Genomic DNA, 106,228 nt, shown 5'->3' with positions numbered 1-106,228 from the left:
GTATGGGTTGGGGCCCCCCCCGGGGGGGGGCCCTAAATTACGGCCCGCACCATTCGACAGGGTGGATCAGCTCTCCGGAGCCACCTCGGGGGCGGCCGCCGGGCGGCGGGTGCGCGAACGCCGGCGCGGGGCCGGAACGTCGGCGGCGGCCTCGGCGGCCTCCACCACCGGAGCGGCCTCGGCGGGCGCCGCGACCTTCTTGGCCCGGGTGCGGGTGCGCTTCGGCTTCTCCTCGGCGACCGCCTCGGCGACCGCGACCGCGACCGGAGCCGGGGCCGCGACCGGGGCCGCGACCGGGGCCGCGACCGCGGCTTCGGCGACGGCGGCCGGAGCCTCCGCCACGGCGGCGGCGTCCTCGCCGGACCCCGCACCGCGCGAGCGGCGACGGCGGCGGCGCGGAGCCGCGGACTCGCCCTCGGCGCCCTCGACGGCCGGAGCCTCCGGGCCGCCCGTCGCGACGGCCTCGGTGACGGTGCCCTCGACGGCCTCGTCGACCGAGGAGCCGCGACGGGTGCGGCGGCGCTCGCGGGTCTTGCGGGCCTGCTTCTCCTCGGCGACCGGGGTCTCGACGGCGTCGGCCCGGCCGGGGCTGGCCGCCCGTCCGCCGCGGCCCCGGGCGCCACCGGCCGAACGCGAACCGCGCCCGCCGGTCTCGCCGAGGTCCTCGACCTCCTCCGCGCCGAGCCCGGCCCGGGTCCGCTCCGAACGCGGCAGCACACCGGTGGTGCCCTTCGCGATCTTCAGCAGCTCGAACAGGTGCGGCGAGGTGGAGTAGGTCTCCTCCGGCTCGTTGAACGAGAGTTCGAGCGCCTTGTTGATCAGCTGCCAGCGCGGGATGTCGTCCCAGTCGACCAGCGTGACCGCGGTGCCCGAGGCGCCGGCCCGGCCGGTGCGGCCGATCCGGTGCAGGTAGGTCTTCTCGTCCTCGGGGCACTGGTAGTTGATGACGTGCGTGACGCCCTCGACGTCGATGCCGCGGGCCGCGACGTCGGTGCAGACCAGCACGTCGACCTTGCCGTTGCGGAACGCCCGCAGGGCCTGCTCGCGCGCGCCCTGGCCGAGGTCGCCGTGGACGGCGCCGGAGGCGAAGCCGCGCTGGGTCAGCTGGTCGGCCACGTCGGCGGCGGTCCGCTTGGTGCGGCAGAAGATCATCGCCAGCCCGCGGCCGTCGGCCTGGAGGATGCGCGAGACCATCTCGACCTTGTCCAGCGAGTGGGCGCGGAAGATGTGCTGCTCGGTGTTGGCGACGGTGCTGCCGGTGTCGTCCGGAGCGGCGGCGCGGATGTGGGTCGGCTGGCTCATGTACCGGCGGGCGAGGCTGATCACCTGGCCCGGCATGGTCGCGGAGAACAGCAGGGTCTGCCGCTTCGCCGGCAGCATGGTGATGATCTTCTCGACGTCCGGCAGGAAGCCGAGGTCGAGCATCTCGTCGGCCTCGTCCAGGACCAGCGAGCGGACCTTCGACAGGTCCAGCTTCTTCTGGCCGGCCAGGTCGAGCAGGCGCCCCGGGGTGCCGACGACGATGTCGATCCCCTTCTTCAGCGCCTCGACCTGCGGCTCGTAGGCCCGGCCGCCGTAGACGGCGAGCACGCGGACGTTGCGGACCTTGCCGGCGGTCTGCAGGTCGTTGGTGACCTGGGTGCAGAGCTCGCGGGTCGGGACGACGATCAGCGCCTGCGGGGAGTCGCAGAGCTGGTCCTCGCCGGCGCGGCCGGCGTCGATGTCGGCCCGCACGACGACGCGCTCGATCAGCGGGAGGCCGAAACCGAGCGTCTTGCCGGTGCCGGTCTTGGCCTGGCCGATGACGTCGTGGCCGGTCAGCGCGACCGGCAGGGTCATCTCCTGGATGGGGAACGGGTGGACGATGCCGACGGATTCGAGCGCCTCGGCGGTCTCCGGGAGGATCCCCAGGTCCCGGAACGTGGTCTTCGTGGGTTCAGCGGTGGTGGACAGGGTGCTGCCTCTTCCGTGTGGAGGGGCCGAGAGCGAGCGGCGGGCGGGCAGCCGCGCGGCTGCGTACGGGCCTGGACGGCCCCGAAAACAGCTGCGCGGACGCACAATCGCGCCGGTCCCTGCGGCCGGCCGGTGCGCGCGGCCCGACAGGGGCGCGTCGCCGGCGGCGTCGGGGAGGATTCCCGTGAGGGACCTGCGCGGGACCTGCGCCGGGATGGCGCGGTCTCGGCGGCCCTCGCTCGGCCACTGGTGCGGTGCCAAGGCTTGAAGTCCAAGCCCTGGTCGGAGCCGATCGGCTCTCCGACCGGGCATCCGCGTACGTTGAGGTCCCGGCTTCCGGTACGGACACGTCCTGACGGACTGCGCCTGCTTCGGAGCGGGCTTGCCCGGCACACCGAGACGGCGGTGACACCGTGCGAGCACGACGGGCCTCCGTACCACCATACAGTCACCCGACGACTCGAACACGTGACGCGGGCGACATCGCAGGTCGGGGCGGGCGGGGCCGGACGGGCCGGTGCCCCCGCGCGGCCGGGCGGCGTGCGCGGGGCGCGCGTGTGCGGGGAGCGACCCGGGACGGACCGGGACTAAGGTGACGGGTCATGGAGAACCGTGGTGGGACGCAGGACGTGGCGGACGGCTCGATCGGGGACTGGGCGACCTGCTCGGCCGACCCCGGCTACCGGGCGGCCGTGCTGGACCTGCTCGGCGCCCTCGCGTACGGCGAGCTGAGCGCCTTCGAGCGGCTCGCCGAGGACGCCAAGCTGGCGCCCGACCTGGCCGACAAGGCGGCGCTGGCCCGGATGGCCTCCGCCGAGTTCCAGCACTACCAGCGACTGCACGACCGGCTCGCCGAGGTCGGCGCCGACCCGCAGGAGGCGATGCGGCCGTTCGTCGAGCCGCTGGAGCTGTTCCACCGGATGACCGCGCCCTCGGACTGGCTGGAGGGCCTCGTCAAGGCCTACGTCGGCGACGCGATCGCCACCGACTTCTACCGCGAGGTGGCCGCCCGGCTGGACGACGACACCCGCGACCTGGTCCTCGGCGTCATGTCGGACACCGGCCACGCCCAGTTCGCGGTCGACAAGGTCCGGCAGGCCATCGAGGCCGACCCGCGGGCCGGCGGCCGGCTGGCGCTCTGGGGCCGGCGGCTGATGGGCGAGGCGCTCAGCCAGGCCCAGCGGGTGGTCGCCGAGCGGGACGCGCTCTCCAACCTGCTGGTCGGCGGCGTCCGGGTGCAGGGCTTCGACCTCGTCGAGGTCGGCAAGATGTTCAACCGGATCACCGAGGCGCACACCCGGCGGATGGCCGCGCTCGGCCTCGCCTCGTAACGCCCGGGGGGCCTTCGGCCCAGGTCAGGCGGGTCGGTGCCGCCGGTGCGAACCCGCCCGGTGCGGGCGGTGCCGGCGGGCCGGCTGGCGGCCGGCGGCGAGGTCGGGACGGGCCAGCACCGAGGTGATCAGCGCCGAGGTGACCGCCGAGACCGCGATGCAGGCCGCCGGGTACTCGCCGTCGAGCGTGAAGTGCGCGATCACCCCGGCCAGCAGCGCGGAGACCAGCGCCGTCCCCATCGTCAGCCCCCACCCGGAGGGGAAGTACGCGGGCAGCGACAGCAGGGCGGTGGCGCCGACCACCAGGCCGACGAGGGCGAAGGCGAACGTCTCGACCAGCAAGGGTGCCTCCCCGGGGCTCGGTGCGCGGCACGTGGCCGGCCGCACTTCTCGCCGTACCCCGCTCCCCCCGGTCGTACACGCCGGGGCGAGCCGGCCGCGCCCGCTACGTCCCCCCGCCCCGGCCGTGAACGCGACGGTGCCCCGCCCCCTCGGACGAGGGGGCGGGGCACCGAAGGACAGCTCAGAGCGTGCCGAAACCGACCTTGCGGGCGGCCTGCTCGCCGATCTCCACGTACGCCAGGCGCTCGGCCGGGACGATGACGCGGCGGCCGTGCTCGTCGGTCAGCGTGAAGAGCTTCGAGGTGCCCTCCAGCGCCTTGGCGATCGCGCTCTCGACCTCATCGGCCGTCTGCGAGCTCTCGATGACGATCTCGCGCGGCGCGTTCTGCACGCCGATCTTGACCTCCACGGCTTCCGTCCCTCCGGGGTTGCAGCCATCCACGCGCGGGCACCGGACCGCCTGGGACAAGCGTTCGCGGCGACCGCGCCGTACGGCTTCACCATAGAGCACCGGATCGGTACCGAGGCGAAGGTCCGGTGATCACTGCTCGGGGGCAGCGGCCTCCGGGGAATCGAGGTTGGGGTGCATCGGGAAGCCCTTCAGCCCGCGCCAGGCCAGGCTGGCGACCAGCCGGACCGCCTCGTCGCGCGGGATCTCCAGGCCCTGGGAGAGCCAGTACCGCGCGGTGATCTGGGCCAGGCCGCAGACCCCGGCCGCGAGCAGCTTGGACTCCGACTCCGGCAGGTCGGTGTCCTCCTGGATCACCTTGCTGACCAGCGTCGCACTGGCCTCCGCCGCCCGCTCGACCCGCTCGCGCACGGCCGGCTCGTTGGTCAGGTCCGACTCGAAGACCAGCCGGAAGGCACCGGACTCGCTGGAGACGTAGTTGAAGTACGCCTCCATCGTCGCGGCGACCCGCAGCTTGTTGTCGGTGGTCGTCTCCAGCGCCTCGCGGGTCGAGTCGACCAGGGCGTCGCAGTGCTTGTCCAGCAGCGCCAGGTAGAGGTCCAGCTTCCCGGGGAAGTGCTGGTACAGCACCGGCTTGCTCACCCCGGCGCGGTCGGCGATGTCGTCCATGGCGGCCGCGTGGTAACCCTGCGCGACGAACACCTCCTGGGCGGCACCGAGCAGTTGTTCACGGCGGGCGCTTCGCGGCAGGCGGGCACCGCGCGGGCGCTCCTGCGCCTCCTGGATGGCCGTCACGGCGCTCCTCATTTCACGGGTCGTACGGGGTTGGCAAGATGACCGATTCTACTTTCGGGTAACCGCCCTCGCGCTTGGCAGGCGTGAGAAAAGCGGCCAGCCCCCTTGTCAGGAGCCCACAATACGGCGCTGACCACGGCCACCGGCAGTGGTGTGACAGGGGCAGGAACGACCGGACCGGGAGCGGACCGGGAACGGTCCGTGGGCAGGCCGCGACGGCGCCGGCTCACTACCATCGTCCACCATGAGCAGCCCTGAGCAGCAGATACGCCCGGAGACGGCCGCCCCGCCGCCGTTCCGTACGGTCGAGGTCCCCGGCGCGGTCGTCGCGGTGCACCGCCACGACGCCGCCCCGACGGCCCCCGGCGGGCGGGCGCCGGCGCTCTTCGTGCACGGCCTCGGCGGCTCCGCCGCCAACTGGACGGGGCTCATGGGCCGGCTCTCCGACCTCGTCGACGGCGAGGCCGTGGACCTCCCCGGCTTCGGTGAATCCGCCCCGCCCCGCGACGGCGACCTCTCCCTGTCCGGCCACGTCCGCGCGGTCATCGGCTACCTGGAGGCGTCCGGCCGCGGCCCGGTCCACCTCTTCGGCAACTCGCTCGGCGGCGCGGTCTCCGTCCGGCTCGCGGCCCTGCGCCCGGACCTCGTCCGCAGCCTCACCCTGATCTCGCCGGCCCTGCCCGAACTGCCCCCGCAGCGCACCGCCTGGCCGACCGCCCTGCTCGCCGTGCCCGGCCTCCCCGCGCTGCTGCGCCGGCGGCCGTCCGACGGGCGGGGACCCGAGGCGGTCACCGAGGGCGTGCTCGGGCTGGTCTACGGCGACCCCGACGCCCTGTCCCCGGAGGTCCGGGCCGAGGCGGTGGCCCAGTACCGGCGGCGGCTGGAGCTGCCGTACGCGACGCAGGCGCTGGTCGGCTCGGTACGGGGCATCGCCTCCGCCTACACCGAGCGGGGCGACCAGGCACTGTGGCGGCAGGCCGCGCAGGTGAAGGTGCCGGTGCTGCTGGTGTACGGGCTGCGCGACAAGCTGGTCTCGTACCGCTCGGCTCGCCGGGCCTGCGCGGTCTTCGCGGACCAGCGGCTGCTGGTGCTGCCGGACTCCGGGCACGTCGCGATGATGGAGCACCCCGGCGTCGTCGCCCGGGCCGTGCGGGAGCTGCTGGAGCGGGCCGCCTGACGGGGCGGGTCGAACGGGTCGAGGGCCGAACGGATCGAACCGGCCGAAGGGGCAGCGCGGGCCGAACGGATCGAACGGATCGAACGGAACACGACCGATACCCCTTGATCGGCAGCCGTTAACGCCCCGATCGGGAAGTGGTCACTCCGGTTCACTCGTTCAGGTGGCAACCAGGCATGTGACCGATGGATTGCCGTAAGCCGGTCCTACCTTTCTGCTGTCGGACCGAACAGGTGTGGGGGAGTCGCGGCCGCCGGAGAACCCGGAGGGCGGCCGCGCGAGGGTGACCGGGGGCCGGGGGACGGCCGCCGGTACCGGGCCGCGGTGTCTCCGGCGGGCCGGCTCCTCCGCCCCGGGCCGCCCGCGTCGGACGCGGGCCGGCCGGGCGCCGGCCAAGCCGCTCAGCAATCCGTCGATCCGCTCTGCCCCGGAGGTCTCCCGTGCGCGTTGCTCTGCTCACCGAGGGTGTGCGTCCGCGCGCCGGAAGTGGCGCCGGCGGGTGGTGCGACCGGCTGGTGGAGGGTCTGCGCGAGCACGACTTCGAGTGGTACGTGTCGGCCGGGACCGCCGGTCCGGGCGCCGGTGAGGACCCGCACGGCCGGTGGAGCGGCGTGCACGAGCAGGCCCTCCGGGGGCGCCGCCGGACCGGCCGCGCGCCCGGCGCGCTCCGCGGACGCCAGTACGCCCGCGCCTACGAGCAGCTCGTCCGGGCCCTGCTGAGGCCGGACGAGCGGTCCTCCTTCGGTGCCGGCCTGTACCGGCTGGCGGGGCTCGCCCGCGAGGACGGCGGGTTGCCGGCCTTCCTGGTCTCCGCCCGGGCCCGGGGCGTCCTGGAGCGGGTCTGGCGTTCGCCCGGCGCCGACACCTCCGCCGGGCAGCCGCTGGTCCGCGACGTCCTGGTCGCCGCCGACCTGCTCGAACAGTGCCTGCGACCGCTCGCCGCCCCCTGGTACGGCACCGGGCCGGGCGGGATCGGCGCCGCCGACCTCTGCCACGTGGTCGGCGGCGGCCCGGCCGCCCTGCCGGCGCTGGTGGCCAAGCAGCTGCACGGGGTGCCGTTCGTGGTCACCGAGCACGGCCCGCACCTGCGCGAGCAGTACCTCGGGTACCGGGAGGCGCCGTACCTCCGGCCGGTCCGGGCGCTCCTGCTCGCCTTCTTCCGGGCGCTCGCCGAGGAGACCTACCGGCAGGCCGCGGTGCTCACCCCCGGCAGTGCCCACGACCGGCGCTGGCAGCTGCGCTGCGGGGCCGACCCGGAGCGGACCCGGGTGGTGTACGAGGGCACCCCGGCCGTGGACCGGCCCGCCGCGGGCCCGGAGCCGGAGCTGCCCACCCTGGTCTGGGCCGGGGCCCTGGAACCCGGTCGGGACCCCGAACTGGCCCTGCACGCCTTCGCCCTGGTCCGGGCCGACCTTCCGCAGGCGCGGCTGGTCGTGCACGGTGAGGAGACCGTCCCCGGCTACCGGGCGCACTGCGAGGCCGTCGCCGCACGGCTCGGGGTGGCCGAGGCGGTCGAGTTCGCCGGCCGGCCCCGGTCCGCCGCCCGGGCCTGGGCGGACGGCTCCGTGGTCCTCTTCTCGGCGCTCTCCCAGCGTGGCCCCCGGCTGCTGGCCGACGCGATGCTGAGCGGGCGGGCCGTGGTCTCGACCGATGTCGGCGTGGCCCGCGAGGTGGTGGGGCCGACCGGGCTGCTGGTCCCGCCGCGCGACCCGCGCGCGCTGGCCGGTGCCTGCCTGGCCCTGCTGCGGGACGGGGAGCGCCGGGCCCGACTCGGCCTGGCCGGCCGGTTACGGGCGCAGGAACGCTTCGCCGTCGAGCCGGTGGTCGGGGCCTTCCGGGAGATCTACCTGGAGCTGGTCTCCCAGTGGCCGGCCTACCCGGCCGCCGACGGGGCGCCCGGTGCTCCGGGCGGTCCCCGGCCCCGGCCGTTCGCCCGGCCCGCCGAGTACTGGCTCACCGGCCGGGGTGGCGGTGCCGGGGCGGGTGGTGGCGCGGTGGTGGTGGGAGCGGCGGGCGACCGTGCGGACACCGGGTCGGCGGGCGGAGGGTCCGCCGATCTCGGGGCGAAGGATGTCGGGGCGACGGATCTCGGGGCGGCGGATGTCGGGTCCGTGGGTGCGGGAAGCCGGGCGGCCGGGCCCGGGACCGAGGGGACCCCGGCGGCCGAGGGCGCCGGTGAGGCGTCCGGCCGGCCCGGTGCGCTCGCGGAGGCGGTCTGATGACGGCCGGTGCAGGAGCGTCCGTGGGGGTGGACGGGGGAGCCCGCCCGGGGGGTGCGGCCGGTCCCGCCGCGCACCCGGTGGGCGTCCGGATCCCCGGCGCCTCCGGGGATCCGGTCCGGGAGGTGATGGCGGAGCACCGGGAGCTCTGCGAGCGCGCCGTCGATCCGCTGGAGATCGCCGCCGGGCTGGAGGAGGCCGGACTCGGCCCGGCGGACGCCGCCCGGTGCCGGCACGCGGACCTGTTCGCGCTCGCCGAGGAGCTGTACGCCCGGGTGCCGCGCCGCGCGCCCCCGCCGGTCGGGGCCGTACCCGGGGAGAGCCGGCAGCGGCGGTGGGTCGTGGCGCTCCGGACGGCGGTGCTGGCGGCGCTTCCGTGCGCGGCCGCCGCCGGGCTCGGTGGCGGCCGGCCCGTCCTGCTGGCTGCGGCCGTCCCGCTGGCGCTCGTCCCGGCCGCTTCCGGCGCGCCCGGTGCGGACGGGCCGGTCAGGGCCCCCGGGTGGTCCGTGGCGATCCCGTTCGCGGGCCGGTCCGGTCCGGCCGGTGCCGAGGACCCCGCCGACCCGGGCCACCTCGGGGACCGCGACGACTCCGGTGGCGTCGGTGGCGGGGAGCGGCCGGTCGACGGGCCCGGGGAGAAGGCCGGTCCGGTCGTCCCGGGTGCCGCGCGGGTGGTCCACGCCCGGCTGCGGTGGTGGCAGGCGGTGCACGGCGCAGGGGTGGCCGGGCTGTTGCTGGCGCCGCCGGCGCTGACGGCCGGTGGCCCGGGGGACCGACGGGTGACGACGGCGCTGGTGCTCGCGGCCGCGCTGTCGGCCGGGTCGGCCGAGTGGTCCGCGCGCTGGTTCCGCCGCGTCGGGCGGGGCCACCTGGGGACGGCGGTGACGCTGGCCGAGTTCCGGGCCCGGATGCGGCCGGTGCTCCCGGCGGCGCTGGCCCTGCACCTGGCGGTGCTGTCCGTGCTGACCTTCGCGGCGCTCGCGGTGCTGACCGCGGTGGCGCCGCGTCCGGGGCCGGGGCACGGCGGCCTGCTGCACCTGGTGGCCGAGCGGGCCGACCCGGGGCAGTGGGCGGGCCAGGGGGTGCTGGGTCTGCTGCTGGTGCTGCCCGCCCTGCTGGCGCGCTGCGGCCGGACCGGGGTCGCGGCGCTCGGCGCACTGGCCGGGGCGGTGGTGACGGCGGCTCCGCTCCCACCGGTGGCCGGTCCGGCTGGCGGCGCCGTCGCGCTGGCCCTGCTGGTGTACGCGTGGCCGGTGCTGGGCCGTCCCGATGCGCACCGCTGACCGCCGGGCCGGACCGCCCGGCCGGTGTGCGGCCGGTTCCGCCACCCGCCCGGCGCGCCCGTCCCTCCCGTTCCTCCCGCTCCTCCTGTTCCGCCGTTCCGTTCGACATCCCGTTGTTCACTAGGACCCGCCAGGCCGTACCCGGTCTGGCTTCGTGGAAGGAAGCCCCCGATGAGGGTGCTGCTGCTGGGCGCCGACGGCTTCATCGGCCGTCGGGTCACCGATCGTCTGCTCGTGGATCCGGAGTTGCAGGTGACGGTGCTCGGCCGGCGTGACTCCGCCGACATCCGCTTCGACCTGACCACCGGCAGCCCGGGTGCGCTGGCCCGGTTCCTGGACGCGGTCGTGCCGCAGGTGGTGATCAACTGCGCGGGTGCCACCTACGGCAGTTCGCGCACGCTGATCCGGGCCAACACGCTGGCCGTGGCCACCGTCTGCGAGGCGATCCGGCGCAGCCGGGAGCCCGCCCGGCTGGTGCACGTCGGCTCGGCGGCCGAGTACGGGCCGGTGCCGGGAGGGGTGCCGGTCTCGGAGGGCGCCGAGCCGCGCCCGGTCGGCCCGTACGGGGTGTCGAAGCTGGCCGGGACGGAGCTGGTGCTGGCCTCCGGGCTGGACGCGGCGGTGCTGCGGGTGTTCGACGTGGTCGGGCCGGGGTCGCCGACCGCCTCGCTGTTCGGGCGGCTCGCCGAGGGGCTGCGGCGCGCGCTGGAGCGGGAGGAGAACCAGGTGCGGATGCCCGACCTGTCCGGATACCGGGATTTCGTGGACGTCCGGGACGTCGCGCGGGCGATCCAGGCGGCGGCGGTGTCGGCCGCCACGGGGGTGATCAACATCGGCAGCGGGCACGCCGTCCGGGCCCGGGAGGCGGCCCAGCTGCTGGTCCGGGCGTCCGGCTTCGAGGGGGCGATCGTGGAGGAGAACCGGCAGGTCCTGCTGCCCGCGCAGGCCGGTGGGGCGGTGGACCACCTGCCCGGGCACGGCTCCGGTCACCACCTGCCGGGCCACCGCCCGGCGGAGTCCCGGTCGGCCGAGGGGAGGGTGCCGTCGGGGGAGCCGGTGCCGTGGCGGCAGGCGGACGTCCGGACGGCGCGGGACCGTCTCGGCTGGCGGACGCAGGTGCCGCTGGAGGAGTCGTTGGGGGACGTCTGGCTGGAGACGGCCTGCCGGGTCTGATCCGTCCGGGTCCGCCGCCGGTCCCGTCCGGGCGGGCCGGGAGGGCTGGGGGAGGCCGACGGCGGCGCGCCGTCGGCACCTCGCGGCCCGGGCGGGCCGGTTTTCGGCCGCGGGGGCCGCGCGGTCGGCGGTCCCACCATCCGACGCGGGCCGTCTCGCCCATCGGACGAGCTGTCTCGGAATACAGGGGCGGCATGACACTGTTGGCGTAGCAGAGCCACCTCGGTGGCGGAGCAACAAGCCACAAGAGGTTGGCCCCGGCCACCTGAGATGACGACCATCGGAGTCCCCGTGTCGCTGCCACCCCTGGTCGAGCCGGCCGACGAGCTCACCGTTGACGAAGTCCGCAGGTACTCCCGCCACCTGATCATCCCCGACGTGGGCATGGCCGGGCAGAAGCGCCTGAAGAACGCCAAGGTGCTGTGCGTCGGCGCCGGCGGTCTGGGCTCGCCCGCGCTGATGTATCTGGCCGCCGCCGGTGTCGGCACGCTCGGAATCGTCGAGTTCGACGTGGTCGACGAGTCCAACCTGCAGCGTCAGATCATCCACGGCCAGTCGGACATCGGCCGTTCCAAGGGCGAGTCGGCACGGGACTCGGTCAAGGAGATCAACCCCTACATCGACGTGATCCTCCACGAGGAGCGCCTCGACAACTCCAACGTGCTGGAGATCTTCTCCGGCTACGACCTGATCGTCGACGGCACCGACAACTTCGCCACCCGCTACCTGGTGAACGACGCCGCGGTGCTGCTCGGCAAGCCGTACGTGTGGGGTTCGATCTACCGCTTCGACGGCCAGGCGAGCGTGTTCTGGGCCGAGCACGGCCCCTGCTACCGCTGCCTCTACCCGGAGGCCCCGCCGCCGGGCATGGTTCCGTCCTGCGCCGAGGGCGGCGTGCTGGGCGTGCTCTGCGCGTCGATCGGCTCGATCCAGGTCACCGAGGCCATCAAGCTGCTGGCCGGGGTCGGCGACCCGCTGGTCGGCCGTCTGATGATCTACGACGCCCTGGAGATGAACTACCGCCAGGTGAAGGTCCGCAAGGACCCGGGCTGCGCGGTCTGCGGGGAGAACCCGACCGTCACCGAGCTGATCGACTACGAGGCCTTCTGCGGCGTCGTGTCGGAGGAGGCCCAGGAGGCCGCCGCCGGTTCGACGATCACCTCGAAGCAGCTCAAGCAGTGGCAGGACGACCAGGAGGACATCTACCTGATCGACGTCCGCGAGCCCGGCGAGTACGAGATCGTCAGCATCCCCGGTGCCGTGCTGATCCCGAAGAACGAGTTCCTGATGGGCAACGCGCTGGAGCAGCTGCCGCAGGACCGGAAGATCGTGCTGCACTGCAAGTCGGGCGTCCGCTCGGCCGAGGTGCTGGCCGTGGTGAAGTCGGCCGGCTTCGCCAACGCCGTCCACCTGGGCGGCGGCGTGCTGGGCTGGGTGAACCAGATCGAGCCGCACAAGCCGGTGTACTGACCGAGACCGTGGAAGGGCCCGCTCCGGCGGGCCCTTTCGCGTACCCGGGCCCGCGCCCGGTCGCCCGGGTCCCGCCGGCTGCGCGGGCCACCCGGTTCGCGCCGGTCGGCCGGGTTACAGCGCGCCCTTGCGCTGGAGCACGTTGTAGGAGATCCAGCCGGGGAGCACCGGCAGCCAGAAGGTGAGCGCCCGGTAGAGGAAGACCGCCGGGGTGGCGACGGTCGGCGGCACGTCGGCCACCGTGAGCGCACCGATCAGCGCGAACTCGACCGGGCCGATGCCGCCGGGGGTCGGGATGGCGGAGCCCGCCGCGTTGGCGGTCAGGAAGACCACGGCCACCGCGGAGAAGGAGATCGAGCCGCCGAAGGCCTGTACCGAGGCGTCCAGACAGGCGGTGAAGGAGAGCGTCAGCAGCAGGATGCCGCCGAAGCCGCTGACCAGCTTGCTGGGCGTCTGCATCAGGTCGAGCATCCGCGGGACCACGCCGAAGAACAGCGAGCGCAGCCGGTTCAGCACGAACCGCCTCAGCGGCGCGACCGCCGCGACCACCAGGGCCAGTACGGCGGCGGTCAGCACGCCGATGATCACCGCACGGGAGGCCGAGAGGTCGCCGTTGGTCTGGCTGCCGGTGATCAGACCGAAGCTGAAGAGCAGCAGCAGGTGCCCGGCCAGGCCGGCCAGCTGGGAGGCACCGACCGACGCGACCGCCTGGCCGGAGCGGATGCCCGCCTTCTGCAGGTAGCGGGTGTTCAGCGCGATGCCGCCGATCGCCGCCGGGGCGACCAGCTTGACGAAGGACCCGGCGAGCTGGGCGGCCACCGTGCGGCGGAACGGCAGCTTCTCCGGGACGAAGCCGGTCAGGCTCATCGACGCGGCGATGTACGAGAAGGCCGCCGCGGCGAGGGCCACCGCCGCCCAGGCCCAGTCCATCTGGGAGAGCTTGAGCTGCGCCGGCTTGATGGTGGTCAGCGCGAGGTACGCGGCGAAGGTGAGCGCGATCACCATGATCAGGGTCTTCGGCTTGAGCCGCTCCAGCTTGGCCGGCTCCATCGGCGCCTCGGGGGCGATCTGCAGGATCTGGCCGCGGATCCGGCTGAGCAGGTCCTCGCCGGCCAGCGCGATGTCCTCCTCGGCCTGCTGCTGGGTGCGCTCCCCGGCGGCGACCTGCTCCAGCGCCCTGGCCTGGGCGGCGGCCTTCCGTTCCTTGCTGAGCCGCTTCAGGTCGACGCGGGTGGAGCGGCTCATGCCGACCGGCTGGAGCAGCGGCAGCGCCTGGGCGACCCGGTCGGCGCCGAGCACCGCGTTGGCGGTGGCGACCGTCCGCTCCGGGCCGATCCGCAGCGCGAACGTGGTGAGCAGCTGGGCGACGTCGATGCGCAGCGTCAGGTCGGTGGCGGCGATGTCCCCGCCGGAGAGGTTGACCAGGCAGGCCGTCTTCTCGTCGGTCACCAGCATCGACTCGCCGGTGAGCCGGCGGTGGGCGATCCGGCGCTCGTGCAGGGCGGCGACCGACTCCCACAGCGAGGCCATCACCTGGTCGGTGATCTCGTCGTCGGAGAGGTCGTCCAGGGTGCGGCCCTCGACGTTCTCGTAGACCAGGATCGCGGCGTCCGGGCCGAGCTCGGAGGTGGCGACCAGCTGCGGGGCCCGGGCACCCGAGGCGGCGGCCGCGTACGCGATCAGCGCCTCCTGCTCCAGCGCCTGGCGCAGCGACTGGGGGCTGCGCCGGACGGCGACCGAACGCAGCCGCAGCCGTCGCCAGGCCCGGTAGAAGAAGCCGGAGGCCTGCTGTTCGCGGTCGACGATGTGGACGTCCAGCGGCGGGCCGCTCTGCTGGGCCACGAGGTAGCGGCGGGTGCCGCCGGGGGCGTCCGGTGCGCGGTGGGCGCTGGCCGGGGTGAAGCCGACCTTGCGCAGACCGATCATCAGGTGCTGGCCGGTGGGCCGGATGTTCGGCGAGCCGATCGCGTACAGGGTGCCGTAGGCGACGGACCAGCCGATCAGCACGGTGAGCAGCAGGGAGAGCGGGGTGGTGTAGCCGCCGAGCAGTTCGGTGATGCCGCTGAAGATCACCACGACCCAGAGGGCGACCCGCCAGCGCGGGCGGCTCGACATGCCGACGGCCGTCATGTAGGCGATCACCGGGGCGAGGTAGCCGTGCACCGGGTCGGTCAGGGTGCCGTTGGAGTCCAGCGGGAGGCGGGTGAGGGCGTCCCTGATGTGGTCGGAGGCACCCTCGGCGACCCACCAGTCGATGCCCAGGGAGACGCCGTAGGCGAGCACCGAGGCGAGGACGCCGTCGGCGACCCGCAGGCCGTCGCGTTTGATCAGCCGTTCGACCGCGAAGGCGAGCGGGACGGCCAGGACGGCGACGCTGGAGACCAGGCCGGTGATGGTGGCGAGGACCGGGGAGAAGCGGGGGGCGTTGGAGGCGATGTCCAGTTCGATGCCGGTGGTGGTCGAGGTCGCCACACCGGCGAGCACGAAGACCGCGACCAGGCCGAGCACGCCGGCCAGGAAGCGGATCAGGTCCGAGGGGCGGTGGGCGCGGGCGGCGAGCAGGGGCTCGTCGACGTCCAGGTGCGGCGGGTCGTCCAGCGGGTCGGGTCCGCCCGGGCCGAGACCGTCGGTCCCGGTCGCGGCGGGTTCCGATCCGGCTCCGAGCCCGGCTCCTGCGTCGGGCGCGGGCGAGGACTCCGGCGCGGGCAGCTGGGCCGGGAGGCCGGCGGCCGTCCCGGCCCCCGTCTCCGTTCCCGGTTCCGTCCCGGGGCCGGTCGGCCGGGGGGTCTTGATCGTCCGGTCCTTGATCAGGGAGACTGCCGGCGACGGCTCGGTGGCGGACCCGCCGCCGGGACCTGCGGGCATGGCTGGGGAGGACTCGTCGGAGCCCTCGTCCACACTCACGTCGGCCGTCCCGGTCATCTGGTCTTGTCCTCGTATCACCACTCACCGCCCCGAAGATGGTGGCATGCCGCGGCGTCCCGCGCTGGACAGGGGCCGGATCGGGCGCGGCGGATCGTTCGTACGGGCCCCCGGGTCCGGCGGGATGCGGAAGAATGCCGCAGGTGACGGACGCCCACGACGACGGTGAGCGCGGAGAGCTGCCACCCTTCGCCGAACTGGTGCTCGACCTGGCCGAGCGGATTCCACCCGGCAGGGTGATGACCTACGGGGACATCGCCGAGTACCTCGGTCAGGGCGGCCCGCGCCAGGTCGGCCGGGTGCTCGCCCTGTACGGCGGCGCCGTGCCCTGGTGGCGGGTGATCCGCGCCGACGGCCGCTTCCTGCCCGGCCACGAGCACCGCGCGCTCGCCCGCTACGCCGAGGAGGGCACCCCGCTGCGCGAGCTCGCCGACCCGCCCCGGGTCGACCTCGGGCGGGCCCGCTGGGACGGCGAACCGGCCGGGGAGTGACCGCACGCCGGGTCCGGCCCGGTACCGCGGAGGCGGTCCCGTTCTCCGCCGGCCATGTGGGACGAAACCCGTGCGCGGACGGGAATGACGGGGCAGGATCGTAGGCTCGATACGGCGGGCCCCTCGGCGGGCCCGCCCGCCGTTGCCCGAAGTACGACCCCCAGGACGTCCGTGAGCTCCCCCTATCGACTGGTGCGCAGCCCCCTCGTGCCGCCCGCCCCGCCCGTGCTGGACGACTACCAGCGCGCCGTGGCCGAGCACACGGGTGGCCCGCTGCTGGTGCTCGCAGGACCGGGGACGGGCAAGACCACGACCCTGGTGGAGGCCGTCGCCCGGCGCATCGAGCGCGGCACCGACCCCGACCGGATCCTCGTGCTCACCTTCAGCCGCAGGGCGGCGATGGAGCTGCGCGACCGGATGGCCGGCCGGCTCGGCGTCACCACGGCCGGTGCCGGGGCCGCCGCCCCGCAGGCCACCACCTTCCACTCCTTCTGCTACGCCCTGCTCCGCGCCCACCAGGACCCGGCGGACTACGCCGAGCCGGTGCGCCTGCTCTCCGGCCCGGAACAGGACGTCATGGTCCGCGAGCTGCTCGCCGGCGGCGCCGAGGACTCCCGGCTCGGCAGGTCGCGGATCGGCTGGCCGCTCGACCTGCGCGCCTGCCTCACCACCCGCGGTTTCGCCGACGAGGTCCGCGCCGTCCTCGCCCGCAGCCGCGAGCTGGGGCTCGGCGAGGCCGAGCTGGCCCGGTTCGCCGAGGGCGTCCGGCGCCCCGACTGGGCCGCCGCCGCCCACTTCCTCGCCGAGTACCTCGACGTCCTCGACCTGCGCGGTGTCCTCGACTACGCCGAGCTCGTCCACCGCGCCGTGCTGCTCGCCGAACGCCCCGAGGTCGAGGAGCGGCTGCGGGACCGCTACGACGCCGTCTTCGTCGACGAGTACCAGGACACCGACCCCGCCCAGGTCCGGCTGCTGCGCCGGCTGGCCGGCGGCGGGCGGGAACTGGTCGCCGTCGGCGACCCCGACCAGTCCATCTACGCGTTCCGCGGCGCCGACATCAACGGCATCCTGGAGTTCCCGCAGACCTTCCGGCACGCCGACGGCCGCCCCGCCGACGTCAAGGTGCTCCGGGTGTCCCGCCGCTCCGGTGCCGTCCTGCTCTCCGCCGCCCGCGAACTCACCCGCCGGATGCCGATGGGCCGGCTGCCCGCCGACAAGCTCGCCCAGCACCGCACCCTGCTGCCCGCCCGCGAGGGCGGCCGGGTCGAGGTCTACACCTACCCCACCCCCGGTACCGAGCTGGACTCCGTCGCCGACCTGCTGCGCCGCGCCCACCTGGAGGACGGCGTGCCGTGGGGCGAGATGGCGGTCCTGGTGCGGGCCGGTGCCCGCTCCATCCCCGGCGTCCGGCGGGCACTCGGCGCGGCCGGCGTGCCGTTGGAGATCGACGGCGACGACCTGCCGCTGCGCGAGGAGCCGGCCGTCGCCCAGCTGCTGCTCGCCCTGCGGGTCTGCGCCGAGCAGGCCGTCCGGGACCGGCACGACCCCGGGGCACCCGATCCGCTGACCACCGACCTCGCGCACACCCTGCTCACGGGGCCGCTCGGCGGCCTCGACGGCGCCGACCTGCGCCGGCTCGGCCGCGTCCTGCGCGAGGAGGAGCGGGCCGCGCTGCGTGCCGAGGCGCGGCGCGTCGAGACCGCCGCCGGGGCCGCCGCCGGGGCCGTCGCCGGGGCCGGGACGGAGACCGCTGCCGGGGCCGGGACCGCCGCCGGCGCCGAGCCGGGGTCCGCCGAGGCCGGGACGGGCGCCGAGCCGGGGGCCGTCGGGTTCGCCGGCCCGTCCGCGTCCCCGTCCGCGTCCGCCGCCGTGAGCCGTCCCGCGGCCGTGCCGCGCCCGGCCGGCGAGCTGATCCGCGAGGCCCTCGCCGAACCCGAGCAGCTCGTCGTCCTCGACGCCCCCTACGCCCGCCGCGCCCACGACCTCGGCACCCTGCTGCGCAAGGTCCGCGAACGCCTGGCCGGCGGCTGCACCGCCGAGGAGGCCCTCTGGGAGCTGTGGGACGGCTCCCGCCGCTGGCGCGAACGCCTGGAGCGGGCCGCCCTGCGCGGCGGCGGCGCCGGCCGCAACGCCGACCGCGACCTCGACGCCCTCTGCGCCCTCTTCGAGACCGCGGCCCGCGCCGAGGAACAGGTCACCGGCCACCGCGGCGCCCTCGACCTGCTCGCCGAGCTGGAGGCGCAGGACATCGCCGCCGACACCCTCACCGTGCGGGCCGTCCGCCCCGAGGCGGTCCGGCTGATGACCGCCCACCGCTCCAAGGGCCTGGAGTGGCGGCTGGTCGTCGTCGCCGGCGTCCAGGACGGCCTCTGGCCCGACCTGCGCCGCCGCGGCTCGCTGCTGGAGGCCGACCGGATCGGCCGTGACGGCCTCGCCGAGCCGCTCACCCCGGCCGCCCTGCTCGCCGAGGAGCGCCGGCTCTTCTACGTCGCCGCCACCCGGGCCAAGGAGCGGCTGGTCGTCACCGCCGTCAAGGCTCCCGCCGACGACGGCGACCAGCCCTCCCGGTTCCTGCGCGAGCTCTACCGCGAGGACGTCGACCCCCGGACCGGCCGGGTCGTCCGCCGTACCCCTCCGGTGACCGTCGAGGACGTCACCCACCGCCCGCGCCGTCCGCTCTCCGTCGCCGCGCTGGTCGCCGAACTGCGCGCGGTCACCGTCGACCCCGCCCGCTCGCCCGAGCTGCGCCGGGCCGCCGCCGAACGGCTCGCCACCCTCGCCCTCGCCACCGACGAGGAGGACCGGCCGCTCGTCCCCGCCGCCCGGCCCGACGCGTGGTGGGGCCTGGACGACGCCACCGCCGCCCCCGACCCGCTGCGCGACGCCGACCTGCCGATCCGGCTCTCCGGCAGCGGCCTGGAGCAGCTGGAGAACTGCTCGCTCCAGTGGTTCCTCGACAAGGAGGTCAAGGCACGCGGCTCCTCCTCCGCCGCGCAGGGCTTCGGCAACGTCGTGCACGCCCTCGCCGACGAGGTCGGCTCCGGACGCTCCCCCGCCGACCTGGCCGTCCTGATGGAGCGCCTGGACACCGTCTGGGACGCGCTGGCCTTCGACGCGCCGTGGAAGTCCCAGCAGGAGAAGACCGAGGCCCGCGCCGCCCTGGAACGCTTCCTCACCTGGCACGTGATGGGCCGGGGCCGCGACGTCGTCGCGACCGAGCACGGCTTCGACGTCACGCTCGACGCGGGCGGGGTCCGGGTGCGGATCCGCGGCTCGATGGACCGGGTCGAGAAGGACGAGGCCGGGCGCGCCTACGTGGTCGACTTCAAGACGGGCAAGGAGGCGCCCACCGACAAGTCGCTGCCCGACCACAAGCAGCTCGCCGTCTACCAGCTCGCCGTCCGGGCCGGTGCGCTCAACGAGCTGCCCGGCTTCGACGGCCGGGCCCCGGAGGCCGGCGGCGCCGAGCTGGTCCAGCTGCGCAAGCCCGACAAGGCCGTACCGGACGCGCCCAAGGTGCAGCGGCAGGAACCGCCCGAGGGCGAACCGTGGGTCGAGAACCTGCTCGCCGACGCGGCCGGGAGGATCCTCGCCGAACGCTTCGTCCCGCAGACCGGGGCGGGCTGCGACCGCTGTTCCTTCCGCCGCAGCTGCTCCGCCCAGCGCGACGGTGCCCAGATCGTGGAGTAGCCGGAACGAGGAGGAGCGCGGGCCGGCGCGGTGGCCCGGGCCTTCGGGCGTCCCCGGCCCGTGCGACGAAGGGCGGGCGGGGCCCGGTGCGGCAGTGAGGGTCGCCACAGCGGCCCTCCCGCACGGCCCGACCTGTCCGTACCCCCCGTTACCGTTACGAGGTGACCGCCGTGCTCAGCCACCCCGACCAGCTCAAGGAGCTGCTGGGCATCCCCTTCAACCGGGAACAGATGGCGGCCATCGGCGCCCCCCTCCAGCCGGCCGTCATCGTCGCCGGCGCAGGCTCCGGCAAGACCACCGTGATGGCCGCCCGCGTCGTCTGGCTGGTCGGCTCCGGCGCCGTCCGCCCCGAGGAGGTGCTCGGCCTCACCTTCACCAACAAGGCCGCCGGTGAGCTCGCCGAACGCGTCCGCACCGCCCTGCTGCGCCTCGGCGGGCCGGGGGTGTCCTCGGCCGACGGGTGGGAGCGGGCTCCGGACCCCGGCGAGGAACCGCTCGGTGAACCCGAGATCTCGACCTACCACGCCTTCGCCGGCCGCCTCCTCAAGGAGCACGGCCTGCGGATCGGCATCGAACCCGACGTCCGCCTGCTCGCCGACGCCACCCGGTTCCAGCTCGCCGCCAAGGTGCTGCGCACCGCCCGCGGCCCCTTCCCGGCCCTCACCGGCACCTTCGCCAACCTCGTCGCCGACCTCATCGCGCTGGACGGCGAGCTCGCCGAGCACCTCGTCGACCCCGACACCCTGCGCGCCTTCGACGAGGAACTGCTCGACACCCTCGCCACCGCCAGGCTCACCAACGACGACCTGCGGGCCGTCCCCACCGCCGCCCGGGCCCGCCTGGAACTGCTCCGCCTGGTCGAGGACTACCGGCGCCGCAAGGCCACCGCCGGGCTGATGGACTTCGGCGACCAGATCGCCGCCGCCGCCCGGCTCGCCCAGCAGCGCCCCGAGGTCGGCGCCCTGCTGCGCGGCCAGTTCCGGGTCGTCCTGCTCGACGAGTACCAGGACACCTCGGTCGCCCAGCGGCTCATGCTCGCCGGTCTCTTCGGCGCCGGCCCGGACGGCCGCCCGTCCGGACACCCGGTCACCGCCGTCGGCGACCCCTGCCAGGCCATCTACGGCTGGCGCGGCGCCTCCGTCGCCAACCTCGACGAGTTCCCCCGGCACTTCCCCCGGGCCGACGGCGCCCCGGCGGACCGGTACGCGCTCAGCGAGAACCGCCGCAGCGGCGGGCGGCTGCTCGCCTTCGCCAACCGGCTGGCCGCGCCGCTGCGCGCGATGCACGAGGGCGTCGAGGCGCTGCGCCCGGCCCCCGGCGCCGAGCACGACGGCTTCGTGCGGGCCGCGCTGCTGCCCACCCACGCCGAGGAGATCGACTGGCTGGCCGACTCGGTCGCCCACCTCGTGCGCACCGGCACCGCGCCCGGCCGGATCGCGGTGCTCTGCCGCGGCGGCGCGGCCTTCCCCGACATCCACGCCGCGCTGGTCGCCCGCGACGTGCCGGTCGAGGTGGTCGGCCTCGGCGGGCTGCTCCACCTGCCCGAGGTCGCGGACCTGGTCGCGGTCTGCGAGGTGCTCCAGGACCCCACCGCCAACGCCGCCCTGGTCCGGCTGCTGATCGGCCCGCGCTGGCGGATCGGCCCGCGCGACCTCGCCCTGCTCGGCCGGCGCGCCGCCGACCTGGTCCGCACCGCCCGGCCCGACGGCGTCGAACCGCTGGCCGCCGCCGTCGCCGAGACCGACCCCACCGAGGTGGTCTCGCTGGCCGACGCGCTGGAGACCTTCCTCGACCGCGACCAGCCCGACGAGCTGCCGTTCTCGCCCGAGGCCCGGGTGCGTTTCGCCCGGCTCGCCCGCGAACTGCGCGACCTGCGCCGCTCGCTGGCGGAGCCGCTGATGGACGTGCTGCACCGGGTCCTCGCCGCGACCGGCCTGGAGGTCGAACTCGCGGCCTCGCCGCAGGCGCTGGCCGCCCGCCGCCGGGAGACCCTGCACGCCTTCCTGGACGTCGCCGCCTCCTTCGCCGACCTCGACGGCGACCCGGGCCTGGCCGCCTTCCTCGGCTTCCTGCGCGCCGCCCAGGAGCACGACCGCGGCCTCGACGCCGGCCTCCCCGGCGGCGAGGACACCGTCAAGGTGCTCACCGCGCACAAGTCGAAGGGGCTGGAGTGGGACGTCGTCGCCGTCCCCGGCCTGGTCCGCGGCGCCTTCCCGTCCTCCACCGCGCGCGAGCGCTGGACCAGCACCAAGCGCGTCCTCCCGCACGCCCTGCGCGGCGACGGGGCCACCCTGCCCGACGTGCGCGACGGCTGGACCGGAAAGTCGATGACCGCGTTCAAGGCTGCGCTCGCCGAACACTCCGGCACCGAGGAACTGCGCCTCGGCTACGTCGCCTTCACCCGGCCGCGGGCCCTGCTGCTCGCCTCCGGCCACTGGTGGGGGCCCAGCCAGAAGACCCCGCGCGGCCCGTCCGCCTTCCTGGAGCAGGTGCGCGACCACTGCGAGGAGCCCGGCAACGGCGAGATCGAGCACTGGGCCGAGCAGCCGGCCAAGGGCGCCGAGAACCCGGCGCTGGCCTCGCCCGTCGAACGCCCCTGGCCGCTGCCGCTCGACCCGGCCGCCCAGCACGCCCGCCGCCGGGTCGCCGAGGTGGTGCTCGGGCGGCTCGCCGGGCAGCCCGCCCCCGAACCCGGCCCGATGGCCCCCGAGGACCGCCGCCTGGTCGACTCCTGGGACCGCGATCTGAAGGCGCTGACGGGAGAGTTGGAGCGCTTCCGGCGCGGTGTGCGGGAGGTGCCGCTGCCGGCCTCGCTGTCCGCCACCCAGCTGCTGCGCCTGGCCGCCGACCCGGACGGCTTCGCGCACGACCTGGCCCGGCCGATGCCGCGCCCGCCGCAGCCCGCCGCCCGCCGCGGCACCCGCTTCCACGCCTGGGTGCAGTCCCGGATCGAGCCGCTGATGCTGATCGGGCCGGACGCGCTGCCGGGCGCCGACGACGACGGCATCGAGGACGAACGGGACCTGGAGCGGCTCAAGGAGGCGTTCCTGCGCACGCCGTACGCGGACCGGGAGCCGCACCGGGTCGAGGCGCCGTTCCATCTGGTGCTGGCGGGCCGGGTGGTGCGCGGCCGGATCGACGCGGTCTACCGTGACGGTGACGGCGGGTCAGAATTCGGCGGCGCGTCACGCTACGAAGTGGTGGACTGGAAGACGCACCGCGAGGAGACCGCCGATCCGCTCCAACTCGCCGTCTACCGGCTCGCCTGGGCCGAACAGGCCGGCGTTCCCCTGGAGCAGGTCACGGCCTCCTTCCTGTACGTCCGCAGTGGCCGGATCGAACAACCCGCAGGACTTCCCGACCGAAAAGAGTTGGAACGGCTCCTGATCGGGAACAGTGAAGAATGAGTCACGGAGAGCATTCAAGTCATCACGGCATCGGGCGAAACCTGTGCGTAGTGCACGTTTCGCGCCTATTGTGGGGTCGGTAACCGGTCAACCCCCGTGCTCCGGCCGCCAGCGACGCCCGCATTCCCTAACCCTCAGTCATCACCGCAGGTGCCCCCCGGGCATCGGCGTCTTCTGCTGGAGAGACCGAAGTTGAGCGCGACCGGATGGATCAGAGAACGGTTCGCCGGGCCGACCCCGGGAACCGCACCCGGCGCGACCGGCACCTGGCCGAGGACGGCACTCACGCTGCCGTTCATCGGCATGGCGCTGGTCGTCGTCCTCGACTACTTCACCGACGCCGCCGTCACCGTCGAACCGGCGCTCACTGCCGTCCCCGCCCTGGCCGCCGTGGTCAGCCGGCGCACCTGGTACCCGCTGGCCATCGGCGCCTGCACCGAGGCCGCCGCCTTCCTGATGGCCTTCCACAACGACGTGCTCGGCGAGTCCGTGCACAGCGCCACCGTCTTCGCGATCGTCCTGGTCGCCGCGATCGGGTGGGTCAGCGCCACCCTGCGGCTGCGCCAGGAACAGCTCCTCGCCGACGCCCAGCTGGTCGCCTCGATCGCCCGACGGGTCCTGCTCCGGCCCGTGCCCGAGCGGGTCGGCACCGTCAAGGCGGCCGTCCACTACGAGGCCGCCGCCGCGCACGCCAGGATCGGCGGCGACCTCTACGAGGTCGTCAACACCCGGCACGGCGTCCGGGCCGTGGTCGGTGACGTCCGCGGCAAGGGGCTCGGCGCCGTCGAGACCGCCGCCGCCGTGCTCGGGGCCTTCCGCGAGGCCGCACACCAGGAGGCCGCCCTCGACCGGGTGGCCGGCTGGCTCGCCGTCAGCCTCGACCGCGCCCTGCACGAGAACGACCACCCGGGCGTGGAGGAGGAGTTCGTCACCCTCGTCCTGATCGGCGTCCGGTCCGACGGCACCGCCGAGATCGTCAACTGCGGCCACCCGGCCCCGCTGCTGCTGCGCGGGACCGAACCGGTACGGCCGCTCGAACTCGCCGAGACGGTGCCCCCGCTCGGCGTCCTCGACCCCGCCGACGTCCGGCCGCCGGTGCACCGCGTCCCGCTGCGCCACGGCGACCGGGTGCTGCTCTTCACCGACGGCGTCATCGAGGCGCGGGACCGGGCCGGCGTCTTCTACCCGCTCGCGGACCGGCTCCCGGTCTGCGCCGACGGACGCCCGGCCGACGTGCTGCGCCGCCTGCACGAGGACGTGGTCCGCCACGTCGGCCGCCAGCTCGGCGACGACGCCGCCATGCTGCTGCTCCAGTACGACCCGCAGCCGGTCGCCGACCGGCCGGACCCGGCCGCGAACGTCCCGCACGTCCCGCACCAGAACGGCCAGCTCTCCCGTCCGGCGGTGGCGGGCCCGGCCGCCCCGGCCCCCGGCGGTCGGTCAGAGTGAGGCCTCCACCACCAGCGGCCGGTGGTCCGAGACCCCGGTGAGTGGAGCGGCTGCCGGGCCGACGGCGGCGCGCGGCACGCCGATCGCCAGCACGTGGTCGAACTGGACCGCCGGCCGGTGCGACGGGTAGGTGGGTGTGCGGGCGAGGTCGTACCAGCCCTGCAGCCGGGCCCGCGGCTCGCGCACCCGGCGCCGGCGGGCGTCGGTGAACTGCGGCCGGGCCCGCCGGGCCGCCCGCAGTTCGCGGACCTTCGCGCGGGGCGCGGTGCGGTCCAGCGCCGCCGCCGAGCCCAGGACGGTGCGCGGCACCGCGCCGATCAGGTTGAAGTCGCCGAGGACCAGGTACGGCTGCGGCAGGTCGGCGATCCAGCGCCGGATCCCGGCGAGCTGCGCCATGTTCCAGCCGGGCACGAACGACAGGTGCGCCGCCACCACGGTGAACGGTCCGTTCCCGCCCTCCAGCACCGCGGCCAGCGCGGCCCGCGGCTCGTCGGGGACGGGGGTGAGCCCGCGGCGTCCGGCCACCCGCAGCGGCAGCCCGAACGGGGCGGGCGCGAACCGGCGGGCCCGCCAGTGCAGCACCGGCAGTCGGGTCAGCAGCGCCGTGCCGTACGCGGGCGGGGCGTCGTCGCCGACCTCGCCCGGCCCGTAGACCTGGATCCCGGCGGGCACCGAGAGGTCGGGCACCCAGCCGGCCACCGGTGCGGGCCGGCCGTGCAGGGCGGCGGCGAACCGCCAGTCGGCCGCGCCCATCGCCTTGGCGGCGACGGCGGCCTGGTCGGTGCCGCCGGACCGGGCCTGGTGCCGGTCCACCTCCTGGAGGGCCAGCACGTCGGCGTCCAGCGCGGCCACCGCCTCCGCCAGCGGCCCGCCGGGGTCGGCCGGGTAGGGGCGGGGGGCGCCGTCCGGGGCGAGGGGCTGACCGTGCAGCAGATTGAAGGTGGCGATGCGCAACTGGCTCACACCGCACGACGGTACCCGCTCGCCGGGGGCCGGTGCGCGGCCGCGGTCCCCGGCGGGCGCGGGAGCGGCCGGTACGGCCCCGGCGCGGCTCGACCGCGGGGGGCCCGGCTTGACCTGCCGGGCATACCCGGTATACATACTCGGTATGTCCATCCGTCACGGCCTGCTCGCCCTGCTCGACCAGGGACCGCGCTACGGCTACCAGCTGAGAACCGAGTTCGAGGCGCGCACCGGCGCCACCTGGCCGCTCAACGTCGGCCAGGTCTACACCACCCTCGCCCGCCTGGAACGCGACGGACTGGTCGTCCCCGCCGGCGAGGACGACGAAGGGCACCAGTTCTACGCCGTCACCGACGCCGGCCGGGCCGAACTGCACGCCTGGTTCGACAGCCCGGTGCCGCGCACCAACCCGCCCCGCGACGAGCTCGCCATCAAGCTCGCCATGGCCGTCACCGTCCCCGGCGTCGACGTGCCCGCCGTCGTCCAGAGCCAGCGCCGGCACAGCATCAAGGCGCTCCAGGACTACACCCGGCTCAAGGGCCGCGCCCTCGCCGGCGAGACCCGCCCCACCGCCACCGGCGGGACGGCCGCGACGTACGACGGCACCGGCGCCGACCTGGCCTGGCTGCTCGTCCTCGAACAGCTCATCTTCCAGACCGAGGCCGAGGTCCGCTGGCTCGACCACTGCGAGACCCGGCTCGCCCAGCGCGCCGAGATCGAACAGGCCCGCGCCGCCGAGAACCGGCAGAACGACCCCGCGCCGGCGCCCGCGCCCCGCCGGATCGGACGCCGCCGCACCACGGCCTGAGCCGCCCCGGCGGCCCACCCCGTACGGACCCCGACACCGTACGCACCGACGAACCACCGGCCCGGCCGCACCACACGATGCGGCGGGCCCCACCACAGCAGGGGGAATCGTGTCCCACACCGATCCGACCAGGGACGGCCGCAAGCCCGTCCTGCACCTGGACAACGTCACCCGCGTCCACGGGCAGGGCGCCGGCGAGGTGCGGGCGCTGCGCGGCGTCGACCTCAAGGTCCACCCCGGGGAGTTCGTCGCCGTCATGGGCCCGTCCGGGTCCGGCAAGTCCACCCTGCTCACCCTCGCGGGCGGCCTGGACACCCCCACCGACGGCCAGGTCCTCGTCGAAGGCGTCGCCCTCGGCGGACTCGACCGCAAGCGGCTCGCCGAGGTCCGCCGCCGATCCGTCGGCTACGTCTTCCAGGACTACAACCTGATACCGGCCCTCACCGCCGCCGAGAACATCTCCCTCCCGCGTGAACTCGACGGCCTCTCCGGCCGCGCCGCCCGCCGCGAGGCCCTCGTCGCCCTCGAAGAGCTCGGCATCCCCGAACTCGCCGACCGCTTCCCCGACGACATGTCCGGCGGCCAGCAGCAGCGCGTCGCCATCGCCCGCGCCCTCATCGGCGACCGCCGCCTCGTCCTCGCCGACGAGCCCACCGGCGCCCTCGACTCCACCACCGGCGAGTCGGTCCTCGCCGTCCTGCGCGCCCGCTGCGACGAGGGCGCCGCCGCCATGATGGTCACCCACGAACCCCGGCACGCCGCCTGGGCCGACCGCGTCGTGTTCCTCCGCGACGGCCGCATGGTCGACGAGAGCGTCAGCCAGGACGCCGGCAGCCTCCTCGTCGCCGCCGCCGCCAACGCGAAGGGCCCGGTGGAGCAGTGAAGCTCAGCGCCTGGCGGGTCGCCCTGCGCATCGCCCGCCGTGACGCCCTGCGCGCCAAGGGCCGCAGCGCCCTCGTCGTCGCCATGGTCGCCCTGCCCGTCCTCGGCGTGGCCGGAGCCGACATCGTCTTCCGCAGCGCCGAACTCGACCCGGGCGAGAAGGTCGTCCGCACCATGGGCCAGTCCGCCGCCGAGATCCGCCTGCTCGAACGCGGCTCCATCGTGCTCCAGCCGCCGGACCCGGAGTCCGACTTCCACCTGGAGAGCGCCGAGGAGGCCAAGAAGGAGAACGGGCAGCCCGTCCACACCCCCGAGCAGAAGCGCAGCCTCGCCACCGAGCCCGGCGAACTCGTCAAGCAGCTCCTGCCGACCGGCGCCACCCTCGTCCCCGTGCGCCAGGGCCCCTACACCGCCAGCAGCACCCGCGACGGCCTCGTCAACGTCAAGACCGTCGAGGCCGACCTCACCGACCCGGTCTGGCGCGGACGGATCGACCTCGTCGGGGGCCGCGCCCCGAGCGCCGACCACGAGGTCGCCGTCACCCGGGACTTCCTCGACCGCTCCGGGCTGCGGATCGGCGACCGGACCGCCCCGCGCGGCCTCGAAGCCACCCCGTACACCATCACCGGTGTCGCCGAGTACCCCGGCGACCTGCGCACCGCCGCCGTCGTCGCCCGGCCCGGCGCCCTGATCGACCCGCTCGGCAAACTGCCCGGCGCCGATGCGAACCGGGGCCGCGGCTCCTCCTCGGGCTCCGACGACCGCTGGCTGGTCAAGCTCCCCGCCGGCGGTGTCGTCGACTGGGCCAAGGTCCAGGAGCTCAACAAGCACGGATTCACCGTCAGCTCCCGCGCCGTCATGCTCGACCCGCCGGCCCGCTCCGAGGTGCCGTTCTACGACTACCAGGACCGCCGGGGCGGCGGCGCGACCCCGTTCCTCGACAAGACCTCCGTCGTCATCCTCGCCACCGTCGTCGGCATGGCCCTGCTGGAGATCGTGCTCCTCGCGGGCCCCGCCTTCGCCGTCGGTGCCCGGCGCTCCCGGCGGCAGCTCGGCCTGCTCGCCGCCGGCGGCGGTGACCGCGCCAACGTCCGCGCCGTCGTCCTCGGCGGCGGTGTCGTCCTCGGCCTCACCGGCGCGGCCGTCGGCCTCGTCACCGGCATCGGCCTGGTCGCCGCGCTCCGCACCTCCGCGGAGAGCTACGCCGGGGAGCGGTTCGGCCACTTCGACCTGCAGCCGGTCGACCTGCTCGGCATCCTGCTGATCGGCCTGGTCACCGGCCTGCTCGCGGCCGTCGTCCCCGCCGTCCAGGCCTCCCGCCAGGACGTCGTGGCCGCGCTCACCGGCCGCGACAGCCTCAAGCCGCCGAGCCGCAGGCTCGCCCTGCTCGGTCTGGCGATGCTCGGCGCCGGCTCCGCCCTCGCCCTGCTCGGCGCCACCGGCGGCTTCGGCAGCCGCTCGACGGCCGTCCTCGGCGGCTCGGCCGTCGCCGAACTCGGCATGGTCGCCCTCACCCCCTACCTGGTCGGCCTCTTCGGGCGGATCGGCCGCTGGCTGCCGCTCGGCCCCCGCCTCGCCCTGCGCGACTCCGTCCGCCACCGCGGCCGCACCGCCCCCGCGGTCGCCGCCGTGATGGCCGCCGTCGCGGGCTCCGTCGCCGTCGGCATCTACGGCGCCAGCATGGACGAGCAGCACCGGCGCGAGTACACCGCCGCCGGCCCGGCCAACGCGGTCATCGTCACCAACGGCTGGGGCGCCGCCTCCGACGGCTCGATGCTCCCGCAGCTGCGCGGCGCCGTGCAGGACAACATCCCCGCCCTCGGCGAGCGCGCCGACGTCCGGCGCGTCAACTACAAGGGCGACTGCCGGGCCACCAACGGCTCCTGCGGCCACGTCGGCATCGTCCTGCCCGAGGAACTGCGCTGCCCGGTCTGGGGCAAGCGGTCCGTCATGATCGACGGCGAGGCCGAGCGGCTGCTCCGCGAGGACCCGCGCTGCCGGTCGGCGTACGTCTCCCACGGCAGCTCCTTCGGGAGCGTCCAGGCCGGCGACGGCAACCTGCTGCGCAACCTCTACGGCACCACCGACCCGGCCGGCGCCCAGGCGCTCGCCGCCGGCAAGGTCGTGGTCTTCGACCAGCGCTACATCAAGGACGGGAAGGTGACGTTCGAACTCACCGAGCCGGACGACCCGAACCAGCCGGCCACCCCCGACCGGGAGCCGGTCGTCCACCCCGTCACCGTCGACGCCGTCCACGTCGAAGCGCCGGTCCAGGCCGGCGGCGACGCCGTGCTCGGCGCCGACACCGCCGTCCGCCTCGGTCTCACCACCAGCGACTCCGGTTCGGTCTGGCTGCCCGGGACCGCGCCGACCGACCGGGCGGAGCAGAAGGTCCGCGGCGCGCTCGCCAAGCTGTCCGACGGCACCGACTTCGAGGTCGAGCGCGGCTACCGGTCGGAGAACGACCTGATCTCCCTCGGACTCACCGCCTTCGCGGGCCTGGTCGCCCTCGGCGCCGCGGGCATCGCCACCGGTCTCGCCGCCGCCGACTCCCAGCGGGACCTGACCACCCTCGCGGCGGTCGGCGCCGCGCCCCGGGTCCGGCGCACCCTCTCCGGCTTCCAGTGCGGCGTCATCGCCGCGATGGGCGCCCTGCTCGGTGCCGTCGCCGGGGTCGTGCCCGCCGTGGCGCTGCGCAAGGTCGAGGCCGCCGCGCAGGCCTACCCGGGGATGAGCCTCCAGGAGGAGACCGCCAAGGGCATCGTGGTCTTCCCCTGGCTCAACGTCGGAGCCACCGTGGTCCTGCTGCCGCTGCTCGCGGTGGCGCTGGCCGCGCTGCTCACCCGCTCGCGGATCTCGCTGCTGCGGCGCTCCGGCTGAGCACCGTCCTCCCGCCCCCGTCACCCCCGGTCGCCGCCCCCCTGCGGCCGGGGGTGACGGACGTTACAGGCCTTCCGGTGTCCACCGGCCGGGACCGGGGCCCGTCCGACCCGCACGGGCGAACTAAAGTCGTCCGTATGACGAGAACTCCGGACAGCGTCGTCCGCGCCTTCATCGACCAGCACCAGGCCGCCTTCCTCGCGGACCTCGCCGACTGGCTCCGCATCCCCTCGGTCTCCGCCGACCCCGGCCGGGCCGACGACGTGCGCCGCTCCGCCGAGTGGCTGGCCGCGAAGCTGCGCGACACCGGCTTCCCGGTGGCCGAGGTCTGGGAGACGGACGGCCTGCCGGCGGTCTTCGCCGAGTGGCCGTCCGGGGACTCGTCCGCGCCGACCGTGCTGGTCTACGGGCACCACGACGTGCAGCCGGCGGCCAAGGAGGACGGCTGGGCGACCGAGCCGTTCGAGCCGACCGTGGTCGGGAAGCAGCTGTTCGCCCGCGGCGCCGCCGACGACAAGGGCCAGGTCTTCTTCCACACCCTGGGGGTGCGGGCCCACCTGGCCGCCACCGGCCGCACCGCGCCGGCCGTCAACCTCAAACTGCTGATCGAGGGCGAGGAGGAGTCCGGCTCGCCGCACTTCGCCGACCTGGTCCGGCGCGAGGCCGCGCGGCTCGCCGCCGACGTGGTGATCATCTCGGACACCGGGATGTGGTCCGAGACCACGCCGACCGTCTGCACCGGCATGCGCGGCCTGGCCGACGCCCAGATCGACCTGTACGGGCCGGACACCGACATCCACTCCGGCTCGTTCGGCGGCGCCGTGCCCAACCCGGCCGCCGTCGCCGCCGACCTGGCCGCCGGCCTGCACGACGCGGACCGCCGGGTCGCCGTCCCCGGCTTCTACGACGGCGTGATCGAACTGACCGAGCGCGAGCGCGAGCTCTTCGCCGAGCTGCCCTTCGACGAGGCGCAGTGGCTGAGGGTCGCCAAGTCGTACGGCACCCTCGGCGAGGCCGGCTACTCCACCCTGGAGCGGATCTGGGCCCGGCCGACCGCCGAGGTCAACGGCATCTGGGGCGGTTACACCGGCCCCGGCGGCAAGACCATCGTGCCCTCCTCGGCCCACCTCAAGCTCTCCTTCCGGCTGGTCGCCGGACAGGAGGTGGAGAAGGTCCGGGAGGCCGTCCGCGCCTGGGTGGCCGACCGGGTCCCGGCGGGCATCCGGTACGAGCTGGTCTTCCCGGGGGCGACCCGGCCCTGCCTGACCCCGCTCGACCACCCGGCGCTGCAGTCCACCGTCCGGGCGATGGGGCGGGCCTTCGAACAGAAGATCCTCTTCACCCGGGAGGGCGGCTCCGGCCCGGCCGCCGACCTCCAGGACGTGCTCGGCGCACCGGTGCTGTTCCTCGGCATCTCGGTGCCCTCGGACGGCTGGCACTCGGTCGACGAGAAGGTCGAGCTGGACCTGCTGGCCAAGGGTGTGGAGACCGCCGCCTACCTCTGGGCCGACCTGGCCGAGAACTGGCGGCCGGGCAGCGCGAGCGAGTGAACCCGAACCGTCCGGAAGACACATCACGTGGGGATGGAAACAGTTGAGCACCGTGCCTGAGACCGAACACCCGCTGCACCTGGCGCTGGCCCGGGCCGGGGTGGACCGGGCGGCCCAGCACCGGTTCGACGAACCCTGGCTGGCGGCCGCCTGGAGCCACCCGACCACCAAGGTGCTGCCGATCGCCGGCGGCGAGGCCTTCGTGGTCGACACCGGGCAGGGGACCGAGCTGGTCCTGATGCCCTCCTTCGAGGCGCCGCAGACCGGCGACCGGTACTTCCTCGGCACCGACGAGGACGGCGTCTCCTACTTCGCGCTGGCGGGCGAGAGCCTGCCGGGGCGGCTGGACGGCGACGCCCGCCCGGCCGGGCTGCGCGAGGTCGGCGCCCTGCTCTCCGGCCGGGACGCCGGGCTGCTGGTGCACGCCGTCGCGCTGGAGCACTGGCACCGGCTGCACAGCTTCTGCTCGCGCTGCGGCCACCCGACCGAGAAGGCCGGGGCCGGTCACGTGCGGCGCTGCACGTCCTGCGCGGCCGAGCACTACCCGCGCACCGACCCGGCGGTGATCATGATGATCACCGACGACGAGGACCGCTGCCTGCTCGGCCGCCAGGCGCTCTGGCCCGAGGGGCGCTGGTCGACGCTGGCCGGCTTCGTCGAGCCGGGGGAGTCGATCGAGCAGGCGGTCGTCCGCGAGGTGTACGAGGAGGCCGGGGTCCGGGTCTCCGCCGTCTCCTACGTGGCCAGCCAGCCGTGGCCGTTCCCGTCCAGCCTGATGCTCGGCTTCATGGGCAAGGCGGACCCGGCGGGCACCACGATCACCGTGGACGGCGAGGAGCTGGCCGAGGCGCGCTGGTTCTCCCGGGAGGAGCTGCGAGCCGGGATGGCGGCGGGGGAGATCCTTCCGCCGTCGGGGATCTCGATCGCCCGGCACCTGGTCGAGCTCTGGTACGGGGAGCCGTTGCCGTCGGCGGCCCGCTGGTAGTCACCGGGGGGCCGGTGGCGACGGGCTCGAAGGCCGACGGGCCGACGGCCGGGCGGCAGCGGCTCGGGCGTAACGGGCCGGGCCGTAACGGGCCCGGGTGTAACGGGCCCGGCCGTAATTCGAGTGGATTGAAGCGTTCTTGATATTGGGGGCGCGCGGATCAGTTCCGTGCGCCCCCAATATTCCTTCCGAAACCGCCGGCTTCCGATGTTCGTAACCGGAGCGGCCCTGTCCAGTACGGCACGTGCGCGGGTGCCGGCCGCCGTCACCGATCCCGGGCGACTTTGTCGCAAACGCCTGAAAGCCCGTCGCCGCCCTCGCTACATTCTCTCGGGTGACAATCCCACGGGGCACCGCCCAATCCCCCAAATACCAGCGCCTCGCCGCAGACCTGCGCCGACGGATCGCCGAGGGCGAGTTCACCACCGAGGCCGCCCTCCCGGTCGAGAGCGAACTGGAACGCCAGTACGGGGTCGCCCGCAACACCGTCCGGCTGGCCGTCGACGTGCTGGTCAACGAAGGCCGCCTGGTCCGGCTCCAGGGCAAGGGGACCTACCTGCGCGAGCACCCGGTGCTCGACCACCGCGCCTACGGGCCCGCGCCCGGCCGCGACGTCCGCCCCAGCCTGCCGGGGCCGGCCGGACCGTCGGGTGCCTCCGGGTCCGCCGGGTCCGCCGGGTCCGCCGGGTCCGCCGGGTCCTCCGGGTCCTCCGGGCTCTCCGGATCCGTCGGGATGCCCGGGCTCTCCGGGGCGCTGGTGGCCTCGGCGGCGTCGGGGAGCACGGCCGCGACGGGGACCACCGGAGTGCCGGGTGCCCCGGGGGCCGAGGACGGCCCGCGCGACTGCCTCGCCGTCCCCAGCGCCGTCTACCGCGGCGAGGCCGCCGACGCCGGACGCGAGCTCACCGTCGACTTCGAGATGATGATCGTCCGGGCCCGGATCGACATCGCCGAACGGCTCGGCCTGCGCCCCGGCGAGGCGATCGTCGTCCGCCGCCAGCTGCGCCTGCTCGACCGCGAGCCCTACTCCATCGAGGAGAGCCACTACCGGGCGGGCCTCGCCGCCGGCACCCCGCTGATGGAGCCCGACCAGATCGACGGCGGCGACGAGGCGGTGCTCGCCGCCCTCGGACGCACCGAGATCGGCGCGGTCGACCACCTGGTCGCGCGGATGCCGGGCCCCGAGGAGGCCCAGTGGTTCCAGGGCGGCCCCGGCGTGCCGCTGGTCGTCCAGACCCGGGTCACGTACGACCGCCGCGGGCCGGTCCGGGTCATCGAGACCCGCTACTCCGCCGACCGCAGCCGGCTGGTCTACGGCATCGGCGACCTCGCCGCCCGGGCGTCGCTGCCCGCGCCCGCCGCACCCGTCGACCCGGCCCGGGCCGACGCGCCGTAGCGCGCCGTGCCCGGGCCCGCGGACCTCAGGCCGCCAGGGCCTTCTTCACCTGGAGCAGGCTCGGGTTGGTCATCACGACCCGCTCGCCGCCGCCCGTCGGCTGCACCAGCACCGTCGGAACGGTCTGGTTGCCGTTGTTCACCGACTCGACGAAGGACGCCGACGCCGGGTCGTCCTCGATGTTGATCTCGGTGTAGCCGATGCCTTCACGGTCCAGCTGGCTCTTGAGCCGGTTGCAGTAGCCGCACCAGGTCGTGCTGTACATCGTCACGCTGCCGGACATCGGGGGGACTCCTTCGAAAGAGAGAGGGGCGTACGGTTCCAGGAGGAGAACGTCCGCCGTACGGCGGTCATTCCGCGCCCCGGCCGGCGGCCCCGCGTCGTTCCGCGCGGTCGCGGAGAAGCACACCCCGGCGTGCGGCGAAGTGAACGCGCCCTCAAGTGCGACAACCCGCCGGACCGTGCAGCGATCATCCTGCGATCACACCGCACCTGTGGACAACCGCTCCCCGGTTGTCCGAGCGGGCTGAGAGGATGGAACGCATGCAGGAAGACCTCTTGAGCGGCATTCCGTTCGACGACCACGGCAGCGACCGGTCCGACCGATTCGACGCCACCGGTCCCGACGCGGTCCTCGCCGGGCTCGACCCCGAACAGCGGGCCGTCGCCACCGCCCTGCACGGGCCCGTCTGCGTCCTCGCGGGAGCCGGCACCGGCAAGACCCGGGCCATCACCCACCGCATCGCCTACGGCGTGCGCAGCGGTGTCTACCAGCCCCAGCAGGTCCTCGCGGTCACCTTCACCGCCCGCGCCGCCGGCGAGATGCGCGGCCGCCTGCGCCAGCTCGGCGCCGAGGGCGTCCAGGCCCGCACCTTCCACTCCGCCGCCCTCCGCCAGCTCCAGTACTTCTGGCCGCGCGCCGTCGGCGGACCGGTGCCCCAGCTGCTGGAACGCAAGGTCCAGCTGGTCGCCGAGGCCGCGAGCCGCTGCGGCCTGCGCGTCCAGCGCACCGAACTGCGCGACCTCACCGCCGAGATCGAATGGGCCAAGGTCACCCAGATCGGCCCCGACGACTACCCCGCCGCCGTCCAGAAGTCCGGCCGCGAGGCCCCCCGGGACCCGGCCGAGACCGCCCAGGTCTACCGCGTCTACGAAGAGGCCAAGACCCGCCGCGGCGTCATCGACTTCGAGGACGTCCTGCTGCTCACCGCCGCCATCCTGGAGGACCGCCCCGACATCGCCGACCAGGTCCGGTCCCAGTACCGGCACTTCACCGTCGACGAGTACCAGGACGTCTCCCCGCTCCAGCAGCGCCTCCTCGACCAGTGGACCGGACCCGGCGGCGGCGCCAGCCTGTGCGTCGTCGGCGACGCCAGCCAGACCATCTACTCCTTCACCGGCGCCACCCCGGACTACCTGCTCAACTTCCGCACCCGCCACCCCGAGGCGACGGTCGTCAAGCTGGTCCGCGACTACCGCTCCACCCCGCAGGTCGTCCACCTCGCCAACGGGCTGCTCTCCCAGGCCCGCGGCGAGGCCGCCCGGCACCGCCTCGAACTCGTCTCCCAGCGCGAGGCCGGCCCCGAGCCCGTCTACACCGAGTACGAGGACGAGCCGACCGAGGCCGAGACCACCGCCCGCCGGATCAAGGACCTCCTCGCCGCCGGCGTCCGCGCCAGCGAGGTCGCCGTGCTCTTCCGCACCAACGGCCAGTCCGAGGTCTACGAGCAGGCCCTCGCCGACCTCGGCGTCCCCTACCAGCTCAAGGGTGCCGAGCGGTTCTTCGAACGGCCCGAGGTCCGCGACGCCGGCGTCCTGCTGCGCGGCGCCGCCCGGGCCGGCTCCGACCCGCTCACCGACGACGCCCCCGACCTCGCCGGCCAGGTTCGCGCCGTCCTCGCCACCCGCGGGTTCACCGCCGAGCCGCCGGCCGGCTCCGGGGCCGTCCGCGACCGCTGGGAGTCCCTCGCGGCGCTCGTCCGCCTCGCCGAGGAGTTCGAACGCACCCGGACCGCCGAGGGCCTGGCCGGCGACCTCGCCGCCTACGTCGCCGAACTCGACGCCCGCGCCGCCGCCCAGCACGCCCCCGCCGTCGAGGGCGTCACGCTCGCCTCCCTGCACGCCGCCAAGGGCCTCGAATGGGACGCCGTCTTCCTCGTCGGCCTCACCGAGGGCACCCTGCCGATCATCTACGCCAAGACCGACGAGCAGGTCGAGGAGGAGCGCCGCCTCCTCTACGTCGGCGTCACCCGCGCCCGCAAGCACCTCTCCCTCTCCTGGGCGCTCTCCCGCTCCCCCGGTGGCCGGGCCTCCCGCAAGCCCAGCCGCTTCCTCGACGGACTGCGCCCCGGCTCCAGCGCCCCCGGCGCCCGCTCCGCGGGCCGCGGCGGACGCGGCGGCGTCGAGGCGGGCGAGCGCTCCGCCGCCCGCCGGGCCCGCGGACCGGTCAAGTGCCGGGTCTGCGACCGTGCCCTCACCGAGGCCGTCGAGCGCAAGCTCCGCCGCTGCGAGACCTGCCCGTCCACCATGGACGAGGCGCTGTACGAACGGCTGCGCGAGTGGCGGGCCGCCCAGGCCCGCAAGCAGGGAGCCCCGGCCTACGTCGTCTTCACCGACGCCACGCTGATGGCCATCGCCGAGGACGTCCCCGGCACCCGTCAGGAGCTGGCCGTCATCTCCGGAGTCGGTGCCATGAAGCTGGACAAATACGGGGCCGCCGTGCTCTCGTTGTGTGCGGGGGAGGAGCCCGAGGAGGATCCGGCGGACGTCGAGGACGACCGGTCGGACGAACCGGTGTGAGCCGGTCCGGGGCGATCACAGCCGGCGTCGTGAGATGCCGCGGAGACCGTCGGGAAACTCGCCGGAAAAATAGTTTGCGCGCCGTACCGGGAGCGCAATAGCCTGCCGGAGCGGTCAAGGGGAACGCGGTCGCACGGGGTGACGCCTGTGCCACTGTCTCCTGCGCCCACCAGCCACACACCAGCTTGACCAGCTCGAACCAGCTTCACCGAGACAGACATCCGAACAGTTCGGAGCCCGGGAGACCAGGCTCCGCGAGACGCCGAGAGGAGGCGAAGGCAGTGGGAACCATCATGATCACCAAAATGACTGGCCAGACCGCCGACGCTGCCCTCCTGCGCGCCGCCCACCTGCGGGCACTCGCTGAGCTGTGCGGAACCGGTCTGGGCCTCGACACCACCGGTGTCTCCGTCGTTCCCGCCACCCCCGCCCTCGCTGTCAGTGGCCTTGGCCAAACTGACCTCGGCAGCACCGGCATCAATGGCGGCAACCTCGACGGCACCAGTGTCGAAGGCGGTCTGTCCCGTGACTGGGCGTCGGTCGATGCGTCGCGCTCCCCGCGTGATGAGCGACCGATCCAGGCACCGAAGGCAGCAGTAGTCGCCATGCATGGCGACTATGCGCAGGTCGTCGGTGCCGGAAACACCCAGAAGCAGAACGAGCAGCAGATCAAGCAGGCCACGGCCGCCTTTACCGGCGCCACGGCCATCCGGATGCGGGCCTTCCGCGGGCCTGAACCCTGGAGAGAACGAACCTGAGCCAGCCTCAGGTCGGCACCTCCAGGGCCGCGGAACCCGTCACACCGGGATCCGCGGCCCTTCTGTTTTGTCCGGTACGCACGACCACCCAGGCCCTCCGGGGCCTCCGGCCCAGCCCCACCAGTCAGCTGAGCCGGACCCACTGAAAAGACGAGGAAGACGCCCACAGTGTCCACGGTCATCACACCGCCCACCCCGTCCGTACCGCCGACAAACCAGATCCAGGCCGACCAGGCCGACCCTCCGGAGGTTTCCCCCATGCAGATCACCTCGATCGACCAGGCCGAAGAGCTCGGTCTCCCCGTGCCGTGCCGCGCCTTCGACCCCGAGGTCTTCTTCGCCGAGACGCCCGCCGACGTCGAGTACGCGAAGTCCCTCTGCGGCACCTGCCCCGTCAAGGACGCCTGTCTCACCGGCGCCCTGGAGCGCCGCGAGCCCTGGGGCGTCTGGGGCGGCGAGCTCTTCGTCCAGGGTGTCGTCGTGGCCCGCAAGCGGCCGCGTGGCCGCCCGCGCAAGACCGAGGTCGCGGCGTGAACCCCGTGTTCGGAGCCGAGGCCGTCCGCCGGGGAGAGCAGCCCCCGCTGGACAGCGCCCTCCGCCGCTCCGTACGCATCGCCGCCGCCAAGGCCGACACGGCCCGCGTCCACCCCTTCCCGACAACGCACCACGAGCAGGACCACCACATGACCGCCGCCGCCGTCGATCCCACCGTCCGCGCAGAGCAGACCACCGAACGTCAGATCCAGAACAGGACCCTCGAAATGCAACTTCTCCACGAATCCCTGGCTCGCGCCCATATGCAAGAGCGCCTCCAGGAGGCGGAGCACCAACGACTCGTCGTCCGGGTCGCCCGGGCCCACCGGCTCAAGCAGAAGGCCGAGCGGGCCTCGATGCGTGCCCGCAAGGCCCTCGCCGTCGCGCTGATGTAGTCGCGCGGACGCAGTCGTCCCGGTGCCGTCGCACCGCCGACACCGCCCCGGCCACCGCCGGACCCCCGTCGTGCCGCAGGCCGCCCCCCGTACCCGGGGGGCGGCCTGCGGCCGTTGTCGCACGATCCGAGCGGGCGGTCGTCCGCCGGACGCTCCGCCGGGCCGGGGCGTCGCGCGCGGCCGTGCCCTCCGCCGCGCGGCGCGGAGCTGCACGGCGTACTGCCGAGCGGTTCAGCCCTTCTTGGCCGGCCCCCGCCGCTTCGCCGGGGCCGGCGGCTCCTCCGCGAACTCCGGCAGCCACTCCAGCATCTCCGCCCGGAACGGCGCCTTCGCCCCCAGCTGGCAGAGCACCCCGATCGTGCTCAGCGTCACCCGGTGGATCAACAGGTAGGACGGCGGCAGGTTCAACTGCTTGCCCAGGTTGTACGCCGGCGACCGGGGATCGGCGATCCGCGCCGCCTGCGCCCGCATCCACGCCCGGGTGAAGTGGAACGAGTCCACGGCCGCGGGCTCGATCATCGGCAGCAGGTAGTCCAGCACCGCGTCCGGGTCCAGCTCGATCGAGGGCTTCACGAAGCCCTCCTCCCGCAGCATCGCCAGCACACCCGTCGCGTCCCCGGCCAGGGCCATCCGCAGCGACGCCCCGATCGGCGCGGGGAGCCCGCCCGGCAACCGGTCCACCGTCCCGAAGTCCAGCACCCCCAGCCGCCAGCCCTCCACCGGGCCGTCGTCCTTCAGCAGCCGGAAGTTGCCCGGGTGCGGGTCGGCGTGCAGCAGCCCCGTCCGCGACGGACCGGCGAACAGGAACCGTGCCAGCAGCCGGCCCGCCCGGTCCCGCTCCTCTTGCGTGCCGCTCGTGATCACCTCGGACAGCGGCGTGCCGTCCATCCACTCCGACACCAGCACCTGGTCGGCCTGCGCCACGACACCCGGCACCACGATCTCCGGGTCGTTCGCGAACTCCTCGGCATGGCGTTCCTGGGCCTGCGCCTCCAGCTCGTAGTCCAGCTCCTCGGCGACCCGCTCGCGCAGCTCGGTGATCAGCGGCTTGATGTCCAGCCCCGGAATCAGCGGACCCAGCAACCAGGCCACCCGGCTCAGCTGCGTGAGATCCGCGAGCAGTGCGTCCCCCGCCCCCGGGTACTGCACCTTGACCGCGACCGCGCGCCCGTCGTGCCAGACCGCCCGGTGCACCTGGCCGATCGAGGCAGCCGCGGCCGGACGCTCGTCGAACTCCCGGAACAGCTTCCGCCAGTCCTTGCCCAGCCGTTGCTCCAGCGCCGTGTGCACGGTGGCGGCGGGCATCGGCGGCGCGGCGTCCTGCAGCTTGGTCAGCGCCGCCCGGTACGGGCCCGCCACCTCCTCGGGCAGCGCGGCCTCGAAGACGGACAGCACCTGCCCGAACTTCATCGCCCCGCCCTTGAGTTCACCCAGGACCTTGAAGAGCTGGTCGGCGGTCGCCTGCTGCAGTTCGGCCGTCACCACCTCGGCCGAGCGTCCGCCGATCCGCTTCCCCAGCCCGAGAGTGGCCCGGCCGGCTATCCCCAGCGGCAGGGTGGCGAGTCTTGCCGTGCGGGTCATTGCCTTGCGCGGAAGATCGCTCACCCGGGCCTCCAATCGACACGCCCCCGGCCCCCGCAGCGGAGGCCGGCTGTCATAGGCCATTGTGCCCGCTCGCCGCCCCGGCCCCGGCCGGATTTCGCACCCCGCCGGGGCCGGGACCGACCTCAGCCCCGGCCCCCGGGCCGCGGACGGGTGCCGATGGCCTGCGGGAACGAGAACAGCCGGTGCGGGTCGTACCGGTGCTTCACCGCGACCAGTCGCGGATAGTTCTCGCCGTAGTAGGCGCGCTGCCAGTCCGGCAGACCGGGGTCGATGAAGTTCTGGTAGCTCTCGCCGCCGGAGTGCGGGTCGAGCAGCGCGAACCCGCCGTCCACCCAGCCGCGGGCGGCGGCGACCGCGGCCTCGTCCACCGGGCCGGTGGCGATGACCGCGCCGAAGCTCGCGTTGAACTGCGCGTCGCGGTGGACGTACGCGGTGGCGGTCCGTGCCGGGTCGTTGGCCGCGCCGCCCAGCGCGCTCAGCTGGACCATCCGCTGCTGGCCCGCCTGCCGGTCGGTGCCGAGGCGGCCGATCGCGGCCTCCCAGACCGCGCGGGGCGGAGGCCCGTCGAACAGCCTGCCCCGGTCCACCGCGGCGGTCGGCCGGGCCAGTACGGCGGCCGGACCGGTGCCCGCCCGGTGGCACTGCTCCTGGGTGAAGGAGCCGCAGCCGTAGAGGCCCATCATGACGGAGCGGTACGGCGCGGTGAAGCTGTTCCGGGAGGCCGGGACCGCGCCGACCAGCGAGACCAACCGGCCGATCTCCGCCGAGAGTTCGGCCTCGGTGCCGACCGAACCGATCAGCACCGAGATGAACGGGGGTGCGCCGGGGGCGGCGGGGAGACCGACCACGGCGCCGCCGCCCAGCGTCCGCGGGGCGTCGGGCAGCCAGTGCGCCCAGGCGTCGAGCAGGTCGACCGCGTGGTCGAAGGTCCAGGAGAGGTTGGCCAGGGTCAGCGTGGCCAGCGGGACGGCCTTCACCGTGTAGGAGGTGACGACACCGAAATTGCCGCCACCGCCGCCGCGCAGTGCCCAGTACAGGTCGTCGTGGTCGTCCGGCGAGGCGGTGACCGTCCTGCCGTTCGCCAGCACCACACGGGCGGAGGTCACCTTGTCGCTGGAGATGCCGACGTGCCGGGTGAGCAGGCCGATCCCCCCACCCTGGAGGAAGCCGCCCAGGGAGACGGTGGGACAGAACCCGCCGGACACCGCGAGGCCGTACGGGGCGACGGCGTTGGTCACGTCGACCAGCTGGGTGCCGCCGCCGAAGGTGGCCGAGCCGTCGGCGGCGACGGCGGCCGAGTTGAGGCGGGAGACGTCGATCACCAGCCCGGTGCCGGTGGAGTAGCCGCCGCCGCTGTGGCCGCCGGCGCGGACGGCGATCGGGATGTCCTGGTCCTGGGCGTAGCGGAGACAGAGGGAGACGTCGGCCTCGTCGGCGCAGTAGGCGACGGCGGCCGGTTCGACCGTGTCGAAGCGGGCCTGGCCGATCTGCTTGGCGACGCCGTAGGCCGGGTCGCCGGGGAGGACGAGGGTGCCGTGCAGACGGCCGGAGAGCCGGGACCAGCGCCGTCGCCGGGTCTCGGCGGTCGTGGCGACGGCGGGGAGAGCGGGGACGGCCGCCAGCGGAAGGGCCAGCGCGCCGGCACCGCCGAGGAGCGATCTGCGAGTGATCATGCCGGGACCTTTCGGTGAGGTCGTGCACGAGCGTTGCGATCGGTGGAAGGGGCCATCTTCCGGTCGTCGGCCGGGTGGCCGACGACACAGTAGCGCAGGGGGTGGGCGGGGGACGGGGGGTTCGGGAGGGCCTTTCCGCGCTTCGGGGCCCACCCCCCACCCCCTCCCACCCACCCGCCTCTCGTGTCTCCTGACGACCCTTCCGTCCCATGCTTTCCGTCCCACGCCCGTCACCCATCGCCGGGTGCCCGGGCCGGCTACCCGGCATCGGGTCGTCACTCGGCAGCCGGTGCTCGGTCGGCACCCGGCACCCACGGCGGGGCGCCCGACGGAACGGCGCAGGCACCTGGCGGCCGGGGGTTCGGACCGGTGGCGGTGGGGACGGCCGTCTCACCCACCGGTCGGTCCTCGGCCCGGCCGGGCCGACTCGCCGTTCCCTTCCTTCCTTCCTCCCTCCCTTCCTCCTTCTCCTCCTTCTCCTTCCTCCCTCGGCGGCGGACTCAGTGCGGCGGCGTCGGCTGCCAGAGGCACCCGCAGTCCGCGTGGCCCTTGAGCCGCAGACGACGCGGCATTCCGTCGACGGCGGACACCTCGCACCAGCCGTCGATGCTCGGTGGCCGGCCGCCGTCCAGGAAGATCTGGACGTGCAGCGCCGCGAGTCCGGCGACGGCGGTCGCGAGTGCGGTGTCGCAGGCCGGTGTCCGGGCCCGACCCGGGCCGCCGTCGGCGAGCTGGGCGAGGATGCGCGGCCAGGCCGCGTCCTCGTCCTCCCGGGCCAGCACCAGACAGTGGCCGCAGGCCGACACCCCCGGTACCACCAGCGGGCCGACGACGCCGAACTCCTCCACGACCCCGACGTACAGGTGCGGTACCCCGGCGCGGAGCAGCTCGCGGGCCTGGGGCGTTCCGCCGGCGAACGCCCCACTGCCGTCCCGGGGTGTCAGCACCACCAGGTCGGGAAGCCCTGGTCTCGGCCGTCCGCTGCGCCGGGCCGGGTGCCTGGCGCAGGCCCGGTCGACGGCCTCGCGGGCGGCGGTGGCCCGTAGCCGCCCGACCTCTCCCGGTGGCAGGCCGGCGGGGGAGGTGTCGGCGGGGGTGACCCGGCCGGAGTCCACCACGGTGACCGCTCCGGTGCCGCCGGCCGCGAGCACGGCCGCCAGGGCCGCGCCGATGCGCCCGGCGCCGCGGACCTCCACCGCATGGTCGGCCCGGTGGGCCAGCACGGCGGGAGCGGCGCCGGGGGTGGAGTGGATCAGGGAGAGCGAGGCGAGGTCGGGGCCGAGCATCTCGCGGTGCGGCTGGGGGAAGCGGGCGAGCGCCCGGTCGGCGGCCTCGGCGTCGTCGAGCACCCCGGCCTCCTCCAGCAGGTCGAGCACGGTGTCGGCGGGCTCGCGCCCGAAGCCGGTCCGCTCGCCCTCGGCGAGCAGGGCGGGGCGGTCGCGCGTCCCGTCGACCAGTCCGAGGAAGTCACAGAGGGCCTGGTCGGCGCGGGCGAGGACGCCGGCGTGCCGGGAGACGGTGCCGAACTGCAGGGTGTCCGAGTCCCGCCAGCTGCGGGAGAGGGCGGGCTTGAGGGCGAGGCGCACGGCGGTCTTCCTTCCGATCGGTTCCGGACGGTCGACGGCAGCATGCCCGATCGGGGTGCCGGGGTGCGCTGCGTTGTCCACAGGCTCGGGTGCATGATCGGATCATTCGTCCGCATACCCTGTGGATAACTTGACGTCCGGTGCGAGGTCGGATTCCGGACACCTTCTGTCGGCCTTTCGTTCCCGATCGCTCCACGAAACATTTCGGCCACGGCAGCGGACTTCTGTCAGGGGTACCGGGTAACGTCGTGTGCCATGGCAGCCGAACGGGACTCCCATCCCCAGGCGTCGCCTCGGCGTGCCCGTGCAGCGTCCGGGTCGCAAGTGGCGGCGCCGAGTACGCGCGGGCGTCCGGAGCAGCAACCAGGGGCCGCGCGGTCGGAGCCGTTCGACCGTTCCCGGGTGGAGGTGCGGCGCAGCGCCCGGCGCAGCCGGACGGTCTCCGCGTACCGGGAGGGCGACCGCACCATCGTGCTGATCCCGGCCCGGATGTCGCACGCCGAGGAACAGCGCTGGGTCGCGCAGATGCTGGAGAAGCTCGCCGCCCAGGAGAGCCGCCGGGTGCTCGGCGACGACGCGCTGGTGGCGCGGGCCCGTGAGCTCTCCGCCGCCTACCTGGACGACCGGGCCGAGCCGGCCCAGGTGCGCTGGGTGACGAACCAGAACTCGCGGTGGGGTTCGTGCACCCCCAGTGAGCGGACGATCCGGCTCTCGCACCGTCTCCAGGGCATGCCGGAGTACGTCGTCGACTACGTGCTGCTGCACGAGCTGGCGCATCTGCTGGTGCCGGACCACGGGCCGGCCTTCTGGGCGCTGCTGGAGGCCTATCCGAGGACGGAGCGGGCCCGCGGCTACCTGGAGGGCGTGGTGTCGGCGGCCCGGCTGCCGCACATTCCGGGGGCGCGGCACGCCGGTCCGCCGGACTCGGAACCGGCCGGTTCCTGCGGCTGAGGCGGTGGCCCCGCGGCTCGCGGGAGTCGCGGCGGACACAGGTGCGGAGTCAGGTACGGAGAAGGGCGTGGGCCGTTGTGGCCCACGCCCCTTTCCTCGTCCGGACGCCCCCGAACGCCTCAACCGGTCAACCGGTCAGCTGCCGGGCGCGGGCGACGAGGTCGCGCACCGACCCGTCCGTGAGGTCGGGCAGTGCGTCGAAGTCGAACCAGCGGAGGTCGAGCGACTCCTCGCTGATCAGGGCCAGGGAGCCGGGCGGCGCCACCGCGACGTACTGGACGTCGAGGTGGGTGTTCTCCGGCCGGTCCTTGCCGGTGCAGCGCACCTGGTGCCGGTCGAGCTTGACCGGGACGGGCGCGCCGTCCTGCGTCAGTAGCGTGAGACCGGCGATGCCGGACTCCTCGGTGGCCTCGCGCAGCGCGGCGGCGGCGAGGTCGCGGTCGCCGGGCTCGCAGTGGCCGCCCATCTGCAGCCACAGGCCGACCTTGGGGTGCAGGGTGAGCAGCACCCGTCCGGCGGCCGGGTCGACGACTGCCGCGCTGGCGGTGATGTGGGCGGGCAGGCAGGAGCGGAACAGGCCCTCGGGCTGTTCGGCGAGGTGCTGCAGGTAGTCGCGGCGCAGCCGCTCCTGGTCCTGGTCGGCGGGGCGCCAGCCGTCCAGGGCGCGGACGGCGTCCGCGTGCAGGGCGCCCGCCCCGGCGGCGCCGGCTTCCGTGCCGCCGGTGCTGCCCGTGCCGCCGGGGACCGTCTCGGTGACCGTCATGCGCCGGGCTCGCCCTTTCCGTCCTCGTCGTCGTTCTTCGTCAGGTCGGGCTTCGGGCCGGATCCCGGCTCGGCCGCCGGGCCGGACGTCCCGGTGCCGCCGCCCGCGGCGGCCTCCCCGAGGAGCTTGTCGATCGCGTCGAAGTCGAGACCGCCTTCGAGGCTGCCCGCGGTGTCCCGGTGCACGAAGGCGTCCGGGTCGTCGAGGTCGGCGGCGGTGGGCAGCATGTCCGGGTGCTGCCAGAGGTCGTCGCGGCCCTCGACGCCGCGGGCGTCGGCGAGCAGCGCCCAGAGCCGGGCGGCGTCGCGCAGCCGGCGCGGCCGCAGTTCGAGGCCGACGAGGGTGGCGAAGGTCTGCTCGGCGGGCCCGCCGGCCGCGCGGCGGCGGCGGACGGTCTCGCGCAGGGCGCCGGCCTGCGGAAGGTGGGGCTCGGCGGCGGCGTGCACGACGGCGTCGACCCAGCCCTCGACGAGTGCGAGCGCGGTCTCCAGGCGGGCGAGCGCGGCCTTCTGCTCGGGGGTGTCCTCGGGCTGGAGCAGGCCGCCGGCGAGCGCCTCCTGGAGGGCTTCGGGGTTGCTCGGGTCGAGCTGGCCGACCAGCTCCTCCATGCGGGTGGTGTCGACCTTGATGCCGCGGGCGTAGGCCTCGACGGCGCCGAGCAGGTGGGCGCGCAGCCACGGCACGTGGGCGAAGAGCCGCTGGTGGGCTGCCTCGCGCAGGGCGAGGTAGAGCCGGACCTCCTCGACGGGGACGTTCAGGCCCTCGCCGAACTCGGCGACGTTCTGCGGCAGCAGCGCGGCCTTGCCGGCGGGGGCGAGCGGCAGGCCGACGTCGGTGGAGCCGACGACCTCCGCGGCGAGCGCGCCGAGCGCCTGGCCGATCTGGGTGCCGAACATGGCGCCGCCCATGGAGCGCATCATGCCCATCAGCGGGCCGGCCATGGCCTGCATCTCCTCGGGCAGGACGCCGCCCATGGCGTTGCCGACGCGCTCGGCGACCGGGTCGACGAGGTCCTTCCAGACCGGAAGGGTGGCCTCGATCCACTCGGCGCGGCTCCAGGCGACGGCGGTACCGGCGCCGGACGGGAACTCGGTGGAGCCGTCGAGCCAGAGGTCGGCGAGGCGGACGGCCTCGGCGACGGCGGAGCGCTCGGTGGCGCTCACCGACCGGTCCTTGCTCTTGCCCTCGGCGGGCTCGGCGACGACCGTCTGCCGGGCGATGTCCTTGGCCAGCTCCCAGTTGACCGGGCCGCCCTCGAACGAGAGCATCTGACCGAGCTGCTGGAACGCGGCGCCGAGGTCGTTGGGGTTGAGGCCGCCGAACATGGCGGCGAAGGGGTTGTCGCCGGCGCCGGGGGCACCGGGGGTGCCCGGTCCGCCGGGCAGGCCGCCCATGCCGAAGAGCGCGCCGAACGGGTTGCCGGCACCGAAGCCGAAGGGCTGCGGGCCGCTCTGCTCGTCGCCGCCCTGGTCCTTCTTCTGCTCGTCTCCGGGCTTGGCCTTGCCGTCTTCGGGCTCCTCGGGCGGAACGCCGAATCCGAAGGGAAGGTCGCTCACGGGGTCCTCGATCCGGTCGGCCGTCATGCGGGTGGTGGCGGTGAAATCTGCAGGCCCGGGGCGGTCGGTGGAGTGGGGGACTCCCGGCCGGTGGGCGGCTCCCACGCGGCTGGTCCGCGCCGGGTGCACCGCCGGGCCTCCGCCTCGGGCAGGATGGACGTACGTGACACACGTACGTACGCACATAAGCTAACCGTGGAGGATGGCCGGTGAGTTCCCCGCCTTCGGACGTTCGCTCTGGGCTGACCGGAGGAGAGGACGCCCCGGACATCACGGCGTCGCCTCCTCCAGCCTATGACGGAAGACCCCTGACCGTGGCGGTCACGGGTGCCGCCGGCGTGCTCGGCGAGCGCGTCGCAGCCCGGCTGGTCGCCTCGCCGGGCGTGAAGAAAGTGCTCGCGGTGGACGACCGGCGCGGTGAGGTGCCGGGCGTCCAGTGGCGGGTCCTGGACGTGCGGGACCCCGCCGTCGCCGAGCGGCTGGCCGGCGTGGACGTGGTGGTCCACCTGGCGATGGACCTGGGCATGGAGTCGGACCCGCGGGCGCGCAGCGCCTACAACGTGCGGGGCGCGCAGACGGTGCTGACGGCCGCCGCGGCGGCCGGGGTGCACCGGGTGGTGCTCTGCACCTCCGCGATGGTCTACGGCGCGCTGGCCGACAACGAGGTCCCGCTGGCCGAGGACTCGGAGCTGCGGGCGACCGAGGAGGCCTCGCTGGTCGGGGACCTGCTGGAGATCGAGCGGCTGGCCCGGCGCGCGCCGCGGGCGCACCCGGGGCTGCAGGTGACGGTGCTGCGCCCGGCGGTGGTGGTGGGCCCCGGGGTCGACACGGTGCTGACCCGGCACTTCGAGGCGCCGCGGCTGCTGGTGGTGGCGGGTTCGCGGCCGTGCTGGCAGTTCTGCCACGTGGACGACCTGGCGGCGGCGCTGGAGTACGCGGCGCTGGGCCTGGTCGAGGGCGAGGTGACGGTCGGCTGTGACGGCTGGCTGGAGCAGGAGGACGTGGAGCGGCTGTCGGGGATCCGGCGGATGGAGCTCCCGGCCTCGCTCGCGCTGGGTACGGCGGCGCGGCTGCACCGGCTGGGGCTGACCCCGGCGCCGGCCGGTGACCTGGCGTACACGATGTACCCGTGGGTGGTGTCGGGCAGCCGGTTGCACGAGGCGGGCTGGCGGCCGACGTACACCAACGAGGAGGTGCTGGCGGAGCTGCTGGCGCAGGTGGCGGGGAAGCACGCGGTGGCCGGGCGCCGGCTGGGCGGCAAGGAGGCCGCGACCAGCCTGGGCGCGGCCGGGGCGACGGTGGCGCTGGTGGGTACGGCGGCGCTGGTGCGGCGGGCGCGGAAGCGGCGCCGTTTCTGATCGGCGACGCGCCGACCGCGGTCGCCCCCGGGCCGCGGCCGGCCGCCCGGCTCCGGCTCCGGGTCCGGCCCCGGTCCGGGTAGCCCGGGGACTGGCCCGGGTCCGGTCCGGAGGGTGGCTCGCTCCGGGCCGTTTCTCACGATGCGAAATTCCTCCGTCGTGATGCGGAAAGCTCTTGCCCCGGACCGCCCGGGATGGGGGATCATGGGGTCATGTCCGAGAACCACGACCCGATCCGCCTGCTCGCGATCCGCGACACCCCGCTCTCCCTCGACGAGGTGTACGACGCGGTGGGCGACGACGCGGCCGGCGGGACGACCGTCTTCGTCGGGACGGTCCGCGACCACGACGGCGGCAAGTCGGTCTCCGCACTGGAGTACAGCTGCCACCCCACGGCCGAGCAGGAGATGCGCCGGATCGCCGAGAAGATCGTCGCGGACTTCCCGGTCCGGGCGCTCGCCGCGGTCCACCGGATCGGCCGGCTGGAGATCACCGACAAGGCGGTGATCGTCGCCGTCTCCTGCGCCCACCGCGGCGAGGCGTTCGCCGCGGCCCGTCGGCTGATCGACGACCTCAAGCACGAGGTGCCGATCTGGAAGCACCAGGTCTTCGCCGACGGCGAGGAGGAGTGGGTCGGCGCCGGGAGCTGCTGACCAGCCCCCGCAGCCCCGCCCCCAGCCCCCCGCAGCCCCGCCGACGCGCAGGCGCGCCGGGCCCTCACTCGAACGGGTGTGGGCCTGTGCGCCGAATACTCCCTGGCAGTGAGCCGATCGGCCGTGCCGTAACCCGGAAGGCGCCGTCAACGTTGTCCGCCGGAGTGGTTAATCTGCTCATAGACACGACGAGCTGGGAGTACTGAGATGGCTGCGCTCGCCTGGTTGATCATTCCGGTTGTCGCCGCACTGCTCGCCGCCGTGTGGGCGGGGTGGGCCCAGAGGGCCCCCAGGGCGACGGGGGACCCGGCCTCACTGGCCGAACACAAGCGGTTCATGGCCGCGATGGAACGCACCACGACCGGCTCCGGTCCGGGCGAGCGCCCGGGCCGGTAGCCCGCCGGGCGTACCGTCGGTCGCGTCCCGTACTGTCGAGTCATGCCACGCCGCTCTGCGACGATGCTCGCCGCCACCCTGCTGCTCATAGCGCTGCTCTGTGTCTCGGTGCTGATGAAGGTGCCGTACACCGAGATGAGCCCGGGGCCGACGTACAACACGCTCGGGGTGCAGGAGAAGACGGGCACGCCGGTGATCACCATCACCGGCCACGAGTCGTTCCCGGCGAGCGGCCACCTCAACATGACCACCGTGCAGGTGACCGGGGCCAAGTACGAGCCCAGCCTGGTCAACGCGGTGATCGGCTGGCTGCGGGACGACGTGCTGGTGGTGCCGCACGACAACGTCTACCCCAAGGGGCAGACCGACGCCGAGGCCAAGCAGCAGAACGCCGAGGAGTTCGCGCTCTCCGAGGACCACGCCCGGACCGCGGCGCTCAAGCAGCTCGGCATCCCGATGGGCAGCGAGCTGATCGTCCAGGCCGTCACCGCCGGAGCCCCGGCCGAGGGCCGGCTGCACGCCGGCGACCAGATCGTCGCCGTCGACGGCACCGCGGTGGCCGACCCGGAGGGCGTGGCCAAGGCGGTCACCAAGCGCCAGCCCGGCGAGCAGGTGGTCTTCACCGTCGTGCCGCGGGTCAAGGAGGGCTCGGCCGAGCCGGGGGTGCGCACCGACATCACCGTCCCGACCGTGAAGTCGCCCGACAGCGGCTCCGCGATGGTCGGCATCCGTCCGGGCCTGAAGCACACCTACCCGTTCCGGATCGACATCGGGCTGCAGGACGTCGGCGGGCCCAGTGCCGGCCTGATGTTCTCGCTCGGCATCATCGACAAGCTGACGCCCGGCGACCTCACCGACGGCCGGTTCGTGGCCGGCACCGGCACCATCGACGACAACGGGGCGGTCGGGCCGATCGGCGGCATATCGATGAAGCTGATCGCCGCACGGGACGCCGGCGCCGAGTACTTCCTCACGCCGGCCGCCAACTGCGCCGAGGCGGGGAAGAACACCCCGGACGGGCTGACCCTGGTCAAGGCCGAGACGCTGGACGGCGCGCTGAAGTCGCTGGAGCAGATCCGCTCCGGGCAGACCTCCGCACTGCCCTCCTGCGCCGCGTAGCCGACCGACCCACCGCCGGCCGGCCGGTCAGCCGGGCGATCGCAAGACCGGAAGACCTGAAGATCGCGAGATCGTGGGACCGGCATGCGGAAGACCGGTCAACCGGCCGGACGGCCGGCTGACCGATCGACCGGTTGACCGTTGCGCTACGAGAAGGTCGCCAGCAGGGCCTCGGTCAGGCCCGGCACCAGGTCGGGGCCGGTCAGCACCTCGCGCGCGACGTCCTTGGACCGCAGCCGCAGCGCGACCTCCTTCTTCCCGCCGCGCAGCACGGCGGCGGTGATCCGCACCTCTTCGCGCTTGGGGTGGTTGGCCACCCAGTCGGCGAGCTGGGCGTCGCTGGCGTTGCGCGGGCGGGTCTGCTCGGAGCCGGGCGGCAGCATCAGCCGCTCGACCACCAGCGCGCAGCCGGCGACCGCGTCGGGCCAGGCGATGGTGCCGAGGAACTTGTCCAGCTCCATGCCGGCCGGCAGCTCGTCCTGCTCGACCGGGGTGAGGCCGGCCTCCTCGGTGTCGGGGAGGCCGAGCTGCTTGGCGATGCGCGGGTCGGCCTTGCGCAGGGCGGCGCTGTCCACCAGGGCGAACAGCCGGGCCGGGAGGTCCCAGCCGAGGGTGGCGGCGTACTCGTCGATCTCCAGGGCGGCCCGGGTCAGCGGGGTCGCGGCCGGGAGCGTGGAGACGTCGTCGGGGAGATTGGATCCATCGGACATGCCTCAATCCTCACACGCCGGGCGGGTCCGGCGGGCCCGGCGGTGCCGGGTCCCGTGCCGGGCGCGGTGCCCGGCGGTGCCGTGGGGAGCCCGTCGGGAGGCCGGACGGAGGCCGTCCGGGAGCCGTCGGGAGCGCCGTGAGGCCCCCGCCGGCGGGGGAGCGGGGGCCGGCTGCGCTCGTAACCGTCTGCTAACGGTGGGAACTCGGCTAAAGCCTGGTTAAGTTGCACTGAAGACCGACCGACTCCAGACGACACAACTGAGGTGCCACCGTGGTATTCCAGATGCCGGAACGCTCAGGGCCGGGTTTCCGGCGCAGAGTAGGCCCGCCCTCCCGGCGGGCGCGAGTGCTCCTGCTGACCTTGGGAGTGCTCGCGGTCCTCTTCCTGCTGTTCGTCATGTTCGCCGGATTCTGGACGGACTGGCTCTGGTTCAAGTCGGTCCAGTACTCCTCGGTGTTCACCACCCAGCTCTGGACCAAGATCGGGCTGTTCGCGGTCTTCGGCCTGCTGATGGCGGTGATCGTCGGCTTCAACGTGTGGCTGGCGCACCGGCTGAGGCCGCCGCTGTCGGCGATGTCGGTCGAGCAGCAGAGCCTGGACCGCTACCGCTCGGGCCTGGCGCCGTTCAAGCGCTGGGCGCTGATCGGGATCTCGCTGGTGATCGGGCTGGTGGCGGGTGCCGCGGCCTCGGGCCAGTGGCGGACGTGGCTGCTGTGGACCAACGGGACCTCGTTCGGGGTCAAGGACCCGCAGTTCGGGCGGGACGTCTCGTTCTACGCCTTCGATCTGCCGTTCTACGAGTTCGTGCTGGGCTTCGCGTTCAGCGCGGTGATCGTCTCGCTGCTGACCTCGGTGCTGGTGCACTACCTGTACGGCGGGCTGCGGCTGCAGGGACCGGGCCGGCGGGCGAGCGTCGGTGCGCAGGGGCACCTGGCGGTGCTGCTGGGCATCTTCGTGCTGCTGAAGGCGGTGGCGTACTGGCTGGACCGGTACGCGCTGGCCGTGAAGACCGGCGCCTACCGGGAGGTCTCCGGCTGGACCGGCCTGCGGTACGTGGACGCCAACGCGTTCCTGCCGGCGAAGACGATCCTGTTCTTCGTCGCGATCATCTGCGCGGTGCTGTTCTTCCTGACCCCGGTGCGGCGCACCTGGGCCCCGGCCCTGATCGGGCTGGGCCTGATGGTGCTGTCGGCGGTGCTGATCGGCGGGGTGTACCCGGCGATCGTGCAGCAGTTCCAGGTCAAGCCGAACGAGCAGGCCAAGGAGACGCCCTACATCCAGAAGAACATCGACGCGACGCGCCAGGCGTACGGGATCTCGGACAGCCAGACGATCCCGTACACCCCGAAGGGCACGACCGACGCCGAGGCGCTGAAGCCGGACGCGCAGACCATCTCGGACATCCGGCTGATCGACCCGAACGTCGTCTCGCCGACCTTCCAGTCGATCGAGCAGCAGCGGTCGTACTACGCGTTCCCGCAGACCCTGGACGTGGACCGGTACGGCAAGGACGCGGGCGCCCAGGACACCGTGATCGGCCTGCGCGAGCTGGACCTCAACGGTGTGCAGCGGAACTGGATCAACGACCACTTCAAGTACACGCACGGCTACGGCGCGGTGGTGGCCAAGGGCAACCAGGTCAACGACAAGGGCCAGCCGGTCTTCACCGAGTCCGGCCTGCCGGCGACGGGTTCGCTGGGCGACTACCAGCAGCGGATCTACTACGGCGAGAAGACCTCCACGTACTCGATCGTGGGCGGCTCCAACCAGGAGATCGACTACACCACCGACTCCGGTGAGAACAAGCAGTACAAGTACACCGGCGGCAGCGGCGTCTCGCTGAACAACCCGCTGACCCGGGCCGCGTACGCGGTGAAGTTCGCCGAGCCGCAGATCCTCTACGCGGGGGCGATCACCGACGGCGCCAAGGTGATCTACGACCGGACGCCCAAGGAGCGGGTGGAGAAGGTCGCGCCGTGGCTGTCGATCGACGCCGACCCGTACCCGGTGGTGGAGAACGGCCGGGTGGTCTGGGTGCTGGACGGCTACACCACCTCGGACGGCTACCCCTTCTCGTCGAAGACGACGCTGGGCACGGCCACCAAGGACTCGCTGACCAACCAGCGCGGTGAGCTGCTGACCGTCGCCAACCAGGTCAACTACATCCGCAACTCGGTCAAGGCCACCGTGGACGCGTACACCGGCGAGGTGACGCTGTACCAGTGGGACGAGAACGACCCGGTGCTGAAGACCTGGATGAAGGCGTTCCCGGACACCGTGAAGGCCAAGGCGGAGATCCCGGGCACGCTGATGCCCCACCTGCGCTACCCGCAGGACATGTTCAAGGTGCAGCGCGACCTGCTGGGCCAGTACCACGTGACGGACGCCAACTCGTTCTTCAACGGCAGCGACATCTGGCAGGTCCCGGTGGACCCGACCAGCGACACCAAGCAGTTCCAGCCGCCGTACTACCTGACGGTGCGGATGCCGGACCCGGCGGTCACGTCGGCGAGCTTCTCGCTGACGACCACCTTCGTGCCGCGCGGCCGGGACAACCTGGCGGCGTTCATGGCCGTCAGCGCCGACCCGGGCCCGGACTACGGCAAGCTCCGGATCCTCAAGGTGCCGGGGGACTCCAAGACGCTCGGCCCGAACCTGGTGCAGTCGCAGTTCAACTCGCGGCAGGAGGTGGCGCAGCAGATCACCCTGCTGAAGAGCGGCGGTGACTCGGAGCTGGAGTACGGCAACCTGCTGACGCTGCCCGTCGGCGGGGGCCTGCTGAACGTCGAGCCGGTGTACGTCCGCGGGCGCGGCGCCAAGTACCCGACGCTGCAGAAGGTGCTGGCGGTCTACGGCAACGACAACGTGGCCTTCGAGAACACGCTGGAGGAGGCGCTGCGGAAGGTGTTCGCGGGCGCGGCGCCGGCGACCACGCCGACCGCACCCACCACGCCGACGAACCCGACGACGCCCACCAACCCGACGACGCCGACGAATCCGACGACGCCGGCGCCGGGGAGCACGGTCACGCCCGAGCTGCAGAAGGCGATGGCGGACGTGCTGAAGGCGCAGGGCGAGCTCGACAACGCCGCCAAGTCCGGTGACTGGGTGGCCGTCGGGCAGGCTCAGAAGGCGCAGAGCGAGGCGGCCAAGGCGCTGGCCGCGGCCTTGCAGAAGGCCGGTCTCGCGCCCGCGGCCGCGTCGGCGGGGCCCTCGCCCGGGGCTCCGTCGGGGGCTCCGTCGGGGACGCCCGCCCCGTCGGGCTCACCGGGGGCCACCCCGGCGCCGGCGCCGAGCACCAGCCCCTGAGGCGCTGAGCTGCGGCGACCGATTTCTGTCCCACCCCGCGACCGTGTTATGGTTTGGCTACCGACGCGGGGTGGAGCAGCTCGGTAGCTCGCTGGGCTCATAACCCAGAGGTCGCAGGTTCAAATCCTGTCCCCGCTACTCAGTAGCACAGAGGCCCGGAGGATTCGTCCTCCGGGCCTCTGGCGTTTTTTCGGCCGGGCCGCGGGGGTTGCTCCGGTACCATCGAGCGTCGCCAAGGACGACGGCAGCGGGGTTTGCGGACGCCAGTGTCGGGAAATCGACAAAGCGCCGAAGCAATCTCGTCGGCTTCGGGTCCGCCCCGCCGAAATCGGCCGGGGCAGGTGTACGCGGGTTGCGGGTGATGCGACGATGGGACACATGGGGGACGTTGCACGGCTGCTGACCGGCCGTCCGGTCCGACGCGCCCCCTGGGGGTGCCTCCGGTCCAAGACCGGGGGACGGTCCCCCCGGCCGATGGCCGGGGAAGGATGCCGCGACACTCTGGGGGAGCGGGAGTCGGCATGAGGCTGATCGGAAAGAACGGGACAGGAGCGAAACCGGCGACCACCGAGGCGGACACCGAGGCCTGGGCGGAGAGCCCCGAGCGGAACCCGGGTGCCCTGCCCGCCCAGCGCACCAGCGGCCTGACGGAGCGCCGCCCGGCGCCCGGCTACGGCCCGGACAGCCTGGTGCACGTCCCCACCAGCCGGTTCACCGCCGAGATCGGCCCGTACGGCGCGCTCACCGAACAGAGCGGCCCGGGGGCGGACGCCGGCGAGCACGCCGGCTTCGACTCCGCGAGCTTCGAGACCGCGCTGGCCGCCCGCGAGCAGGCCGCACTGGAAGCCAGGCACCGTCAGGCCGCCGACGACGGCGACGCGGACGCCGCCGGCCGGCTCGGCACGCTGCTGCTGCGCCGCGGCGACCTGGAGGACGCGGAGCCGTACCTGCGCGGGGCCGCCGCTGCCGGACTCCGCTCCGCCGCCAACAACCTCGGCGTGCTGCTGCACCAGCAGGGCCACCGGGCCGAGGCGGCCCAGTGGTGGCGGCAGGCCGCGGTGGCCGGCAGCGCGCCGGCCGCGCACGCGCTCGGCCTGCAACTGCGGGACCAGGGTGAGGAGGAGGCGGCCGAGTACTGGCTGCACTTCGCCGCCGACCACGGTCACCCGCTGGGCGCGTACGCGCTCGGCGACCTGATGGAGCACCGGCGCGACGTCCGCGCCGAACGCTGGTTCAAGGTGTCCGCCGACGCCGGACACCGGGAGGCCGCCTACCGGCTGGCCCGGATGCGGGAGGCGGCCGGGGACAAGGAGACCGCGGAGGCCTGGTACCGGATCGCGGCCGCCCGCAGCCACGCCCGGGCGGCGCTGCGCCTCGGCGTCCTGCTGGAGGACCGGGCCGGCGGGGACCAGGCGCTGCTGGAGGAGGCCGCCCGCTGGTACCGGCAGTCGGCGCAGAACGGCGAGCCCCGGGCCGCGTGCGCGCTGGGCTTCCTGCTGCGCGACTCCGGGGATCTCGGTGCCGCCGCCGAGTGGTGGCAGGAGGCGGCCGAGGCCGGGGACGGCAACGCGGCGAACGCGCTGGGCGCGCTGCACGCCTCGCGCGGCGAGGCCGCCGAGGCGGAGCGCTGGTACCGCAGCGCGCTGGAGGCCGGGGACCAGAACGGCGCGTTCAACCTGGGGCTGCTCTGCGCGGGCGCCGGGCGGGACCAGCAGGCCGAGCAGTGGTACCGGCGGGCCGCGTACGCCGGGCACCGGGAGGCGTGCAACGCGCTGGCCGTGGTGCTGCTGCAGCGCGGTGACGAGTCGGGCGCCGAACCGTGGTTCTCCAAGGCCGCGGAGGCGGGCAGCGTGGACGGCGCCTTCAACCTGGGCGTCCTGCACGCCGGGCGCGGCGAGCAGCGGCAGGCGCAGGAGTGGTACGCGCGCGCCGCTGCCGAGGGGCACGGCGAGGCGGCGCTTCAGCTGGCGGTGGTGCAGGAGCAGCGCGGCAATCTGGCGGGCGCGCTGGAGCGTTACCGCCAGGCGGCGGCGGGCGGGTCGGCGGAGGGTGCGTTCCGGCTGGCCTCGGTGCTGGACCGGCGCGGGGACGCGGACCAGGAGGCCGAGCACTGGTACGCGGTGGCGGCGGACGCCGGGCACCGGCGGGCCCAGGTGCGGATGGGAGTGCGGGCGGCCGAGCGCGGGGCGCTGGAGATCGCCGAGAGCTGGTACCGGCGGGCCGCGGCGGCGGGCAGCCGCAGCGCCGCGTTCAACCTGGGGCTGCTGCTGGCCCGGCAGGACAGCGAGGCCGAGGCGATGCTCTGGTACACCCGGGCCGCGGACGCCGGGCACGGGCGGGCGGCGCTGCGGCTCGCGCTGCTGGCGCTGCGCCGGGGGGAGCCGGTGCAGGCGGAGAACTGGTGCCGGCGGGCGGCGGACTACGGTCCGGCCGAGGTGGCCGAGCGGGCCGGCCGCCTGCTGGGCGCCCTCCACGCCGAGCTGAGCGCGTAGCGCCGGGCCCGGCCACGGGCACCCGGCGCCGCTCGCCGCGGGTCGGGACGTCGTCCTCGTCGTCCTCGTCGTTCACCGGGTCGAGGTGCCCGCCTGCGCGGTCCGCCCGGACACCCTGTGCCGGGGGTGGTGGCGCCGGGGGCGGTTCGCGGGGGCTGCTCAGGGGCCGGTCGTACAGTCCGGACAGAGGCCGCGGTAGGTGATCTCGGCGCCGGAGACGGTGAAGCCGAACCGCTCGGAGGCGGGCAGCGCGGCCAGCGGGTCGCCCAGCGGGTGGACGTCGCGGATGGCGCCGCAGCCGGAGCAGACCAGGTGCTGGTGGGCGTGGTGGGCGTTGGGGTCGTACCGCTTGGCGCGGCCGTCGGTCGCGACCTCCAGCACCTCGCCGAGGCAGACGAGTTCGCCGAGGGTGTTGTAGACGGTGGCGCGGCTGATCTCGGGCAGCCGTTGCGCCGCGCGCGCGTGCACCTCGTCGGCGGTGAGGTGGACGTGTTCTCCGTCGAGGACCTCGGCCACGACCCGGCGCTGCGAGGTCAGCCGCCATCCACGTCCGCGAAGCCGTTCCAGCAGGTCACTCATGGGTACAGGGTAAGTGCACTCCCAGTCTGGTTCCAGTGTTGACTTAGACAAAGTCCAAGTTAGGATCGAGTCGTAACGACCGGATCACGCGGAGGCACCCTCTTATGACTACCCAGGACGAGCTGCGCCCCACCCTCACCACGGAGGCGGGTGCCCCCGTCGCCGACAACCAGAACACCGAGACCGCCGGTGTCGGCGGTCCGGCGCTGATCCAGGACCAGCAGCTGTTCGAGAAGCTCGCGCACTTCAACCGCGAGCGGATCCCGGAGCGCGTGGTGCACGCCCGCGGCGCGGCCGCGTACGGCACGTTCACCGTGACCGCCGACGTGACCGGCTACACGCGGGCGGCGTTCCTCTCCGAGGTCGGCAAGCAGACCGAGACCTTCCTGCGGTTCTCCACCGTGGCGGGCAACCTCGGCTCCGCCGACGCGGTGCGCGACCCGCGCGGCTTCGCGCTGAAGTTCTACACCGAGGAGGGCAACTACGACCTCGTCGGCAACAACACCCCGGTGTTCTTCATCAAGGACGCCACCAAGTTCCCGGACTTCATCCACACCCAGAAGCGCGACCCGTACACGGGCTCGCAGGAGGCGGACAACGTCTGGGACTTCTGGGGCCTGTCGCCCGAGGCCACCCACCAGGTGACCTGGCTGTTCGGCGACCGCGGCATCCCGGCCTCCTACCGGCACCTGGACGGCTTCGGCTCGCACACCTACCAGTGGCAGAACGAGGCCGGCGAGTACTTCTGGGTCAAGTACCACTTCAAGACCGACCAGGGGATCAGGAACCTGACGTCGGAGGAGGCGGCCAAGCTCGCGGGCGAGGACCCGGACAGCCACCAGCGGGACCTGCGCGAGGCCATCGAGCGCAGCGAGTTCCCCACCTGGACGGTCAGCGTCCAGATCATGCCGGCCGCCGACGCGGCGAACTACCGCTTCAACCCCTTCGACCTGACGAAGGTCTGGCCGCACGCCGACTACCCGCTGGTCGAGTTCGGCAAGCTGGAGCTCAACCGCAACCCCGACAACGTCTTCGCCGAGGTCGAGCAGTCGATCTTCTCCCCGTCGCACTTCGTGCCCGGCATCGGTCCGTCCCCCGACAAGATGCTGCAGGGCCGCCTGTTCGCGTACGCGGACGCCCACCGCTACCGCGTCGGCATCAACGCCGACCACCTGCCGGTCAACCGCCCGCACGCCGCCGAGGCGCGCAACAACAGCCGTGACGGCCACCTGTACGACGGCCGGCACGGCCGCCAGAAGAACTACGAGCCCAACAGCTTCGGCGGCCCGGTGCAGACCGGCCGGCCGCTCTGGGCGCCGACCCCCGTCAGCGGTGCCACCGGCACCTCCGAGGCCCCCTCGCACGCCGAGGACAACGACTTCGTGCAGGCGGGCAACCTGTACCGGCTGATCGGCGAGGACGAGAAGCAGCGGCTGGTCGCCAACCTGGCCGGCTTCATCGCCAAGGTCTCGGCCGACCGCGACGACATCGTCGAGCGGGCGATCGAGAACTTCCGCAAGGCCGACGCCGACTACGGTCAGCGCCTGGAGGCGGCCGTGCGGGAGCTGCGCAAGCAGCGGTGACGCCGGCGCGCCCCCGATGAGCAGCGGGCCCGCCACGACCGGAGCACCGGTCGTGGCGGGCCCGCACCCATGTCACGGGGCACTGCCGGGGTCACACGCCGAGGCGGCCCAGCGCCTCCTCGTGGAGCAGGCCGTTGGAGGCGACCGCGTCGGCGCCGCCCGGGCCCGGGACGCCGTCCAGGCCGGTGAAGCGGCCGCCGGCCTCCTCGACGATGATGCAGTTGGCCGCCATGTCCCACAGGGACAGTTCCGGCTCGGCCGCGATGTCGACCGCGCCTTCGGCGACCATCATGTACGACCAGAAGTCGCCGTAGGCACGGGTGCGCCAGCAGGCCCGGGTGAGGTCGAGGAACGGGTCGAGGCGGCCGCGCTCCTCCCAGCCGGAGAGCGAGGAGTAGGAGAAGGAGGCGTCCTCGATCCGGGAGACGCCGGAGACCCGGATCCGGCTCGCCTTGGCCAGGCTGCGGCCGGCGAACGCGCCTAGGTCCTTGGCGGCCCACCAGCGGCGGTTCAGCGCGGGGGCCGAGACGATGCCGACGACCGGCCGTTCGACGCCGTCCGGGCCGTCCTCCAGCAGCGCGATCAGGGTGGCCCAGACCGGCACGCCGCGGATGTAGTTCTTGGTGCCGTCGATCGGGTCGATCACCCAGCGGCGCGGTCCCGTGCCCTGGAGGCCGAACTCCTCGCCGAGCACCGCGTCGCGCGGGCGGGCCCGCTGGAGGATGCTGCGCACGAGCTCCTCGGCGGCCTTGTCGGCGTCGCTCACGGGGGTGAGGTCGGGCTTGGTCTCGACCCGGAGGTCGAGTGCGCGGAAGCGCTCCAGGGTGACCGAGTCGGCCGAGTCGGCGAGGACGTGGGCGAGTCGGAGGTCGTCGTGGTAGTCGGCCATGTCCGAAACCCTAGCGAGCCCTCCCCGATCGGGACAGTCGGGCTCGCGGACCGGACCGGGAAGGGCCGGGCCCCGGGCCGAACCCGCCCCGGGCGGGCGGGGGCTCAGTGCGCGGAACCGCTCAGCTGGAGGCCGATCACCCCGGCGATCACCAGGGAGATCGACACCAGCTTGAGCACCGAGGTGGTCTCGTCCAGGAAGACCATGCCGTAGATCGCGGTGCCGGCCGCGCCGATCCCGGTCCACACCGCGTACGCGGGGCCGACCGGGAGGGTCTTCAGGGAGATCGTGAGCAGACCGAAGCTGCCGAGGGCGAAGACGCAGAAGCTGATGGTGGGCCAGAGCTTGGTGAAGCCTTCACTGAGCTTGAGGTTGATCGCGAAGCCGGTCTCCAGGAGACCGGCCAGGATCACCAGGGCCCATGCCATCGCGTGCTCTCCCTGTCGATCGCCGGAAACGGGCCGTGATCCGGCCCGACTTTCCTATGATCACCAGGCAGCGGTGCTCCGACACCTCGAACGCGCGAAAACACCGGACTCCGCCCGCGCACCCGGGCGGGTCAGTCGTCCTCGCGGGCCTCCTTGCTGGCCAGCAGACGGCGCAGCGAGTAGAGCCGGGCCTGATCGGCGTGCCCCTCGGCGACCCAGGCGTCCAGCGCGCAGTCCGGCTCGTCGTGGCTGCACGCGCGCGGGCACTCGGCGGTGCCGGGCTCCAGGTCGGGGAAGGCCAGGATCACCCGGGACGGGTCGATGTGCGAGAGGCCGAAGGACCGGAAGCCGGGGGTGTCGATCACCCAGCCGGTGTCCAGTGCCTTCTTCGAGCCCGGCTTGGCCCCGGGCGGCGGCGGCAGCCGCAGCGCGAGGGCCGACACCGTGGTGTGCCGTCCCCGGCCGGTGACCGAGTTGACCCGCCCGGTGCTCCGCTGGTGCTCCGGGACGAGGGCGTTGACGAGGGTGGTCTTGCCGACGCCGGAGTGGCCGATGAACACCGTGCGCAGGCCGCGCAGGCGCTCCCGGACGACCTCGGCGCCGGTGGTGGCCAGCTCGTCCCGGCGGGTCACCACGTACCGGATGCCGAGCGGTGCGTAGGCGTCCAGCATGGGTTCGGCCGGGGCGAGGTCGGCCTTGGTGAGGACGAGCAGCGGCTCCATCCCCGCGTCGTAGGCGGCGACCAGACAGCGGTCGATCAGCCGGGGCCGGGGCTCCGGGTCCGCCAGGGCGGTGACGATGGCGAGCTGCTCGGCGTTGGCGACGACGATCCGCTCGTACGGGTCGTCGTCGTCCGCGGTTCGCCGCAGGACCGAGCTGCGCTCCTCGACCCGGACGATCCGGGCCAGGGTGTCGGCGTCCCCGGAGAGGTCGCCGACGATGGAGACGTTGTCGCCGACGACGACGCCCTTGCGGCCCAGCTCGCGGGCCTTCATCGCGACGATCTCGCGTTCCTGCTTGGTGCCCGGGTCGATCAGGCAGGTCAGCCGGCCGCGGTCGACGGTGAGCACCATCGCCTCGGCCGCGTCCTCGTGCTTGGGCCGGATCCGGGTGCGAGGGCGGGAGCCCTTCCGTCCGGGCCGGTTGCGGATGTCGTCCTCGTCGGCGTCCTTGCCGTAACGGCGCATGTCCCCAGTCTCCCGCTCAGCCGCCCGCCACCACTCCGGTGAGCAACTCGTCCCACATCGCGGGGAAGTCCGGCAGGGTCTTGGCGGTGGTGGCCACGTTCTCCACCCGGACGCCGGGTACGGCGAGGCCGATCACCGCGGCGGCGGTGGCCAGACGGTGGTCCTCGTAGGTGTGGAAGACGCCGCCGCCCAGCTTGCGCGGGCGGATCCGCAGGCCGTCCTCGGTCTCGCTGACGTCGCCGCCGAGGTCGTTGATCTCCTTGGCGAGGGCGGCCAGCCGGTCGGTCTCGTGCAGCCGCAGGTGCGCGATGCCGTAGAGGTGGGACTCGGAGTCGGCGAGGGCGGCGACGGCGGCGATCACCGGGGTGAGCTCGCCGACGTCGTGCAGGTCGGCCTCGATGCCGTGGATCCGGCCGGTGCCGGTGAACTGGAGGCCCTCGTCGGTGAACTCGCAGCTGCCGCCCATCCGGGTGTAGAGGTCGCGCAGCTGGTCGCCCGGCTGGGTGGTGTGGCGGGGCCAGTCGCGGACGGTGACCCGGCCGCCGGTGACCAGGGCGGCGGCGAAGAACGGTGCGGCGTTCGAGAGGTCGGGCTCGACGACCATGTCGCGGCCGATCAGGGCGCCGGGGGTGACCCGCCAGACGTCCTTCTCGCCGCCGTCCCCGGGGGCGTCGACCTGGACGCCGGCCAGCCGGAGCATCTCGACGGTCATCCGGATGTGCGGCAGCGAGGGGACGGGCCCGCCGACGTGCCGGACCTCGACGCCCTGGTTGTAGCGGGCGCCCGAGAGCAGCAGGGCGGAGACGAACTGCGAGGACGAGGAGGCGTCGAGCTCGACCGGGCCGCCCTCCAGGGCCCCGGTGCCGTGCACGGTGAGCGGGAAGGCGCCGCGGCCGCCGTCCTCGATCCGGGCGCCGAGCGCGCGCAGGGCGTCGATCACGCCGTGCTGGGGGCGCTCGTGGCTGCGCGGGTCGCCGTCGAAGTGGACCGGGCCGTCGGCGAGGACGGCGAGCGGGGGGAGGAAACGCATGACCGTGCCAGCGTTGCCGACGTCGACGGAGGCGGGGCCGCGCAGCGCGGGGGCGGGGATGACCCGCCAGGCCTCGCCGCCCCCGGTGCCGCCGGAGTCGTTGTTGACCTGCTCCTCGATGCCGACGCCGAGCGCGCGCAGGCCGTCGGCCATCAGCTGGGAGTCGCGGCTGCGCAGCGGTCGGCGCACCCAGCCGGGCTCGTCGGCCAGGGCCGCCAGCACCAGGGCCCGGTTGGTGACCGACTTGGAGCCGGGGATGGTGACGGTGGCGTCAACGGGGCTGGTCGCGACGGGGGCGGGCCACAGGGTCTCGGTCATGGGGCAAGTTTAGGGGCCGTACCGGAACTGTCCTTTCGCCCGCGTCGGCGGGGGCTCCTGCTCAGAGGGGGCGGAGCAGCCAGCTCGCGCCGAGGGCGAGGGCGGCGAGTGCGGTGACCAGGAAGAGTGCTGTCCAGGCGAGGCCGGGGACGCCGGTGAGGCGGGCGAGCTGGTCGGCGTCGGAGTCCCCGGCCTGGCCGCGGCGGCGCTGGTGCTGGAGTTCGAGGACCGGGCGGACCGCGCCGAACAGCAGGAACCAGCTGCCGAGGTAGGCGAAGCCGGCCTGGACCTCGGGGGTGCCGAACCAGGAGACCAGGAAGAAGGCGGCGCCGGTGAGCAGGACGCTCAGGAAGCCGAAGGCGTTGCGGATGCGGACCAGCAGGGCGAGCAGCAGGACGATGGCGAGCCAGAGCAGCAGGGTGATCCGGTCGGCCGTGAGCAGGGCGGCGCAGCCGAGTCCGAGCAGGGCGGGCGTGAGGTAGCCGGCGGCGGCGGTGAGGACCATGCCGGGGCCGGTGGGGCGGCCGTAGGAGAGTGTGAGGCCGGAGGTGTCGGAGTGCAGCCGGATGCCGGCCAGCCTGCGGCGGGTGACGAGGGCGGCGAGTCCGTGGCCGCCCTCGTGCGCGATGGTCACCGCGTTGCGGGTGATCCGCCAGAGCGGGCGGGTGAGGACGGCGAGCAGGGCGACGGCGCCGGTGGCGAGGGCGAGCCAGCCGGGCGGGGCGGGCTGGGTGCCGGTGACGGCGGTCCACAGTTCGTCGATGGTCCTGGCGTCCATGGGGGTCTCCTCCGCCTCGGTTCGGCCGTCCCGGGGTGGCAGCCTGCCATGCGGGGGACGGCCGGGCGGGGGCGGGTGGTTCTCCGGCGGGCGTGAGGAGGGGGTGAGAAACCCGGCGGCGGTCGCGGTCGTGGCAAGCTGACGGCATGTGCGGTCGCTTCGCTTCGAGCACCAGGCCCGAGGACATCGTCGAACTGTTCGGCGTCCGGCAGTGGGATCCGGCCGAGACGCTGGCTCCGAGCTGGAACGTCGCGCCCACGCAGAGCGCCTTCGTGGTGCTGGAACGGGTGCCGAAGGGGGAACGGGCTCCGGTGCGGCAGCTGCGGGTGCTGCGCTGGGGGCTGGTGCCGCAGTGGGCGAAGTCGCCGGAGACGGCGGTGAAGATGATCAACGCCCGTTCGGACACGGTGCACGAGAAGCCCTCGTACCGGCAGGCCTTCGCGTCCCGGCGGTGCATCCTGCCGGTGGACGGCTACTACGAGTGGCAGACGGTGCCGGGTGAGCGCGGGAAGGCGAGGAAGAAGCCGTTCTTCGTCTCCCGGACGGACGGCTCGCCGCTCGCCCTGGCCGGGCTGTACGAGTTCTGGCGGAACCGGACGGTGCCGTCGGACCACCCGGAGGGCTGGCTGGTGACGTTCACCGTCGTGACCACGGAGGCCGAGGAGCTGCTGGCGCCGATCCACGAGCGGATGCCGCTCTTCCTCGACCCGGGATCGTTCGACGAGTGGCTGGATCCGCGGCGGGACGACCCCGAGGAGCTGCGGCGGCTGCTGATACCCCCGCCGCCGGGGGCGCTGCGGGCCACTCCGGTGTCGCCGGCGGTCGGCAGCATCCGCAACGACGAGCCCGGTCTGACCGAGCCGTACACCGAGGTCGAGTACGAGACCACGCTCTTCTGAGCTCCGCCGCGCCGCCCTGCCTTCCGGCCGTCGCCCTCCCCTGTCCTCTCCCCGTCCCCGTCCTTCCCCGTCGTACGTACCGGAGCCGCCGTGAACCAGGAAGCCGCCGACCAGGAAGCCGCCGACCGGGAAGCCGCCGACCGTGCGGCAGTGAGCCGGGAGGCCGTGACGAGGGAACTCGTCCCCACACCCGTCGGGGACGCCCGGATCACCCTGCACCCGGCGGCCGCGCCGCGGGCGGTGCTGGCACTGGGACACGGCGCCGGCGGCGGGATCGAGGCGCGGGACCTGGTGGCGCTGGCCGCGGCGCTGCCGGCGCGGGGGATCTCGGTGGCGCTGGTGGAGCAGCCCTGGCGGGTGGCCGGGAAGCGGCTCGGGCCGGCGCCGAAGACGCTGGACGCGGGGTGGGCGCCGGTGGCCGAACGGCTGGCCGGGGCCGGTCTGCCGCTGGTGGTGGGCGGGCGCAGCGCCGGGGCCCGGGTGGCCTGCCGGACGGGCGCGGCGGCCGGGGCGGTCGGGGTGGTGGCGCTGGCGTTCCCGCTGCACCCGCCGGGCCGGCCGGAGAAGAGCCGGGCGGAGGAACTGCTGGGCTCGGGCCTGCCGACGCTGGTGGTGCAGAGTGCGGCCGACCCGTTCGGCGGGCCTGCGGAGTTCCCGGAGCTGCCCGGTACGCACGCGCTGGTGGCGCTGGAGTACGGCAGCCACGGTTTCGAGGTGCCGAAGCGGGCGCCGGTCGGTCAGGGCGAGGTGCTGGAGCTGATCACGTCGGCGGTCGGGGACTGGGTGCTGGGGCTGCTCTGAGGGGGTTCCCGGGGCCCCGTGCGCGGGCTGTCACGCTCTGTTCACCCGTTCGAGCGAACTGCGGGCGGGGGGCGGGAATGCGGGAGTGATTCCAGTGGTTGACACCCTCGTCAGCTTGAGTCCCGATGGAAGGCAGGGCAGATGGGTTCGATCGCGTGCCCCGAGCGGCCGGACGAGCGCGAGGCCGCGGCGACGTTCGCCCCCTCGTGGTCGGACTGGATTGCCGCGGGCGAGAAACCCGTCAGCCCGATATCCTCCATTTCGGGGCGGCCCGCCGTGGGTCGTGCCCGTCATGCCGAGGAGGTGGGTCCGGTCGTCGGGACCGAGCACGAGGCCGAGCCGGGCCGGGGCCCGGATGAGGGCCTGCCCACGGGCGAGGCGCTCACCGGTGAGGAGCTGGCCGAGGCGATCGGCGAGGACACCTTCCGGGTGTCGGCCGAGGAGAGCGAGGAGGCCCGGCGGGACCGCTTCGAGCGCGACGCCCTGGGCTACCTGGATCCGATGTACTCGGCGGCGCTGCGGATGACCCGCAACCCGGCCGACGCGGAGGACCTGCTCCAGGAGGCGTTCGCCAAGGCGTACGCGTCGTTCCACCAGTTCCGCGAGGGCACCAACCTCAAGGCCTGGCTGTACCGCATCCTCACCAACACGTTCATCAACTCGTACCGCAAGAAGCAGCGGGAGCCGCAGCGCACCGCCGCCGAGGAGATCGAGGACTGGCAGCTGGCCCGGGCCGAGTCGCACATGTCGACCGGTCTGCGCTCGGCGGAGACCCAGGCCCTGGACCACCTCCCGGACAGCGACGTGAAGGACGCCCTCCAGGCCATCCCGGAGGAGTTCCGTATTGCCGTCTATCTCGCGGACGTCGAGGGCTTTGCGTACAAGGAGATCGCGGACATCATGGGTACTCCCATCGGTACGGTGATGTCCCGGCTGCACCGCGGCCGCCGTCAGCTGCGCGGCATGCTGGAGGATTACGCCCGTGAGCGCGGGCTGGTCCCGGCCGGCAGTGGGGCAGGGCAGGAAGCGAAGGGCTCGGGCTCATGAGCTGCGGCGATCCGAACGACACCGAGTGTGGCGAGGTCCTCGACCACCTCTACGAATTCCTCGACAACGAGATGGCCGAGGGCGACTGCGCCAAGCTGCGTGAGCACTTCGAGGAGTGCTCGCCGTGCCTGAAGCAGTACGGGCTGGAGCAGGCGATCAAGGCGTTGATCAAGCGTTCCTGCGGCTGCGACGACACCCCGGCCGACCTGCGCGGCAAGGTGCTGGCCAGGATCGACTCGATCCGGGCCGGTCAGCGCTCGGGCGAGACGGTGGTGGTCGCCGTCGAGACGACGATCGAGGTGCACGCCGAGACGGCCGGTCAGGCCCGGTCGGCGGGGGAGGCGGCGGAGCCGTCGGCCCGCGCCGGTGCCCCGGTCGAGGCCGGCGCTCCGGCGGAGTGAGCGGAGGCCCGCCGGCTGCGGGCACGGAACGACCTGTGCGCCGAACGGCGCGCGCCGGGCGGGCCCCGGGGCGGTGTGGGGCCCGGGGCGCCCCCGCGGAGCGCCGTTTGGGCCGCACAACGTGGGGGGTGTTGTGGGGGTGGGGGCGGGGGGGGGTGGGCCCGACGGCGGCGCGCGCCCCCCCCCGCCGCGGCCCGCGCCCGCGCGGGCGCGGCGCCCCCCGGGCGGCCCCCCCCCCCCGCCCCCGCCCCCGTTCTGCTCGTATGCGCCGTCACTCGTTCGAGTGAGTTGGCGGTGTGCCAGCTGCGGCATTGCGCCATCATGCGTCCCCACGCCGGAACGGCGCCCTATCCTCCTGACGGGCACTCACCGCCGGTCGGCCCGGCGGGCCGGGCGCCGCGCGGGCCAGGACGGCGGGGAGGTCGAGATCGCTACCGACAGTGGAGACACGGACCTGCCGGAGGGCGCCACGCGCTACCTCGTGGCCGTCCCGGTGGCGGCGCTCTGCTGCCTGCTGCCGCTGCTGCCCGCACCGGCCCCGCTGGACCCGCCGCACTGGCTCGGCGCACCGGTGGACTGGCCCAAGGTCGGGCTGCTGGCCTTCCTGCACGGGTGCTGGGAGTCGCTCGCCCAGGGGCTGCCCACGCCGTGCCTGCGGCTGGTCCGGGCGGTGCTGCGCCGCCCCCCGTCGGCGGCCCGGGTGCCGGCCCGGCCCAGCGTCAACGCCTTCTTCCCGGTGCTGTTCGCCGGGGTGCTGATGCTGCCGCCGGCCGCCGCCGCCCTGGTGGCGGCGCCGGCCGCGCTGGTGGGCGCCGCCGAACCGGCCTGCCGGCGGCGGCAGCTGTGGAACGGCTCCCAGCTCGCGCTCTCCGCCTTCGCCGCCTCGCTGGTCTTCCATCTCCTGGCCGGCCCGCAACTGCTGCTCGGCTCCCGCTTCCCCGCCGCGCTGCTCCCGGGCTTCGCCGCGCTCGGCACGTTCTGCCTGGTCAACGGGGTGCTGGTGGGCGGCATGCTGGTGCTGGCGGAGGGGCGCCGGCCCACCGTGCTGCTGCGCGGGCCGGCCGCCGCGATCGGGCTGCCCGTGGTGGTGCACGCGGCCGGCGGGCTGATGGTCGCCGTCCTCTGGCAGGGGCCGTACGGCGCGTTCGCCGCGCTGCTGGCCCTGCTGCCGCTGACCATCTCCGCGTGGGTGTTCGCCCAGGGGCACCGGGAGCGCGAAGCCCACCAGGCCACCGTCCAGGCCCTGGTCCAGGCGGTGGAGATCAAGGACGCCTACACCCGGGGGCACAGCGAACGGGTCGGCAAGGCGGCGGTGCTGATCGCCGGTCAGCTCGGCATGGAGTCCGAGCGGCTGCGCACCCTGCGGTACGCGGGCGTCCTGCACGACGTCGGCAAGCTGGGGGTCGCCACCGAGCTTCTGCGCAGAAACGGTCCCCTCACCGAGGTCGAGCGGCGGGCCGTCGAGGTGCACCCGGTGCACGGGTACGAGCTGGTGCGCGGGATCGCCTTCCTGGGCGAGGCGCACGCCGGGATCCTGCACCACCACGAGCGGATGGACGGTCGGGGCTACCCCAGCGGGCTGGCCGGCCGGCAGATCCCGGAGTTCGCCCGGATCATCTCGGTCGCGGACGCGTTCGACTCGATGACCTCCACCCGCTCCTACCGGCGGGGCAGGCCGGTCACGGAGGCGGTCGCGGAGCTGGAGCGCTGCTCGGGCAGCCAGTTCGATCCGGTGATGGTGCGGGCGCTGGTCTCCGCGCTGGCCGTCCACGACTGGCAGCCGGTGCTGCCGCCGCCCGCCGACTGCATCCGGGCGGTGCCGGACATCCCGCTCGGCGTCCCCGAACCGGTCCGGGCGGCCCCGCGCGGCGTCCCCGCCCAGGGCGGCACCGTGCCGACGACCGGGCAGCCGTGAGCGCGGCGACCGACCGGGCGCGGGGGGCGGGCGTGCGGGCGCCGAGCACGGGCCCGGTGCGCGTGGTGCACGCCGGGGCGCTCGCGCTGCTGGCCGCCGCACTGGGTGCGGTGGCGGTCCGGGGGGTGGCCGAGCCCGGTGTGGCGCTGGCCTTCACCGTGCTGATCGCGCTCGGCGAGTGCGTCCGGATCACCCTTCCCGGTGACCGCGAGCAGGCGCCGATCGGGGCCGCCGGTGCGCTCGCGTACGCGCTGCTCGGGCCGTTGCGCGGGCTGCCGACCGCGCACGGGGTCCTCCAGGTGGTGGCGGTGACCGGCGTCGGCCTGCTCCTCGCCCTGCTGCCCGCCGCGTTGCGGGCGGCGGTGCCGGGCCCGCGCGGGGACCGGCGGCACCGGCACCGCCGCCGGCCCTGGGGCGACCGCGCACGCTGGGACGGCGCGGCGCGGCGGCTGCTCGGCGCCGCCTTCGCGGCCGCGGTGTTCCAGCCGCTCTACAACAGCGGGGTGGTCGACCGGTACTCCGCGGACGGCCCGGCGTACGGGGCGTTCCTGACCGCGGTCGCCGCGCTCGCCGCGCTCTGCGACGTCACCCTGGCGGCGCTGCTGCGCCGGGCCCGCAGCGGGCTGCGGTTCCCGGCGGTGCTGGAGGACGAGCTGCGCTCGCTGTTCGGGATCGGCTCGGCGATCGTCGCCACCGGCATGCTGGTCAGCCTGGCCGCCGGCGAGGTGGGGCTCTGGGCGCTGCCGCTGTTCTGCGCGCCGCTGCTGCTGGCGCAGGTGTCGTTCCGACGGGCGGCGGCCGTCCGGGCCACCACCGGGCAGACCATCGCCAGCCTCGCCAAGGCCACCGAGGTGGCCGGGTACACACCCCCCGGGCACGCCCGACGGGTCGCCGACACCGCCTGTGCGCTCGGCCGCGAGCTGGGCCTGGGCACCCGGGAACTCGCGCTGCTGGAGTACGCGGCGCTGATGCACGACGTCGGGCAGCTGTCGCTGGTCGAGCCGGTGCCCGGCGGGGCGACGGCGCTGCTGCCGGACGACGAACAGCAGCGGATCGCCCGGCTCGGCAGCGAGGTGATCCGCCGGACCGGCGTACCCCGGCAGGTCGCCGAGCAGGTCGCCCGGCTGGCCGACCCGTGGCCCGGGGCGGACGGCGGCGGCCGGGCGGTGCCGCTGGCCGCGAGGATCATCCGGGTGGCGAACGCGCACGACGACCTGTTGACGGCGGCGCGGGGGCGCGGGGCCGGTGAGGCGGTGGGCCGGCTGGAGGTCCTGGAGGTGCTGCGACTGGGGCGCGGGCGGGTGTACGACGCCCGGGTGGTGGACGCGCTGGTCCGGGTGCGCGGGTAGCCCGGGCGCGGGGCCGCCGGGCGGGGACGGCGTGCCGTCCGGGGTTGAGCCGGCGGGGCGGTGCGGGCAGGCTGGGGGTGGGGACCGGCGCCGGGCAACCGCGGCGGTGGGAAGCGCGCGCGGCGGTGGGCGTGGTTGGATGCGGTCGTAGCGTGGAACACCGACCCGGGGCACCGGGCCCCGGACGCGGGAGCGGACACGGGACTTGAGCGGACGACGACGGCAGGGACGAACGTGAGGATCTTCCACCGGGCACGACACCGGCCGTCCGCCACCTGGCGGCAGACGACGGACCGGGCTTTCACGCTGATCGGTGACGGCCGCTACGAGGACGCCGGCGCGCTGCTGGTGATGGCGGCCGACCTGGAGCCGTGGCTGTCGGACTCGTGGTTCAACCTCGCGCTGCTGCACAAGTTCCGCCGCGACTGGGAGCAGGCGCGGGCGGCCGGGCTGCGCGCGGTGGCGCTGCTCGACCGCGAACAGGGCGCCCCGGACTGGTGGAACCTCGGGATCACGGCGACGGCACTGCAGGACTGGGCGCTGGCCCGGCGGGCCTGGCAGGCGTACGGGCTACGGCTGCCCGGCGGTCCCGGCGGACAGCCGGACGGACCGGTCAGCCTGGACCTGGGGACGACGCCGGTGCGGCTCTCCCCGGACGGCGAGTCCGAGGTGGTCTGGGGCCGCCGACTGGACCCGGCCCGGATCGAGGTCCTGTCGATCCCGCTGCCGTCCTCCGGCCGGCGCTGGGGCGAGGTGGTCCTGCACGACGGCGCACCGCACGGCGAACGGGTCACCGACGGGGTCGCCTACCCGGTGTTCGACGAGATCGAGCTGTGGGCGCCGTCCCCGGTGCCGACCTACGTGGTGCTGCTGCAGGCGGCGACGGCGGCCGACCGGGACGCCCTGGAGCGGCTGGTCGCGGACGCCGGCTACGCGGCGGAGGACTGGACGTCCTCGGTGCGGCTGCTGTGCCGTGCCTGTTCGGAGAGCCGGATGGCCTCGGACGACGGGCACACCGCCCACCACGACCCGCACGACGACGGCGACGCCGCGCACCCGGGCCACCTGAGCCATCTGAGCCAGGGCGCGGGCGGGATGTCGTGGCTGGTCGAGCGCGAGTGCGGGATCGCCGCGCCGGCCCGTCTGGTGCGGACACTGCTGGACCGCTGGGCGGACGCTGCGCCCGGAACCCGGGCATATCGGGATCTCGAAGAAGTCTGCTGACCGGGCCGCTTACCCTTGACCGGTACAGCGTGGCAGTCCACGGGCACGGCAGTCGACGGAAGCGGAAGCGGAAAGCAGCGATGGCGGAGCAGCACGACCACCAGCACGACCATGATCACGAGCCCGAGCAGGGCGGGGACCAGCCGGTGAAGGTGGTCGGCGAGGAGCCGGACCTCTCCAGGGGGACCGCGCGCCCGATCACCGTCTTCGGCAACCCGGTCCTGCACCGCGAGGTGAAGGACGTGACCGCCTTCGACGGCGAGCTGTCCGGGCTGATCGACGACATGTTCCAGTCGATGTACGCGGCGGAGGGCGTGGGCCTGGCCGCCAACCAGATCGGCGTGGACCTCAAGGTCTTCGTCTACGACTGCCCGGACGACGAGGGTGTCCGCCACGTCGGCCACGTGATCAACCCGGTGCTGGAGGAGTACCCGGCGGACCGCCGCCGCGTGCTGGACGACGGCAACGAGGGCTGCCTCTCGGTGCCGACCGCGTACGCCGAGCTGGCCCGCCCGGACTACGCGGCGGTGACCGGCCGGGACAAGGACGGCAACCCGGTCCGGGTGGAGGGCACCGGCTTCTTCGCACGCTGCCTCCAGCACGAGACCGACCACCTGTACGGGTTCCTCTACATCGACAAGCTGTCGAAGCGGGACCGCAAGGACGCGCTGCGGCAGATGGCCGAGGGCACGCCGCGGTACGCGACGGTCTCGAACGACTGACGCATCCCGGGGAGTTGACGAAGGGTCGGGGAGCCGCAACCGCTCCCCGGCCCTTCGCCGTGTCCGGCGCGGCACGGGCGCCCCGAACGCCGCCGCCCCGTACGGAGGTTCCGTACGGGGCGGCGGGCGTCGGCCCCGGCGGGCCGGGGCCGGGAGGGGCCTAGAACTCGTCGTCGAAGGAGACCGAGCCCTCGACGGCGACCTGGTAGGCGGAGACCCGGCGCTCGAAGAAGTTGGTCAGCTCCTGGACGTTCTGCAGCTCCATGAACCCGAACGGGTTGGTGGAGCCGTACCGGACCGGCAGGCCCAGGCGGGCGAGCCGCTGGTCGGCCACGGCCTGCAGGTACTCGCGCATCGACTCGGTGTTCATGCCGGGCAGGCCGTCACCGCACAGGTCCTGGGCGAACTGGAGCTCGGCCTCGACGGCCTCCTCCAGCATCTCGGTGACCTGCTGGGCCATCTTCTCGTCGAAGAGGTCGGGCTCCTCCGCGCGGACGGTGTCCACCACCGACATGGCGAAGTCCATGTGCATGGACTCGTCGCGGAACACCCAGTTGGTGCCGGTGGCGAGGCCGTGCAGCAGGCCGCGGCTGCGGAACCAGTACACGTACGCGAAGGCGCCGTAGAAGAACAGGCCCTCGACGCAGGCCGCGAAGCAGATCAGGTTCAGGAGGAACGCGCGGCGGTCCTCCTTGGTCTGCAGCGAGTCGATGTGGTCGACCGCGTTCATGTACTTGAAGCAGAACTGGGCCTTCTGGTGGATGGAGGGGATGTTCTCCACCGCGGCGAAGGCCGCGTTGCGGTCCTCGGGGTCGGGCAGGTAGGTGTCCAGCAGCGTCAGGTAGAACTGGACGTGCACGGCCTCCTCGAACAGCTGTCGGGACAGGTAGAGCCGGGCCTCGGGGGAGTTGATGTGCTTGTAGAGGCTCAGCACCACGTTGTTCGCGACGATCGAGTCACCGGTGGCGAAGAAGGCGACCAGGCGGCCGATCATGTGCCGCTCGCCCTCGCTCAGCTTGGCGAGGTCGGCGACGTCGGAGTGCAGGTCCACCTCCTCGACGGTCCAGGTGTTCTTGATCGCGTCCCGGTACCGGTCGTAGAACGACGGGTAGCGCATCGGGCGCAGGGTCAGCTCGAAGCCGGGGTCGAGCAGCATCTTCTGGGCGTCGGACATTACTGGCAGGCCTCGCAGGACTCGGGGTTCTCCAGGGAGCAGGCCAGCGCGGCCTCCTCCTCCGGGGTGAGGGTCGGGGCGCCGACGGTGACGGCGACGGGACCGGCCGGGACCGGGGCGGCGGCGCGGGCGGCGCCGGAGGCGGCCTGGGCGATCCGGGTGGCCGGGCGCGAGCGCAGGTAGTAGGTGGTCTTCAGACCGACCTTCCAGGCGTACGCGTACATCGAGCTGAGCTTGCCGATGGTCGGGGCGGCCATGAACAGGTTCAGCGACTGGCTCTGGTCGATGTACGGCATGCGGGCCGCGGCCAGGTCGATCAGCGCGCGCTGCGGGAGCTCCCAGGCGGTGCGGTACAGCGAGCGGACCCCGGCGGGCAGCCAGCCGAGCTCCTGGACCGAGCCGTTGGCGTCGCGCAGCGCGTCCCGGGTCTGCTGGTCCCAGACGCCCAGCTCCTTGAGCTCGCGCACCAGGTACGGGTTGACCTGGAGGAACTCGCCGGAGAGGGTCTCGCGCTTGAACAGGTTGGACACCTGCGGCTCGATGCACTCGTACACGCCGGCGATCGAGGCGATCGTCGCGGTCGGGGCGATCGCCAGGAGCAGCGAGTTGCGCAGGCCGGTGGAGGCGACGCGGGTGCGCAGGGCCTCCCAGCGGTCGGCCCACTCGGGCGCGGCGCTCGGGAAGTGGTCGATGTGCAGCTCGCCGCGGGCGGCGCGGGTCTCCGCGTACGCCTCGTGGCGGCCGAGCTGCTCGGCCAGGTCGGCGGAGCGCTCGTACGCGGTGAGCATGATGCGCTCGGCGATCAGCGTGGAGAGCTGCTTGGCCTCGGCGGAGTCGAAGTCCAGGCGGAGCCGGAAGAAGACGTCCTGCAGGCCCATCACGCCGAGGCCGACCGGGCGCCAGCGGGAGTTGGAGGCGCCGGCCTCGGGGGTCGGGTAGAAGTTGATGTCCACCACGCGGTCGAGGAACGTCACGGCGGTGCGGACGGTCGCGTCCAGACGCTCCCAGTCCATCGCGTTCAGCAGGTCGGCGGCGGTGGCACCGGCGGCGACGTGGGCGCCGAGGTTGACCGAGCCGAGGTTGCAGACGGCGGTCTCGGAGTCGTCCGTGACCTCCAGGATCTCGGTGCAGAGGTTGGAGGAGTGGACGGTGCGACCGGGCAGCGCGGTCTGGTTGGCGGCGCGGTTGGACGCGTCCTTGAAGGTCATCCAGCCGTTGCCGGTCTGCGCGAGGGTGCGCATCATCCGGGAGTACAGGGTCTGCGCGGGGATGGTGCGGACGGCCTTGCCGGCCAGCTCGGCCTTGAGGTAGGCCTCGTCGAAGTCGGCGCCCCACAGGTCGACCAGCTCGGGGACGTCGGCCGGGGAGAACAGCGACCAGTCGGCGTTGGCGTTGACCCGGCGCATGAACTCGTCGGGGATCCAGTGCGCGAGGTTGAGGTTGTGGGTGCGGCGCGCCTCCTCACCGGTGTTGTCGCGGAGCTCCAGGAACTCCTCGATGTCCGCGTGCCAGGTCTCCAGGTAGACGCAGGCCGCGCCCTTGCGACGGCCGCCCTGGTTGACGGCGGCGACCGAGGAGTCGAGGGTGCGCAGGAACGGGACGATGCCGTTCGACTTGCCGTTGGTGCCCCGGATCAGCGAGCCGCGCGAGCGGATCCGCGAGTAGGAGAGGCCGATGCCGCCGGCGTGCTTGGAGAGGCGGGCGATCTGGGCGTACCGCGAGTAGATCGAGTCCAGGTTGTCCAGCGGCGAGTCCAGCAGGTAGCAGCTGGACATCTGCGGGTGCCGGGTGCCGGAGTTGAAGAGGGTCGGCGAGGAGGTCAGGTACTCCAGCCGGCTCATCAGGCGGTACAGCTCGGCCACCTCGCGCACCGACTGCTCGTTGTCGCCGACCGCCAGGCCACAGGCGACGCGGAGCAGGAAGTGCTGAGGGGTCTCGACGACCTTGCGGGTGATCGGGTGACGCAGCAGGTAGCGGGACTGCACGGTGCGCAGGCCGAAGTACTCGAAGCGGTCGTCGCCGGCCGGGTCGACCAGGGCGTTCAGCGCCTCGGTGTGCTTGGCGACGAACGCGGCGGTGGTGTCGCCGATCAGGCCCTCGGCGTGGCCGACGGTGATCGAGGTGGAGAAGGAGACCACGCCCTGGGTCGCCGCCTCGTCGACGATCTCCAGCGCGAGCAGCCGGGCCGCCAGCTTCGAGTACTGCGGGTCCTCGGCGATCATCGACGCGGCGGCGTCGATGGCCAGGCCGCGCAGCTCGGCGAAGTCCGAGCCGGCGTTGCGGCCGCGCAGCGCGGCGGCGGCGACGTGACCCGGGTCCACCTGGGGGAGGTCGACGCTGCGGTCGGTCAGCACTCGGAGGAGCGCGCCACCGGGGTCGGAGACCGTACGGTCGGCGGGGGCGGAGCTGGAACCCTGGGCGGGCAGGGTGACTGAGGCAGCGGTGGTCAAGGCGCTCTCTCCTGGCGGCGATCGGCGTCGGTAGATCGGGGGGCCGGGCCGTTCGGGGCAGGGGAGGACGGCGCGGGCGCCCGTGGCGTCGCGCGGCGTGTCGTCCCCGGCCCGCCCGCGAGGCCCGGAAGGTGGTGCTCGTGCTGGGGCCTCTGCGGGGAGGCGCTCGCACACCGTCGGCAGGTACTCGGACTCGCGGGCTCCCATGGGGAGACGGCCGCTCACCGCTGCGGGGCAGTCCCGGACTTGCACCGGGTTCCCCTGCGTCGACAGCAGGGTCGAGCATACATCTAGTGGTGCTCTCTCGATGCGACACCACATGTTGTGCAGCGCGGCGTGTTGGCGCGATGACCGCTGGTACCGGGGCGGGAGCCGGGAAGGGGCGCGGGCCGGGGTTCCGGACGCCCCGGGGCTTGTCAGGATTCGGAAACGGAATGGTGACCGGGGCGGTCGCCGGTCAGGGCCATGCCCTACGATCTCGCCTCATGAGCGACGGAACGGGCGTGCCCGGGGAGTGGTCTGGACAGCCCGCTTCGCCGGGGGAGCAGCCGGCCCCTCCCGCCGGTGCGGGGGGCGCACAGAACCAGCAGCCGGGTGGACCCGGACCGGTGCCGCCGGGGCAGCAGCCCTCCGGCGGCCAGGCCGTGCCGCCGGCACCGGGCGGCTTCGGACCGCCTCCGGCGTCGTACGGACCGCCCGCGCCGCCGCCGGCCCGGCCGCCGGCGCCCGCGGCGCCGCAGCCGCCGCAGTCGATCCAGGTGCCGCCGCCCGTTCAGCCGCCTGTTCCGCCGCCCGCGCCGCAGCCTCCGGTGCAGCCCCAGCCGCCGATGCCGGTGCCCTCGCACCACTGGCAGCATCCTCCGCAGCCGCAGCCGCAGCCGCAGCCGCAGCCGCAGCACCTGCCGCCGCCGCAGCAGACCGAGCCGGACTGGGCCGCGCTCGCCGACCGCAACGCGGCCGAGCACCGGCGCAAGACCCGGTTGAAGATCATCGGTGCGGCCGTCGCCGTCCTGATCATCGGCGGCGCCGTCGCCGGCGGCCTGCTCCTGCTGGGCAAGGACGGCGACGAGAAGCCGATCGCCGGGCCCACGTCGACCGCGACCGGGGCCACCCAGCAGCCGGCGCCGTCTCCGACCGGCTCCGCCAAGCCGACCCCGACGTCCACCCCGACGCCGACCCCCACCCCGAGCGCGACCCCCGACGACCCGTCGAAGCCGCTCTGGGACGCCTCCACCGACCCGGCCCCGCAGGACGCGGCGGCGCTCTTCTCGGCGCTCACCGTGACCGTCAACGGCGCCACCTGGAACCGGACCGTCGTCTCGCTCGACTCGCCCTGCTGGGACGGCAACTCCACGGTCGGCGGTCTCGGCCGGGCGCTCGGCGACCAGGGCTGCCGCCAGGTCCTCCGGGCCACCTACGTCTCCGGCGACAGCGCGGTGACGCTCGGCGTCGCCGTCTTCGACCACAAGATCCAGGCCGAGACGGCACTGAAGAACTACGTCGGCCACCTCAAGGGCGCCGCCGCCCCGGGGGCGCCGGTCTTCTGCGCCACTCCGGGCTGCACCAACACCAAGAGCATCCTGGGGCGCTACGCCTACTTCACCGTCGAGGGTTCCGCCAAGGGCGGCAACACCGCGGACGCCGCCGCGACCGCGGCCGCCACGGGCTTCGGCGAGCACGTGAAGAACCAGCTGCTCCAGCGGGCCAAGACGCCCGCGGCCCCGCCGGCGGCCCCGGCGGGCTGACCGCCCGCCGCCGGCCCGGCCGGCCGTCCCCCGCGTGCCCGCTCGCCGGGACGCGGGGGAGTGTGGCAGGCTCGCGGGCTGTCAGTCGTACGCGTGTCCGGTCGTGGCGGCCCGGGCGTCGCCGCCGGGCCCCCCGGCCGACCCCGGTCTCCGGAGGAGTGCCCCGTGGCCCTGCCCCGCCCGTTGCACGGCAAGCCGGCCGCCCTGGCCGTGTCCGCCGCCGTGCTCGCCACCGGCGCGCTGGTGCTCGGCGGCCGGGACGACCGCTCCGCCCCGCCGCCGCCCGGCCCCGCCGGGCCGACCGGACGCAGCGAACTCACCCTCAACGGCGCCGGCCGCGCCCTGCCCCCCGAGGTCGGCCGCGACCTGCTGGCCCGTGATCCGCAGGCCTCGCCGAACGCCCGGGCCGTCCAGCAGCTGCTCGCCGACCTGGAGGCCACGGCCCGGTCCGGCCGCTCCGGCGGCACGGTGATCGGCCAGCACATCGAGGGGCACAACGAGCGCTACAACCCCGAGTACGGCGACTACCGGGGCACCAAGCCGGTCGGCTACTACTACAAGAAGGCCGCCGACATCACCGGCAAGCTGCCCGGCTTCGTCGAGACCGACCTCGGCCCCGGGTACGGCCAGAGCGGCTGGGGCGTCGGCAACCCGCGCTCCTACTCCGAAGGGCGCTGGCCCGCCTGCGCGGTCGGCTGGCAGTACACCGACGACGCGGTGGACCTGATGGCCGCCGTCTGGTCCGGCCACCCGCGTGCGGCGGACGGTACGTACGGCGCGGCCGGCGTCCAGAAGAACTGCGACGGCACCGCCACCGAGCTGCCCGACAACGGCGGCGCCCCGGCCGGCCTGGTCGGCATGTCCTTCCACCAGCCGTACCCGGGTTCGGACGTCAAGTCCTTCGACCGGGTGCTCTGCTCGTCCTCGCCCGCGGCCGGCGACCCGGCCTGGTTCGGCCGGGTCGTGGACAGCACCGGCGGCACCCCCGAGTACCGGGCGCTGCTGACCGACCTGTCCTTCCTCGCCGACCACCTGGAGTACCTCGCCGCCCACGACGTGCCGGTGCTGCTGCGCCCGTACCACGAGATGAACGCGGCCGACTGCGCCCGCGGCTTCTGGTGGTCCGGCCAGAAGCCGGCCGACTACCAGGCGCTCTGGCGGATCACCTACCACTACCTGGTGGAGACCCGGGGCCTGCACAACCTGCTGTTCGCCTGGACGCCGGTCTCCTGGGACGGCGCCCCGGGCGTCGACCCGTGGAACTACTACCCGGGTGCGCAGTACGTGGACCTGGTCGGGGTGGACGACTACAGCGGCAGCCCGGCGCGCCCGATCGGCACCGGCGAGGTGTGGACCAAGCGCTACTACGACGGCCTGGCCGGGTACGGCAAGCCGCGGATCCTGGCCGAGTCCTTCGCCGTCCCGGTCAACTCCCGACAGCCGGACACCCTGCGGCGCACCCCGTGGACGATCTGGACGGTCTGGGGACAGTCGCTGACGGCGGACAACCTGACCCCGGACCAGCCGCGCAACTCCAACGCCGACGTCAAGGCCACCTACGACGACGCCCTGGCGCTCACCGGCGGTTCGGCGGCGTTCGGGGCGAACGTGGACTGGAGCGGCCTGCACGTGCGGTGATGCCGGTCGGCGGCGGCCGGGGCCCGGGTGCCGGGGCCGGGGAGGCGGACGGCGGTGCGCCGGGCCGGGCCACCGGCTGCGGTCGCGGGCTTCGGTAACAAGTCGGCGGCCCCGGGCCGCCCGGAATTCCGGGCCGTCGACCCGTGTGGCATCCTGTGGCCCGGAATCGAGCGGGCTGATGCCGGGGGACACCCGGCGGGCGGGGGTACGGGAGATGACACAGGTGCGTCCGGACCGCCCGGCCGGTGGCATCGCCGTGGCCTGGGGAGCCGTCCTGCTCTGCTGGGCGGCGTACAACTGCTTCTGGCAGGCCGGTGTCGCCACCTTCGTCAAGGGCATCTTCTACTACGGCAGCGACGCCGTGACCGCCGAGACCGGCAGCCTCAACTACGGCCTGCTGTACCTGGTCTCGGGCATCCTGTTGCTGCGCGGGCACGGCTGGGCGCGCGGGGTGGCGGTCGGTGTGGCGCTGGTCGAGGGCTACAACCGGGTGCGCAGCCTGACGGGTGCGCTGCTGGACGAGCCGCAGCGCCGCTGGTTCACCGGGACGACCGAGGGCTGGCTGAAGCTGGTGACCTTCGGGCTCGGCGTGCTGGTGACGGCGGTGCTGGTCCTGCTGCTGGTCCGCTCGCTGCGGCGGCCGGAGACCGGCCGGGAGCCGGCGCCCGGCCCGTGGGCGGCGCAGTCGCCGTTCCCCGGGCAGACGTTCCCGGGGCAGCCGCCGTTCGGCGGGCCGGTCCAGCAGCACGCCCAGCCGCATGCCCAGCCGCATGCCCAGCAGGCGCCGGCCGCCTGGGCACCGCAGGCCCAGCCCTACCCCCAGCCCCATCCGCAGGCGCAGCCCCACCCGCAGGCGCACCCCCAGCCCTACCCGCACGAGCAGCCGACCCAGACCGGCTGGCCCCAGCCCCAGCCCCAGCCGTACGCGTCCGGTCCGGCGGCCCCTCAGCAGCCCTGGCCGGCCCCGCCGGTGGCGCCCGGACCGGTCACGCCGGGCCCGGTGGCGCCCGGTCAGGTCCGGCCTCCCCAGGACACCCCGCCCTACCCGGGGTAGCCTGCTGGATGCTCCGGCCGTTGGGCCGGACGGATGAACGCTCAGCCGAAGACGACGAGGAACCCCTTTCACCATGACCTCAGCAACACCGGTGCGGACGGTCCTGACCACGTCCCGCGAGGCGGCCAGGCTCGCCGACCGGCAGATGTCGTGGAAGCCCCGGGTCGTCCCCTTCTACCTCTCGTTCCTGGTCATCTTCGGCTTCTCGACCTGGGCCTACGTGCCCAACCCGACCCCGCTCGGCTGGGTGATCACGATCCTCTGGGGCATGCCGGTGTTCGGCGTGCTGATCGGGTTCCAGGGCGTGCTGATGGTGCGCCGCCGGATCCGCAAGGCCGGGCGGATGACCCCGCCGGTGCCGGTCGACGACGACTACCTGATCGTGCTGGTACCGACCATCGGCCGGCACGACACCTACCCGGCGCTGGAGCGCTCGGTCCTCTCGTACGTCGAACACCTGCCGGTCTACTTCCCGTGGATGCGGGTGGACATCCTCACCGAGGAGGGCTGCGCGGCCGGCGAGAAGATCGACGACCTGGCCGCCCGGCACCCGCTGATCCGGGTGGTGACCGTCCCGAAGGCGTACGAGACGCCGAACGGCACCAAGTTCAAGGCCCGCGCCAACCACTACTCGCACGAACTGCGGATCGACGAGGGCGAGGCCGAGGACGACGTCTGGGTGCTGCACATGGACGACGACACCGGTGTCGGGCCGGACACCGCCGCCGCGGTGGCCCAGTTCATCAACCGGCAGCGCCGGGCCGGGGACGACGCCAAGCACATGGCGCAGGGCATCCTGACGTACCCCCGCGAGAACGCCGTCTCCACCTTCACCTGGCTCGCCGACGCGATCCGCCCGGCCGACGACATCGCCCGGTTCCGCGCGATGACCGGCACCGGCACCCCCATCGCCGGCGTGCACGGCGAGCTGCTGCTGGTGCGGTCCTCGGTCGAGGCCACCATCGGCTGGGACTTCGGCCCGAAGACCATCGTCGAGGACGCCCAGATGGCGCTGAACTTCTGCCTGCGCTACCCGGGCCGCAGCGACTGGTTCAACGGCCGCTGCTACGGGGCGTCGCCGGCCGGGGTCAAGGACTTCCTCAAGCAGCGCGAGCGCTGGGCCTGGGGCCTGGTGGCGCTCTGCTTCAACAAGTCCATCCCGCTGCGGTTCCGGCTGTTCATCGGGATGGGCATGGTCAGCTGGGTGCTCGGCCCGCTGCAGCACGTCGGTCTGGTGCTGCTGGTCGCGTGGTTCACCGGGACGATGAACACCTCGCCGGTGACCCAGTCGGTGGTGCTGGTCTGGTCGATCAACTTCGCCTACGTGATCTGGACGTACTGGGAGGGCCTGCGGCTGAACGTGGTCGCTTCGGCGAACCACCGGCGCAAGTGGTGGGAGCCGATCGTGGTGGTCGCGGCCATCCCGCTCTTCTCCTTCCTGGAGGGCTGGGGCGGTCTGCGGGGGCTGATCAAGTTCCTGCGCCGCGAGGAGAACAAGTTCGTCGTCATCGCCAAGCCGGCCTGACGGATCACACGGGACTGCTGCCAGAGCCATGAAACGTTTCGTCATCTTCATCCTGCCGACCGCCGTGCTCGGCATCACCGTGGGCGTCCCGATCCTGTTCGGGGACCACCCGGTCAAGTTCGACCACCGGCGGCCGACCGAAGTGCACTTCGCCGGCGTCGCGGAGGAGCAGGGCCGCGTCTGGGGCTTCGGGAAGGACACGCCGCAGGAGCCCGTGGACACCGGCCCCAAGGTGGTCCGGCCGTGGACCGAGGGCAGCCCCGAGTGGGGCGTCCAGGTGTACTGGCTGGACGACCCGAACGACCCGGAGAGCTTCGTCCAGGGCAAGGTCGACCGCATCGTCGACTACGTGGTCGGGCTCAACGCCAACGCGCTCTCGGTGACGTTCCCGTACTACACGGTGGGTGCCAAGGCCAACGCGGTCGCGGCCCGGCCGACCACGCCCGGCCCGGACCGGCTGGCCCTGCTGCTGGACGCCGCGCACCGCGCGGGCCTGCGCACCACCGTCCGGCCGCTCCTGGACGAGGAGGCGCTCAAGTACACCACCACCGGGAACTGGCGCGGCAACATCGCCCCGGCCGACCGGGACGCCTGGTTCGCCAGCTACGCCGCCTTCCTGACGCCGTACCTGAAGACCGCCCAGGACCACGGCGCGGCCGAGTTCACCATCGGCACCGAGTTCAACTCGCTGGAGAGCGACCCGCACTGGGCCGGGCTGGTGGAGCAGGCGCGGAAGACCTTCCGCGGCGAGCTGGCCTACGACGCCAACTGGGACAACTGGTCCAAGGGCGCGATCCCGGTGCCGGTGGAGCAGACCGGCGTCGACGCCTACTTCCCGGCCAAGTCGGCGGGGGACGACGCCTCCGCGGCGGACCTGGTGGCCAGCTGGAACACCTGGCTGGACAAGCGCGGCAAGGGCGTGCAGCCGACCACCAAGCTGACCGAGGTCGGCATCCCGGCGCAGAAGGGCGCGTACAAGACGCCCGGTGACTTCTACACCAGGCGCGAGCTGAACGAGCCCGTGCAGGCGACCTGGTTCACCGCGGTCTGCCAGGTCGCCCGGGAGCGGAAGCTCGCCGGGGTGTACTTCTGGTCGCTGTACTTCGGCATCGACCCGACCCTGCCGACCACCGAGGACACCCCGCGGATGGACTTCGCCGGGCGGCCGGCCTCGGAGAAGGCGATCCGGGACTGCTTCGCGCAGACGTACGAGGTGCCCGCGGCCCCCGAGGGCCACGGCACCGCCGCCGCGAGTGCGCCCGCCGCCCCGGGCACGACGGCGAGCCCGGCCCCGGGTGCCACCACGCCGGCCCCGAGCAGCCCTGCCCCGAGCAGCCCTGCCCCGAGCAGCCCTGCCCCGAGCAGCCCTGCCCCGAGCGGCTCCGCCCCGGGCAGCCCGCAGGCCACGCGCAAGCCCTAGCAGGACCCGGCTAGGGCTGGGGCTTGGCGGACGGGCTCGTGCTCGTCGACGGCTTCCCGGCCGCCGGCGGCTGGGTCGTCCCGGTCGCCCGGCCGGTCGGCGTGCTCTGGCCGGTGGGCGTGGGCGTGGGCTGGCCGGTGGCGGCCGGCGACGCCGTCTGGGCGGGTGCCTGGGCGGGCGCCGGGGCCGGAGTGCCCGGTTGTCCCCCCTGGGTGGCCTGCGGCGTCGCGGGCGGGGGCCCGTCGGCCCGCACCCCGGCGAGCGCGTCCGAGATCTGCTGCTCCAGCCACGGCGTGACCACCCGCATGCCGGCCGGCGTCAGGTGCACGCCGTCGGTGGCGGGGGAGACCAGGTGGCCGTCGCGGTCCTTCCAGAGGCAGGTGCCGTCCGGGCAGTAGAAGGCGTTCAGGTCGAGCAGTTGGACGGTGCCGGCGGAGCCCCGTACGAACTCGGCGACCTGCTGGTTGTAGCAGGTGCCCCAGGTCTTGTTGATCGCGCCGTTCTCGACCCGCTCGTTCATCAGCAGCACCTTGGCGTCGCCCGCGCGCTGCCGGATCAGGCCGACCGCCTCGGCGAGCTGGGTGCCGTACCGGGTGCGGTAGTACTCGTCGCACGGGTTGAGCCAGGTGCCGTCCAGGTACTGCTCGGCGGCGTCCCAGCCGAGGTGCAGCACGACCGCCTGCGCCCCGGTCCGGCCCAGGTCCCGCTCCCAGCGCCCGGTGCGGTCGCGGCACTCGTCGGTGGTGTCGAACTCCTCCTTCGAGGTGCCGCGCACCCTCTCCGCGCCGAACACGCCGCAGCCGCTGATCCCGCCGTCGACCACCCGGAAGCGGTCGCCGTGCCGGTACAGGCCGGTGGCGAGGTCCTGCGAGAAGGAGTCGCCCAGCGCGAGCACCAGCGGCCGGCCCGCCGAGCCGGAGCGCATGTCGTACGAGACCCAGGCCGGCAGGTACCAGGCGCCGACGGTGGCGACCGCGGTGGTGGCGGCGAGGATCGGGACGGTCGGGAACGGCCGCCAGCGCATGACCCGCACCCGCTCGGTCGCGGTGTGCAGCAGCCAGGCCAGCACCCAGGAGGCCGGTGCGCCGATCGCCAGCAGCATCGGCGGCGAGATGTCGTCGACGAACCGCTGGAGCATCCAGTAGACCGGCAGGTGCAGCAGGTAGAGGCTGTACGAGATGGTGCCGGTGAGCCGCAGCGGCGGCAGCGAGAGCAGCCGGACCAGCGGGCCGCGGTCGTGGCAGAGCGAGGCGACCAGGACAGCCGAGAGCGCGGCCACCGCGGCCAGGCCGCCCTGGTAGAGCCACGGCTGCTTGTAGTCGTGGACGGTGAGGCTGGCCGCGACCAGCCCGCCGAGCGTGGCGGTGCCCAGCAGGGTGAGCAGCGCGGTGCCGGCCGGTCCGGAGGCCGCCCGGAAGCGTCGCTGGGTGCGCGGGCCGGCCCCGGCGCCGTCCGCGGCCTTGCGCCGCAGCCGCAGGTAGACCACGAAGGCGGCGGCGGCCCCGGCGGCGAAGCCGACCGCGCGGGTCTCGGTGCCCAGGTAGAGGCGGTCGGCGTTGGAGCCGTTCCACATCAGCGGGGCGACGGCGGCGGAGAGGACGAACAGCACGCCGGTGGCGATCCCGGTCGCGGTGAGCGAGCGGCGGCAGACCGCGTGGATGAGCAGCAGCAGCAGCGGCCAGACCACGTAGAACTGCTCGGTGATGCTGAGCGACCACATGGCGGCCAGCGGGTCGATCCCCGCGTAGTGCTGCCAGTAGGCGTCCCCGCGCTCCAGCTGGGCCCAGTTGGCCACCTGGGCGAGGGCGGCCAGGGCCTGGGGGCGCAGCTCCTTGACGTCCTTGAGCGGGCTGACCAGGGCGGAGAGCGCGACCACCAGGAAGACGGTGGCGAGCAGGCCGGGCAGCAGCCGCTTGGCACGGCGGCGGTAGAAGACGCCGAGCGCGATCCGGTCCGTGCGGTCCAGCTCGCGGATGAGCACCAGGGTGACCAGGAAACCGGAGAGGACGAAGAACGCGTCCACGCCGAACAGGCCGTTCTGGAACCAGTTGGTGTGGTAGAGCAGCACGGAGGCGATGGCGAGGCCGCGCAGGCCGTCGACCGACGCGAAGCGCACGGACGGGGGGAGGGGGCGGGGCGGCTCCGGAGGGGGCGCCGGTACCGCGTACCGGCTGCCGCGCGGGGCCGGGATACCCCGGGCCTCGCGCATGTCCTGGAGCGTGGGTCCGCTCGCCGCCGAGGGCGCGCCGAGGCTGGGCCCGTCGTGCATGGGTTCTTCTCCCCCGATCGATGGGCTGCCGCGAGGTGTCTCGATCAGAGGTTTATATCAAAAGACCCCGGTTGATCGTCGGCCGGCCACCCGGAACCGGGGCCGGAGCGGGCGTCAGAACGCCAGGCTGTACACCATCAGATCCACGCCCGGGTACGGCGACCAGTCGCGGTCCGGGGACCGGCGGAAGCCGACCCGCCGGTAGATGCGGTGGGCGGTGGTCATCTCCGGGCGGGTGGAGAAGGCCATCCCGGCCAGGCCGAGCTCGCGGCTGCGGGTGAGCGCCGCGCGGACCAGGGCCTCGCCGACGCCCCGCCCGCGGGCGGCCGCCGAGGTGGCGAGCATCCGGATCTCGCCCTCCTCGGGGGTCGCGATGTCGGCCCACTCGGTGCCGCCGACCGCGAAGGTCACGCAGCCGAGCACCCGTCCTTCGGCCGCGTCGACCGCGACGAGGAGTTCGGCCTCCCGGGCCCGGCGGGCGGCGTCGCGCAGGAGGTGGACGTAGTCGCTCTCGGGCGAGGTGTGCCCGTCACCGACGAAGGCCTCGACGGTGATGCGGCCGGCGTCCTCGAAGTCCTCGGCGCGGGCCGGGCGGATGGCGATGTCCATCCGGTCAGTGTGCCGGAACCGCTGCCGGCGCCGGTCGCCGGGTCGGCCGTGGACGGACCGACGCGGTCGCCGGCGGCAGTGGGGGGAGCGGAGGGGGCGGTGGCGGGGTCGGCGGACGGGCGGAGGGAGGCGGCGGGCATGGTGCCGTAGAGCCGGTCGGGCAGGGCGGGGTCGACGGGGTAGCCGCCCGGGCGGTGCCAGTTGTCGCGTCCGGCGGCGTCCTGCTGCGCCACCTCGCGTCCGATCAGGGCGCCGAGCAGGCCGATTCCGCCGACGGCCCCGACCAGGGCGAGTGCGCTGGCGATGGTGTCGGAATCCATGACTTCACTCTGCTCGTGTCGCCGGACGCCTACGAGTGGCAGGAATGCCTTAATGCATCGAAAAACTGCCAGCGGTCGTCCTATCCTGGGGGCATGCTCAAGAACGTGGTCGCGGTGGTCCTCGAAGAGCTCCACCCCTTCGAGCTCGGTGTCGCCTGCGAGGTGTTCGGCCTGGACCGCAGCGCGGACGGCCTGCCCGGGTACGACTTCGCGATCGCGGGCGCCCGCCCCGGCCTGCACCGGACGCACGCCGGCTTCTCCGTCGACGTCCCGCACGGCCCCGAGCGCCTCGCCGAGGCCGACCTCGTCGTGGTCACCGCGACCGGCGTCCGCCCCGAGTACCCGGCTCCGCTGGTGGACGCGGTCCGGGCGGCCGTCGAGGGCGGCGCCCGGGTGCTCTCCATCTGCAGCGGAGCCTTCGTGCTCGGCGCCGCCGGCCTGCTCGACGGCCGCCGCTCCACCACGCACTGGCGGCACACGGCGGAGCTGGCCTCGCGCTTCCCGCTGACCACGGTCGAGCCGGACGTCCTGTACGTGGACGACGACCCGGTGATCACCTCGGCCGGGACGGCGGCCGGCATCGACGCCTGCCTCCACCTGGTGCGCCGGATGCAGGGCGCCGAGGTGGCCCGCGGGATCGCCCGGCGGATGGTGGTGGCCCCGCACCGGGAGGGCGGACAGGCGCAGTTCGTGAACCGGCCGATGCCGGAGCACGACGGGGACTCGCTCGCGCCGCTGCTCGACTGGATGCGTCACCACCTGGACCGGGAGTCGACCGTCGAGCAGCTGGCCGCCCGGGTCCACATGTCGCCGCGCACGTTCGCCCGCCGCTTCCAGCAGGAGACCGGCACCACCCCGCACCGCTGGCTGACCGGGCAGCGGCTGCTGCTCGCACAGCGGCTGCTGGAGTCGACCACGGAGCCGGTGGACGCGATCGCCGCCCGCTGCGGCTTCGGCAACGCGGCCACCCTGCGGCACCACTTCGGCCGCCGGCTGGGGACCACCCCGCTGGCGTACCGCCGCTGCTTCGCCGAGCCCGAGACCTCCGACGGCCGGGCCACCGGGCCGTCCGTGCCGGCCGCCCGCGCGGTCCGCCCCGTACCCGGCCGTCCCGTACCCGGCCGTCCCGTACCCGGCCGCCCGGCGCCGGCCTGAGCGGCCCGGGCGCCCCGCCGGCCGGTGCCGCTCGGGCCGGCGCCGCTCAGGCCCGGGCCGCGGGGGTCACTCCCCGTCGCCCAGGTGCCCCGTGTCGTTCCAGTGCGCGGGCCGCAGCCGGTCGCCCTCCGCCCGCCAGAGGCTGGTGGAGCAGTTCCGCACCGGCTCCAGCGCGGTCAGCTGCGCCTCGGTGAGCCGGTCCAGCGCGTACCTCAGCATCAGCACGGTGCAGTCGTGGGCGACCAGCAGGACGGGCCGGCCGGCCTCCTCGGCGCAGATGTCGCGCAGCACGCTGCGCACCCGCAGCGCCACGTCCGCCCAGGACTCCCCGCCGGGCGGGCGGTAGTACAGCTCGCCCATCTTGCGCCGCCGGGCCGCCTCCTCGGGGTGCTTGGCCTCGATGGCGGCCTTGGGCAGCATCTCCAGGATGCCGAGTTCGCGGTCGCGCAGCCGCTCGTCGTAGCGGACGGCGAGGGAGACCGGGACGGCGCCGAGCCCGGCGGCCTGGGCGAGCGCGATCCGGGCGGTCTCGGCGGTGCGCACGTACGGCGAGCACCAGACGCTGCGCGGGCGGTCGGCGCTGGGCAGGCCGGCCCACCAGCGGCCGAGGGCGTGGGCCTGCTGCTGGCCGTGGAGGGAGAGCGGGATGTCCGCGTCCCGGCAGCTGATCGGCACGCTGAGCGCGCCGACGGCCTCGGCGAGCTGGAACTCGACGTTGGCGGTGGACTCGCCGTGGCGGGTGGCGATCAGGACGGACGGCAGGCCGGTGGCCGTCGCGCCGGGTGGGTGGGTGGTGGTGGAGAGGTGTTGACCGTTGAGCGTGGTGCCGAGTTCTGCCATCGCCGCTGCTCCCCGTGGGTCGGTCAGTTGCCGGCCGGTTCCGGTCCGGTCTGGTGGTGCCCTGTTGGTGCCCTGTCCGTGCGGCTGTTCATACATATGATCGCGCCGCCTCTCCAGTGTTGACGGAGGAGACGGCGCGATCACAGGGCGCGCACGGGGTGCGTCAATGCGCCGTCACGGGCTCCGGCGCGTTCCTCGGCTCCTCGTCGCCGCTCTCGGCGCCGTAGTCGGCCGGCCGGGTCTCGTCCGGGCTCTCCGGGGCCTTGGCGGCCCGCAGCGCCAGGGTGAGCGCGACCGAGACCAGCAGGTTGAGCACGAAGGCGGTGAGCCCGATGTAGCCGATCTCGCCGATGCCGGGGATCTCGGCCGAGTTGCCGCCGAAGTGCTTGGTGGCCGGGCTGGCGATGCTGTACGCCTTCCAGGTGCCGTAGACCATGCCGGCCGCCCAGCCGGCCAGCAGCGCCCAGTGGTGGAACCAGCGGGTGAACAGGCCGCCGACGATCGCGACGAAGGTCTGCAGGATCCAGAGGCCGCCGAGCAGCTGCAGGTTGATCGCGGCCTGCTTGTCCATGCCGAGCACGAACACCAGCGCGCCGACCTTCACCAGCAGCGAGACGAACTTGGCCACCCGGGTCTCGTCGGCGGGAGTGGCGTCGGGCTTCAGGTACTCCTTGTAGACGTTGCGGGTGAAGAGGTTGGCCGCCGCGATCGACATGATGGCGGCCGGCACGAGCGCGCCGATCCCGATCGCCGCGAAGGCGACGCCGGTGAACCAGTCCGGGAACATGTTCTCGAACAGCTGCGGCACCGACAGCTGGGTGTTGAACGTCTTGTCGCCCTTGCCGACCCCGGCCGCGATCGCCATGAACCCCAGCAGCGCGAGCAGCCCCAGCATCAGCGAGTAGGCGGGCATGATCGCCATGTTCCGGCGGACGGTGTTGCGGGACTTGGAGGCCAGCACGCCGGTCACCGAGTGCGGGTACATGAACAGCGCCATCGCGGAGCCGAGCGCCAGCGTCGCGTACGTCCACTGCTTGTTCTCCGGCACGGTGAGCGAGCCGGTCGCCTTCGGCGCGGCGAACTTCTCGCCCGCCACGTCGAAGATGTGACCGAAGCCGCCGAGCCGGATCGGGATGTAGATCACCGCGACGATGATCACGACGTAGATCAGGGCGTCCTTGACGAAGGCGATCAGCGCGGGGGCCCGCAGCCCGGAGGAGTAGGTGTACGCGGCCAGCACGCCGAAGGCGATGAACAGCGGCAGGTCCTTGACGAACCAGTTGGCGTTCTCGCCGCCGCCCACGCCCAGGACGTCCAGCACCGCCTGGATGCCGACCAGCTGGAGGGCGATGTACGGCATGGTGGCGAGGATGCCGGTGAGCGCGACCACCAGCGAGAGCGGCTTGGAGCCGTACCGCCCGCGGACGAAGTCGGCCGGCGTGACGTACCCGTGGACCCGGGAGACCGACCAGAGCCGGGGCAGGAAGAGGAAGACCAGCGGGTAGGCGACGATCGTGTACGGCACCGCGAAGAACCCCGCCGCGCCGGTCGCGTAGACGGCGGCCGGGACGGCGACGAAGGTGTACGCGGTATAGAGGTCGCCGCCGAGCAGGAACCAGGTGACCCAGGTCCCGAAGCTGCGCCCGCCGAGGCCCCACTCGTCGAGGTGGAGCGCGTTGTCGGCGCGGCGCCACCGGGAGGCGAGGAAGCCCATCACGGTGACCAGCGCGAAGAAGAGGACGAAGACCGCCAGCGCGGGCACGTTGACCCCGTTCATCGGGCGCCACCCGCCTTCCGGGCGGCCCGGCGGGCCTTCTCGTCCCGGTTGATCAGCAGGTAGGCCGCGACCGTGAAGACGGCCGAGACCGGGACCCAGAGCAACTGGTACCAGTAGAAGAAGGGCACTCCGCCGGCTTCGGGGTCGAGCTTGTCGTACGAGCCCACCCAGAGCATCGCGACGATCGGCACCAGCAGGGCGAGCGCGGCCAGCACCCGCTCGGGGGTGACCGCCGGGAGGTCCGGGGGGCCTTCTGGCTCGGGCATGACAGGTTGGTCGGTATCGAGGTCTGACGACATGGTTCGGCTCCGCTTCGGAGGGTTTCACCTCGTCGGCGCCGCAACCCCGAGGAGTCGCACACCCCCCGCGGGTCCGCCGAGCAGCACCAGTGGTGATCGACAGTCAGTACGGATGCGGAATCTAGAGCATGGAGTGACCCGTGTCACTGGGTTCGCGCAACTTCCCGCCATCCGGGCGATGTGCGCGCCACCCCCGTGGTGCGCACGCCGGGTGGGTGCCCCGCACGCCTGGCCAGTGGAACGCGCGCCGGTAGGCGGACGGGCGCGGAGGAGGGGTGCGCGCGCCGGGCAAACGGAACGGGCACCGGCGTGTGCGGGGAGTGCACGCCGATGCCCGGAAGCACGGAGGAGGGGTGCGGCTACTCGGGCAGCTCCGGCCGCTTGAGGCGGGTGATGAACTTGTAGCGGTCACCGCGGTAGATCGAGCGGACCCACTCCACCGGGTTGCCCTCGGCGTCGAAGGAGTGCCGGGCGAGCTGGAGCATCGGCAGGCCGAGGTCGGAGCCGAGCAGTCCGGCCTCGCGCGGGTCGGCGAGGGTGGTCTCGATGGTCTCCTCGGCCTCGGCCACGGTGACGCCGTACACCTCGCGCAGGGCCGTGTACAGCGAGTTGTGCTTGGCCAGGTTGCGGCGCAGGGCGGGGAAGCGCTTGGCGGAGAGGTGGGCGACCTCGATGGCCATCGGGTCGCCGTTGGCCAGCCGGAGGCGCTCGATCCGCAGCACCCGGCCGCCGGGCTTGATGTCCAGCAGCGGGGCCAGCCGGTCGTCGGCGGTGATGTAGCCGATCTCGATCAGCCGGGAGGTGGGCTCCAGGCCCTGGGCGCGCATGTCCTCGGTGTAGGAGGTGAGCTGGAGGGCCTGCGCCACCTTGGGCTTGGCGACGAAGGTGCCCTTGCCCTGGATGCGCTCCAGCCGGCCCTCGACGACCAGCTCCTGGAGGGCCTGCCGGACGGTGGTGCGGGAGGTGTCGAACTGGGCCGCCAGTGCCCGTTCGGGCGGAACCGGGGTCCCCGCGGGCTGGGTCTCGGTGAGCTGCAGCAGGTGGCGCTTGAGGCCGTAGTACTTGGGCACCCGGGCCGTCGGGTCTGCGCCGCCCTGCGTCGGTAGGTTCTTCACCTGGGGGTCGTTGACCTGGGCCGTGCTGCCCCCGTCGCTGCTCATCGGACCTGTCTCCCGCTTCTCGCGGGGCTTTTGGGGGCCCCGCCGCATCATTAACAACTCACATCGTTGCATGTATGGCTACGGAACGAATACCTCATCACGCGATGAACGATGTGCGGTGTCGGCTTGATAACGGGTGGTCCTGATCGGTCGAACAGCCGTTGACAGGCCCATTGGTCTAGGCCAAGCTCCAGGCATCTGGTCTACACCACTAGGCCGGTCACTATGAATCCCCCCACCCGTTCGCTGGGGTCCGCGGCACCTTTCCTCCCGCATTGTGTGGGTCCGCCGCAGCCACCCGACGGGGGTAACCCAGGCATCCCTCAGGAGGATGGCGTGAAGCGTCAGCTCATTGCGGCAGTCGGCGTCGCGGCCATGGTTGTTGGTCTCGCGGCTTGTGGCTCGGACGCGAAGAAGGACGACACCAAGACCGGTTCGTCCACCGCGGCCGATGGCAAGAAGGACTACAGCGGCAAGACGCTCAAGGTCTGGCTGATGAGTGGCTCGGCCCCCAAGGGCTGGGAGGACTCGGTGAAGACCGAGTTCGAGTCCAAGTACGCGGGCTCCAAGGTCGAGTTCCAGGTCCAGGAGTGGACCGGCATCGGCCCCAAGGTCACCGCCGCGCTCTCCGAGGGCTCCGTCGACGTCCTGGAGGTCGGCAACACCCAGACCGCCGGGTACGCCGCCACCGGTGGCCTTCTGGACATCACCAAGGACAAGGCCGCCATCGGCGGTGCCGACTGGGCCGCCAACCAGAGCGAGTCGGCGATCCTGGACGGCAAGCAGTACGCCGCCCCGTGGTACGTCACCAACCGCGTCGTCGCGTACAACAAGGACCTCTGGGCCAAGGCCGGTCTGACCGCCACCCCGAAGACCCTGGACGAGTTCTACGCCGCGCTGGACAAGCTCAAGGCCACCCCCGGTGTCGCCGACCCGCTGTACATGCCGGGCCAGGAGTGGTACGTCTACTTCGGTCTGCTCACCACCGAGGGTGGCAAGCTGGCGAAGAAGGACGGCGACAAGTGGGTCGGCGGCCTGTCGTCCCCCGAGGCGCAGAAGGCCTTCGAGACCTACAAGACCATCCAGGGCAAGTCGGTCACCGGCGCCAAGGACAAGGACGAGGCCAAGCCGCAGCAGAAGGACGTCTTCGGCAAGGGCGACGTCGGCTCGATCATCGGCCTCGGCTGGGAGCTCCCGGACGAGAAGGCCATCCCGAAGGACAAGATCGGCTTCTTCCCGCTCCCGGGCAAGACCGCCGACAAGCCCTCCGGCGTGTTCCTCGGCGGCTCGAACCTGGCCATCGCCCAGGCGAGCAAGAACTCCGAGATGGCCAAGGACTTCCTGGCCGTCGCCCTGAACGACAAGAACGAGGGCCTGGTCGCCGCGGCGGGTCTCATCCCGAACAAGAAGGCGCTCAACGACAAGGTCGTCGGTGACTTCGCCACCGCCGCCAAGGACGCGGCCGTCGTGGGTGGCATCACCCCGACCACGCCGAACTGGGCGGCCGTCGAGAACGAGCCGAACCCGATCAAGGAGTTCCTGACCAACGCTCTGACCGGTGACTACGCGGCGGCGGCCAAGAAGGCCGACGACGAGATCGCCAAGCGTCTGAACGCCAAGCAGTAACAGTCGAGCGGCGTCGCTCACCGACTCCCGGCGGGGAGCCGGTGGGCGACGCCTGTCCGTCGTGGTCAGGTTGTCAGGAAGAGAGAACGATGGCTGTGCATTCGGAGCGGGTGCAGACACAGTCCCCGGCATCGGGGAAGGCTGCTGTGGCCACTACTGAGACGAGCGCCCACCGCGGTGGCGGCGCCGGCACCCCGAAGAAGAGCGCCAGACCGGCGGACGGCCCGAGCTTCGGCTCGCGGTTCGCGCCGTACCTGCTGCTCCTGCCCGCCACCGTGGCCACCCTGGCCCTGCTCGGCTGGCCCCTGCTGAAGACCGTCCTGGTCTCGTTCCAGAACCTGAACGCGCGCCAGCTCGTCCAGCACCTGACCGAGTGGAACGGCTTCGAGAACTACACCGAGCAGCTCAGCGACCCCGAGTTCTGGTCGGTCGCGGGCCGGAGCGTCGCCTTCACCGCGCTCAACGTCTTCCTGATCATGGTGGGCGGTTCGCTGGTCGGTCTGCTGCTCAACCGGCTCGGCAAGAAGATGCGGCTGCTGCTGTCGATCGGCCTGCTGCTCGCCTGGGCGATGCCGGTGGTCGCCGCGACCACCGTCTACACCTGGCTGTTCGAGACCCGGTTCGGTGTCGTGAACTGGTTCCTGGACACCCTGGGCTGGCACTCGATGGCCACCTTCAACTGGACCGGCAGCCAGTACTCGACGTTCTTCGTGATCCTCCTGCTGCTCGTCTGGGGCTCGATCCCGTTCGTCGCGTTCAACATGTACGCGGCCCTGACGACCATCCCCAAGGAGCTCTACGAGGCTGCCCGGATGGACGGCGCCGGCGCGGTCAAGATCTTCACCTCGGTGGTCTTCCCGAACCTCAAGCCGTTCTTCCTCGCCACGACCTTCCTCGAGGTCATCTGGATCTTCAAGGCCTTCACGCAGATCTACGCGATCAAGGCCGGCGGTCCCGACGGGCTCACCCGGACCCTGCCGATCCACGCCTTCCTGGAGGGCACCGGCCGCCAGCACTACGGCACCGGTTCCGCGATCGCGGTCCTCACCATCCTGATGCTGGGTGCGCTCATGGCGTACTACTTCCGCATCATTCTGAAGCAGGAGGACGAGCTGTGAGGCGCTCGCTCATCGGACGCACCTGGCCGAACGTGATCGCGGTCGTCCTCTTCGTCTTCTTCGTGTTCCCCGTCTACTGGATGATCGTCACGGCGTTCAAGCCGGACAAGGACATCGTCAGCAAGACGCCGGTGTTCCTGCCGCTCAACGCGACCTTCGACCACTTCAAGACCGCCATCGACGCGCCGAAGTTCTGGACGTACACCGCCAACAGCTTCATCGTCACGATCCTCGCGGTGCTGCTCTCGCTGGTGATCGCCACCCTGGCGGCCTTCGCCATCGCCCGGATGAAGTTCCGCGGCCGCAAGGGCTTCGTGCTGGTCGTCATGGCGGCCCAGATGGCGCCCTGGGAGGTCATGACCATCGCGGTCTACCTGATCTCCCGCGACAACGAGATGCTGAACAGCCTCGTCCCGCTCACCGCCTTCTACATGATGATGGTGCTGCCCTTCACCATCTTCACGCTCCGCGGATTCATCGCGGCGGTGCCGAAGGAACTGGAGGAGTCGGCCATGGTGGACGGCTGCACCCGGACCCAGGCCTTCGTGAAGGTGATCTTCCCGCTGCTGGCGCCGGGCCTGATGTCCACCTCGCTGTTCGGCTTCATCACGGCCTGGAACGAGTTCCCCCTGGTCCTGATCCTGAACAAGACCGAGGGCCAGACGCTGCCGCTGTGGCTGTCCTCCTTCCAGACCAACTTCGGCACCGACTGGGGCGCCACCATGGCCGCCTCGACGCTGTTCGCCCTGCCGGTGCTGATCCTGTTCGTCTTCCTGCAGCGCAAGGCGGTCGGTGGCCTCACCGACGGCGCCGTGAAGGGCTGATCCCGCCATGAGCATCCTCGTACCCACCCTCCCGGCCTCCGACCAGCTGCACCGCGACGCGCTGACCGTCCTCCAGCCCGGCTTCGTCGGCACCGAGCCGCCGGAGTGGCTGCGCCGCCACCTGGCGGCCGGTCTGGGCTCGGTCGCGCTGTTCGACCGCAACGTGGCCGACCTCGCCCAGCTCGCCGCCCTCACCGGGGCGCTGCGGGCCGAGAACCCCGACCTGCTGATCGCCATCGACGAGGAGAGCGGCGACGTCACCCGGCTGGAGGCGGGCTCCGGCTCGTCCTGGCCCGGCAACCTCGCGCTCGGCGCGATCGACGACCCGGCGCTGACCAGGGACGTCGCCCGCGAGCTGGGCCGGGCCCTGGCCGCCGCCGGCGTCAACTACAACTGGGCGCCCACCGCGGACGTCAACTCCAACCCGCGCAACCCGGTGATCGGCGTCCGCTCGTTCGGCGCCGACCCGGAGCTGTGCGCCCGGCACACCGCCGCCTGGGTGGAGGGCCTGCAGTCGGCCGGTGTCGCGGCCTGCTCCAAGCACTTCCCGGGGCACGGCGACACCGCGGTCGACTCGCACCACGGCCTGCCGGTCATCGACGTCGACCTGGACGTGCTGCGCGCCCGCGACCTGATCCCGTTCCAGGCCGCGATCGCCGCCGGGACCAAGGCCGTGATGACGGCCCACATCATGATCCCGGCGCTCGACCCGAAGCTGCCCGCCACGCTCAGCCCGCTGGTGCTGCGCGACCTGCTGCGCGCGGCCCCGGAGGACGGCGGCCTCGGCTACCAGGGCCTGATCGTCAGCGACGCCATCGAGATGGGTGCCATCGCCGACACCTTCGGCATGGGCGACGGCACCGTGCTCGCCCTGGCGGCCGGCGCGGACGCGATCTGCGTGGGCGGCGGCCTGGCCGACGAGGCGACCGTGCTGATGCTGCGCGACGCCATCGTGGCGGGCGTGCAGTCCGGCAAGCTCGCCGAGGAGCGGCTCGCGGACGCGGCCGCCCGGGTGCGGGCGCTCGGCAGCTGGGGCCGGATCGCGGCCCAGGGCGAGCGGCCGGAGGCGGACCTGGCGGTCGGCCTGCGGGCGGCCCGCCGGGCGCTGCGCGTGGTCCGCGCGCCGGGCCGGGAGGTCCTGCCGGTGACCGAGCGCCCGTACGTGGCCTCGTTCTCCGCCGAGCCGAACATCGCGGTCGGCGACGTCACCCCGTGGGGCGTGGCCGGCATGCTGGCCGACCGCTTCCCCGGCACCCGGACCCGCGAGGTCGGCCCGGAGACCGCCGAGCCGGCGGTGCTGGACACGGTGGTGGCCGAGGTGCTGGCCGGCGCCGAGGGCCGCCGCCTGGTGCTGGTGGTCCGGGACGTCCACCGGCACGAGTGGATGTCCGCCGCGCTGGCCCGCCTGGTGGCGGCCCGCCCGGACGCCGCGGTGGTCGAGATGGGCCTGCCGCAGTCCGAGCCGGTCGGTGCGCTGCACATCGCCACCCACGGTGCCGCCCGGGTCTGCGGGCTGGCGGCCGTGGAGGTGCTCACCGGGCAGCCGGGGGCGGTCGGCTGAGACCGTCCGATCTCCGGCCGGGGAGTCCCGGCCGGGCCGTGACACAGGGTGCCGGGAGGCACGCGCCCAGCGGGCCCGTCATGCGCATGTCGCATGGCGGGCCCGCTGCCGTTTCCCCCCGTTGACCTGCGATGTCGCAACCTGACGGTGTTCCCTCAAATCCTCCTTAAGGCACCCTTAAGTTCTACTTAGGGTAACGGTGGGGCAACTGATCGCCACGCGGTACAACAGGTCTGCAACGGCCCTGGCTGCCAGGCCATTTGGCGTTGACACCGTCAGTGGTCTAGGCCAGGCTCCAGTTCATCCGGTTCGAATTTCAATTTCACCGGATGTGGTATAGGCCCACCCCTAAGCTCTTCGCCGCCCCTCCCCGGACACCGTCCCGGCGGGCGCCACCACGCTGCCGGCGGGCACAGGCTCTAACACCCTCGGAGGATGGCGTGAAGATGCGTCGGCTCATGGCTACGGCCGGAATCATGGCGCTCGCGGTCGGACTGACGGCTTGTTCGTCGGGCGGCTCCGCGTCAAGCGACGCCAAGAACGCCTCGACGGACCCGAAGGCCGCAACCGGCTCCGTCACGGTCTGGCTGATGGACGACGCCCAGAAGAGCTGGCCGGACCTCGTCCAGCGGGTGAACGACGACTTCGCCGCCAAGTACCCCAACGTCACCCTGAAGCTCGCCTACCAGGGTTGGGCCGACAAGGTGACGAAGCTGGACAAGGCGCTCGCCGACGGCACCGCCCCGGACGTCGTGGAGCTCGGCAACACCGAGACCATGAAGTACGTGCTGTCCGGCGCGCTGGCCCCGGTGGAGCGGAACACGTTCGACAACTCCGACTCCTGGATCAAGGCGCTCGCCAACACCTGCACTTACCAGGACAAGCTCTGGTGCGTGCCGTACTACGCGGGCGCCCGGGTCGCCATCTACAACTCGGCCGCCTTCCAGCAGGCCACCGGCAACGCCGAGTTCCCGAAGACCGAGGAAGAGCTGCGCACGGCGCTGGACAAGGTCGCCGACAAGAACAAGGCGGACCGCACCTACTCGTCGCTCTACCTGCCGGGCCCGTACTGGTACGCCGCGATGAGCTACGTCTCCGCGTACGGCGGCGCCATCGCCCGGTTCGACAGCGCGGGCAACTGGCACGGCACCCTGAGCGACCCCAAGTCCCAGCAGGGCATCACCCACTTCGTCGACCTGGTGCGCAAGTACAACAAGGGCGACCTCGCGGTGAACGAGCAGAACCAGTTCGAGTCGATGGCCCGCGGCCACGCGGCGGCGTTCTACGGCAACGGCTTCGAGTCCGCCAGCGTCACCGCGCCGGTCACCGGCGACCCGAGCCTGAAGGACGCCGTCAAGGTGGCCACCATGCCCGGCCCGGGCGGCAAGCCGCTGCCGACCTTCATCGGCGGCTCGGCCCTCGCCGTCACGTCCAAGTCGCCCTCGGCGGCGCTGGCCGCCGACTGGGTCCGGATGTTCACCAGCACCAAGTCCCAGCAGGCGCTCGCCGACAAGGACATCCTGCCGAACAACCTCACCCAGCTGAACCCGCTGAAGAACAAGCCGGCCACCGCCGCCGCGGCCAACGCCGTGCCGGACGCCTGGTTCACCCCGCTGGCCCCCGGCTGGGGCGCGGTGGAGAAGCAGAAGATCCTGCCGGACATGCTGACCGCGATCCTCAAGGGCAAGTCGGTGGACCAGGCCGCCAAGGAGGCCGACGCCGCGATCGACCAGCTGATCAACAAGGCGGGCTGACCGGACGGGCGGGCTGACCGGACGGGCCGGCCGGCCGGCAGGAGCCCCTCCCCGCACTGCGGGGAGGGGCTCCCGGCGCTCGCGGCCCCCTGGCCCCCGGGCCGGCCCGGACCTGCCGCGGACGGAGTTCTGATGTGCCCGGCGCGGACGCCCCCCGTAGGATTGCCGCAGATTCACCGCAGCGAGTGTGCGGACTCGCCGCCGTAGAGGTCTCCGCCGGGCACGCCCGCCCAGCGGGGTTGGACCACTCATCGGAGGCACATCCACGATGTCCGACACGCAGACCGTCCCTGGCCGGATCATGGCGGCGGAGATGGCCGAGCAGCCGGCCGTCCTGCAGCGGATCCTCGACGAGGGCGCTCCCAAGATCTTCGAGATCGCGTCCCGGATCGCTGCCCGCAACCCGCGCTTCGTCCTGCTCACCGCGCGCGGCACCTCGGACAACGCGGCGCTGTACGCCAAGTACCTGATCGAGATCCTGCTGGGCAAGCCGGCCGGGCTGACCTCGATGTCGACCACCACCGCGTACGGGGCCAAGCCCGACCTCTCGGACGTGCTGGTGATCACCGTCAGCCAGTCGGGCGGCTCGCCGGACCTGGTCGCCTCGACCAAGGCGGCCCGTGAGGCCGGCGCCATCACCCTCGCGGTCACCAACAACGCCGGCTCGCCGCTGGCCGAGGTCTCCGAGTTCCACATCGACGTGCTGGCCGGGCCCGAGAAGGCGCTGCCCGCCACCAAGACCTACACCGCCGAGCTGCTGGCCCTCTACCTGCTCGTCGAGGGTCTGCGCGGCGGCGACGGCGCGGCCGCCAAGGACCTGCCGTCGCTGGCCGCGGGGGTGCTCGCCCGCCAGGGCGAGGTCAAGGCCCTGGCCGAGCGCTACCGCTTCGCCCAGCGCCTGGTCATCACCTCGCGCGGCTACGGCTACCCGACCGCCCGCGAGGCGGCCCTGAAGCTCATGGAGACCACCTACATCCCCGCCTCCCCGTTCTCCGGCGCCGACCTGCTGCACGGCCCGCTGGCCATGGTGGACAACGTCTCGCCGGTCATCGCGATCGTGCCGGACGGCAAGGGCGGCGAGGCACTGCAGCCGGTCCTGGACCGGCTGCGCGGCCGCGGCGCGGACCTGGTCGTGGTGGGCCAGCAGGCGCAGGTGGACGCCGCCTCCGGGGGCTTCGCGCTGCCGGCCGGCGTGCCCGAGGAGGTCCAGCCGATCCTGGAGATCCTGCCGCTCCAGCTGCTGGCCTACGAGGTCACCATCGCCCGCGGCCAGGACCCGGACGCCCCCCGCGCGCTCGCCAAGGTCACCGAGACCCACTGACGGCCGCCGCGGACGAAGAACGCCGGTCCCCCGTCCACAGCCTGTGGACGGGGGACCGGCGTTTCGCGCGCGGTGCGCGGCGCGGCGGAAGCCTGCGGAAAGCACTACGGGCCACGGCGCCGACACGGGACCCTCAACCCTCCCTCCTTGCCCGCCGACGGGCAGGAGGGGCCCATGGCACCGCAGCCCGGAGCTGTCGTCGGGCGCGGGCGCGGGTGACCGGAGGGGGAAAGCACTACGGGCCACGGCGCCGACACGGGACCCTCAACCCATGCGGCACCGCAGCCCGGAGCTGTCGTCGGGCACCGGGGACGACCGAGAACTGTGCGGGGTCCTCGCTCGGCGGCGTCCGACCGAGGAGTGGCCTCGCGCGGTCAGGGCAGTTGCGCGGTGGGCCTCTCCTTGGTGCCCTTTCATTGTGGACTAGACCAATCTGGGTTGTCCAGGGCTCCCCGAAAATTGGTCTGGACAACCTTCGGGGGCGTCCGACCGGCGGGTGCGCCGGGCCTGCCCGGGCCCCCTGGAGCTACCCTCGCCATGTGCCCTCGCTGAACGAACTCGTCCGCCGCCACACCACCCTGACCGGTGCCGATGTGGAGTGGCTCCACATGCTGGTCTCGGAGTGGCAGCTGCTCTCCGACCTCTCCTTCGCCGACCTGGTGCTGTGGATCCCCACCTGGGACGGCATCCGGTACGTCTCGGTGGCCCAGATGCGGCCCAACACCGGCCCCACCTCGTACCAGGACGACATGGTCGGCCACCTCGTCCCGCGCGGTCGCCGACCGCTGCTGGACGCCGCCTTCGACGAGGGCCGGATCGTGCGCGAGGGCGACCCCGAGTGGCGCGAGGAGGTGCCGGTCCGGGTCGAGTCGATCCCGGTGCGCCGTGAGGGCAAGGTGCTCGGCGTGATCGCCCGCAACACCAACCTGCTGACCGTACGGACGCCCAGCCGGCTGGAGCTCACCTACCTGCAGAGCGCCTCCGACCTGGCCCAGATGATCGCGGCCGGCACCTTCCCGTACCCCGGCGTCGAGCAGGCCGACATGGACGCCGCGCCCCGGGTCGGTGACGGCCTGATCCGCCTCGACGCGGACGGCATCGTCACCTACGCGAGCCCGAACGCGCTCTCCGCGTACCACCGGCTCGGCCTCACCACCGACCTGGTCGGCAGTCACCTGGGCCGGGCCACCGCGGACCTGGTGCCGCCCTCCCGGGCCGCCGTGCACGAGGCGCTGGTGAAGCTCGCGAGCGGCTGGGCGCCCCGGCAGACCGAGGTGGAGGTCCAGGGCGGGGTGGTGACCCTGCGGGCCATCCCGCTCAAGCCGAAGGGCGCCCTGACCGGCTCACTGGTGCTCTGCCGGGACGTCACCGAACTGCGGCGCCGCGACCGCGAACTGATGACCAAGGACGCCACCATCCGGGAGATCCACCACCGGGTGAAGAACAACCTCCAGACCGTCGCCGCGCTGTTGCGCCTGCAGTCCCGCCGGATGGAGTCGGAGGCCGGCCGGGCCGCGCTGGACGAGGCGGTCCGCCGGGTCGGCTCGATCGCGATCGTGCACGAGACGCTCTCCCAGGCGCTGGACGAGAAGGTGACCTTCGACGAGATCGCCGACCGGGTGCTGGCCATGGTGATGGAGCTCTCCCAGGACGGCCGGGTGGCGACCCGCCGCAGCGGTAGCTTCGGCATCCTCTCCGCCGAGGTGGCGACCCCGCTGGCGATGGTGTTGACCGAGCTGCTGCAGAACGCGCTGGAGCACGCCTTCGGCCCGTCCTCCTCCGGGAACCTGGAGGTCAGCGCGCTGCGCGGGCGGGCGCCGTCCACCGGCATGGGCTGGTCGGACAGTTGGAACGGCGGGGCCCGTCCGGAGGAGTACCTGCTGATCACCGTGCAGGACGACGGCCGCGGCGTGCCGGAGGGCTTCGACCCGCAGCAGTCGGGCAACCTCGGGCTGCAGATCGTCCGGACCCTGGCCACCGGTGAGCTCGGCGGCACCTTCGACATGGTGGCCGGTCCGAACGGGGGTACGAAGGTCGTGCTGGAGATCCCGGTCCGCTGAGAGTCGCCGGGAGCGGCGCGGGGCGAGGGCCCGGGGAGGGGCGGGGAAGTTCGGGGGAAGCGCAGAGACGCGCGAAGGGGGCGTGCAGTCGGCGAACGCGCCGGGTGCACGCCTTTTTTCGTACCGGGAAACAGAACCGGGAAACAGAAACGAGGCCCTGTCGACCGGGGGGGGGGTGGGTCGACAGGGCCTCTCAACCCGTTCCGGCCGTCGGGGGGAGTCGGCCGGAACGGGGGCTCTGAGTGGTGCGACACCACACCGATGCGTTGCACACGGTGAGCGCCACAGCTCCACAATATTGCTCTAAGTGAACAGTATCAAGTGCCTGGGCGGGTCGGTGTCGCAGGACCTCGTCGAGCAAGGTCCTTTGTACGGAAGGCTTCGCCAGGAAGTGCAGGGAAGCCTTTGATCATGTGTTGATCGGTCTTGCTGTCACTGCTGCTACGGCGTGTGATCAGGCGGTGCGGGCGCGGTTGCGGGCGGCACGGCGCTTCATCGCGCGGCGCTCGTCCTCACTCATACCGCCCCAAACGCCGGCGTCCTGACCGGTCTCGAGGGCCCACTGGAGGCACTGCTCCATGACCGGACAGCGGCGGCACACGGCCTTGGCTTCCTCGATCTGCAGCAGAGCGGGACCGGTGTTCCCGATCGGGAAAAACAGCTCCGGGTCCTCTTCGCGGCAGACAGCGCGGTGGCGCCAGTCCATGGTCGTCCAACTCCTCCTGCCGGCGGGGGCTGCCCGGTCGGCGTCATCGATGGGGTTTGTGAATGTGAACGCTTTCACGAATCCCGCAACAGCAAAAGAGACCAAAGGCCCATCGGGCCCGGGAGGTCTGTGCTGGGGAGGGATTCGGCGGTTCGAGGGACGCTCCGCGGTCGGCATCCAACAGGTTCTGAGGTTGCCGTCGCTGCGATGTGTCCCGATCGCCATGTAGAGGTTCGCAAACCTCGGGCCCGGATACAACCCCCTTCAGGAAGGAATTTTTGATTCTTCGGTGTCGCCTAGCTCACAGCCAGTACTTCTATGGAGTGAAGGGGGCTTGTGCGTTCGAGAAGAAGGGCGAAGCCCCCTTCCAGTCACACAATCACACGCAGTGCCCGCCGTACGCCTGTGAAACTGACGCGACTCCTGGATCCAAGGTGATCCCCGTCGACCTGGAATGGGGCCGGTTCCTCTGAAACCAAGGTGAAGTGCCGGACGTCGTGATAGGTGACGACGTGCTTCCCGGAGGGGCCGGGCGGCGGGGTGTCATCGCTCGAAGGCCCGTGCGACCGCAGGATCTGACGGACCGTTCGAGCCGTACCGAACGCCGTCATCCGGGTGATGCCGAAGACGTCGAGGTCCGCGTCGAAGGAGGCGAGCGGTGAGGGATAGACCGGGCGGTTGCCCAGGAACGTCCACGGCGAGGTGTTGCTGACTATCGCCAGCGCCAGGCCCGGAACCGGTGCGCGGCCCGCCAGTTCCAGCGTGACCGGGCCCGATCTGCGCTGCTCACGCTGGGTGACGAAGTGCCGGAGCGCCTGGGTGACGTAGAGCGCGTGCGTGGACTTGCGCCCCGCCCGGCGCTGCTCCTCCACCCGGCCGACCACGCCGGCGTCGAAGCCGAGGCCCGCGGTGAACGTGAACCAGCGGTCCGGCAGGCCCTCGGTCATCGCCTTGCCCAGCCCGATCGGCCGCTCGCTGCGGCTCTCCAGGGCGGCCAGCAGCGCACCGGTCGCCTCGACCGGGTCGTTGGGCAGGCCCAGGGCGCGCGCGAACACGTTGGTCGAGCCGCCGGGCACCACGGCCAGCCGGGGGACCTTCTCGCCCGGGCCGTGCGAGAGCAGTCCGTTGACCACCTCGTTGACGGTGCCGTCCCCGCCGAGCGCCACCACCAGGTCGACCGCGCCGTCGTCCACCGCCTCGCGGGCCAGGTCACGTGCGTGGCCGCGGTACTCGGTCTGCGCCACCTCCAGCTTGAGGTCGCTGCGCAGGGCGTGGATCAGGACATCCCTGGTGCGGCCACTGGTGGTGGTCGCTTTCGGATTGACGACCAGGAGAGCGCGCATGTGCTCAGCCTACGGGTCGGTACGGACCGGTCGGCGGCTACCCTGCTGGAGTGACCGCAGAATCCACCGCACCCGTCCCCGCGCCCGGCTCCGCGCGGCCCACGGCGCTCACCCTGGGCGCCGCCATCACCGCACTGGAGGGCGCCGCGCTGGCCGTCGTCGGCGTCTGGGACATGGTCGCCGCGCTGTCCGGCGAGTCCAAGCAGCTCGCCCTGAACGAGTTCGGCGGCCTGGTGATCGTGCTGCTCGGCGTCCTGCCGCTGCTGGCCGCCCGGGCGCTGCTCAAGGGCCGCCGCTGGGGCCGCAGCCCGGCCGTGCTGACCAACTCGATCTGCCTGCCGGTGGCGTACTACATGTGGCAGAGCGGCGGCCCGATGGCCGCCGTGGCGCTGGCCGTCGCCGCGATCGGCCTGACCGGCATCGGCGCGCTGCTCAGCCCGAAGGCGACGGAGGCCCTCTACGCTCCGCACGAGGGCTGAGCACAGAGGGCCGAAGGCCCGGTGGCCGCCCGACGGGCGGCCACCGGTGGGGCGTGCCGGGCACGCCCTACTCCTCCACCAGCAGCTTCTCCCGCAGCTGGGCGAGGGTCCGGGCGAGCAGCCGGGAGACGTGCATCTGGGAGATGCCCACCTCGGCGGCGATCTGCGACTGGGTCATGTTCCGGAAGAACCGCAGCACCAGGATCTTCTGCTCCCGGGGCGGCAGTTGGGCCAGCAGCGGCTTGAGCGACTCGCGGTACTCGACGCCCTCCAGGGCCTCGTCGGTGGTGCCCAGGGTGTCCGCGACGGCCGGCGACTCGTCGTCGCTGTCCGGCACGTCCAGCGAGAGCGTGGAGTACGCGTTGGCGGACTCCAGACCCTCCAGCACGTCCTCCTCGGAGATCCCCAGGTGCTCGGCCAGCTCGTGCACCGTGGGGGAGCGGCCGTGCCGCTGGGAGAGCTCGCTGGTCGCCGTGGTCAGCGAGAGCCGCAGCTCCTGGAGCCGGCGCGGTACCCGGACCGCCCAGCCCTTGTCGCGGAAGTGCCGCTTGATCTCGCCGACGATCGTCGGCGTCGCGTAGGTGGAGAACTCGACCCCGCGCTCGTGGTCGAAGCGGTCCACCGACTTGATCAGGCCGATGGTGGCGACCTGGGTCAGGTCGTCCAGCGGCTCGCCGCGGTTGCGGAACCGCCGGGCCAGGTGCTCGACCAGCGGGATGTGCATGCGCACCAGCTGGTTGCGCAGCTCGACGCGCTCCGAGGAGCCGTCGGGCAGCGCGGACAGCCGGACGAACAGCGCCCGGGCCGCTTCGCGGTCCGGTGCACCGCTGCGGTGCGGGGTCTGGGCGGGCACCGCGGCGCGCAGCGCCTCGGCAGCCTGCTCGGCCGTGTCGGCCGCCGTGGCCGCCTCGTCCGGGAGGTCCGCGGCCTGCGGCTCGGGCGTGGGCGACGGATCGGGCGTCGGCTCGGTCGGCTGGCTCATCCGCTGGGCGTCCTTCGGGTGCGCTTCGTCGTTGGCGGCGAGGCCGGGCATGCTCGCCTGGGTCGGTACGGCAGGGCCCGCCGTCGCGAGGCCGGTACGGTCCAGATCACTCACGGCCATTCCCCCGTTCCGTTCCGGGAGCGCCGGGGCCGCCGGCCCCGGTTCGTCTCGATGGTCGTACCGCCCGGTGGGGGCGGTACGGGGAGCCGTCCGCCGGCCCGGGTGGGTACCGGGCGGACGGCTCTCGGTCGGTGCTGCCGCGATCTCTCGCGGCGGCACTAGTGGGTGGCGGGGCCGCCACGCTTCTTGTGCAGGCTGATCGACACGGTGTTGTCCTCGGCGACCGTGGACTCCACCTCGCCGGCCAGTGCCGAGAGCACCGTCCAGGCGAAGGTGTCCCGCTCGGGGGCCCGGCCGTCGGTGGTCGGCGCCGAGACGATCACCTTCAGCGAGTCGCCGACCAGTCGGAACTCGCAGGAGAGGACCGAACCGGGGACGGCCTGCTGGAGCAGGATGGCGCACGCCTCGTCGACCGCGATGCGCAGGTCCTCGATCTCGTCCAGCGTGAAGTCCAGCCGGGCCGCGAGGCCCGCCGTGGCTGTTCGCAGGACCGAGAGGTAGGCGCCCGCAGCGGGCAGCCGGACCTCCACGAAGTCCTGCACTCCGGGCTCGCCGTCGATCTGGGACACCCTCACCTCCTGGGTGACGCGCTGTGCTTCCGGGCCGGTGGCCGCGGCACTGTCTGTTGCTTGGCTCAACTGCTTCGCCCCAACTGTCCAGAGGGGTGGTGCGGTACGTACCGGTCATACCCCTCAAGGAGTGGCCGGACGCCGCGCGTCCGTCCGAGACGTTACCGCTTTCCTGACCCGGTACGGGAGTCACTCATGGTAAGGCATCGCGACGCAGGGTGGCAGTGGTCGGACGCGGGCCTTGTGTGCCGTCCGTGCGCGCCCCCGCGCGCCGGTTTCAGCGGGTGCCGGCGGCGGCGAGCGCGTCGCCGGTGAGCCGGTAGACGGTCCAGCCGTCCATCGGCACCGCGCCGAGCGCCTTGTAGAAGTCGATCGAGGGCTCGTTCCAGTCCAGCACCGACCACTCCACCCGGGAGTAGCCGCGCTCGACGGCGATCCGCGCCAGTTCCAGCAGCAGCGCCTTGCCGTGGCCGCCGCCGCGGGCCTCCGGGCGGACGTAGAGGTCCTCCAGGTAGACGCCGTGGGTGCCGCGCCAGGTCGAGAAGTTGCGGAACCAGAGCGCGAAGCCGACCGGCTCGCCGGTGGTGTCGTCCTCGGCGATCAGGCCGAACACGGCCGGCTCGGCGCCGAACAGCGCGTCGTGCAGCTGGTCGTCGGTGGCCACGGCCTCGTCGGGGGCCTTCTCGTACGTCGCGAGCTCGTGGATCAGGGTGCGGATGAGCGGAACGTCGGTGGCGACGGCGGTGCGGATCATGGCACGAGCCTACTGGGCCGGTTCGTTCTCGTCCCAGGCCTGGACCGAGGTCTGGTCGACGATCCGCCCGTCGCGCAGGTCCGCGACCGAGCTGACCAGCACCCGGACGCCGTCCGGGTAGCGGCAGGACTCCAGGAAGGCGAGGCGGTCGTCCTGGAGCACCACCTGTTCCAGCCGGTGGGTGGTCTGCCG

Annotated in this window: 83 protein-coding genes, 1 tRNA gene and 1 riboswitch (1 of these 85 running past the window's edge); of the genes, 51 read left to right on the top strand and 33 right to left on the bottom strand. The window is 73.5% G+C overall.

Features of this window, described 5'->3' with window-relative positions; genetic code table 11:
- Positions 1–66: 66 nt before the first annotated feature.
- Positions 67–1,839, bottom strand: a complete 1,773-nt coding sequence (locus ABZY91_RS03505; protein ID WP_355399462.1) for a DEAD/DEAH box helicase — start codon at positions 1,837–1,839, stop codon at positions 67–69.
- Positions 1,840–2,555: 716 nt separating this feature from the next.
- On the opposite strand from ABZY91_RS03505, the gene ABZY91_RS03500 reads away from it, so the two are divergent.
- Positions 2,556–3,284, top strand: a complete 729-nt coding sequence (locus tag ABZY91_RS03500; RefSeq protein WP_329883169.1) for a ferritin-like fold-containing protein — start codon at positions 2,556–2,558, stop codon at positions 3,282–3,284.
- A gap of 24 nt (positions 3,285–3,308) precedes the next feature.
- Here ABZY91_RS03500 and ABZY91_RS03495 read toward each other — a convergent pair whose 3' ends face one another.
- The 3 genes from ABZY91_RS03495 to ABZY91_RS03485 all read right to left on the bottom strand — a co-directional run bounded on the left by ABZY91_RS03495 (position 3,309) and on the right by ABZY91_RS03485 (position 4,830).
- Positions 3,309–3,626 (bottom strand): hypothetical protein, encoded by a 318-nt coding sequence (locus ABZY91_RS03495; protein ID WP_329883168.1) that lies wholly within the window; start codon positions 3,624–3,626, stop codon positions 3,309–3,311.
- 181 nt (positions 3,627–3,807) lie between these two features.
- A complete protein-coding gene (locus ABZY91_RS03490) occupies positions 3,808–4,035 on the bottom strand; it encodes a DUF3107 domain-containing protein (protein ID WP_327680432.1) in 228 nt (75 codons plus the stop codon).
- Between the two features lie 132 nt (positions 4,036–4,167).
- Positions 4,168–4,830, bottom strand: a complete 663-nt coding sequence (locus ABZY91_RS03485; protein WP_329949228.1) for a TetR/AcrR family transcriptional regulator — start codon at positions 4,828–4,830, stop codon at positions 4,168–4,170.
- A 244-nt stretch (positions 4,831–5,074) separates the two neighbouring features.
- Here ABZY91_RS03485 and ABZY91_RS03480 point away from each other — a divergent pair, with 244 nt between their 5' ends.
- The 5 genes from ABZY91_RS03480 (at position 5,075) to moeZ (ending at position 12,152) form a co-directional block, all read left to right on the top strand.
- Complete coding sequence (locus tag ABZY91_RS03480; protein ID WP_355399458.1) at positions 5,075–6,007, top strand: alpha/beta fold hydrolase; 933 nt, start codon at positions 5,075–5,077, stop codon at positions 6,005–6,007.
- Between the two features lie 440 nt (positions 6,008–6,447).
- The gene (locus ABZY91_RS03475) at positions 6,448–8,226 is read left to right on the top strand and encodes a DUF3492 domain-containing protein (protein WP_355399456.1); all 1,779 of its coding nucleotides are present in this window, start codon (positions 6,448–6,450) and stop codon (positions 8,224–8,226) included.
- Entirely contained in the window at positions 8,226–9,509 is a 1,284-nt protein-coding gene (locus ABZY91_RS03470; RefSeq protein WP_355399454.1) for a hypothetical protein, read from the top strand. Before ABZY91_RS03475 ends, ABZY91_RS03470 begins: the two co-directional genes overlap by 1 nt.
- 171 nt (positions 9,510–9,680) lie before the next feature.
- Positions 9,681–10,682: an NAD-dependent epimerase/dehydratase family protein gene (locus tag ABZY91_RS03465; protein ID WP_329949232.1), complete on the top strand. Its 1,002-nt coding sequence runs from the start codon at positions 9,681–9,683 to the stop codon at positions 10,680–10,682.
- 291 nt (positions 10,683–10,973) lie between these two features.
- Positions 10,974–12,152 (top strand): adenylyltransferase/sulfurtransferase MoeZ, encoded by a 1,179-nt coding sequence (gene moeZ, locus ABZY91_RS03460; protein ID WP_329883162.1) that lies wholly within the window; start codon positions 10,974–10,976, stop codon positions 12,150–12,152.
- A gap of 114 nt (positions 12,153–12,266) precedes the next feature.
- On the opposite strand, the gene ABZY91_RS03455 is transcribed toward moeZ, so the two are convergent.
- Positions 12,267–15,074, bottom strand: a complete 2,808-nt coding sequence (locus ABZY91_RS03455; RefSeq protein WP_355399452.1) for a flippase-like domain-containing protein — start codon at positions 15,072–15,074, stop codon at positions 12,267–12,269.
- A 143-nt stretch (positions 15,075–15,217) separates the two neighbouring features.
- Between ABZY91_RS03455 and ABZY91_RS03450 the strand changes: the two genes are divergently transcribed.
- From ABZY91_RS03450 to ABZY91_RS03435, 4 genes are all read left to right on the top strand, one after another.
- On the top strand, positions 15,218–15,565 hold the full coding sequence (locus ABZY91_RS03450; RefSeq protein WP_329883160.1) for an MGMT family protein: 348 nt from the start codon (positions 15,218–15,220) through the stop codon (positions 15,563–15,565).
- A 171-nt stretch (positions 15,566–15,736) separates the two neighbouring features.
- Complete coding sequence (locus ABZY91_RS03445; protein WP_355399449.1) at positions 15,737–19,255, top strand: ATP-dependent DNA helicase; 3,519 nt, start codon at positions 15,737–15,739, stop codon at positions 19,253–19,255.
- 161 nt (positions 19,256–19,416) lie between these two features.
- Positions 19,417–22,662 carry an ATP-dependent DNA helicase gene (locus ABZY91_RS03440; RefSeq protein WP_355399447.1) on the top strand — a complete coding sequence of 1,082 codons (3,246 nt, stop codon included), beginning with the start codon at positions 19,417–19,419 and terminating at the stop codon, positions 22,660–22,662.
- A gap of 192 nt (positions 22,663–22,854) precedes the next feature.
- Positions 22,855–24,111 carry a PP2C family protein-serine/threonine phosphatase gene (locus ABZY91_RS03435; protein ID WP_329883157.1) on the top strand — a complete coding sequence of 419 codons (1,257 nt, stop codon included), beginning with the start codon at positions 22,855–22,857 and terminating at the stop codon, positions 24,109–24,111.
- Here the strand turns inward: ABZY91_RS03435 and ABZY91_RS03430 are convergent.
- On the bottom strand, positions 24,103–25,074 hold the full coding sequence (locus ABZY91_RS03430) for an endonuclease/exonuclease/phosphatase family protein (protein ID WP_329883156.1): 972 nt from the start codon (positions 25,072–25,074) through the stop codon (positions 24,103–24,105). The two genes, ABZY91_RS03435 and ABZY91_RS03430, sit on opposite strands and share 9 nt — an antisense overlap.
- A 145-nt stretch (positions 25,075–25,219) precedes the next feature.
- Between ABZY91_RS03430 and ABZY91_RS03425 the strand changes: the two genes are divergently transcribed.
- The 6 genes from ABZY91_RS03425 (at position 25,220) to ABZY91_RS03400 (ending at position 33,575) form a co-directional block, all read left to right on the top strand.
- Positions 25,220–25,882, top strand: a complete 663-nt coding sequence (locus tag ABZY91_RS03425) for a PadR family transcriptional regulator (RefSeq protein ID WP_355399445.1) — start codon at positions 25,220–25,222, stop codon at positions 25,880–25,882.
- 109 nt (positions 25,883–25,991) lie between these two features.
- The gene (locus ABZY91_RS03420; protein ID WP_329883154.1) at positions 25,992–26,765 is read left to right on the top strand and encodes an ABC transporter ATP-binding protein; all 774 of its coding nucleotides are present in this window, start codon (positions 25,992–25,994) and stop codon (positions 26,763–26,765) included.
- Positions 26,762–29,644 carry an FtsX-like permease family protein gene (locus ABZY91_RS03415; protein ID WP_355399442.1) on the top strand — a complete coding sequence of 961 codons (2,883 nt, stop codon included), beginning with the start codon at positions 26,762–26,764 and terminating at the stop codon, positions 29,642–29,644. The genes ABZY91_RS03420 and ABZY91_RS03415 overlap by 4 nt, the downstream gene beginning before the upstream one ends.
- A 137-nt stretch (positions 29,645–29,781) precedes the next feature.
- Entirely contained in the window at positions 29,782–31,194 is a 1,413-nt protein-coding gene (locus tag ABZY91_RS03410; protein ID WP_329949239.1) for a dipeptidase, read from the top strand.
- Positions 31,195–31,246: 52 nt separating this feature from the next.
- Positions 31,247–32,179 (top strand): NAD(+) diphosphatase, encoded by a 933-nt coding sequence (gene nudC / locus ABZY91_RS03405; protein ID WP_355399440.1) that lies wholly within the window; start codon positions 31,247–31,249, stop codon positions 32,177–32,179.
- 334 nt (positions 32,180–32,513) lie between these two features.
- Positions 32,514–33,575 (top strand): GntR family transcriptional regulator, encoded by a 1,062-nt coding sequence (locus ABZY91_RS03400; RefSeq protein WP_355399438.1) that lies wholly within the window; start codon positions 32,514–32,516, stop codon positions 33,573–33,575.
- A gap of 25 nt (positions 33,576–33,600) precedes the next feature.
- On the opposite strand, the gene ABZY91_RS03395 is transcribed toward ABZY91_RS03400, so the two are convergent.
- The gene (locus tag ABZY91_RS03395; RefSeq protein ID WP_329883149.1) at positions 33,601–33,858 is read right to left on the bottom strand and encodes a mycoredoxin; all 258 of its coding nucleotides are present in this window, start codon (positions 33,856–33,858) and stop codon (positions 33,601–33,603) included.
- Positions 33,859–34,118: 260 nt separating this feature from the next.
- On the opposite strand from ABZY91_RS03395, the gene ABZY91_RS03390 reads away from it, so the two are divergent.
- The 4 genes from ABZY91_RS03390 to ABZY91_RS03375 all read left to right on the top strand — a co-directional run bounded on the left by ABZY91_RS03390 (position 34,119) and on the right by ABZY91_RS03375 (position 38,061).
- Positions 34,119–36,374 (top strand): ATP-dependent DNA helicase UvrD2, encoded by a 2,256-nt coding sequence (locus tag ABZY91_RS03390; protein WP_355399435.1) that lies wholly within the window; start codon positions 34,119–34,121, stop codon positions 36,372–36,374.
- 281 nt (positions 36,375–36,655) lie between these two features.
- Positions 36,656–37,132, top strand: a complete 477-nt coding sequence (locus ABZY91_RS03385; protein WP_355399433.1) for a hypothetical protein — start codon at positions 36,656–36,658, stop codon at positions 37,130–37,132.
- Between the two features lie 219 nt (positions 37,133–37,351).
- On the top strand, positions 37,352–37,666 hold the full coding sequence (locus ABZY91_RS03380) for a WhiB family transcriptional regulator (RefSeq protein WP_327684071.1): 315 nt from the start codon (positions 37,352–37,354) through the stop codon (positions 37,664–37,666).
- Positions 37,663–38,061: a hypothetical protein gene (locus ABZY91_RS03375; protein ID WP_329883146.1), complete on the top strand. Its 399-nt coding sequence runs from the start codon at positions 37,663–37,665 to the stop codon at positions 38,059–38,061. The genes ABZY91_RS03380 and ABZY91_RS03375 overlap by 4 nt, the downstream gene beginning before the upstream one ends.
- A 231-nt stretch (positions 38,062–38,292) precedes the next feature.
- Here the strand turns inward: ABZY91_RS03375 and ABZY91_RS03370 are convergent, their stop codons facing one another.
- From ABZY91_RS03370 to ABZY91_RS03360, 3 genes are all read right to left on the bottom strand, one after another.
- On the bottom strand, positions 38,293–39,666 hold the full coding sequence (locus tag ABZY91_RS03370; protein WP_355399431.1) for an AarF/ABC1/UbiB kinase family protein: 1,374 nt from the start codon (positions 39,664–39,666) through the stop codon (positions 38,293–38,295).
- 122 nt (positions 39,667–39,788) lie between these two features.
- Positions 39,789–41,339, bottom strand: a complete 1,551-nt coding sequence (locus ABZY91_RS03365; protein WP_355399429.1) for an FAD-binding oxidoreductase — start codon at positions 41,337–41,339, stop codon at positions 39,789–39,791.
- Positions 41,340–41,839: 500 nt separating this feature from the next.
- Positions 41,840–42,925, bottom strand: coding sequence for a ThiF family adenylyltransferase (locus tag ABZY91_RS03360; protein ID WP_355399427.1), 1,086 nt, complete (start codon positions 42,923–42,925; stop codon positions 41,840–41,842).
- Positions 42,926–43,180: 255 nt separating this feature from the next.
- Here ABZY91_RS03360 and ABZY91_RS03355 point away from each other — a divergent pair, with 255 nt between their 5' ends.
- Entirely contained in the window at positions 43,181–43,876 is a 696-nt protein-coding gene (locus tag ABZY91_RS03355) for a M48 family metallopeptidase (protein ID WP_329883142.1), read from the top strand.
- Positions 43,877–44,003: 127 nt separating this feature from the next.
- On the opposite strand, the gene ABZY91_RS03350 is transcribed toward ABZY91_RS03355, so the two are convergent.
- Together ABZY91_RS03350 and ABZY91_RS03345 are read right to left on the bottom strand one after the other, a co-directional pair.
- Positions 44,004–44,639, bottom strand: coding sequence for an NUDIX hydrolase (locus ABZY91_RS03350; protein WP_355399425.1), 636 nt, complete (start codon positions 44,637–44,639; stop codon positions 44,004–44,006).
- Positions 44,636–46,195: a zinc-dependent metalloprotease gene (locus ABZY91_RS03345; RefSeq protein ID WP_329952290.1), complete on the bottom strand. Its 1,560-nt coding sequence runs from the start codon at positions 46,193–46,195 to the stop codon at positions 44,636–44,638. Before ABZY91_RS03345 ends, ABZY91_RS03350 begins: the two co-directional genes overlap by 4 nt.
- A 269-nt stretch (positions 46,196–46,464) precedes the next feature.
- Between ABZY91_RS03345 and ABZY91_RS03340 the strand changes: the two genes are divergently transcribed.
- The 4 genes from ABZY91_RS03340 to ABZY91_RS03325 all read left to right on the top strand — a co-directional run bounded on the left by ABZY91_RS03340 (position 46,465) and on the right by ABZY91_RS03325 (position 49,721).
- Positions 46,465–47,553, top strand: coding sequence for an NAD-dependent epimerase/dehydratase family protein (locus ABZY91_RS03340; RefSeq protein ID WP_329952298.1), 1,089 nt, complete (start codon positions 46,465–46,467; stop codon positions 47,551–47,553).
- Positions 47,554–47,765: 212 nt separating this feature from the next.
- Positions 47,766–48,206, top strand: coding sequence for a molybdenum cofactor biosynthesis protein MoaE (locus ABZY91_RS03335; RefSeq protein WP_329883139.1), 441 nt, complete (start codon positions 47,766–47,768; stop codon positions 48,204–48,206).
- Positions 48,207–48,413: 207 nt separating this feature from the next.
- A complete protein-coding gene (locus ABZY91_RS03330; protein WP_329883138.1) occupies positions 48,414–48,602 on the top strand; it encodes a hypothetical protein in 189 nt (62 codons plus the stop codon).
- 42 nt (positions 48,603–48,644) lie between these two features.
- The gene (locus tag ABZY91_RS03325; protein ID WP_329952289.1) at positions 48,645–49,721 is read left to right on the top strand and encodes a PDZ domain-containing protein; all 1,077 of its coding nucleotides are present in this window, start codon (positions 48,645–48,647) and stop codon (positions 49,719–49,721) included.
- A 146-nt stretch (positions 49,722–49,867) separates the two neighbouring features.
- Here ABZY91_RS03325 and ABZY91_RS03320 read toward each other — a convergent pair whose 3' ends face one another.
- Entirely contained in the window at positions 49,868–50,431 is a 564-nt protein-coding gene (locus ABZY91_RS03320) for a PPA1309 family protein (protein ID WP_355399421.1), read from the bottom strand.
- Positions 50,432–50,715: 284 nt separating this feature from the next.
- Here ABZY91_RS03320 and ABZY91_RS03315 point away from each other — a divergent pair, with 284 nt between their 5' ends.
- The 3 genes from ABZY91_RS03315 to ABZY91_RS03305 all read left to right on the top strand — a co-directional run bounded on the left by ABZY91_RS03315 (position 50,716) and on the right by ABZY91_RS03305 (position 56,234).
- Positions 50,716–53,742, top strand: coding sequence for a UPF0182 family protein (locus ABZY91_RS03315; RefSeq protein WP_355399419.1), 3,027 nt, complete (start codon positions 50,716–50,718; stop codon positions 53,740–53,742).
- 64 nt (positions 53,743–53,806) lie between these two features.
- Positions 53,807–53,880 (top strand) — tRNA-Met (locus ABZY91_RS03310).
- Between the two features lie 383 nt (positions 53,881–54,263).
- Positions 54,264–56,234, top strand: a complete 1,971-nt coding sequence (locus ABZY91_RS03305; RefSeq protein WP_329952287.1) for a tetratricopeptide repeat protein — start codon at positions 54,264–54,266, stop codon at positions 56,232–56,234.
- A 159-nt stretch (positions 56,235–56,393) separates the two neighbouring features.
- Here ABZY91_RS03305 and ABZY91_RS03300 read toward each other — a convergent pair whose 3' ends face one another.
- Positions 56,394–56,813 carry a Fur family transcriptional regulator gene (locus ABZY91_RS03300; protein WP_329883133.1) on the bottom strand — a complete coding sequence of 140 codons (420 nt, stop codon included), beginning with the start codon at positions 56,811–56,813 and terminating at the stop codon, positions 56,394–56,396.
- 104 nt (positions 56,814–56,917) lie between these two features.
- Between ABZY91_RS03300 and ABZY91_RS03295 the strand changes: the two genes are divergently transcribed.
- Positions 56,918–58,396: a catalase gene (locus ABZY91_RS03295; RefSeq protein WP_329883132.1), complete on the top strand. Its 1,479-nt coding sequence runs from the start codon at positions 56,918–56,920 to the stop codon at positions 58,394–58,396.
- A gap of 91 nt (positions 58,397–58,487) precedes the next feature.
- On the opposite strand, the gene hisN is transcribed toward ABZY91_RS03295, so the two are convergent.
- The 5 genes from hisN to ABZY91_RS03270 all read right to left on the bottom strand — a co-directional run bounded on the left by hisN (position 58,488) and on the right by ABZY91_RS03270 (position 63,026).
- Positions 58,488–59,285: a histidinol-phosphatase gene (hisN, locus tag ABZY91_RS03290; protein WP_329952286.1), complete on the bottom strand. Its 798-nt coding sequence runs from the start codon at positions 59,283–59,285 to the stop codon at positions 58,488–58,490.
- Positions 59,286–59,389: 104 nt separating this feature from the next.
- Positions 59,390–59,713, bottom strand: a complete 324-nt coding sequence (locus ABZY91_RS03285) for a multidrug efflux SMR transporter (protein ID WP_329883130.1) — start codon at positions 59,711–59,713, stop codon at positions 59,390–59,392.
- A 131-nt stretch (positions 59,714–59,844) separates the two neighbouring features.
- Positions 59,845–60,900 carry a ribosome small subunit-dependent GTPase A gene (gene rsgA / locus ABZY91_RS03280; RefSeq protein ID WP_355399415.1) on the bottom strand — a complete coding sequence of 352 codons (1,056 nt, stop codon included), beginning with the start codon at positions 60,898–60,900 and terminating at the stop codon, positions 59,845–59,847.
- Between the two features lie 16 nt (positions 60,901–60,916).
- The gene (aroA, locus tag ABZY91_RS03275; RefSeq protein ID WP_355399413.1) at positions 60,917–62,248 is read right to left on the bottom strand and encodes a 3-phosphoshikimate 1-carboxyvinyltransferase; all 1,332 of its coding nucleotides are present in this window, start codon (positions 62,246–62,248) and stop codon (positions 60,917–60,919) included.
- A gap of 61 nt (positions 62,249–62,309) precedes the next feature.
- Positions 62,310–63,026: a M50 family metallopeptidase gene (locus tag ABZY91_RS03270; protein WP_355399411.1), complete on the bottom strand. Its 717-nt coding sequence runs from the start codon at positions 63,024–63,026 to the stop codon at positions 62,310–62,312.
- Positions 63,027–63,172: 146 nt separating this feature from the next.
- On the opposite strand from ABZY91_RS03270, the gene ABZY91_RS03265 reads away from it, so the two are divergent.
- From ABZY91_RS03265 to def, 8 genes are all read left to right on the top strand, one after another.
- Positions 63,173–63,925: an SOS response-associated peptidase gene (locus ABZY91_RS03265; protein WP_329952283.1), complete on the top strand. Its 753-nt coding sequence runs from the start codon at positions 63,173–63,175 to the stop codon at positions 63,923–63,925.
- A 165-nt stretch (positions 63,926–64,090) separates the two neighbouring features.
- Entirely contained in the window at positions 64,091–64,726 is a 636-nt protein-coding gene (locus tag ABZY91_RS03260) for an alpha/beta family hydrolase (RefSeq protein WP_355399465.1), read from the top strand.
- Positions 64,727–65,029: 303 nt separating this feature from the next.
- Positions 65,030–65,773 carry a sigma-70 family RNA polymerase sigma factor gene (locus tag ABZY91_RS03255; protein WP_329883212.1) on the top strand — a complete coding sequence of 248 codons (744 nt, stop codon included), beginning with the start codon at positions 65,030–65,032 and terminating at the stop codon, positions 65,771–65,773.
- Positions 65,770–66,174 (top strand): mycothiol system anti-sigma-R factor, encoded by a 405-nt coding sequence (gene rsrA, locus ABZY91_RS03250; RefSeq protein WP_329883125.1) that lies wholly within the window; start codon positions 65,770–65,772, stop codon positions 66,172–66,174. Before ABZY91_RS03255 ends, rsrA begins: the two co-directional genes overlap by 4 nt.
- Before the next feature lie 481 nt (positions 66,175–66,655).
- A complete protein-coding gene (locus ABZY91_RS03245) occupies positions 66,656–68,089 on the top strand; it encodes an HD-GYP domain-containing protein (RefSeq protein WP_355399408.1) in 1,434 nt (477 codons plus the stop codon).
- Positions 68,090–68,145: 56 nt separating this feature from the next.
- On the top strand, positions 68,146–69,438 hold the full coding sequence (locus ABZY91_RS03240; protein ID WP_355399406.1) for an HD domain-containing protein: 1,293 nt from the start codon (positions 68,146–68,148) through the stop codon (positions 69,436–69,438).
- A 234-nt stretch (positions 69,439–69,672) separates the two neighbouring features.
- Positions 69,673–70,662 carry a hypothetical protein gene (locus ABZY91_RS03235; protein ID WP_355399404.1) on the top strand — a complete coding sequence of 330 codons (990 nt, stop codon included), beginning with the start codon at positions 69,673–69,675 and terminating at the stop codon, positions 70,660–70,662.
- 80 nt (positions 70,663–70,742) lie between these two features.
- Complete coding sequence (gene def, locus ABZY91_RS03230) at positions 70,743–71,384, top strand: peptide deformylase (protein WP_329883121.1); 642 nt, start codon at positions 70,743–70,745, stop codon at positions 71,382–71,384.
- A 160-nt stretch (positions 71,385–71,544) separates the two neighbouring features.
- Here the strand turns inward: def and ABZY91_RS03225 are convergent, their stop codons facing one another.
- Entirely contained in the window at positions 71,545–72,558 is a 1,014-nt protein-coding gene (locus ABZY91_RS03225) for a ribonucleotide-diphosphate reductase subunit beta (protein WP_329883120.1), read from the bottom strand.
- Positions 72,558–74,984 (bottom strand): ribonucleoside-diphosphate reductase subunit alpha, encoded by a 2,427-nt coding sequence (locus ABZY91_RS03220; protein ID WP_329883211.1) that lies wholly within the window; start codon positions 74,982–74,984, stop codon positions 72,558–72,560. The genes ABZY91_RS03225 and ABZY91_RS03220 overlap by 1 nt, the downstream gene beginning before the upstream one ends.
- A 184-nt stretch (positions 74,985–75,168) precedes the next feature.
- A riboswitch (cobalamin riboswitch) is annotated at positions 75,169–75,311 on the bottom strand.
- 506 nt (positions 75,312–75,817) lie between these two features.
- Between ABZY91_RS03220 and ABZY91_RS03215 the strand changes: the two genes are divergently transcribed.
- From ABZY91_RS03215 to ABZY91_RS03195, 5 genes are all read left to right on the top strand, one after another.
- Complete coding sequence (locus ABZY91_RS03215; protein WP_355399401.1) at positions 75,818–76,753, top strand: hypothetical protein; 936 nt, start codon at positions 75,818–75,820, stop codon at positions 76,751–76,753.
- Positions 76,754–76,918: 165 nt separating this feature from the next.
- Positions 76,919–78,391: a glycosyl hydrolase gene (locus ABZY91_RS03210; RefSeq protein ID WP_355399399.1), complete on the top strand. Its 1,473-nt coding sequence runs from the start codon at positions 76,919–76,921 to the stop codon at positions 78,389–78,391.
- A gap of 214 nt (positions 78,392–78,605) precedes the next feature.
- Positions 78,606–79,445 carry a hypothetical protein gene (locus ABZY91_RS03205; RefSeq protein WP_355399397.1) on the top strand — a complete coding sequence of 280 codons (840 nt, stop codon included), beginning with the start codon at positions 78,606–78,608 and terminating at the stop codon, positions 79,443–79,445.
- A gap of 73 nt (positions 79,446–79,518) precedes the next feature.
- Positions 79,519–80,970: a glycosyltransferase family 2 protein gene (locus ABZY91_RS03200; protein WP_329883116.1), complete on the top strand. Its 1,452-nt coding sequence runs from the start codon at positions 79,519–79,521 to the stop codon at positions 80,968–80,970.
- A 28-nt stretch (positions 80,971–80,998) separates the two neighbouring features.
- The gene (locus ABZY91_RS03195) at positions 80,999–82,390 is read left to right on the top strand and encodes a hypothetical protein (protein ID WP_355399395.1); all 1,392 of its coding nucleotides are present in this window, start codon (positions 80,999–81,001) and stop codon (positions 82,388–82,390) included.
- A 10-nt stretch (positions 82,391–82,400) separates the two neighbouring features.
- On the opposite strand, the gene ABZY91_RS03190 is transcribed toward ABZY91_RS03195, so the two are convergent.
- Both ABZY91_RS03190 and ABZY91_RS03185 read right to left on the bottom strand, forming a co-directional pair.
- Complete coding sequence (locus ABZY91_RS03190) at positions 82,401–84,659, bottom strand: acyltransferase family protein (protein ID WP_355399393.1); 2,259 nt, start codon at positions 84,657–84,659, stop codon at positions 82,401–82,403.
- Between the two features lie 114 nt (positions 84,660–84,773).
- Positions 84,774–85,268, bottom strand: coding sequence for an N-acetyltransferase (locus tag ABZY91_RS03185; RefSeq protein ID WP_329952274.1), 495 nt, complete (start codon positions 85,266–85,268; stop codon positions 84,774–84,776).
- 413 nt (positions 85,269–85,681) lie between these two features.
- Between ABZY91_RS03185 and ABZY91_RS03180 the strand changes: the two genes are divergently transcribed.
- On the top strand, positions 85,682–86,743 hold the full coding sequence (locus tag ABZY91_RS03180; RefSeq protein ID WP_355399390.1) for a helix-turn-helix domain-containing protein: 1,062 nt from the start codon (positions 85,682–85,684) through the stop codon (positions 86,741–86,743).
- Positions 86,744–86,809: 66 nt separating this feature from the next.
- On the opposite strand, the gene ABZY91_RS03175 is transcribed toward ABZY91_RS03180, so the two are convergent.
- The 4 genes from ABZY91_RS03175 to ABZY91_RS03160 form a co-directional block, all read right to left on the bottom strand.
- Entirely contained in the window at positions 86,810–87,583 is a 774-nt protein-coding gene (locus tag ABZY91_RS03175) for a histidine phosphatase family protein (RefSeq protein WP_329883111.1), read from the bottom strand.
- Positions 87,584–87,746: 163 nt separating this feature from the next.
- Positions 87,747–89,360: a monocarboxylate uptake permease MctP gene (mctP, locus tag ABZY91_RS03170; protein WP_329883110.1), complete on the bottom strand. Its 1,614-nt coding sequence runs from the start codon at positions 89,358–89,360 to the stop codon at positions 87,747–87,749.
- Positions 89,357–89,626 carry a DUF3311 domain-containing protein gene (locus tag ABZY91_RS03165; protein WP_329883109.1) on the bottom strand — a complete coding sequence of 90 codons (270 nt, stop codon included), beginning with the start codon at positions 89,624–89,626 and terminating at the stop codon, positions 89,357–89,359. Before ABZY91_RS03165 ends, mctP begins: the two co-directional genes overlap by 4 nt.
- A 392-nt stretch (positions 89,627–90,018) precedes the next feature.
- Complete coding sequence (locus tag ABZY91_RS03160) at positions 90,019–90,819, bottom strand: GntR family transcriptional regulator (protein ID WP_329883108.1); 801 nt, start codon at positions 90,817–90,819, stop codon at positions 90,019–90,021.
- A 336-nt stretch (positions 90,820–91,155) separates the two neighbouring features.
- Here ABZY91_RS03160 and ABZY91_RS03155 point away from each other — a divergent pair, with 336 nt between their 5' ends.
- The 7 genes from ABZY91_RS03155 (at position 91,156) to ABZY91_RS03125 (ending at position 101,083) form a co-directional block, all read left to right on the top strand.
- The gene (locus ABZY91_RS03155) at positions 91,156–92,445 is read left to right on the top strand and encodes an extracellular solute-binding protein (protein WP_355399387.1); all 1,290 of its coding nucleotides are present in this window, start codon (positions 91,156–91,158) and stop codon (positions 92,443–92,445) included.
- 89 nt (positions 92,446–92,534) lie between these two features.
- A complete protein-coding gene (locus ABZY91_RS03150; RefSeq protein WP_355399385.1) occupies positions 92,535–93,563 on the top strand; it encodes a sugar ABC transporter permease in 1,029 nt (342 codons plus the stop codon).
- Positions 93,560–94,387 carry a carbohydrate ABC transporter permease gene (locus ABZY91_RS03145; RefSeq protein ID WP_329883105.1) on the top strand — a complete coding sequence of 276 codons (828 nt, stop codon included), beginning with the start codon at positions 93,560–93,562 and terminating at the stop codon, positions 94,385–94,387. The genes ABZY91_RS03150 and ABZY91_RS03145 overlap by 4 nt, the downstream gene beginning before the upstream one ends.
- A gap of 7 nt (positions 94,388–94,394) precedes the next feature.
- The gene (locus ABZY91_RS03140; RefSeq protein WP_355399382.1) at positions 94,395–95,948 is read left to right on the top strand and encodes a glycoside hydrolase family 3 protein; all 1,554 of its coding nucleotides are present in this window, start codon (positions 94,395–94,397) and stop codon (positions 95,946–95,948) included.
- A 458-nt stretch (positions 95,949–96,406) separates the two neighbouring features.
- Positions 96,407–97,702 (top strand): extracellular solute-binding protein, encoded by a 1,296-nt coding sequence (locus ABZY91_RS03135; RefSeq protein WP_355399380.1) that lies wholly within the window; start codon positions 96,407–96,409, stop codon positions 97,700–97,702.
- Positions 97,703–97,970: 268 nt separating this feature from the next.
- On the top strand, positions 97,971–99,023 hold the full coding sequence (locus ABZY91_RS03130; RefSeq protein ID WP_355399378.1) for an SIS domain-containing protein: 1,053 nt from the start codon (positions 97,971–97,973) through the stop codon (positions 99,021–99,023).
- 539 nt (positions 99,024–99,562) lie between these two features.
- Entirely contained in the window at positions 99,563–101,083 is a 1,521-nt protein-coding gene (locus tag ABZY91_RS03125; RefSeq protein ID WP_329883101.1) for a PAS domain-containing sensor histidine kinase, read from the top strand.
- 454 nt (positions 101,084–101,537) lie between these two features.
- On the opposite strand, the gene ABZY91_RS03120 is transcribed toward ABZY91_RS03125, so the two are convergent.
- A complete protein-coding gene (locus ABZY91_RS03120) occupies positions 101,538–101,789 on the bottom strand; it encodes a WhiB family transcriptional regulator (RefSeq protein ID WP_014138019.1) in 252 nt (83 codons plus the stop codon).
- A gap of 371 nt (positions 101,790–102,160) precedes the next feature.
- Positions 102,161–103,132, bottom strand: a complete 972-nt coding sequence (locus tag ABZY91_RS03115) for a diacylglycerol kinase family protein (protein ID WP_329883100.1) — start codon at positions 103,130–103,132, stop codon at positions 102,161–102,163.
- A gap of 50 nt (positions 103,133–103,182) precedes the next feature.
- Between ABZY91_RS03115 and ABZY91_RS03110 the strand changes: the two genes are divergently transcribed.
- The gene (locus tag ABZY91_RS03110) at positions 103,183–103,611 is read left to right on the top strand and encodes a hypothetical protein (protein ID WP_355399375.1); all 429 of its coding nucleotides are present in this window, start codon (positions 103,183–103,185) and stop codon (positions 103,609–103,611) included.
- 67 nt (positions 103,612–103,678) lie between these two features.
- On the opposite strand, the gene ABZY91_RS03105 is transcribed toward ABZY91_RS03110, so the two are convergent.
- The 4 genes from ABZY91_RS03105 to ABZY91_RS03090 all read right to left on the bottom strand — a co-directional run.
- Positions 103,679–104,707: an RNA polymerase sigma factor SigF gene (locus tag ABZY91_RS03105; protein WP_329883098.1), complete on the bottom strand. Its 1,029-nt coding sequence runs from the start codon at positions 104,705–104,707 to the stop codon at positions 103,679–103,681.
- A gap of 164 nt (positions 104,708–104,871) precedes the next feature.
- Complete coding sequence (locus tag ABZY91_RS03100; protein WP_329883097.1) at positions 104,872–105,282, bottom strand: anti-sigma regulatory factor; 411 nt, start codon at positions 105,280–105,282, stop codon at positions 104,872–104,874.
- Positions 105,283–105,559: 277 nt separating this feature from the next.
- Positions 105,560–106,036 carry a GNAT family N-acetyltransferase gene (locus ABZY91_RS03095; RefSeq protein WP_329883096.1) on the bottom strand — a complete coding sequence of 159 codons (477 nt, stop codon included), beginning with the start codon at positions 106,034–106,036 and terminating at the stop codon, positions 105,560–105,562.
- Positions 106,037–106,045: 9 nt separating this feature from the next.
- A protein-coding gene (locus tag ABZY91_RS03090) for a nuclear transport factor 2 family protein (protein WP_355399372.1) crosses the window boundary here: on the bottom strand, positions 106,046–106,228 show its 3' portion. It continues 201 nt past the right edge of the window; the window shows 183 of its 384 coding nt (coding positions 202–384); its start codon lies off the right edge, out of view — the gene reads right to left on this strand; it ends in the stop codon at positions 106,046–106,048.

This window comes from Kitasatospora sp. NPDC002965 (genome assembly GCF_040611255.1).
In the GTDB taxonomy this organism is placed as follows: Bacteria; Actinomycetota; Actinomycetes; order Streptomycetales; family Streptomycetaceae; genus Kitasatospora.
This window is presented reverse-complemented; position numbering and strand designations above follow the sequence as displayed.

Bases quoted from the DNA above. Each gene is read 5' to 3' on its own strand.
- ABZY91_RS03505 (WP_355399462.1), bottom strand. From the start codon at position 1,839: ATGACCCTGCCGGTCGCGCTGACCGGCCACGACGTCATCGGCCAGGCC.
- ABZY91_RS03185 (WP_329952274.1), bottom strand. From the start codon at position 85,268: ATGGACATCGCCATCCGCCCGGCCCGCGCCGAGGACTTCGAGGACGCC.
- ABZY91_RS03315 (WP_355399419.1), top strand. From the start codon at position 50,716: ATGCCGGAACGCTCAGGGCCGGGTTTCCGGCGCAGAGTAGGCCCGCCC.
- ABZY91_RS03265 (WP_329952283.1), top strand. From the start codon at position 63,173: ATGTGCGGTCGCTTCGCTTCGAGCACCAGGCCCGAGGACATCGTCGAA.
- ABZY91_RS03180 (WP_355399390.1), top strand. From the start codon at position 85,682: ATGCTCAAGAACGTGGTCGCGGTGGTCCTCGAAGAGCTCCACCCCTTC.
- mctP (WP_329883110.1), bottom strand. From the start codon at position 89,360: ATGAACGGGGTCAACGTGCCCGCGCTGGCGGTCTTCGTCCTCTTCTTC.
- def (WP_329883121.1), top strand. From the start codon at position 70,743: ATGGCGGAGCAGCACGACCACCAGCACGACCATGATCACGAGCCCGAG.
- ABZY91_RS03140 (WP_355399382.1), top strand. From the start codon at position 94,395: ATGAGCATCCTCGTACCCACCCTCCCGGCCTCCGACCAGCTGCACCGC.
- ABZY91_RS03300 (WP_329883133.1), bottom strand. From the start codon at position 56,813: ATGAGTGACCTGCTGGAACGGCTTCGCGGACGTGGATGGCGGCTGACC.
- ABZY91_RS03325 (WP_329952289.1), top strand. From the start codon at position 48,645: ATGCCACGCCGCTCTGCGACGATGCTCGCCGCCACCCTGCTGCTCATA.
- ABZY91_RS03335 (WP_329883139.1), top strand. From the start codon at position 47,766: ATGTCCGAGAACCACGACCCGATCCGCCTGCTCGCGATCCGCGACACC.
- ABZY91_RS03095 (WP_329883096.1), bottom strand. From the start codon at position 106,036: ATGATCCGCACCGCCGTCGCCACCGACGTTCCGCTCATCCGCACCCTG.
- ABZY91_RS03200 (WP_329883116.1), top strand. From the start codon at position 79,519: ATGACCTCAGCAACACCGGTGCGGACGGTCCTGACCACGTCCCGCGAG.
- rsrA (WP_329883125.1), top strand. From the start codon at position 65,770: ATGAGCTGCGGCGATCCGAACGACACCGAGTGTGGCGAGGTCCTCGAC.
- ABZY91_RS03480 (WP_355399458.1), top strand. From the start codon at position 5,075: ATGAGCAGCCCTGAGCAGCAGATACGCCCGGAGACGGCCGCCCCGCCG.
- ABZY91_RS03470 (WP_355399454.1), top strand. From the start codon at position 8,226: ATGACGGCCGGTGCAGGAGCGTCCGTGGGGGTGGACGGGGGAGCCCGC.
- ABZY91_RS03330 (WP_329883138.1), top strand. From the start codon at position 48,414: ATGGCTGCGCTCGCCTGGTTGATCATTCCGGTTGTCGCCGCACTGCTC.
- ABZY91_RS03130 (WP_355399378.1), top strand. From the start codon at position 97,971: ATGTCCGACACGCAGACCGTCCCTGGCCGGATCATGGCGGCGGAGATG.
- ABZY91_RS03395 (WP_329883149.1), bottom strand. From the start codon at position 33,858: ATGTCCGGCAGCGTGACGATGTACAGCACGACCTGGTGCGGCTACTGC.
- ABZY91_RS03175 (WP_329883111.1), bottom strand. From the start codon at position 87,583: ATGGCAGAACTCGGCACCACGCTCAACGGTCAACACCTCTCCACCACC.
- ABZY91_RS03225 (WP_329883120.1), bottom strand. From the start codon at position 72,558: ATGTCCGACGCCCAGAAGATGCTGCTCGACCCCGGCTTCGAGCTGACC.
- ABZY91_RS03455 (WP_355399452.1), bottom strand. From the start codon at position 15,074: ATGACCGGGACGGCCGACGTGAGTGTGGACGAGGGCTCCGACGAGTCC.
- aroA (WP_355399413.1), bottom strand. From the start codon at position 62,248: ATGACCGAGACCCTGTGGCCCGCCCCCGTCGCGACCAGCCCCGTTGAC.
- ABZY91_RS03115 (WP_329883100.1), bottom strand. From the start codon at position 103,132: ATGCGCGCTCTCCTGGTCGTCAATCCGAAAGCGACCACCACCAGTGGC.
- ABZY91_RS03285 (WP_329883130.1), bottom strand. From the start codon at position 59,713: ATGGCATGGGCCCTGGTGATCCTGGCCGGTCTCCTGGAGACCGGCTTC.
- ABZY91_RS03410 (WP_329949239.1), top strand. From the start codon at position 29,782: ATGACGAGAACTCCGGACAGCGTCGTCCGCGCCTTCATCGACCAGCAC.
- ABZY91_RS03160 (WP_329883108.1), bottom strand. From the start codon at position 90,819: ATGAGCAGCGACGGGGGCAGCACGGCCCAGGTCAACGACCCCCAGGTG.
- ABZY91_RS03270 (WP_355399411.1), bottom strand. From the start codon at position 63,026: ATGGACGCCAGGACCATCGACGAACTGTGGACCGCCGTCACCGGCACC.
- ABZY91_RS03195 (WP_355399395.1), top strand. From the start codon at position 80,999: ATGAAACGTTTCGTCATCTTCATCCTGCCGACCGCCGTGCTCGGCATC.
- ABZY91_RS03500 (WP_329883169.1), top strand. From the start codon at position 2,556: ATGGAGAACCGTGGTGGGACGCAGGACGTGGCGGACGGCTCGATCGGG.
- ABZY91_RS03205 (WP_355399397.1), top strand. From the start codon at position 78,606: ATGACACAGGTGCGTCCGGACCGCCCGGCCGGTGGCATCGCCGTGGCC.
- ABZY91_RS03350 (WP_355399425.1), bottom strand. From the start codon at position 44,639: ATGACGGTCACCGAGACGGTCCCCGGCGGCACGGGCAGCACCGGCGGC.
- ABZY91_RS03425 (WP_355399445.1), top strand. From the start codon at position 25,220: ATGTCCATCCGTCACGGCCTGCTCGCCCTGCTCGACCAGGGACCGCGC.
- ABZY91_RS03120 (WP_014138019.1), bottom strand. From the start codon at position 101,789: ATGGACTGGCGCCACCGCGCTGTCTGCCGCGAAGAGGACCCGGAGCTG.
- rsgA (WP_355399415.1), bottom strand. From the start codon at position 60,900: ATGCGCCGTTACGGCAAGGACGCCGACGAGGACGACATCCGCAACCGG.
- ABZY91_RS03295 (WP_329883132.1), top strand. From the start codon at position 56,918: ATGACTACCCAGGACGAGCTGCGCCCCACCCTCACCACGGAGGCGGGT.
- ABZY91_RS03355 (WP_329883142.1), top strand. From the start codon at position 43,181: ATGGCAGCCGAACGGGACTCCCATCCCCAGGCGTCGCCTCGGCGTGCC.
- ABZY91_RS03390 (WP_355399435.1), top strand. From the start codon at position 34,119: ATGCAGGAAGACCTCTTGAGCGGCATTCCGTTCGACGACCACGGCAGC.
- ABZY91_RS03365 (WP_355399429.1), bottom strand. From the start codon at position 41,339: ATGATCACTCGCAGATCGCTCCTCGGCGGTGCCGGCGCGCTGGCCCTT.
- hisN (WP_329952286.1), bottom strand. From the start codon at position 59,285: ATGGCCGACTACCACGACGACCTCCGACTCGCCCACGTCCTCGCCGAC.
- ABZY91_RS03305 (WP_329952287.1), top strand. From the start codon at position 54,264: ATGAGGCTGATCGGAAAGAACGGGACAGGAGCGAAACCGGCGACCACC.
- ABZY91_RS03135 (WP_355399380.1), top strand. From the start codon at position 96,407: ATGGCTACGGCCGGAATCATGGCGCTCGCGGTCGGACTGACGGCTTGT.
- ABZY91_RS03165 (WP_329883109.1), bottom strand. From the start codon at position 89,626: ATGCCCGAGCCAGAAGGCCCCCCGGACCTCCCGGCGGTCACCCCCGAG.
- ABZY91_RS03150 (WP_355399385.1), top strand. From the start codon at position 92,535: ATGGCTGTGCATTCGGAGCGGGTGCAGACACAGTCCCCGGCATCGGGG.
- ABZY91_RS03320 (WP_355399421.1), bottom strand. From the start codon at position 50,431: ATGTCCGATGGATCCAATCTCCCCGACGACGTCTCCACGCTCCCGGCC.
- ABZY91_RS03190 (WP_355399393.1), bottom strand. From the start codon at position 84,659: ATGCACGACGGGCCCAGCCTCGGCGCGCCCTCGGCGGCGAGCGGACCC.
- ABZY91_RS03465 (WP_329949232.1), top strand. From the start codon at position 9,681: ATGAGGGTGCTGCTGCTGGGCGCCGACGGCTTCATCGGCCGTCGGGTC.